This is a genomic window from Streptomyces piniterrae, assembly GCF_005048155.1.
GTDB lineage: Bacteria > Actinomycetota > Actinomycetes > Streptomycetales > Streptomycetaceae > Streptomyces > Streptomyces piniterrae.
On the sequence record NZ_SUMB01000001.1, the window covers coordinates 859072 to 970937 of the forward strand.

The following is a 111866-nucleotide window of genomic DNA, read 5'->3' on the forward strand; positions in this document are numbered from 1 at the left end:
GCGGCTGGATCACACTGCCGGTGAACAGGAACAGCAGCAGGAAGGTGCTGACGGCGATCATCGCGATCACGAGCGGCAGCCGTTGCCGGATCGCCTGCTTGGTGTCCACCGCCTGAGCCGCCGCCCCGCCCACGAGAGCGGTGCTGTGACCGGGAGCTTCCACCGCACGGATCCGGCCCACCAACCGTTGCGCCGCCGCGGAGGCGGAGCTGTGACCGGTGCGTACGGTGAGGCGCCGCAGGTCGCCGGCCGGCTTCCGGGTGGTGGGGGAGGCCGCCGGCGAACCGGCCCTGGAGGGCGCGGTGCCCGGGTCGACGGAGGTCACGCCGGGCAGCTTCGAAAGCGTCCTGGCGTATCCGGCGACGCTCCTCGGGGAAGCCGACCCGGTCAGCACGATGTCGAGGGTGCCCGCACCGCTGAAGTGGGGGAAGTCCTTGTGCAGCGCGGTGGCCGCCGCTCTGCTGGGCGACGTCGTGGGCAGGACGCGTTCGTCGGGCAACCCGAACCGGGCGTCGAGCAGCGGCGCGGCGGCGAGCGCCAGCAGCACCGCGGCCGGCACGGCGGACAGGAAGGGGCGCCGGAAGACCGTCCGGGCGATCGTGTGCCAGGCACCGCCGGTGGCCGAGTGCCTCCCCGCGACCCGCGCGCCGCGCCGTCCCCGGGCCTTCGCCGACGCCACGCGGTGTCCGCACACGGTCAGCAGCGCGGGCGTGACGAAGAGGGCCGCCAGGGCTGCCGTCGCCACTACGCCGAGACCCGCGTAGGCGAAGGACCGGAGGAAGTAGAGCGGGAAGAGCAGCAGGGTGCTCAGCGCGGCGATGACCGTCGCGGCGGAGAACAGGATCGTCCGGCCGGCGGTGGCCACCGTATGGGCGACGGCCTCCGCGATGTCCTGGGTGGTGGCCATCCGTTCACGGAAGCGGCTGATCATCAGCAGCCCGTAGTCGATCGCGAGGCCGAGTCCCAGCGCCGTGGTGAGGTTGAGGGCGAAGACCGAGACGTCGGTGACGGCGGCGAGGACGCGCAGTTCGGCGAAGGTGCCGAGGATCGCCGCCCCGCCTATCGCCAGCGGGATCAGGGCGGGGACGAGCCCGCGGAACACGACGATGAGCAGGACCAGAGTGATCGGGACGGCGATGCCCTCGGCCAGCCCCAGGTCCTTGGCCACCTGCGTGGTGACGTCATGGTCGATGCCACGAGGGCCTCCGGCGAGCACCTTGACTTCCGGGCCGGCCGCCTTGCCCGCGACGTCCTCGGAGAGCAGCTCGGCGGCGCGCCGGGCGGCCTGCTCCTGGTCTTCGGCGAACCGGACGAGGACGAGCGCGCTCCGGCCGTCATGCGCCTTGAGCCGGTCGTCCGGTGTCCGCCAGTAGGAGACGACGTCCTCGACGCCCGGGTGGTGGGTGATCCGGTCGGTGAGGTTGCGGCCCGCGGCCCGCGCCGCCGGTGAGTCGACGCCGCCGTGCCGCGGGTGCACGAGGAACACGAGGCCGGTGGTGCCGCCGAACTCCGTGTCGAGGAGCTTGGCCGCCTTGCTCGACGGCGCGGCGGGGTCCTGGAACCCCCCGGCCTTGAGGTGGCCGAAGACGCTTGCGCCGACGCCCCCGGCCACGAGTGTGATCAGGCCGGCCACCACCAGAACGGTGCGCGCGCGGCGTGCGATGAGGGTTCCCAGTCGTCGTAGCATCCGGTGTCTCCAGGGTTCGGGGCGCGCCGGGCAGGTGGGCGACGGCGCTGTGGTGTTCTCGTCGGTGGTGGCACGCGGTGGCGCGTGGTGCCCGTGGTCAGGTCCGGCGGGCGGGACGTCGCGGACGTCGTCCGGCGGGTGTGGGGGCGTACGGGCGGTCGTCGACGCGCAGCGTGGCCCACATGACATGTGCGCCCGCGATGCGCGTGGAGCCCCAGGTGGTGGCCAGCGCGTCGACGATCGTCAGGCCGCGGCCCGATACGCCCAGCGAAGTACCCGAGCGTTCGCGGAAGCGTGGCGGGAGGCATGCCCCGCCCGTGCCGTGGTCGCCGACGAAGAGCTGGACGGCCTCGCTGCCGTCGTCGTGGACGACATGACGGAGGGTCAGCCGGACAGGTCCCGCGCCGTGCCGCACCGCGTTGGCGACCAGCTCGGAAGTGATGAGCGCGCAGTCCTCCGCCAGCGCGTCGCACCGTCGTTCCCGCACGAAGGACCTCACATGGCGGCGCGCCACGCCGGCGGAGATGTCGTTCGCGGTCAGATGCCAGGTGGTCGTGGAGTCGACCGTGCCGAGGTGACGGGGTCGCTCGGAGCAGTACATGGCTGCCTCCTCCATGGATCGACGGGCTGTTGGGCGTGGTTCAGCGGCAGCTGGAGGCTGGTCAGGGGCTTGTGGTGCACGGACAGCCGCGAGGACGTCCGGCGGCGCGGTGTCTTGGGCGTCTGGCGTGGCGCCCGCGGCGGGGGGATGTCGCCTGCCGGCCGTCTCCGGCGGACAGCTTTCGGCTGAGCAGGCAGCACAGCAGGAGGACGCCGATGGGCAGCAGCAGGGTGGTGCGCCAGGCGTCCACGAAGGCGTGCCGGAAGACCGTGTCGGCGAGGGCGTGGAAGCGGTCGGCCTGTGCGGGGTCCAGGCCGGTGGGCGCCGGTGGCCGGGCGATGCCGTCACCGGAGGCGTGCGCGAAGGCGTCGGTGAACACGGGGCGCAGCGGTGCGGGCAGTTCGGGTGCGGCGGCGCCGGCATGGGTGGGCAGTTCCGTGGCGAGCCGTGCGCGCAGCAGGGCGCCGACCGCCGCGCTGCCGAGCACGCCGCCGACCTGCCGGGCGGTGTTGAGCACCCCGGAAGCGCTGGCGGTGATGGCGGGGGCCAGGCCGCCCAGCGCGATCTTCGCCGCGGGGGCGAGGGTGCAGCCGATGCCGGCGTCGGCGACGAGCATGGCCGGAAGCAGCTGCCATGCGTTCATCCCGGGGCGTGCGCAGGCCGCGGTCAGCGCCAGCCCGGCGGCGTAGAGGAGCAGCCCGGTGACGAGCAGCGGCTTGGCACGGGGCCCGTTGCTCAACCGGCCCACGACCACGGCGACCAGGCCGACGGTGAACGCGGACGGCGCGGTGACCTGTGCGGCCGCCAGCGGGGTGTTCCCCAGGACGTTCTGGAGGTAGAGCAGGAGCGGCAGCGCGGTGCCGGTCACGGCGAAGTACACACCGGCGCCGACGGCCGTCGCCCGCACGAAGTCGCCTCGCCCGTACAGGGCGTGCGGCACCAGGGGTTCGTCGTGGTCGGTCCGCTGTTGGACGACGAAGGCGAGCAGCAGGGCCGCTCCGATGCCGAGCGGGAGCAGGGCGGTGGCGGACCCCGTGAGCTCCCCGGTCGCCGGTTGCCGGAACTCCAGCAGGCCGTAGCAGAGCGCCGCCAGGCCGCAGGTCGCCAGGAGGGTGCCCGTGACGTCCCAGCGGTGCCGGACGCGGGGGCGGTGATCGGGCACCACCACGGCCGCGAGGACCAGCGCTACCAGCCCCACCGGCACATTCACCAGGAAGATCCACTCCCAGCCCGCCACGGCGACCAGGGCACCGCCGGCAAGCGGGCCCGCCACCGCGGACAGCCCGATCACCCCGCTCCAGACGCCGAACGCGGTGCCCCGCCGCTCCGGGGGGAACAGCACCGCGATGAAGGCGCTGGTCTGCGGCGTCAGCAGAGCGGCCCCCAGCCCCTGTACCGCGCGCAGCGCCGTCAACTGGCCGGCGGTGTCACACACTCCGCACAGCCCGGAGGCCACGGTGAAGATCAGCAGACCGGTCAGATACATCCGCTTGGGGCCGAAGCGGTCGCCGAGACGGCCGGCGGTGATCAGGAAGACGGCACAGGCCAGGACGTAGGAGTTCACCACCCACAGCGCTTCGCCGAGACCGGCGTCGAGATCGCCGAGCATGGCCGGGATGGCCGCGTTGACCATCGTGGTGTCCATGATGATCAGGAAGAATCCGCTGCACAGCACGGCCAGGACGCACCACGGCCGGTCGGAGCCGCGAAGTGTGCGGGACATCGGGATCACCTCCTCTCCTGTGGCGTCGCCGGCGCCGGTGCTGTCGGGCGGTTCGGGCTATCGGGCGGTGTAGCCGCCGTCGACGACGAGTTCGGCGCCGGTGATGTAGGAGGCGGCCCGGGACGCCAGGAAGTCCACCGCGGCGGCCACCTCTTCGGGCCGGGCGCTGCGGCCCATCGGGGTCGCGTCGATGACGCGGTCGATGAACGGCCCCGGTGCCCGCGCGGTCATCGGTGTGTCGACCATGCCGGGGTAGACCGCGTTCACCCGGATACCGCTCGGGGCCAGTTCGATGGCCGCGGCGGTGGTCATGGCGCGCACCGCGCCCTTGGCGGCGTGGTAGGCGAAGGACGCACCCGAGCCGACGAGTCCGTAGATGGAGGCGACGTTGACGATGGCGCCGCCGCCCGCCGCGCGCATGCACGGCGCGGCCGCCTTCATACCGAGGAACGTGCCGCTCTGACAGACCGTCACCACCCGTGCCCACTCCTGCGGCCCGACGGTCTCCAGCGGGCTGTAGCCCAGCACCCCGGCGCAGTTGACCAGTACGGTCAGCCGACCGAAGCGGCGGCGGGCCAACCGGGTCACGGCCTCCCACGACCCCGGATCGGTGACGTCCAGTGCGCATCCCACCGCACGGCCGGCCTTCCCGCTGTTGTTGAGCTCGCGGGCGGCCCGTTGGCAGGCCGCGCCGTCGAGGTCGGTCAGCACCACCCCCATGCCCCGTTCCATGAGGTGCTCGGTGATCGCGCGGCCGATGCCGCCGAGCGCCCCCGTGACGACGGCCACCTGGCCTCCGGTGTCCGTCATGTCTCGGCGCTCCGGGTGGGGAACCAGGCGAGCGCCGCGGCGTAGCCCCTGGCATGGGTCAGCGAAATCCCGGGACGGGGACGGCGCAGGCTCCGCAGGTGCCGTTCCGGGGCGCCCTGGAGCGCCATCGTGGGTGCGGCGCCCGGCGTACGGCGTACTTCCATCGCCTGCCACATATGGCGGTCCACCGGGCATCCCAGCAGCCGCGCCACCGCCTCCTTCGCGGCCTTCCGCGCGGCGAGATGTTCCTGGCCGCGCCGGAAGCCACGGCTGAAGGCCAGCTCCGCGGGGGTGAGCCAGTCGCTCCACAGCGGGTCGTGCGGCTCCGGCGCCTGTGTCGGAACGACCAGTGCCAGCGCCCAGGACGGCGTGTCCATCAGCTGTCCTCCGGTGTGCGGGGCGGGCACGGTGCGGGCCGGAACGGCGCCAGGACGACGGCGACGATTTCGCCGACGGTGGGCCACTCGGTCCACAGCCGGGCGGCGGCGAACTCCGTTGCCGGGGCTGCGGTCACCGGGACCGCGGCGGCGGCCCCGGTGACCGGGGGCGGAATATCCATCACGCCACCTCCCCCGTCGTCTCCGCCGCCGGCTGGTCGCCGTCGTACGGCGCGAGGACCAAGGAGGCATAGGTTCCGCCCCAGTTGGCCGCCGTGATCAGACACGGCCCGCCGGTCTCGGGCACCGGCCGCAGGTAGTCGGCGACCGTCCCTTGCGGATCGTCGGGCGCGGGGGTGTCGGGGCTCCACCCGGTGCGCACGGTTTCGGTGGCGCAGACCACCGACATCAGCGAGGTGGTGCTGTGCACGTGCCCGACGTAGGGGCTGAGGTTGCTGAGCCGGACGCGTCCCGGCTCCCAGACCCTGGCGACCGCCCGGACCTCGGCGAGGTCGATGGCGGAGGTGCCGCGTGCGTCACCGTAGACGGTGCCGATGTCGTCCGCCGTCATGCCGGCGTCGTCGAGGGCGCGGTGGAAGCTCTCAGCCCAGGCCCGCCCGGAGGTGTCGTTGCCGGCGACACGGTACGCGTCCGAGGTGAGCGCATGCCCCTTGATCTCGGCGAGGATCGTGGCACCCCGGGCGAGCGCATGATCGAGCGACTCCACGACCAGGGCCGTGCTGCCCGCGCCCAGGACGGTGCCGCTGGAAGCCCTGTCGTAGGGGCGGATGGTGTCGTCGGAGAGCAGCCCCATGCGGTCGAAGCCGCAGTGCAGCAGGGGGGTGAGCTCATCGGCGCTGACCGCGAGCATGGCATCGGCCTCCCCGCGGCGCACCAGGTCGGCGGCGTACGCCAGGCCGCTGAGCCCGGAGGCACAGCCGGTGGCCAGGGTGGAGAGCGGGCCGCGGATCTGCAGCGCGAGACAGGCGTGGCCGGCTGCCGCGTTCATCACCGAGTTGGGGAACAGCCGCGGGTTGACCCGGTGGGGGCCCTGGGTTCCGATGGTCTCGCTGAGCTGGGCGACGGTCTGCACCGGACCGCTGAAGGTGCCGAAGATCATGCCCACCCGTTCCGAGTTGGCCTTGGTGATGCGCAGTCCGGCGTCGCGCAGCGCCAGACGGCTGGCCGCGAGGGTGAGCAGTCCGATCTGGTCGAGGCGGCGTGCGTACGCCGGGTCGACCTGGCGGCGGCATTCGGAGCTGTCGATCTCGGCCACCTGCCGGGTCCGGGAGAGGGCGAGGTCGGTCAGCCGGGCCGGGCCGACCGCGCTGGTGCCCGCTCTGAGCGCGTCCACCAGCGCCTGCCGCCCGCTGCCCAGCGCGGTGACCGGTCCGGCTCCGGTGATCACCACACGGTGGTCCGGAACGGCCGCCGGCGGAACCGGGTTGCGGCCCAGCACCAAGGAGCAGTTGTTCCCGCCGAAGGCGAAGGAGTTGGAGACGATCACGTCCAGCGCCTGCGCCCGTGCCTGGTTGGCCACGATGTCCCACGGCGCGTCGGCCCGCTCGTCGACGTTGATGGTCGGCGGGATGATCCCGTCGCGCAGCGCCAGGACACAGGTCGCCGCCTCCATGGCGCCGGCCGCCCCCAGCATGTGTCCGACCTGGGACTTGGTGCTGCTCATCGGCGTCGACGGGGAGTCCGCGAAGAGGTCGGCCACCGCCTTGGTCTCGGCCTTGTCGTTGGTCGGGGTGCCGGTCCCGTGGCCGTTGACGTAGTCGACCCGGTCCGGTGTGAGCGAGGCCTGCGCGAGCCCGCGGCGGATCGCCCTGGAGGCGCCGCTGCCCGCCGGGTCGGGGGCGGTGGCATGGTAGGCGTCGCTGGTCAGTGCGTACCCGAGGACATAGCTGAGGATGGGTGCCCGACGGCTACGGGCGACGGACTCCGCCTCCAGCACCAGAAATGCCGCTCCCTCGCCGAGATTCAGGCCGGTGCTGCGGGAGTAGGGCGCGCAGGGCTCGGAGTCGAGGGCGTTGAGGCTGTCGAATCCGGCGAGGGAGAGGATGTCCAGCACATCGACCCCGCCGGCGACCATGACGTCGGCCCGTCCCTCACGGATGGCGTCCACCGCGTATCCGATGGAATTGGCCCCGGCGGCACAGGCGTTGGAGATCACCACCTTGGGGCCCTGAAGCTGGAAGGCCACACTGATCGCGTCCGCCGAGGTGTAGAGCGGATAGCTCGTCAGGAGCCCGCGCCGGCCGGCCGTCGGGCCCCCTTCGAGGAGGTCCCAGTGGAAGCGCTCCCCCTGGTCCAGGCCGCCGACGGAGGTGCCGACGGCCACGCCCACCCGGTACGGGTCGAAGTCGGCCGGGACCAGCCGGGCGCTGCCGATGGCCTCCTCCGCGGCGGCCAGGGCGAGACGGGTCGCACGGTCCGGGCGGCTCCCGGTCCGGCGGGTGGGGGCGGGGTCGGACTCCAGCTCGCCGGAGTACTGGCAGCTGAGCGTCGAGACATCGAGCCGCCTGGTCTTGCCGATTCCGCTCGCGCCGTCGCACACCGCCCGCCATACCTGCGGTACGCCGTTGCCGAGGGCGCAGCTGATGCCGATTCCGGTGACGGCGACGCTGTCGTTCCGCCGCTTGTTGGGACGCATGGTGATCTCCTGTTCGCTGCCTGGCGGCCGTGGAGGGTGGGGGGAGGGACGGGTGGGGCGTGACTCAGCCGAGAGGCAGCCCGAGGCTGGTCGCCGTCAGGAAGGGGGCGGAGATGGTGCGCACCGCGGTGCCGCCGCCGGCGAGCCGGAAGTCCTGGCCGGAGGCCGCCACGCCGCCGTCGACGACGGCCGTGCCGATGAAGCGGTCCAGCGTGGGCGACCACACGCAGTGCGTCACGACTCCCACCTCGGCGTCGCCGGCCTCGATGGCGGTTCCCTGCGGCGGTGCGGTCTCCAGGGCGGCGTCCGCCACCCAGCACACCGGGGACCGGCGCGGCTGCCTGCGGGATTCCTCCAGTGCGTCCAGGCCGGCGAAGTCCTGGCCGGCGTCGAGCATCCACTGCAGACCCACGTCGAAGGGGGTGACCGGTCCGCCGGTGTGCTCGCGTTCGAGGTTGGCGAAGCGGACCTCCATCCGGCAGATGTCCAGCGCGTCCTTGCCGCACTCGACGGCCCCCAGCTCCAGGAGTTCGGCGCGCAGCCGGGACGCGTCGCCCGACGGGACGATGAACTTGTAGCCGTACTCGCCGGTGATGCCGGTGCGCGAAAGGGTCACCGTGCCGCCGCCCCACTCGACGGCGGCACAGCTGCGGTAGGCCAGGGACGCGATGGGGAAGTCGAGGTACTTCTGCGCGATCTGGAAGGAGGAAGGGCCTTCCACGGCGAGTACCGCGTACTGCGCGCCGGCGTCCTCGACGGTGACCTCCGCGAACGCGGTCGCGGCCGCGAGCAGATGAGCGACGGCCTCGGCGGCCTGGGCCGGCCAGATCTCCACGAGGTAGTCGGTGCCGCGGCAGTGGACGATCGCCTCGGCGATGATGGTGCCGTCCTCGCGCAGCAGCAGGGACGAGGTGCTCTGGCCTTCGAGGAGGAAGTCCACGCTGCGCGTCCCGACCCGGCCGAGATAGGCGGTGGCCTGGGGGCCGGACACGGTGACCAGGCCCGCGCCGTCATAGCCGATCAGGCCGACGTGGTGACGCAGGGCCGAGTATTCCTCGTCGGTGGTGGTGTAGCTGGTCTTCATCGTTCCTCCGTGGGTGGTGCAGCGGGTGCTGCGGTGTGGATGTGTGCGTAGGTCGGGGCCGGGGCCTGGCCGATGGGTCAGGGTCGGAAAGGCCCTACGGCTGGTCGAGTTCGGTGACGGCGAGGCGGGCGGTCATGACCAGTTCCCGGCCGACCGATGCCTGGCCGTTGACCGAGATCAGCCCGCCCAGTCGCGGGCCGCTCTGGGCCCGGAAGACGACCTGGTCCCCGGGGAAGACGGGTTTCATGAACTTGGCCTGGCGGATCTCGGCGAGATAGCCGACCCGGTCGGCGACGTCCGCCACCAGGTCACCGGTGGACGACTGCGCGGCGGCGCTGCCGTAGATGACCGCGGCGAGCTGTGCGACGCATTCGACGAGCAGGACGCCGGGGTACAGCATGCGGCCGGGGAAGTGGCCGGCCAGCACGCCGTCGGAGGCCGTGACGTTCTTGAGGGCCTCGGCACTCGCGCCGGGTTCCAGCGCGGTGATGCGGTCCAGGAGGAAGAACGGATGACGGTGCGGCAGCAGCCGGGCGATCTCGTCGGCGGTCAGGACCGCGCGCGCAGGTGCGGAGAGCGGCTGGCCGGTCATGCGCGGGCACCTTCGATGTGGTCGACCAGCCGGTTCAGCGACAGCAGGCTCTGGGTGTCGTCGTCGGTGACGGTGACACCGAAGGTGTCCTCGACCGCCATCGCCAGTTCCAGCGTGTCGATGGAGTCCAGCTCCAGACCGCGGCCGAACAACGGCTGGTCGTCCCCGATGGCCTGCGGGTCGACGTCCAACGAGAGTCGGTCGACGAGCAGTTGCTTGACCTGCGAGCAGAGATCCTGCCGTGCCGTCGCCCGGCGGGTCGCCTCGTCGAGTGTCATCACCATGGTGTGTCTCCTTGTTCGTGAGTGGGGGAGTGGTCGGGGGCCGTGGCGGACGCCACGGGCCGGGGGTCAGCTGATGAGGCCGCCGTCGACGACGACCGAGGTGCCGGTGACGTAGGCCGCCGCGTCGCTGAGCAGGAACCGCACGACAGAGGCGACCTCCTCGGGCTGTCCGATACGGCCGAGCGGCACATGCCGCAGGTTCTCCGTCAGGCGGTCGGACGGCATCTGACGGGTCATCGAGGTGTCGATGAACCCGGGGACCACGCAGTTCACACGGACCCCGTAGGTACCCAGTTCCTTCGCGAGCACCTTCGTCAGCGCGACACCACCCGCCTTGGCGGCCGCGTAGTTGGCCTGGCCCGCCGGCGGGTTCAGCGCACTCGTCGAGCTGACGGTGACGATGGCGCCCGCGCGCCGCCGGGCCATCAGCCGGGCCGCGGCCCGCATGCACAGGAAGGCGCCGGTGAGATTGGTGTCGATGACCTTGCGCCACTTGGCCTCGCCCATCATCAGCGCATAGCCGTCGTCGGTGATGCCGGCGTTGTTGACGAACGCGTCGAGCTGCCCGTGATCGTCCCGGATCTGCCGGAACATGCGCTCCACGTCGGCCGGGTCGGCGACATCGGCCCGGAGCAGCTGGGCGTCGGCCCGTATCTCCCGCACCTGTTCCAGGGCCTCGCGGGCCTGTTCCGGCTTGCCGCGGTGGTTCATCAGCACGGTCGCGCCGCAGCGGGCAAGCTCCGCGGCCACCGCCAGTCCGATGCCCTTGGTGGCACCGGTGACCAGCGCGGTACGCCCTTGAAGATCGCTCACGTCGTAGTCCTTTGTTCGAGGTCGGTCACGACCGGACGAACCCCGCCGTCCGGGCCCGGGAGGGCGTCCGCGGGGGCCGCCCGGCGCAGCGCCTCCCAGGTGGTCAGATGCCGGGCGCCGCGGGCCATCTCCCGGCCGAGGCCGCCCAGCACCCGGCCGGGACCCGCCTCGACGTAGGTGTCGGCGCCCAGTTCGCCGAGGCTCCGCATGGCATCGCTCCACCGCACCGGCGAGATCACCTGCGCCAGCAGGTCACCGCGGTACGCGTCGATGTCCGTGACCTGCCGGCCGGTGGCGCTGGAGACGAACGGGATGCGCGGGGCGTCGAGCGGGACGCCGGCCAGCCGGTCCCCGAGGCGTTCGTGGGCGGCGTTCATCAGCGGCGAGTGGTAGGCGCCACCGACGGGCAGCCGGCGGGCGCGCAGCGCCCCGGCGCCGGTCGCCGCGTCGACGACCCGCTCGATCGCGGGCACGGTGCCGGCCACCACCAGCTGGCGGGGCGAGTTCCAGTTGGCGACGACCGCGACGTCCGTCCCGGCGGTGGCCTGCCGGCACAGTGCCCGCACAGCCTGCGCCGAGAGTCCGACGATGGCCGCCATGCCGCCCGGCCGGCCGCGGGCCGCGGCCGCCATCGCCCTGCCGCGGCAGGCGACGAGCGACAGCGCGGTGTCCTGGTCGAGGCTGCCGCAGGCCACCAGCGCGGTGTACTCGCCCAGGCTGTGCCCGGCGACCGCGGACGGCCGCCAGCCCGCCTCCCGGAGCCGCTCCAGCGCGGCCAGTGACCAGACCAGGACGAGTACTTGGGCGATCTCGGGATCGGCGAGGGTTTCCGCGTCGGCGCAGGTCATCAGCTCGGCCACGGGCACTTTGGTGATGTCCTCGGCCCGGAGGGCGAGAGCGCGGGCCCGCGGACCCAGCCGGGCCAGCTCATGGCCCATCCCGGGAAACTGGCTGCCCTGCCCGGGGAAGACGAATGCGGTCGCCGCGGTCATGACGCCGCGTCCGAGGTGCGGACCGCCGCCCAGGCGAGGGCCATACGGTCCACGAGCGGGACGCAGTCGCCGATGACTTCCATCCGCTCGGCCTCGAACCGGTGGGCCAAGGGACCGTCGAGACGCACCGTCCAGGGGCCCCGGCCCCAGCCGTCGTCCGGGATTCCGACGCTGATGTCCGCCAGCCGCGCGCCGGGCGGCAGCCCGCCGGCCATCTTGACGACGCTCTCCTTCACACCGAAGAGGTGGCCGAGGACGTCGGCGGCGGACCGGTCGTCCGTGGCCCACTCCCGTGCGGTCCGGCGTTCCTCCGCCGTGAAATACCGCTGCGCCAGGGAATCCCCGCAGCGTTCCACGGCGCGTTCCCAGCGGCACAGGTCCACCAGGTCCACACCGGCCGAATGAAGGTGTTCCGGAATTCTCCGGGCTGCGTTGGGAATCTGCATGGCTTGATCTCCGCCACTTCACCGAGAAGGTGAGGAAAAGAGGATGAAGGGCCGGCCGAAGCCGGACCCGGAAGGCGCATCACATTTCGCGGAGTCCTTCGGGTGAGAAGAACGTAAAAGTGCATCCGTCATCGCGTCAACAGGAGAGAAAGATAGTGGTCAGGCGCCCGCGGAGCGGCGGAAAGACATCGAGGCGGGAGAGCAAGTTTTGAAAGAAACCGGCAACATTCGGCTCCCTTGATTGACTCGTTTCAAGCCGCATTCCTAGGGTTTCGCACATCCAGGCGGCCCTTGTGGGACCCCTGAGGGCACCGGAGTTCCTGCCGGTAGCGCCCGCCTGCCATCGCGAGAGGATCGACGAACAATGCCACGTCTCGTGCAGTCCGCGACGAACATCGTGCGCGACGTCAGCGTAGAGGCCACGACCCGTGTCCGCTGGGGGGAATGCGATCTGCAGGGGCACGCCTACTACGGAAGTTACATTCCCTGGTTTGACCTCGGCCGGGAGAAGTACGCGCTCGACATAGGGGCCGACTACCGGAAGTACCAGATCGCGACCACCGACCTTCAGGTCCGCTACCACGGCGCGGCCAAGTACCTCGACGACCTCGTCATCAAGACCTGGGCGGCCACTCCCAGAACACTCACCTACTACTACGAGATCTACCGGAAGAACGGTGGCCAGCTCATTGCGGAGGCCCGGACCGTCCATGCGTTCGTGGACGCCGAGACCGGCACGCTGACCAAAATTCCGGAAGAGATGCACCAGGCGTTTGTCGAATTTCTGGAGAGTCGCCGGAAAGAAAAGGGAAAGCCCGCCGGAAATTCGTCCGGGGCGGGCCCTGCCGCTTCCGGAACCTGACACTTCCGCTCGTCCGACACTTCCGTTCGTCCGACCTGAAGACCTGGAGAGATTTCATGAAGGCTGATGCGCTCGACCGCCTCCGCGGGACGCTGCTCGGCGAGGTGCTGGGACCGCGGGACGCCGGCTACGACACCGCGCGCCGCGTCTACAACGCCATGATCGACAAGCGGCCCGCGGTCGTCGCCAAGTGCCTGGGAACCGCGGACGTCGTCCACGCGGTCCGCTTCGCCCGCGAGGAGGGGCTGCCGATCGCCGTGCGCGGCGGCGGACACAGCGTCGCGGGCCACGGCACCTGCGATGACGGCATCGTGATCGACCTCTCCCTCATGCGGGGCGTCCATGTCGACCCGGTGCGCCGCACCGTCCGGGTGCAGGGCGGGGCGCTGCTGGGTGACGTGGACCGGGAAACCCAGCTGCACGGCCTCGCGATTCCCACGGGCCAGATGTCGGAGACCGGAATAGCCGGGCTCACCCTGAACGGCGGCGTCGGCATGATGCTCCACAAACACGGCTTGACCTGTGACAATCTGCTGTCGGCCGACATGGTCACGGTCGACGGGGAGCTGGTGACGGCGAGCGCCGACAGCCGTCCGGAACTGTTCTGGGCGCTGCGCGGAGGCGGCGGCAACTTCGGTGTGGTCACCTCCTTCGAATTCCGCGCACACCCGGTCGGACCGATGATGCTGGCCGGATTCCTGGCGCACCCGGTCGAACGTGCCGAGGAAGTCCTGGAATTCCTGCGGGACTTCAACGCCACCAGCCCGGCGCATCTGAGCGCGGACGCCGTATTCACCCATGCCCCGGAAGCGGATTTCGTCCCCGCCGAGTTCCAGGGAATGCCCCTGGTCAATCTGCTCGTGCGGTATTTCGGGCCGATGGAGGAGGCTTGGGAGGCCGTGCGGCCGCTGCGGGAGTTCGGCCCCCCGCTCTACGACAGCATGGGCCCCATGCCGCTGGTGGCCGTGCAGTCGATGCTCGACCCGTTCACCCCCGCCGGCAATCTGCACTATTGGACCAGTGAGTTCGTGCCGTGCCTGGGAGTCGAACAGATCGACGCCCTCGCCGCCCTCGGCAGAGACCTCCCTTCGTCACTCACCAGCATCAATGTCCACCCCTTCGACACGGCCGCCACCGAAGTCCCGCCGGACGCCACCGCGTTCGCGCATCGTCAGGACAGCTGGCTGATCCATGTGATCTGCCAGTGGCTGGACGAGGCCGATTCCGAACGGTGCCGCGCCTGGGTGAAAGAGGCGGGTGCGCTCCTCAAGACATTCGGCCTCGGAAACACGTACCTGAACACCACGTCCGAGGACGAGGAGACGGACCGGGTACGCGCCTTCTGGGACGAGCGACGCCTGGCCCGACTGGCAAAGGTCAAGGCGGAATACGACCCGGACAACGTGCTGCGGTTCAATCACAACATTCCTCCCGCCACGGGCGAGTCCGCTGTGGGAGAGCGCGCTACCGAAGAGCCCGCGTCATGAACCGGCCGGCCTTCGCCCGGCGATCCCGGCACGCCCCCCATGTGGTGATCATCGGAGCCGGCGTGAGCGGGCTGGGACTGGCCATCGCCCTCAAGCGGGCCGGCCACCACCACATCACCATCGTCGAAAAGGGCGACGACATCGGCGGCGTCTGGCGGGACAACACCTATCCCGGCGCGGCCTGCGACATCCCCGCCCACCTGTACTCGTACTCGTTCGAGCCGCACGACTGGTCGCAGCGCTACGCCGGACAGCGGGAGATCCTGGATTATCTGCGCGGCTGCGCGGACAAGCACCACCTGGACGGGCACCTGCGGCTGGGTACCGAGATCAGCTCCGCACACTTCGACGAGAGCGCGGGACGCTGGCGACTGCACACGCAGACCGGTGAAACCCTCGAAGCCGACGTCCTGGTCCCGGCCTGCGGCCAGCTGAACCGTCCGTCCTACCCCCGAATACCGGGCACCGACCGCTTCTCCGGGCACGCCTTCCACTCGTCCCGCTGGGATCACACCCACGACCTCACCGGCCGCAGCGTCGCGGTGATCGGAACCGGCGCCAGCGCCATCCAGATCGTGCCCCAAGTCGCCAAGCAGGCCGCCCATTTGACGGTATTTCAGCGATCGGCGACGTACGTCGTGCCCCGCTGGGACCGCAGCTATCCCCGGCGCGAAGGCGGTCTCGCCCGGCTCGCCCGCAAGGCGGCCCGACTCGGCTGGTGGTCGTTCAACGAGCTGGCCGTGCCCGGTCTGACCCGCCGCTGGCCGATCAGCCGCCTGACCTCCTACGGCTGCGCCGTCCAACTGGACAAACAGGTCCACGACCCCGCCACCCGTGCCCAACTCACACCACGGGACGAGGTCGGGTGCAAGCGGATCGGGGTCTCCAGCGAGTACTACCCCGCCTTCAACGCGCCCCACGTCGAGCTGGTCACCGACCCCATCGCGGAGATCACCGAACGCGGCGTCCGCACCGAGGCCGGGGCGGAACACCGGGTCGACACCCTCATCTACGCCACCGGCTTCACCGCCACCGACTTCCTGTCGTCCCTGCGCATCACCGGCAGCGAAGGCCGCGACCTGGCCGACGTCTGGGAGGACGGCGCACGGGCCTACCTCGGGATGACCGTCCCCGGCTTCCCCAACATGTTCCTGCTCTACGGCCCGCACACCAACGTCGGCGCCGGCTCGGTCGTCTACATGGTCGAAAGCCAGATCCGCTACGTCCTCGACGCGCTGCGCATCCTCTCCCGCGGAAAGCGACGACGACTCGACGTCCGGCCGCGGGCCGAGGAGACGTTCACCGCGGAGATGCGCGGGCGCCTGCCGCGCACCGTGTGGTCGACGTGCCGCAACTGGTACCGCGGCGCGGGCCGGTACGTCACCACCAACTGGCCGGGCCAGACCACGGAGTACCGCCGTCGCACCCGGCGGGTGAACCTCGCGCACTACCAGCCCGATCCTCCCGCCGCCCCGGGCCCCGCACAGCCGTGACACCGGCCACCGCACCGGAGCCGGCCCCTTCTCGAAGACCCTCACACCCCGCAGGAGTTGCCGTGTCGTTGCACCCGGAAGCCGCCGCCTTCCTCGACCGCCTGGCAGAGCAGCGGATGCCGCCCTTCGAGCAGGTGGACGTACCCACCGTCCGCGAGCTGATGAGCGGCCTGCGGCAGGCCCAGGGACCGGCCGAACCGGTGGAGTCGATCACCGAGACCCACGTTCCAGGGCCGGCCGGACCGCTGCCCGTCCGTGTGTACCGGCCTTCCAGGCGCCCCGGGCCGTGCCCGCTGCTGGTGTTCTTCCACGGCGGCGGCTGGGTCGCCGGGGACCTGGAACTGGTCGACAAGCCGCTGCGGAGCCTGGCCAACACCAGTGGCGCCGTGGTGGCCAGCGTCGAATACCGGCGGGCACCGGAGACCCGGTTCCCGGGACCCGCCGACGACGCGTACGCGGCCATCGGCGCCCTGGCGGCGCGGGCCGAGGAGTTCGGGGCGGACGCCGGGCGGCTGGTGGTCGCGGGGGAGAGCGCGGGAGGAAATCTGGCCGCGGCGGCCGGCCTGATGGCCAGGGACCGCGGCGGCCCGGCCATCGACCTGCTCATCCTGATCTGCCCCAGCCTGGCACCCGCGGACGGCTCCCCGTTCGCCTCCTACGACCAGTACGCCGAGGGCTTCCTCAACACCCGCGCCGCGATGGCCCACTTCTGGGACCTCTACCTCCCCACACCGGAGGCGGCGACCGACCCCTACGCCGCCCCGCTGCTCGCCGACGACCTCGGCGGCCTCCCGCCCACGGTGATCCTCACCGCCGAATGCGATCCGCTGCGCGACGAAGCCGAGGAGTACGGCCGGCGGCTACGGGGCGCCGGCGTACCCGCCGTGACCCGGCGTTACGACGGCGCGCTGCACGTCTTCTTCCTGCTCCCCGGATTCACCGCCGCACGGCAAGCGAGGGACGACATCACCCGCGCACTGCGCACCCATTTCCGCGACTAGCGACTAGCGACTAGCGACCACCGGCCAGCGAGACACCGCGCACGCCAAGGAGCTCAACGTGCCTGCCTACGACCGTATTTACCGCAACGGCGCCTGGACGCCGTCCCACAGCGAGCGGACCCTCACCGTCGTCGACCCGACGACGGAGCAGCCGCTTGCCTTCGTGCCGGACGGCACCGCGCAGGACGTCGATGCCGCGGTCGACGCGGCGCGGGCCGCCGCCGGCCCCTGGTCCCGCACACGCGTGGCCGAGCGCGCCGGCCGGCTGCGCGCCATCGCGGCGGAGCTTGGCCGGCGCGCCGGACCGCTGGCCCAGCTGATCAGCCGCGACGTCGGCAGCCCGCTGTCCTTCGCCCGCGCCGTCCAGGTCACCCTGCCGGTGAACAGCTTCGCGCAGGCCGCGCAGACGGCCCTGGCGTACCCCTTCGAGCAGCAAGAGGGCCCCTCGCTGATCGTGCGGGAGCCATACGGCGTGGTCGCGGCCATCACCCCGTGGAACTACCCGGTCCACCAGGTCGCCGCGAAGGTCGCCTACGCGCTGGCCGCCGGCAACACCGTCGTCCTGAAGCCCAGCGAACTCGCGCCGCTCGGCGTCTGGGAACTGGCCGACATCATCGACGCCGTGGGACTGCCGCCGGGGGTGTTCAACCTCGTCAGCGGCACCGGGCCCGGCATCGGTGAGGCACTGGCCGGCCACCCCGGCGTCGACGTGGTCTCCTTCACCGGCTCCACCCGTGCCGGCCGCAGGGTCGCCTCCCTGGCCGCCCGGACCATCAAGAAGGTCACCCTGGAACTCGGCGGCAAGAGCCCCGCGGTGATGCTCCCGGACGCCGACCCGGCGCGGGTCGTCCCCGCGGTCCTGGCCGCCGCCTTCCTCAACAACGGGCAGACCTGCTCCGCCCTCACCCGCCTGATCGTGCCGCGCTCCGCGCTCGCCGCAACCGAGGAACTGGCCCGCGAGGCCGCGTCGGACTGGGTGCCCGCCGACCCCACCCGCGAGGACACCCGGCTGGGCCCGCTGGTGTCCGCAGCGCAGCGCGACCGGGTGCGCCACCACATCGGCAGCGCCCTGGCGGACGGCGCGAAGCTCGTCACCGGAGGGGCGGAACCACCGCCGGAGCCGGGCCGGGGCTTCTTCGTCCGCCCCACCGTGCTGTCCGAGGTGACCGCCGACATGGCGGTGCACCACGACGAGGTGTTCGGCCCCGTACTGGCCATCGAGCCCTACGACACCGAGGACGAGGCCGTCCGCATCGCCAACGACACCGTCTACGGCCTGGCCGCCGCGGTGTGGTCGGCGGACCGGGACCGGGCCCGCACCCTCGCCCGGCAACTGCACGCCGGACAGGTGCAGATCAACGGGGCCGCCTTCGACCCCAACGCGCCGTTCGGCGGCTACAAGCAGTCGGGCAACGGCCGTGAAGGCGGCCGGGCCGGTCTGGAGGAGTTCCTGGAGACCAAGGCGATACAGCTCTGACCCACCGGCCGCGCGCCGCACGGCCGCCGGCCGCACACCCCAACCCCTCACCCACCCAAGCCCCACCCACATCGTGAGAAAGGCAGTTCCATGTACTACCGCACCATGTTCAAGTCCAAGGTCCACCGCGCCACCGTCACCCAGGCCGACCTGCACTACGTCGGATCGCTGACCCTGGACGCCGACCTGATGGAAGCCGCCGACCTGCTGCCCGGGGAGAAGGTCGACGTCGTCGACATCAACAACGGCAACCGGCTGTCCACCTACATCATCGAAGGCCCGCGAGGCTCCCGCGTCGTCGGCATCAACGGGGCCGCGGCCCGGCTGATCAGCCCCGGCGACCTGGTCATCATCATCTCCTTCGCCACCATCCGCGACTCGGAGGCGGCCCAACTCGTGCCCAAGGTCGTCCACGTGGACGGTGACAACAAGATCGTCTCCCTGGGAGCCGACCCCGCCGAGCCCACCCCCGACGGCACCACCACACGCGGCGACCACATCTTCGTCGACTGACCCCCCGACGGCGTTCCCAGGTGGACCGGGTGGGTCCGGTCACCACGGTGACCCGGCCCACCCGGTCCCCGACGCAAGGAGAAACACATGTGTGGCATCACCGGCTGGATCGCGTTCGACCATGACCTCACACACCATCAGGCGACCGTCGACGCCATGACCAGGTCCCTGGCGGCGCGGGGACCCGACGCCTCCGGCGTGTGGGTCACCCGGCACGCGGCCCTCGGGCACCGGCGCCTGGCCATCATCGACCTCGACGGCGGCGCCCAGCCGATGACCGCGGACACCCCGCACGGCCCCGTCGCCCTGACCTACAGCGGAGAGGTCTACAACTTCGTCGCCCTGCGCCGGCAGCTGCGCGACCGCGGCCACCGCTTCCGCACGGAGAGCGACACCGAGGTGGTCCTCCGCGCCTACCTCGAATGGGGCGAACGGCTGGTGGACCACCTCGTCGGCATGTACGCCTTCGCGATCTGGGACGGCCGCCTCGACCGGCTGCTGATGGTCCGCGACCGGCTCGGCGTCAAACCGCTCTACTACCACCCCACCGCGGACGGCGTCCTGTTCGCCTCCGAGCCCAAAGGCATCCTCGCCCACCCCTCCGTCGAAGCCGGCGTCGACCACGACGGCCTGCGGGAGATCATGCTGGGAGTCAAGACACCCGGCGCGGCGATATGGCGCGGCATGCGGGAACTGCACCCCGGATCCCTGGTCATCGCCGACCGCGGGGGAGTACGCGAAACCACCTACTGGCGGCTGACGGCCCGACAGCACACCGACGACCTGGCCACCACCCACACCCGCACCCGTGAACTCCTCAGCGGCTCGGTACGCGAACAGCTCGTCGCGGACGTCCCCCGCTGCGTGCTGCTGTCCGGCGGACTCGACTCCAGCACCATCGCAGGTTTCGCCGCGCACGAACTCGGCGCCCACGAGCAGCGTGTGCGCACGTTCTCGGTGGATTTCCCCGGGCACGCCGACCACTTCACCCGCGACGCGCACAACGTCAGCCCCGACGCGCCCTATGTGCGGATCGTCGCGGAACACCTCGACGCCGACCACACCGACCTGCTGCTGGACGCCGCCAGCCTCTCCGAACCCGGCGTACGCAGCGCCGCCGTCCAGGCCCGTGACCTGCCGATCGGGCGCGGCGACATGGACCACTCCCTGATCCAGCTGTTCGGCGCGGTACGCGACCACTCCACGGTCGCCCTGTCGGGAGAGGGCGCCGACGAGATGTTCGGCGGCTACTGGTGGTTCCACGACCCCGCACTCCGCCAGAGCGCCGGCTTCCCGTGGCTCACCGCTGCCCTCGGTCAGACCCGCCAGGAACGCACATTCCTGCCCCCGGATCTGTCGACCGCCCTCGACCTGCCCGGATACGCCACCGAGCGCTACCGTCAGGCAGTCGCCGAAACCCCCTCGCTCGACGGCGAGAGCGGCACCCAGCGCCGGTCACGCGAACTCCTCTACCTTCACCTCACGCGCAGTCTGGGCGGCATGCTGGAACGCAAGGATCGGCTCAGCATGGCCGTGGGGCTGGAAGTGCGAGTGCCGTTCTGCGACCACCGCATCGCCGAGTACGCCTTCAACATCCCCTGGTCGTTCCACGTCACCGACAACCGGGAAAAGAGCGTCCTACGGGCCGCCGGCCGCCCCGTCGTTCCCGACGCGGTCCTCCGACGCCTCAAGAGCCCGTACCCCATGACGCGGGACCAGCGCTATGTCTCCGCCCTGCAGGAGCAGGTGCGCCAGGCCCTGACCCAACCCGGCCACGACGTGTTCGCACTGTTCGACAGGGCCGCGGCCACCAAGGCGGCGTCAGCGGATCACGCACACCACCCGAACCCCCACGGGCACCGGGCGGTACTGGAGAAGTTCCTCGACCTGCGGACCTGGCTCGATCTGTACCGCCCACGACTGATGCTGTGACCGCGGGAAGACAGCGGGGAGAAAGCGGGAAGACAGCGGGAAAAGGCCGTCGACGGAATCCGGAAACGGAGGCCGTCGACGGCTTTTTCGTACGCTTCTCAGCGCCTTGCCCCGGCACGAAATGCTGTGCCGGGGCAAGGCGCTGAGAAGCGGAGATCCACCCCCACCGGGGTGGGACTTCACCTACCAGGTGGCGATGACCTTCGCGGAATAGACCCCGCCGTTCACCCACGCCGTGACGTCGGCCGAGGCACCCTCGTACAAGGGGCTGATCCAGTAGGCCCCGTTGGTGATCTCGACCCGGATGACAGTGCCTCCCGTTGCGATATCGACATACCCGTCGCCGACGGCCTGGATCTTGCCCTGGAAATGCACGGTCTTGGCGGCGGAGACGGCCTTGGCGGGCTGACCGGATTCGGCCGCCTGGGCCGGCGCGGCTGCGGCGAACCCGATAATTCCCACGAGCCCGGCGGCTATGATCGCGGGCTTGATGACGGTGTTGAGCTTCGACATGTCTGTCCTCACTTTCGTGCAGCAATCAGTGCCGGCTGTGTTGCTCGGAAAAGAAACTCCCGAGCCAGCCGCACGAAAACGATAGAAGCGAACCCGACCCGCCATCCCCTTTGTTTCCTCTTTCTTGCCGGGTTTCGTGGATTCCTTCGGGCGCGGCAGGAGCCACCGTCGACACTCGGCGAAAATCTCTGCAAGAGGCGAGAAATATTGCCGCACGGCCGGAGTGCGCGCTGTTAGCTTTTGCTCAGCCGGGTCAGACGTTCTGAAGTTCCGACTGGTCCGGCGAAAGGCGAAATTCCACCCCACCCCTCAATCCCGGGAGAGCCACATGAACACGGGAACTAGAATGATCAAGCGTGCGGTTGTCACTCTCGGGCTGGTAGGGGCCCTGGGGTGCGCGATGTCCGCTCCCGCGCAGGCGGCTGCGAGCCAGGCGACAAAGGCCACTGCCGCCACCGCGCAGGCGCAGGAAGCCGGCCAGGTCTGGCAATTCCAGGGGACGATCACCAACTTCAAGGACGACTACCTCGTCCTGGCAACGGCCGACGGCGAGGTGAGGTTCAACCTCACGCGCGGTGCGGACTATTGCGGAAAGATGATGATGGGCGTTGGCGCGGTCGTGGACGCCTACGTGGAAAATGGCGAGTGGGTCGCACAAAAGATAGTCACGACGTAGCTCTCCAAAGACACAGTGCCACTACTCCCGCGGGGCAAATCCCTACGGGAGTAGCGGCATTTCGCCTGTTCCGGCGAACCCGACAACCAAGGCTGGTGGCCGGACGCCGGGCGGCGCCCTCAGCCCTCGCCGCCTTCTCCTTCTCCCTGCCCGTCCTCATACGTGCGCGCCGACGCGTCGGCATGCGCCAGCCGCCGCATCGCCATGAGGACGGTGTCCCCCAGCACGGTCCCCACCACGACGGTCTCCACCATGCTGTCGACCTCCGCGTTGCGGCCCACCCACGCGAGATCGGCGCCGGCCACCCGTTCACAGGCGTCGGCGTAGTCGTCCATGATCTCCTCGAACTCGCCGCGGCCGATGCCGCGGAACGTGGCGAGCGCGACGGCCAGCGCCTCGACGGCCGGATTCTCCATCTCGACCCGCCAGCCGCGCTGTCGGATCAGCTCCGCGACCTTGCTCCGCGCCGCCTCCATGCCGTCCGGAGTGACGGCCGGCGGCGGGGTGATCGCCAACTGGGCCGCTCCGAGCACCTTGTGCACCGACTCGTCCGGTGTGTCGACGGCGGCGAGCACCTCGCGGACGGCCGAGACCGAGAGCCCGCCGACGTCCATCAGCCCGCGGATCAGCCGCAGCCTGCGGACGTGACTGTCGTCGTAGCTGGCCTGGTTGGGGCTGGTCAGCCGGCCGGCGGGGAGCAGCCCCTCGCGGACGTAGTACTTGATCGTCGGGATCGCGACGCCGGTCGCGCGACTCAACTCCCCGATGCGCATCTGCCGCTCTCCCCTACGCCGGGCCGCCGCCCGACGCTTCTCTTGCTTCGCGGGCGCTCCGCCCCTGCCCGGCCTCGCCGATCAGACGTCATTATAGATAGTCCAGCTCACGGAAAGTGATAAGCGCTGCTATCGGGACGCCGTCCGGCCGACGGCAGACCGAGGCCCGTGCGGGATCAGGTGCCGACAGGCGTTAGCGTGGTGGGTGCTGATGGCGAGCCCAGGCCGGCTCGTGCTGGTTCCACAAGTGCAGTAGGGGGAAGCGTGCAGGTCGGAGCGGTTTCGTGAGACTTCTGCACACCTCCGACTGGCATCTTGGGCGGTCCTTCCACCGAGTGGGCCTGCTCGGCGCCCAGCGCGCGTTCCTCGATCATCTCGTGGAGACGGTCCGCACCCGGGAGATCGACGCGGTGCTCGTCGCCGGCGACATCTACGACCGCGCCGTACCGCCGCTCGCCGCCGTGGAACTCTTCGACGACGCCCTGCACCGCCTGGCCAACCTCGGTGTCCCCACCGTCATGATCTCCGGCAACCACGACTCCGCCCGCAGGCTGGGCGTCGGCTCCGGACTGATGCGGCACGCCGGCATCCATCTGCGCACCGACCCGGCGGCCTGCGGCACCCCGGTGCTGCTCGCCGACGAACACGGCCCGGTGGCGCTCTACGGGCTGCCCTATCTGGAACCGGCCATGGTGCGCGACACACTCGGCGCCCGGCGGGCCGACCACGCCGAGGTGCTGGGCGCGGCCATGGACCGGGTGCGCGCCGACCTGGCCGAACGGCCCCAGGGAACGCGGTCCGTGGTGCTCGCGCACGCCTTCGTCACCGGTGGCGCCGCCAGCGACAGCGAACGCGACATCACCGTCGGCGGGGTCGCCTCCGTCCCCGCGGCCGTGTTCGACGGCGTCGACTACGCCGCCCTCGGCCATCTGCACGGCTGCCAGACCCTCACCGAACGCGTCCGCTACTCCGGATCGCCGCTCGCCTACTCCTTCTCCGAGGCCGATCACCGCAAATCGACCTGGATCATCGAACTCGACGCGGCGGGCGCGGTACGGGCGGAACGGGTGGACTGCCCGGTCCCACGGCCGCTGGCCCGTATCCGCGGACCACTGGAGCGGCTGCTCGACGACCCGGAGCTGACCCGGCACGAAGCCGCCTGGGTCGAGGCGACGCTCACCGACACCGCCCGCCCGCACGAACCCATGGCCCGGCTCGCCAAGCGCTTCCCCCATGTCGTCAGCCTCGTCTTCGACCCCGACGAGGCGCCCGCCCGCTCGCTGGCCTCGTACGCACAACGGCTGCGCGGACGCAGCGACCAGGAGATCGCCGAGGACTTCGTGGCACACGTACGGGCCGGCCGCGCGGCCGATGACGACGAGCGGGCCGAGCTGCGGTCGGCGATCGACGAGGTACGCCTCGACGACACGGTGCACGAGGTGGCGCGATGAGGCTGCACCGGCTGTCGGTCACCGCCTTCGGCCCGTTCGGCGGCACCCAGACCATCGACTTCGACCGGCTGTCGCGGGACGGGCTCTTCCTGTTGCACGGGCCGACGGGCGCCGGCAAGACCTCCATCCTGGACGCGGTCTGCTTCGCGCTCTACGGGTCGGTGCCCGGCGCACGGCAGAGCGGCCAGGCGCTGCGGAGCGACCTCGCCGACCCGTCGACCCTCACCGAGGTCGTCCTCGAACTGACCGTGGGCGAACGGCGGTTGGAGATCACCCGGCTGCCCGAGCAGACCCGCCCCAAGAAGCGCGGCAGCGGTACGACGAAGGAGAAGGCACAGAGCCGGCTGCGGGAGTTCGAGTCGACGGGATCCCACGACGGGACCGACGGGACCGGCGGGCACTGGAAGGCGCTGAGCCGCTCCCACCAGGAGATCGGCGAGGAGATCGGCCAGCTGCTCGGCATGAGCAAGGAACAGTTCTGCCAGGTGGTGCTGCTGCCGCAGGGCGACTTCGCGCGTTTTCTGCGCGCCGACGCCGAGGCCAGGGCCCGGCTGCTCGGGCGGCTCTTCGACACCCGCAGGTTCGCCGCCCTCGAAGAGCAGCTGAACGCGCGCCGCAAGACGGCGGCGGACCGGGTGGCGGCCGGCGACGAACGGCTGCTGGCGCTGGCCCACCGGATGGCGCAGGCGGCCGGGGAGAGCGCCGATCTCGCCGACCCGTCGGTGCCGGCGCCGGGGCGCCCCGGGCAGTCGGGGCAGACCGCGCCGGCACGGGCGCGTGGCCGGGCGTCGGCGACCGTTCCCGGGCAGGCCGAGTCCGCCGAGAACACCCGGCGGACCGACCACGGGCCCGGCCCCGGAGAGCCGGGATTCGGCGAGGCCGTGCTGGTCAGGGCCGCCGTGGCCCGGGTCGGCGCACGCGAGCGGCTGGAGATCACGCGGGCCGCGGTGCGGTCAGCCGAGACGGCGGAACGGGCGGCGGCCCGGCGGCTGGACGAGGCCCGCGAACAGGACCGGCTCCAGCAGCGGCACGCCGATGCCCGCCGGCGGGCCGCCCGGCTCGACGCCCACGCCGACGAGCGGGACCGTACCCGGAACAGGCTGGAGCGGGCCCGCGCCGCCGCCGACGTCGCCCCCGCCCTCGCGCTGCGGGACGCCGCCTGGCACGAGCTGGACGCCGCACAGCGCGCCGAGCGGCAGCGCCGCACCGCGCTGCCGCCCGACCTCGCCGACGCCGAAGGCGACCAACTCGCCGCACTTGAACGGCAGTTGAGAGAAGAGCTGGGCTCGCTCGCGGCCGCCGGACGGGCCGAACGCCGGGCCGCGGACATCGCCAGGGAACGCGCCGGACTCGACCGCGAGGCGCGTGCCGACGAGCAGACGCTGCTGGACGCCGCGGAGTGGCTCGCCGCATGGGAATCCGCCCGCCAGGACCACCAGCGGCGCATCGAGGCGGCCCAGGAGGCCGCGACCCGCGCGGAACAGCTCGGCGCCCTGATCGAGCCGGCCGCCGAGCGGCTGGAAGCGGCCCGCCGCCGCGACCGGCTGACCGCCGAACTGCGGTCGGCCGAGGAGGAGTCGCTCGCCGCCAGGGAACGGTCGGCGGCGGCCCATGAACACTGGCTCGACCTCAAGGACCGGCGGCTGCGCGGAATCGCCGCCGAACTCGCGGACGGCCTGCGGGACGGCGAGGCGTGTGCCGTATGCGGCGCGACCGAGCACCCCGAACCGGCCCGCGCGGGCGCCGGACATGTCGACCGGGCCACCGAGGAATCGGCACTCGCCGCCTACCATCGGGCCGAGGACGACCGCCAGGAGGCGGAGACCCACCGCCAGACGGTCAAGGAAGCGCTGGCCGGCGCGGCGGCCACGGCGGGCGACACGCCGACCGCCGAACTCGCCACCCACGTCGAGGCGCTGCGGGCCGACTTCGCAGGCGACCACGCGGCCGGCGCGGAACTGCACGCCGCACGCGAGGCGCTGGGACGCGCCGAGCGCGAGTACGAACGACGCCGCACCGAGCAGCAGAGCGCCGAGCGCAGGGCCGCGGCCCGTACGTCGCACCGCGAGGCACTGGACCGCGAACGGGACGCGCTGGAACGGGAGTTGGGCGAGGCGCGCGGTGACTGCGCGAGCGTCGCCGACCGGGCGGGCCGGCTGGAGCGCCAGGTCGCCCTGCTCGCCGCCGCCGCGGACACGTCCCGTACCGCGCACTCCTGCGCGGAGCGCCTCAAGGAAGCCGACGCCGGACTCTCGGACGGCGCCTACCGCGCCGGATTCGACACCCCGCAGGCCGCCGCCGAGGCGCAGCTGCGCGACGGCGAATGGCGTGCCCTGCAGCAGCGGCTCGACGCATGGCAGGCCGAATCCGCCGCCGTGGCAGCGGAGTTGGCCGACCCCGACGCCATCGCCGCGGCGGCTCTGCCGCCCGCGGACCCGGATGCCGCGCGCCGCGCGCTGGACGCCGCCGGGCACCGGCTGCGTACCGCCGCCGGCCGGCACACCACGGCCCGCGAACGCTGCGCCGAACTCAACCGGCTCTCCGCACAGGCCGAGTCAGACGCCCGCGAACTGGCCCCGCTGCGCGCCGCCTACGACCGCATCGCCCGCCTCGCCTCGCTCGCCTCCGGCACCTCCACCGAGAACGAACGCCGGATGCGCCTGGAGTCGTACGTCCTCGCCGCGCGGCTCGAACAGGTCGCGGCGGCCGCCAGCGCACGGCTGCACCGGATGTCCTCGGGCCGCTACACCCTCGTGCACTCCGACGAGCGGGCCGGCAGCGCCCGGCGCTCCGGCCTCGGCCTGCATGTCATCGACGCCTGGACCGGCCATGAGCGGGACACCTCCAGCCTCTCCGGCGGCGAGACCTTCTTCGCCTCCCTCGCGCTGGCGCTCGGCCTCGCCGATGTCGTCACGGACGAGGCGGGCGGCACCCGGCTGGACACCCTCTTCATCGACGAGGGCTTCGGCAGCCTCGACGAACAGACGCTGGACGAGGTCCTGGACGTCCTCGACGCCCTCCGCGAACGCGACCGCAGCGTCGGCATCGTCAGCCATGTCGCGGATCTCAGGACGCGCATCCCGGCTCAGCTGGAGGTCGTCAAGGACCGGTCGGGCTCCACGGTGCGGCATCGGGTGCCCGGCTGATCCCGCGGGGATCCCCGGCCGATGCCCGGCCGATCCCGCGTATGGCGCGGCCGGTCCGGTCAGTGGCTCACCGGGCGGCGGGGCAGCGGCGACGAGTACACGACGCTGGTCGTCACCGCACCGAGGGCGCCGATCCGGCCCGACAACTCTTCCAGGTGCCGCATCGAACGGGCGGCGACCTTGATGACGAAGCAGTCGTCGCCGGTGACGTGATGCGCCTCCAGGATCTCCGGCGTGCTCTCCAGCAGATCGTGGAACGGCTTGTAGTTGCCGTTCGGGTAGCGCAGCCGCACAAAGGCCAGCACCGGCAGGCCGATCCGCTCCGGGTCGACCACCGCCGCGTAGCCCGAGATCACCCCGGCCTCCTCCAGGCGCCGTACGCGTTCGGTGACCGCGCTCGCGGACATGTTGACGGCGCGCGCCAGCTCGGCGTAGCCCGCACGGCCGTTGCGCTGCAGGACGTCGAGGATGCGCCAGTCGGTGGCGTCGGGGGAATAGCCGGTCATGCCCGCTGTTTAGCAGTGGAATCACCGGCAGATCAAGGGATTTGCCGGTGATCATCACTTCAGGTCCGGTGTGGCAAACCGTAAATTACCGGCCATGATCACCGAAACCCGGCACCCCACCGCCACCGCCGACTCTGCCGGCCTTGCCACCCCCACCAGCCCCGTCCTCGCCGTCCCGCCGGCCGATCCCGCCGACGCCGCCGCGTACTTCGCCGCGCGCCTCGCCTTCCACACCGACCCCACCGACGTCCACGGCGCGCTCGCGGCCGGGGCCACCGACTTCGTGGTGGTCGACTCCCGCAGCACCGAGGCATGGGACCAGGGCCATGTCCCCGAGGCCGTCCACCTGCCCACCGCCCGCATCCCCCAGGACGCGGCACAACTGCTGGACCCGGCCGTCCCGGTCGTCGTGTACTGCTGGGGCCCCGGCTGCGACGGCGCCACCCGCGCCGCCCTCGCACTGTCCCGGCTCGGCTACCGCGTCAAGGAGATGCTCGGCGGCATCGAGTACTGGATCCGCGAGGGCTACGAGGTCACGACCTGGGAGGGCACCGAACGCCGCCCGGTGGACCCGCTGACGGCGCCGGTGGGAGGCGGGGACTGCGGGTGCTGAGCCTTCCAGCCCGCCGGCGGGGGCCGCCGGGAAACCCGGATGACGCGGCGGGCGACCGCGCACCAGGGTGTGTGCCATGACCCACCACGACACCCATGGGACGACCCGTGACGGCCATGACCGGCCGCCGCCCGCCCCCCACCGCGAGCCCCGGCCGCTCCTCGGCCGTACCGCCCTGGTCACCGGCGCGAGCCGACGCGGCGGCATCGGCTACGCCGTCGCCCGCCGGCTGGCCGCGTACGGCGCCGGCGTCTACCTCCACCACCATGTGCCGCATGACGCCCGGCAGCCCTGGGGCGCGGACCCGGGCGGGCCGGACGCGGTTGCCGACGGCGTACGCCAACTCGCCGCCCCGGGCGCGGTGGTGGCACACGGGCCGGCCGACCTGACCGCGCCGGACGCGCCCGCCCGCCTCGTCGACACGGCCGCCGAAGCACTGGGCGGGCGCCTGGACATCCTCGTCGCCAACCACGCGCTCAGCGGCAGCGACGGCCCCCTCGACGCCGTCGACGCGGCGATGCTCGACGCCCACTGGGCGGTCGACACCCGCTCGGTGATCCTCCTCGTCCAGGCGTATGCGCGCCGCCGCGCCGAGGGACTGCCCGGAGGCCGGATCGTGATGCTGACGTCAGGGCAGGACCGGGGCGGCGGCATGCCGGACGAGATCGCCTACGGCCTCGCCAAGGGCGCGCTGGCCTCGGCGACGCGTTCCCTCGCCACCACCCTCGCCGGACTCGGGGTGACCGTGAACACCGTCAACCCCGGCCCCGTGGACACCGGTTACGCGGTCGGCGAGCTCCGCCGACGCGTCGCCCGGAGCTTCCCCGGTGGCCGGTGGGGCGAGCCGGACGACCCGGCCCGTCTGATCGCCTGGCTCGCGACCGACGAGGCCGGGTGGATCACCGGCGAGGTCATCAACTCCGAGGGCGGATTCAGGCGTTGAGGCGGGCACCGGCACCGGCAGCGCCATCGACCTCGTACGCGCGCAGCCCGTCGCGCTGCCCCGTGAAGCGGAAGCCGGCCCGTTCGAGGACCCGCTGGGAGGGGACGTTCTCCGGCTCGGTCAGTGCGCACACCGTCCGCACCTCGGGGCGCGCCGCGGCCCAGCCCGCCAGCAGCCGGGCCGCGTCGGTCGCCCAGCCGGCGCCGCGTGCGGACGGGGACAGGTCGTAGCCGATCTCCACCCAGCCCGTGTCGTCCGGCGGACCGTGGAAGCCGATGCTGCCGAGGGCCGTGCCGGTCCTGGCGTCGGTGAGGGCGAAGACGCCCCAGCCGGGGTGGTAGCGGCCGGCCACGGCCGCGCGTACGGCGATGCCTGCGCCGTCGGACGTGGACTCCGACGGTCCGCCGTCGATCCAGTCGAACCCGGCGGGCTCGCCGTCCGCGATCCGCGCCGCCACGGTCGGCAGCAGGGCACGCAGGGCCACCCGCCCCGCCGTGAGCGTCAGGGGGAAGCCGGCGCCCACCGTGACCAGCGCCTCGAACAGCGGCCCGCGGTCGGCCCCTTCGGGCAGGCCGCTGACCTGACCGTCGCCGACCTCCACCACCCGCCAGACACCGTCCGCACGCCGGGCCAGATCCGTGGTGACGAAGGGCAGGCCCAACTCCCTTACGGCGGGCGCGACGTGAGCGAGGTCCGGCACCGGGAGCAGGCCCGGCGTGTCGGGATGCGCGCCGATCAGTACCGGCTCGCCGGCCACCCACCACACCCGCGCCTCGCCCGCCGCCTCGAACGACTCGAAGGCGCGCAGCACCACACCACCGGTCAGAAACTCGTCCTGGAGGGCGACGAAGCGACGCACCACGGACGTCAGTCGCGCCGTGTCGGCCGCGTCCGGGACATACGCGGCCTCCTCCCACTCGTGCTTGCGGGACTTCACCCAGTCCTTGACGACGAGGGGGCGGTCGCCGAACGGCTCGGCCAGCCGGGCGAGGACGGCGGCCTCCGGAGCCCGGCCGGGCGCACACGGCAGCCAGGCGCTCTTCGGCGTGAGCGCGCCGAACGTGTCGTACCAGCCGGGGAGTTCATGCGCGGCCCGGTAGGCGGCGGGCGAGGTCAGCAGTCGGCAGCCGCGGGCCGCGAGCGCGGCTGCCAGCTCGGCGTAGCGGTCGGCGGGCAGCATCCAGCCCCGGTACCAGACCGGCCCGGAGTCGCGCGGCACCCGGGCCACCGCCCGTTCCGCTTCCCCGGCGAGCAGCGCCTCGTGGTCGAGGACCGCGGTCGCCGCGCCGGCCGCCCGCGCCGCCGCGGCCTCCGCCGCGAAGTGCGGGTCCGTACGGCGGGGGCGGAGCGGGTCGCCGGAGAGCAGGAACAGCGGCCGGTCGGCCTGGGGGAGAGGTGCCTGGGGGAGATCCACAGTCATGTCAGCGGACCTTACGGAGGGCGGTGGCCGGCCACAACACGATTCGTGGCCGGCCACCGTGCGTCAGAGCGCCGAGATCTCGCTCAGCAGGTCGTCCAGGCCCAGCGAGCCCTGCGAGAGCGCTGCCATGTGCCAGGACTTGAGGTCGAAGTCCGCGCCGTGCCGGGCGCGGGCCGCCTCCCGGCCGCGGAGCCAGACCCGCTCGCCGAGCTTGTAGCCGATGGCCTGGCCCGCCATGCCCTGGTAGCGGATGACCTCGCTCTCGACGTAGTCGGCCGGGCGGCTGCTGTGGCCGGCCAGGAACTCCTGCGCCAGCGCGGGCGTCCAGCGCTCGCCCGGGTGGAACGGCGAGTCGGCCGGGATCTCCAGCTCCAGATGCATCCCGATGTCGATGATGACCCGGATGGCGCGCAGCATCTGCGCGTCCAGATAGCCCAGCCGCCGCTCCGCGTTGGTGAGGAAGCCCAGCTCGTCCATGAGGCGCTCGGCGTACAGCGCCCAGCCCTCCGCGTTGGCGCTGACGCCGCCCACCGTCGTCTGGTACCGCGAGAGGCTGTCGGCGACATGCGCCCACTGCGCCAGCTGGAGGTGATGGCCGGGCACGCCCTCGTGGTACCAGGTGGAGACCAGGTCGTACGCCGGGAAGCGGGTCTCGCCCATCGTCGGCAGCCAGGTACGGCCGGGCCGGGAGAAGTCCAGCGAGGGCTCGGTGTAGTACGGGGCGGCGGCGGTGCCCGGCGGGGCGATCCGGGACTCCACCCGGCGCACCCGCTCGGCCAGCTCGAAGTGGGTGCCGTCCAGCGCGTCGATGGCCTCGTCCATCAGCGACTGGAGCCACTGCCGGGTCTCCTCGACACCCTCGATGGCCTCGCCGTGCTCATCGAGCCAGGCCAGTGCCTCCCACGGGCTCTTCGCCTCCGGCAGGATCTTGCCGGCCTCCGCCCGCATCTCGGCCAGCAGCCGGTGGAACTCGGACCAGCCGTACGCGTACGCCTCGTCCAGGTCGAGGTCGGCGCCGTTGTAGTAACGCGCCAGGCGGCCGTAGCGTTCCCGGCCGACGACGTCCGGGGCGCCCTCGACGGCCGGGGCGTAGGTGTCACGGAACCAGTCGCGCAGTTCCACCAGGGCGCCGGTGGCCACCGCGGCGGCCTCGGTCAGCTCGTCGCGCAGCAGCTTCGGGCCGGGGTCGGTGAACTCCGCGAACCAGCTGCGGTCGGTGCCGATCCATTCGTCCAACTGGCCGATGACGGTGGCGACCTGGCGCGGACCTGCGGGCAGCTCCTGCTTGAGGCCGGAGTCCAGCGAGGCCCGGTAGCCCTCCAGTGCGTCCGGTACGGCCCGCAGCCGCCGGGCGATCGCCGCCCAGTCCTCGTCGGTGTCGGTGGGGGTGACCGTGAAGACATCGCGGACGTGGTGCAGCGGCGAGCTGAGGTTGCTGACCGCACGGAGCCCCTCGCCCGCCTCGTGCACCGCGAGTTCGGAGGTCAGCCGCTCGCGCAGCAGCCGGGCGCAGCGCCGCTCGGCCGGACTGTCGCCGCCCTCCCTGGCCTCTGCCTCGGTGAGTTTCTCCAGGGTCCTGCGGGCGAGCTGGGCCACCGCTTCCTGGCCCGTCGGCGAGAAGTCGGGGAGCCTGCCGGAGCTCTCGGCGACACCGAGGAAGGTGCCGGTGATCGGGTCCAGCTCGACGAGGGCGTCGACGTAGGCGTCGGCGACCTGGCGGGGCAGCTGACCGCCCCCGGAAGAAGTGGTGTTGGACATGCGGGCCATCCTCGTATGGATACACCCGCCGCGTCACCATCATTACGCGGGACGTTCCTGTCGCTTTACGGGTTCCTTGCCTTCGAACCTGATGGGTCCTCGGACGCAGGGGTGCGCCACCTCCGCCGGGGCGGAGGTGGCGCGCGAACGGCTCAGCGACGGCCGGAGACGTCCCGGGTGACGACGGGCTCCAGGGCCTCCTGCCGGGCCGGTACGCCGGTGGGCCGTGCGGTGATCACCAAGGTGCCCTCCTCGATCTGGTAGTCGAGGGGCAGGCCCAGGCCGCGCATCGCCGCCACCATCCCGGTGTTGGACGCCTGGGTGATGGCGTACACGCTCTCGCAGCCCGCCTCGGCCGCCATTGCCACCAGCCGGCGCAGCAGCTCCGCGCCGATCCCGCGCTGCTGCCAGGCGTCCTCGACCAGCAGCGCGACCTCGGTCTCGTCGCCGTCCCACAGCAGATGCCCCAGCGCCACCAGCCGGCCGGAGGCGGTCTCCACCGCCAGGGTGCGGCCGAACCGCGGGCTGAGCAGATGCGCCAGATAGCGCTCCGCGTCACCGACCGGGCCGTGGTAACGCAGCCCGAGGGTCTGCTGGGAGCAGCGGTCGTGCATCTCGCGGGCCGCGGCCAGGTCGGAGGGGTGGGCACGGCGGACGGTGATCTCGTTGCCCTCGGGCAGCGTCAGCACATCGCGCCGTCTGGGCACCCGCTCGCCGAGTCTGGCGTCGAGCGCGACCAGTGCGCGCACCCGGGCGAACTCGGTGGGTGTGAACGGCAACTGCGGCCTTTCGATGGTGAGCGAGCCCCCGGTGGGGTCGCGGAACTTCATGGTGTGTTCCTCCAGTACGCCCTCGGCCGGCACCTGCTCGGCGAGCGGCTGGCCGGTCAGCGAGCGCGCGGGCACCGAGTGGATGGTGCAGCGGCCCAGCAACTGCCTTAGCGCGAGGGGGAGTTCGGCGGAATCCAGTGCCGTACGCGTCGCCAGTCCCAGCATCCGGGTCGGCGCGTCGACGAGGTCGTGGGCGTCGGCCCGCTCCAGCCAGCTGTGCGTGCCGCCGGCCCTGGCCACCGTACGGGTCAGCTCGGCGGGCGCCAGCGCGGCCGGCGCGCGCAGCAGGAACTCGTCGACCGTGCCGTCGGACAACGGGTGGGTCTGCAGGCTCAGTATGTCCACCCGCCGCGCGGCCAGCGCCGTGCACAGGGTGGCCAGGCTGCCCGGCTCGTCCCGGACCGTGGTACGCATCCGCCACAGCACCGTCTCCTGCCGGCCGGCCGCCGGGGCCGGGCCGGGGGACGCCGCGGTGGCGCCGGTATCGGTGGGCGGTGGCGCGTGGTCGTGGCGGCGTGACCACCACACGTGGAAGACCACGGTGGAGAGCAGGGCCACGGCCCCGACGCACAGCAGCACCGGGCCCGACGGGCCGTGCGCGACCGTGTTGGCGACGACGTCCGCCACCGCCACGGCGGTGAACAGGGCGGCCAGCTCGACGAGCTCCCGGCGCCAGTGGTGGCGCCGGGTGGAACGGGCAGAGGTTGCTTCAGTCATGCAGACAGCTTCGCGGACCGGTGTTGCCTGATCACCAACACATTGTGTCCGACGAGTAAAAGATAGAATCGGCAGAATCGTTGCATTAGCCAGCTACTGTCCGACTCGCCCCGGTTGGAGCACCTTGCTGAACAAGATCTCACCACCCTCCTGACGCAGCCGCACCGTCAGCTCCCCGCTTCCCCCGTCGATGTCGATCTCGCCGAAGTACTGCGGGCTCTCCGCCGGGGAGGTGTTCGCACGGTCCGGTGCTTTGATGAACGACTGGGCGGGCCCGAACGTTCCATCGAGCTTCAACGCCTGGAATCCGCCCGCGTTCAGCGGCCCGGACACGAACTCCCAGAACGGCTCGAAGTCCTTGAACGCCGCCCGCTCGGGCGCGTAATGCTGCGCCGAGGTGTAGTGCACATCCGTCGTCACCCAGACGGTGCCGGTCACCTTCTGGTGCTTGATGTGCCGCAGCAGCTCCGCCAGCTGCAGCTCGCGGCCCAGCGGAGCACCCGGATCACCCTGCGACACCGCCTCGAAATTCGTCTTGCCGTCCGGGACGACCAGACCCAGCGGCATGTCGGAGGCGATCACCTTCCACACCGCACGGGAACGCGACAGCTCACGCTTGAGCCAGCGCAACTGCTCGGCGCCCAGAATGCCCTGCGCGTCCTCGGTCTGCCGGCCCGGCGAATTCGCGTTGCGGTAGCTGCGCATGTCCAGCACGAACACATCCAGCAGCGGACCGTGCCGCACCACCCGATAGACCCGGCCCCGCCCGTCCGGCCGCAGCGTACGGACCGGGAAGTACTCGGCGAACGCGCGCAGCGACCGCGCCGACAGGACGTCCGCGTCCTTCACCGTGTACCGGTCGTCGTCCAGCAACTGCCCCGGATACCAGTTGTTGTGCACCTCGTGGTCGTCCCACTGGGTGACCGTGGGCACCTGGGCGTTGAACCGGCGCAGATTCTCGTCCAGCAGGTTGTAGCGGAACGCGCCCCGGAACTCCGCGAGCGTCTCGGCGACCTTCGCCTTCTCCTCGGTCGTCACATTCCGCCAGACCCGGCCGTCCGGCAGCGTCACCTTCTCGGTGATCGGGTTGTCCGCGTAGATGTTGTCGCCGCTGCACAGGAAGAAATCCGGGTTCCGCCGCCGCATGTCCTCGTAGATGCGGTAGCCGCCGCGGTCCGGATTGATGCCCCAGCCCTGCCCCGCCAGGTCACCCGACCAGTGGAACCTGACGTTCTCGCGGCGCTTCTCGGGCGCCGTACGGAATGTGCCGGTGACCGGCTCGCCGGTGCGTCCCGGGTCGTCCGGATCGGAGAGCAGCACCCGGTAGTGGATCTGCTCACCCGCCGGCAGACCGTGCAGCGAGGTGACCCCGGTGAAGTCCGTACCGGCCCCCAGGACCGGACCGCGCCAGCTCCTGGCATCGCGGAACGACTCGGTCGCCGCGGTCTGCACCACCATCCGGGCCGGCCGGTCGGACCGCACCCACACCAGCCCCGAGGACGTCGTCACATCCCCGACCTGCACACCCCAGTCGGCGCTCGGCCGCCCGCCGCGGGCCTGCGCGGGCGCGGCACAGGAGAGCGCCGGCACCGCCAGCACGGCGGAACCGCCCGCCGCGCTCTGCAGCAGCGACCGCCGCCCGAAGCCTCTGACGGATCCCTGCGCCATCTCAAACCTCCGTAGTCCGACCGCATTCGGTGACATCCACCCGGTGATGTCCCGTTCGTACCGGTGCCCGATGCCCGGCAGCCGAACGCACGGTGAACACCACCCGCCCCGTACGGCCCGCGGGCCGCGCTCATGGTCGCAAGAGCGCCGACCGATCGCCAGAACAGCCGCTCGATGATTACGGAGCTGCTACACGGCGAGGTGAGCGGGAGCCCGCGTCGGCCTCACGGCAACAACAGCCGCACACCGCGCACGATGTCCGACGGCGGCAGATGCGCATACCCCATGACGAGGCGCACCCGGCCGTCGCGCCCGGCCGTCCCGGCCCCGCCGCTCCCGTAGTCGGACAGCGGCCGCAGCCCCACACCCGCGCCCCGGGCCCGTGCCAGGAAGCGGTCCTCGGGGCCGTACCGGGCGGGCAGCGTGACGATGACATGGAGGCCGGCGGCGATCCCGGTCACCACAGCGCCGGGGCACCGCTCGACCAACGCCGCCGTCAGCGCGTCCCGCCGCTCCCGATAGGCGCGTTGGCATCGCCGCAGCTGCCGGTCGTAGTCACCGCGCGCGAGGAAGTCGGCCAGCGCCGCCTGTTCCACCACCGGATTGCCCAGATCCATCGTCCGCTTACGGGCCACCACCTCATCGACCAGCCACTCCGGCACCACCAGCCACCCCAGCCGCAGCCCCGGCGCCAGTGACTTGCTCACCGACCCCGTGTACGCCACCCGGTCGGGGTCCAGGCCCTGCAACGCACCGACCGGCGCCCGGTCGTAGCGGAAATCACCGTCGTAGTCGTCCTCGATCAGCAGCCCACCGGCCGTCCGCGCCCACTCCAGCAGCCACCCCCGGCGCGCCGCCGACACGGCGATTCCGGACGGGAACTGATGCGACGGGGTCAGCACCACGGCCCGCGCCCCGGACGCCGCCAGCGCGACGGCATCGGGCCCCTCGTCATCCAACGGCACCGGTACGGTCGCCAACTCCGCGGCCGCGAACAGCCGCACGTGCTCAGGACTCCCCGGATCCTCCAACGCCACCGACCGATGCCCGGCCGCCCGCAGCGCGAGCCCCAGCAGCGTCATCGCCTGCGCCACTCCCGAACACACCACCAGCCGCCGCGAATCGGCCACCACACCACGCCTACGGGCGAGCAACCGGGCCAGTTCCCCCCGGAGTTCAGGCAGCCCCCGCGGGTCCGGATAACCCAGCGCACGATGCGGCAGCCGCGTCAGAGCCCTGCGCTGCGCCGCCGACCAGGCGGCCCGAGGGAAGAGCGAGAGATCGGGCGTACCGGGGGAGAAGTCGACCTCCGGGACCCCGCCCACCGGCGCCTCGGCCGCCTCCGGCGCCACGGCGGCCCGTACGGCCCCGCCCACCCACGTCCCCGAACCGCGCCGGCTGCGCAGATAGCCCTCCGCCGTCAACTGCTCGTACGCCTCGGTCACCAGACCCCGCGACACCCCCAGGTCCGCGGCGAGCTCCCGACCCGCCGGCAGCCGCGTCCCGGCGGCCAGACGCCCCGAGCGCACCGCATCGCGCAACGCCTCCTGAAGCACCCGGCCGCGCTGCCGCGGCGGCGCGGACGCGGTCGGCAGCAAGAGCTCCCAGGCCGCCGTCCAGGACCTGCCGCCGGCGGTATCGCCGCCCTCCTGTCCCGGATCCCCCGCCGCACCGCCGCCCGTCACCACCAGCGTGTCCCCTCCCGCCCCGCCACGATTGGCCCTCCACAGCGCCACAGAAGTGGACCTTAAGACGTACCGCCCGCCTGCCTAGCGTCCGTCTCATGAACCGGACCCACCTGCACGGCGTGCTGCTCGCCGCCCTCGCCTGCTTCCTCGTCGGCGGCTCCTTCACCGCCAACAGCCTGCTCGGCGACTACCCGTACGCGGGCGGCCAGGCACTGCGCTACGGCCTCGCCTGCCTGCTCCTGCTGCCCCTCCTCGGCCGCCGCGGCACCGCGCCGCTGCGCGCCCTCACCGCCCCCCAGTGGGCCCGCCTCGCCCTGCTCGCCGCCGTCGGCATGCTCGGCTTCAACCTCGCGATCCTGGCGGCCGAGCGCACCGCGGAACCGGCTGTACCCGGTGTGTTCGTCGGCTGCGCCCCGGTCGTGGTGGCCGTCATCGTGCCCGCACTGGGCGGCCGCCGGCCCCGCCCGGTGGTGGTGTACGGCGCGCTGCTCGTCGCCGCCGGCGCGTTGGCCGTCCAGGGCTGGGGCCGTACGGACGGCATGGGCATCGCCTGGTCCGTGGCGGCGCTGTGCGGCGAAGTCGGCTTCGCCGTCCTGGCCGTCCCGGTCCTGGCGCCGCTCGGCCCCACCCTCCTCTCGGCGGCCGTCTGCGGCATCGCCGCCCTCGAAGGCGCCGCACTCGGGCTGCTGACCGACCGCGCCGGCTGGCTGCGGATACCGGACGCGGTGGAGGCGGCGGCGCTCGGCTGGCAGGCCGCCGTCGTCACCGTCGTCGGATTCGTCTGCTGGTACGCGGGCATCCAGCGGATCGGCGCCGAACGCGCCACCCTCTTCTCCGGCCTGATCCCGGTCTTCGCCGCCGTCACCGCCCCGCTCGCCGGCACCGGCGGCTACGGCTTCGCGCAACTGGGCGGCAGCCTGCTGGTCGGCGCGGGCGTCGCGCTCGGCTCGGGAATGCTGCGGGGGAGCGGGCGACCGGCCGACACGCTGACCCGGGTGCCGGAGCGTACGAACAGCCGGCCCAGGGCGACCCGTTGAGGCTCGACGGCCCAGGCCGGGCCGGATGCGCCGAGGCCGACACGCCCTCAGCCGTCGCCCCCCCGTCACCCCACCGTGTCCAGGATCACCCGCGCCACCAGCGCCGGATCATCGTTCATCGGCACATGCCCGCACCCCGGCAGCCGCACCAGCCGGGCGCCCGGGATCGTGTGCTTGGCGCGCACCCCCTGCCGGCGCAGCAGCAGACGGTCCCGGCTGCCCCAGCCGATCGTCACCGGGATGTCCGGCACATCGTCGGTGAACCGCACGCCCCGGCCCGCCGCCAGAGTCTGCGCGAACCCGGGGGCCTCGCGCAGCGCCCGGGTCTCCGCCGCGACCGCCTCGGCCGAACGGCGGCCGGGGTGGGCGTAGATGGTGCCGGTCAGTGAGGCCCGGCCGATGGCCGACCGCGCCAGCGTCTCCACCACCGGCTGCGGCAGTGCCTGCGCACCGGCGTACATGCCACGCAACACCCCGAACGCATAACGCCGTTCGCCCTGCGTCCAGAAGCCGGCGGGCGAGAGCGCGGTGACCGACCGCACGGCCCGCTCGCGGCCCAGCTCCAGCGCCAGCAGCCCGCCCAGCGAGTTCCCCACGACATGCGGGCGCTCCACACCCAGCTCCGCGAAGGCCGCGGCCAGCAACGGCACCACCGTCGGCAGGTCGTACGAGGAGCCGTCGGGCAGCGCGGGCGAGGCACCGAACCCGGGCAGATCGATGGCGATGACCTCGTGGGAGGCGGCGAGGATGTCGCAGACCGGCCGCCACGCCTGGAGATGGTGACCGATGCCGTGCAGCAGCACGATGGGTTCGCCCGAGCCCTTGCGCTCGTACGCGACCGTGAACGGCGGCCGGTCCGCGGGGCGGACGCGGGCGAAGGAGACCGGGGCGGCCATGGGGACTCCTCAAAGGGGTTGCAGTGTGTGCGGTTTCGCGGTTCCGCAGTGTCGCGGAGACATGCGGGCGGGTTCGCCGGGTCGGGCGTGCGCACCCACGATGCCAGCAAACGCTACCGAGCGGTAAGGGCCGGGCGGCAAGGGCCGGTCGGCAAATTCTCCGCCACCGCTCCAGACCCTGCCCCGTGCCCTGCCACCCTCCCCGCCCCGCACTGTGCCGAACACCACGCCCACACCGCCTCACACACCCCCGTTTGCGCTGGACAACGCGACGACACCCGGATGGGATGGAGGCGTGCCGACCGATTCCACGCCCCGAGCCTCCGACGATCCCGAGCCCCTGGCCGCCGATGCCGCCATCGCCACCGACGCCGGCGATATCGCCGAAGCCACGTCGGTCTTCGAAGAGCACCGCCCCGTCCTCCACGGAGTGGCCTACCGCATGCTCGGCCGGGTGGCCGACGCCGAGGACGTGGTCCAGGACGCCTGGCTGCGCTGGTCGGCCGCCGACCGTACCGAGGTCCGCGAACCACCCGCCTACCTGGTGCGCGTCACCACCCGGTTGGCCATCGACCGCCTCCGTCAGGTCCAGTCGCGCCGCGAGTCCTACGTGGGCCCCTGGCTGCCGGAGCCGCTTGCCACGGACATCGGCAGCACCGTCCCGGACGCCGCGGAACGGGCGGTGTTCACCGAATCCGTCACCCTCGCCGTGCTCGTCGTCATGGAGTCGCTCTCCCCGCTGGAACGCGCGGTGTTCGTGCTGCGCGAGGCGTTCGGCTATCCGTACGCGGAGATCGCCACCGTCCTCGAACGGAGCGAGGCCGCGGTACGCCAACTGGCCGGCCGGGCCCGCCGGCACGTGGAAGAGGGCAAGCCGCGCTTCGACGTCGACCACGACCAGCAGCGCGATCTCACCGAACGGTTCCTGGCCGCGGCGGCCGGCGACGACCTGGACGGGCTGCTGAGCCTGCTGGCCGCCGACGCGCGGCTCGTCGGGGACAGCGGCGGGAAGGCCAAGGCCCCGCTGCGGATCATCGAGTCCGCTGACAAGGTCGCCCGGTTCCTCGCCGGCGTCGCCAAGTCCGTGCCGGCCGGCATGGAGTTCACCCTGCTCGAACTCAACGGCGGGATCGCGCTGTTGGCGCACTCCGGCGGCAAGCCGGACTCCGTCACCCAGTTCGACATCGAGGACGGCCGGATCCGGACGGTCTACATCGTCCGCAACCCGGACAAGCTCGTCTCCCTCGCGACGAGCTGAGCGGCGGCCCGCAGACCGAGACGCGGGCTCGACAGCACCGGCACGCCGACGCCCCCGGGGCCGGCCGTGATCCGGGGGGCCGCCGGTGTCATCGACGCCTGCGCGAGAACGATGGCATCGGCGTCCCGCACCTCCCGGCCGGCTGCGGCGATCGCCGCCACAGACCCCTCCGTATCGCCGGACTCGAAGCGCTCCCAGGCTTCCGCCACGAGCACCGTCCGCACGCCCACCTCGCGGCCGGCCCGGCCGGCCTCGTCCGCGATCAGGTCCACGGTGGGGCCGAGCGTGCTCTCCAGCGTGGCCAGCACGACGATCCGCGTCCCGGCGGCGACGGCGGCAGCGGCCATCGGCCGGTCGACCCGTACCACGGGAAGCCCGAGCCCGGCACCGGCCGCCTCGGCGACCGAACCGATCGTCGAACAGGTGCAGAGCGCCGCCGACGCCCCTTCGCGCACCGCGTCGGCGAGCGCGCCGGCGACCTCGTCCGCCACCGCGTCAGGTCCCAACTCCTTTGCGTCGGAGAGGAGTTCGGGGCGTACGAGATGACGGAGCGGCAGCCCGGGGGCCTCCTCGTCGCGCAGTGCGTCGAAGGTCGGGATGTGGACTGGCGAGGTGTGCAGGAGGGCGAGCATGGCCGTGAGGATAGCGGCCGGCGGGCTGTCGCGCGTGTGCCGTCCATACGGCCGGGGCCTGCGCGGAGACGCCGCAAACGGTTCCCGGATTGGTCTTGACCAAGGGTGGGGGCGGCCATATCGTCGGGATACTGCAACAACCTTTAATAAAGAAGCGCTCATATTCGCGGGCCCGTGTCCCCTGGGGGCGCAGCCTTTGGGGGCGCAGCCTTGCGGGGCAACGGCCAATGCGGAGGACAGGGTGGGGACCACGCAGCTCGAAACGGTGCCGGAGCCGAAGTACTGGCACCTCAAGACGGTGCTCAGCGACGCGCTGGACTCGGAGTTCGCGGTCGGTGAGATTCTTCCCAACGAGCGTGAGCTGGCGGCCCGGTTCGGCGTCGCACGGGCCACGCTCCGGCAGGCGCTGGAGCAGCTGGAGCTGGAAGGCAGGTTGCAGCGCCGACGCGGTGTGGGCACGACCGTCGCGCCGCCGCGGGTCGGCGTCCCCGTCGACCCCGCCCGCCATACCTGGCCCGGTGCCCCCGGCGACGACTGGCAGCCGGTCGACGCCGTCGAGACCGACACGGTGCCCGCCGCGGTGACCCGCCTCCTGGAGACGGCCCCCGGCGACCGGGTGCACATCGTGCGCCGCAGCCGGGTCACCAACGGCCAGCCGGTCGCCGCCGAGCTGCTCTACGTGCCGACGGCCGCGGTCCCCGGCTGCGTGGAGCCGGCCTCGGCCGGCGCCCAGACCCGCGCCCGCGCCGTCCTCCAGGAGCTGCACAAGCTGGCGCTGGACGGCCAGGACCGCACCGTCGAACTCGGCTCGGCCCGTGCCGAGGACGCCAAGCAGCTGGACCGGCTGCCCGGCGCGCCCGTATTGGTCGTCACCACCCGCTATGTGTCCGCGGGCCGCACCACCGCCGTCGCGGTCTCCACCTACCGCGCCGACACCTGCCGCCTCACCTTCGGCGAGAGCGACGCGGTCGCGGTGCTGGCGGGCTGACCGGCCTCCGGGGAGGCCGGTCAGCCCGTGCGGGCCCGATAGTTGTGCGGGCCCGAATTCCCGAGCGGGTCGTAATTCCCGTGTGAGCCCGATTCCCGTATGGGTCCGATGCCGCACGGGTCCGATTCCGCGTGGGCCCGCCCGAAGGTGACCTCAACCGCCTTACAGACGCCGCCCCCCGCCGGCGCCTCTCACCGGCGCCCCGTCACCGTGCCCTCCACCGCGAAGAGTTCGCCCTCGACGTGGTCGAGGGCGAGTCGCAGTGCCCCGGTGGCCACCGCCGCCTCGCCCAGTACCGAGAGGGCGACCTGCGGCGGGCGCAGGCAGTAGCGCGCCAACTCCCCCCGCAGCGGCTCCAGTACACCGGCCAGTCCGGCCGCCCAGCCGCCGATCACCACGAGCTCCGGGTCCAGCGCCAGCACCAGCGCGGCGACATCGTGCACCAGCCGCTGGATGAAACGGTCCACCGCCGCACGCGCCCGTACGTCGCCGTCCCGTGCCAACGCGAACACGGCCGCGACCTGCGCCTCGTCCAACGGGTTCAGCGGCTCCCCGGTCGTCGAGAGCAGTGTCTCCGGCGTCGCCTCGCGCCCCAGCAGATGCAGCGCGCCGATCTCCCCGGCCGCCCCGCCGAACCCCCGGTGCAGCCGCCCGCCGATCAGCGAACCCGCCCCGGGGCTCAGCCCCGCCAGCACGAACACCACGTCGTCGGACTCGACCGCCGCGCCCTTCCAGTGCTCGGCCACCGCAGCGGCGTTCGCGTCGTTCTCCACCAGCACCGGGCAGCGGAAGGACCGCCGCAGCCGTTCGCCCAACGGCAGGCCGGTCCAGCCGGGCAGCGCCGTGCCCAGCCGTACGGTGCCGTCCGCCTCGACGATGCCGGGGCTGCCCACGCCCACCGCCCGCAGCGAACTCCGCGCCACCCCCGCACGGCGCAGCAGCTCGGCCACCACGCCACGAACCCGCTCCAGCCGCTCATCGGCCGGCGCGGCCTCGTCCACCGGGCGTTGCGCGGAGTCCAGCAGCCGCCCGCCGAGGTCCGACAGCAGCGCCGAGATACGGTGCGGCCCGATCTCGATGCCCAGCAGATGCCCGGCCTCGGCACGGAAGCGGAACCGGCGGGCCGGCCGCCCTTGGCGCCGTGTCTCGCCTTCCTCGGCGGCCGCCTCGACCACCAGCCCGCTCTCGATGAGCCCCTCGACCACACCCTCGACCGTCGGCCGGGACAGGCCCGTCATCTGGACGAGATCGGTGAGCGTGGGCGAAGTCGCGGCGCGCAGCGCATGCAGCACCACCGCGGAGTTGATCCGTCGCAGCAGAGAGGGGTCCCCGCCGGTGAGCCGCCCCAACGTCCGTCTCCCTCATCTCGCGTGTCTGGCGGATCGTAGCCGGTCAGAGGGTGTGCGGCGAGCCCCGGGCCTAGCCGGGCGAGACGAAGCCCGACTCGTACGCGGCGATCACGGCTTGGGTGCGGTCCCTCGCGCCCAGCTTCCCCAGCACCGAGCTGACATGCGTCTTCACCGTCTCGGCCCCCAGGAACAGCTCCGCCGCGATCTCGGCGTTCGACAGGCCACGTGCCATCAGCCGCAGCACCTGCCGCTCCCGCTCCGTGAGCGCGGCCCGTTCGAAGTCCACGCGGGCCCGCTCGTTGCGGTGCCCTGCGGCCATGGTGCGGAGCATCGTCGGGAAGAGCAGCGAGCCGCCCTCCACCACGAGGCGCACCGCGTGCACGATCTCGGTCGGCCGGGAACGTTTCAGCAGAAAGCCGTCCGCGCCCGCCCGCAGCGCCTCGTAGACATACTCGTCGTCCTCGAATGTCGTGACGACGAGGATTTTCGGCGGCTCGGGCACCGTGCGCAGCACCGCGCGCGTCGCCTCGATGCCGTCCATGAGCGGCATCCGCACGTCCATGGCGATCACGTCGGGCCGCAGTTGCCGGACCAGGGGGATGACGGCGGCCCCGTCGGCCGCCTCGCCCGCCACCGTGATGTCGGGCTGGGCTTCGAGGATGGCGCGCAGCCCGGTGCGTACCAGGGGCTCGTCGTCGACCAGGAGTACGGATATCGGCACGGGATCAGCCTAGAGGGCGTCCCAGCCGGTCCAGCGGGAGCCGGGCGCGCACCAGCCATTCCCCGTCCCCCGGACCGGTCTCCGCCGTGCCGCCGAGCAGCGCGGCCCGCTCGCGGATGCCGCGCAGACCGCGGCCGGTGCGGACCGCACCGGTCGCACCTGGGGCGCCCGGCGGCGAGGTGCGCAGCGGGTTGCGGACCTCCAGTTCCAGCGCGTCCGCGTCGGCGGCGATCCGCACCGACACCGGTACCGGGCCCGCGTGCCGCAGCACATTCGTCAGCGCCTCCTGAAGCATCCGGTACGCCTCCCGCGACACCGGCCCCGGCAACGCCTCCAACGGGCCGGTCAGTTCGGCTCGTACCGTCGAACCGGCCGCCCGCGCCGACTCCATCAGGCGCTCGGCTTCGGTGAGCGCGGGCCGGTCGGAGGGTCTGGGAGCGTCCTCCCGCAGCAGCCGCAGCGCCCGCTCCAGGTCGGTCAGCGCCTGCCGCCCGGTGTCCTCGATGGCGGCCAGCGCGCGGTCGGTGAACTCGGGCGACCCGGCGGCGCGGGCCGCGCCCGCCTGGACCACGGCGACGGTCAGCGCATGCCCGATCGAGTCGTGCAACTCCTGGGCCAGCCGGTTGTGTTCGAGCAGGCGCTCCGTACGGGCCTCCAGCCCGGCCAGCCGCTCGGCGGCCGAGGGGCCGAGCAGCAATCGCGCGGCGGCGGCCATCAGCGAGCCCGTACCGATGGCGACGGCGAGGAGCAGCGCGAGCGGCAGCGGCGCGAGCAGCGCGTACCACCAGTGGGGTGCCTCGATCGCCGGCAGGCCCATGAAGTGGGTGGGGCGGCCGCCGGCCGCCAGAATGAACGCGGTGGCCAGAAAGGACAGATGGACGGTCAGGGCCGTCACGGCCACACCGGCTTCGAGGCGCAGCAGCAACCACACGGCCGTACGGCCACGGTCCCGCCAGGTCGCCGAGGGTGTCGTACCGATCCCGGAAGCGGCTTGCCCGCCGGGGCGCTGCGGGCCGGGAAACAGCAGCAGTTGGGCCTGGGAGCCCTCGATCCGTCGGACCGCCGGAATCAGTGCGGCCAGGAGGAGGAACGGCACGGGCAAGATCGCGAAACACACCCACGGGCGGCCCCCGCCAGGGTGGAACGTTCCGCCGCGCAGAAAGCCGGTGAGGACCCCGGCCACCGAGCCGGTCAGCAGATGGAGCCAGCGGCTGTAGGTCACGGCCTTCGAGAGGGGCGCGGGCACGGCCCTCAACAGCGGGCCGTGCGCGACTGCGGGCTTCAGGTGCACCCCGCCATCGTGCCAGCGGGCCGCGCACCGGACCTCCCCCGGGCGGGGGAGCCGCTCCCCGCCGTCGGGGGAGGCCGCGGCCCGGTCCGGACGCCAGCCTGGAGCCATGACCAGCATCGACATCCAAGGACTGACCAAGGTCTACGGAACCGCGCGGGCCGTCGACGACCTCACCTTCCGCGTGGAACCGGGCCGGGTAACCGGGTTCCTCGGCCCCAACGGCGCCGGCAAATCCACCACCATGCGGGTGGTTCTCGGCCTGGACCGGCCCACCTCCGGGACCGCGACCGTCGGCGGCCGGCACTTCCGCGAACTGGCCGACCCCCTGCGGCACGTGGGCGCGCTCCTCGACGCCGGCGCCGCCCACAAGGCCCGCCGGGCCCGTGACCACCTCCTCGCCCTCGCTCACAGCAACCGCATCCCGGCGCGGCGGGTCGACGAGGTGCTGGCGGAGACCGGGCTGGCACCGGTCGCACGCAAGCGGGTACGGACCTTCTCGCTCGGCATGCGCCAGCGGCTGGGGATCGCCGCCGCCCTGCTCGGCGACCCCGCCGTGCTGATGCTCGACGAACCTGCCAACGGCCTGGACCCCGAGGGCATCATCTGGATCCGCACCCTCCTCAAGCGGCTCGCCGCCGACGGCCGCACCGTCCTGATCTCCAGCCATCTGATGACCGAAACCGCCCTCACCGCCGACCACTTGATCGTCCTGGGGCGCGGCAGGCTGCTGGCCGACACCGCGATGGGCACCTTCATCCGGCACAACACCCACCGCAGGGTGCGGGTGCGGACGACCGAGGGGAAACGACTGCACGCCGAACTCGCCCGCGTCGGATTCGAGGCGGTGCCGGACGGAGCCGGGCGCTGGCTGGTCGAGGGCGTGGAACCCGCCGACGTCGGCGCGCTGGCCGCCCGGCACGGCATCCCGGTCCTCGAACTCGCCGACGAAGCACCCTCCCTGGAGGACGCCTATCTGCGACTGACCGCGGACGCCGCGGAGTTCGTCACCGCCGCCCCCACGACCCAGGAGGCCTGACACCGTGACGCTCACCGCCGTACTCCGCTCCGAGTGGACCAAGATCCGCTCCTTGCGCTCGCTCCACCTCTCCCTCGCCGCCATCCTGGTGGCGACCGCCGGGATCGGCTGCCTGGTCTGCGGCAGCACCGACTACACCCACGAGGGCCCGGACTTCGACCCGGTCTTCACCGCCTTCTTCGGCCTCAACTTCGGCCAGTTCGCCGCCGTCGCCTTCGGCGTCCTGACGGTCGCGGGGGAGTGGTCCGGCGGCTCCATCCGCGTCTCACTCGCCGCCGTACCGCGCCGTGGTCTGCTGTACGCGGGCAAGCTGGGCTGCGTCGGGGTGCTCGGCCTGGTCGTGGGACTGGTCACCGGCTTCGCCGCGCTGCTCGGCGGCCAGGCGTTCCTCGGCGACATGGGCGTGGGTCCCGGTGCCCCGGGCGCGGTCCGGGCCGCCGTCGGCTGCGGCCTCTACCTCGCCCTGCTCGCCGTGCTGTCCGCCGGCTTCGCCGCGGTGGTGCGCAGCCCCGTCGGCGCGCTGAGCCTGCTCGTCCCGCTCTTCCTCTCGCTGTTCCCCATGCTCGGATCGCTGGACGCGACCAGGAAAGCGGGCCAGTTCCTGCCGGACCGGGCCGGCCAGCAGATCCTGCACAGCACGCCCGACGGGGTCCTGGGGGCGTGGTCCGGCATGGCGGTGATGGCCTGCTGGGTGGCGCTTGCGGCGGGCGCGGGCTGGTGGTCCCTTTCGCGCCGTGACGTCTGACCGCGCCGTGTGCCGGCCACCTTCCGGACTGACGGAAGGCCAATTGTCAGACCCGGGCGGTTTACTGACGGCATGACCATCGACGAGTATCTGACCGCCATCGACCGGTTGCGCCTGCGGGATTTCCCGGCTCAGCCGGGCTGTGCCGCCATGGTCGAGAGCGGGCCGGGCTTCCACATAGCCGACCTGCGGGTCAGCGGGGATTTCTGGGACGCGGATCTCACCGAGGTGGCGGCGGCCCTGGACGAATTCGAGGCCGAGCTGACGGCGCTGGTGCAAGCGCTGTCCTTACGCTGGGGCCCGCCCGGCATACTCGACCTCGGAGCTCATCTGGAGCGGTCGGCCATGGGCATACCGGTCCGGCCGCCGCTGGACTCGCTGTGCGGGTATGTCCCGCAGATGTACGGCTGGCGGGTGGCCGGCCGCTGGGTCGGCGTGGGCGTGGGCCAGGGAGACCGCGAACTGCCCTTCCAGCTGCTGGTGGCGGTGGGGGAGGAGGACGTGGGGGACCCGCTGTGGTGAGGCGGGGGCGCCTCTCCCAGTTCGTCGGACGCCGCCGTGCACAGTGCCGGGGACGCCGGGCAGGCTTCGTCGGACGCCGCCGCTGTACTTGCGACCGGGGATGCCCCTCAGTCCTCGGCGAACGCAGCCGTCCGCAGCCTTCCGTACTCCTCCGCCATGGTCGCCAGCGTCCAATGGGCGTTCAGCCCGCTGGGGTTGGGCAGCGCCCAGATGCGGGTCCCGCCGAGGGTGCGCTGCTGCGGGCCGATCGCGGCGTGCTTGTCGCCGAAGGCGACCCGGTAGGCCGTGACGCCCGCGACGGCGAGCCAGCGCGGCCGCAGCCGGTCCACCTTCTCGGCCAGCAGCCGGCCGCCCTCGCGGTACTCCTCCGCCGACAGCTCGTCGGCCTTGGCGGTCGCCCGCGCCACGACATTGGTGATGCCCAGGCCGTGCGCCAGCAGCTCCTCCTGCTCGGCCGGCGCGAAGAGCCGGGGCGTGAAGCCGGAGGCGTGCAGGACCGGCCAGAAGCGGTTGCCGGGCCGCGCGAAGTGGTGGCCGGTGGCCGCCGTCATCAGCCCCGGATTGATACCGCAGAAAAGGACCCGCAGGCCGCTCGCCGCCACGTCAGGGACGAGGCGATCGCGAGCGGCCCGCAGTTCCTCGGGTGTGAAACCCACGTCGGCGACCGTCAGAGAATCGCGCCCGGCGTGTACGCCGCGGCCTCGGGGTGCTGCTTGGCGATCTCCTCGATCCGGTCGACGACGGACGCCACCTGGTCGGCCGCCGCGCCCGTGAACGACAGCTTGTCCGCCATCAGGGCGTCCAACTGCGCCTTGTCCAGCGGGATCCGCGGGTCCGCCGCCAGCTTGTCCAGCAGCTCATTGCGCTCCGCGCCCTGCTCGCGCATGGCCAGCGCCGACGCCACCGCGTTCTCCTTGATCGCCTCGTGCGCCTCCTCGCGGCCCACCCCGGCGCGCACGGAACCCATCAGCACCTTCGTGGTGGCGAGGAAGGGCAGGTAACGGTCCAGCTCGCGGGCGACGACGGCCGGGAAGGCACCGAACTCGTCCAGCACCGTCAGGAAGGTCTCCAGCAGGCCGTCCAGGGCGAAGAAGGAGTCCGGCAGGGCGACCCGGCGGACCACGGAGCAGGAGACGTCGCCCTCGTTCCACTGGTCGCCGGAGAGCTCACCGGCCATCGAGGCGTAGCCGCGCAGGATCACCATCAGGCCGTTGACGCGCTCGCAGGAGCGGGTGTTCATCTTGTGCGGCATCGCGGAGGAGCCGACCTGGCCGGGCTTGAAGCCCTCGGTGACCAGCTCGTGCCCGGCCATCAGCCGGATCGTCTTGGCGATCGACGAGGGGGCGGCGGCGAGCTGCACCAGCGCGGTGACCACGTCGTAGTCCAGGGAGCGCGGGTAGACCTGGCCGACCGAGGTGAAGTTCTGCCCGAAGCCGAGGTGAGCGGCGATCCGCTGCTCCAGCTCGGCGAGCTTCGTGGCGTCACCGCCCAGCAGGTCCAGCATGTCCTGCGCGGTGCCGACCGGGCCCTTGATGCCGCGCAGCGGGTAGCGCGCGAGCAGGTCCGCCAGCCGCCCGTACGCCACCAGCAGTTCGTCCGCGGCGGTCGCGAAGCGCTTGCCCAGCGTCGTGGCCTGCGCGGCGACGTTGTGCGAGCGGCCCGCCATGACCAGCTCGGCGTTCTGGGCGGCCAGCGACCCGAGCCGCGCCAGCACCGCGACGGTACGGTCCCGCATCAGCTCCAGCGACAGCCGCACCTGCAGCTGCTCGACGTTCTCCGTCAGGTCGCGGGAGGTCATGCCCTTGTGGACCTGCTCGTGCCCGGCGAGGGCGTTGAACTCCTCGATCCGGGCCTTGACGTCATGCCGGGTGACCTTCTCGCGCTCGGCGATCGAGGCCAGGTCGACGGTCTCCAGGACCCGCTCGTAGTCGGCCAGCGCCTGCTCGGGAACCTCCACCCCCAGGTCCTTCTGCGCACGCAGCACGGCAAGCCACAGCTTCCGCTCCAGCTTGACCTTGTACTCGGGGGACCACAGCACGGCAAGCTCCGCGGAGGCGTAGCGGCCGGCCAGGACATTGGGGATGCGAGGCTTCGCAGACACAGCAGTCACGTGGGCAGAGTCTACTGGCGATTTACGCAGGCCAGCGCCCCGGTCCCGGCTGTGGTTTCCTCCAAGGGGCGAGCCCCGGAGCGGACGTGGCGACCGGCGGTGGCGTCAGCCCTCGTAGGGCAGCAGTTCGGGACGCTTGGCGGGGCGGCCGTCGCCCGACGACCGCCCGGTGAGCCGGCGCCCTATCCACGGCACCAGATGTTCGCGCGCGAACCGCACATCCGCGGCCCGCCGCGCGCCCCAGCCCGGCGGAGCGGCGGCCGGCAGCGGCGCGTCCCAGTCCGACTCGGCGTCCAGGCCCAGCGCCTGCCAGACGGCCTCCGCGACCCGGCGGTGCCCCTCGGCGTTCAGATGGAGCCGGTCGTCCGCCCACAGCCGCGGGTCGGCCAGCGCCCGCGATGCGTACAGGTCGACGACCACCGCTCCGTGCTGTGCGGCCAGCTCGTCGATCCGCGCGAACAGCTGCTCCATACGCGGCCGGAAGCGCTCCAGCACCGGACCCCGCCGGCCGGGGCTGCGCATCAGCACCAGCTGTCCGCCGCCCTTCGCCAGCAGCCCGGCCGCGTCCGCCAGCCGGGTGCACACCTGCTCGACGTCGCACTGCGGCCGCAGCACGTCGTTGAGCCCGCCGACCAGCGTCACCAGGTCGGCGCCCATCGAGGCCGCCGGACCGCACTGCTCGTCGGCGATCTGCCCGATGAGCTTGCCGCGCACCGCGAGATTGGCGTACCGGAAGCCGGGGGTGCGCGCCGCCAGCCGGGCCGCGAGCAGATCGGCCCAGCCGCGGTACGAGCCGTCCGGCAGGCCGTCCGACATTCCCTCGGTGAAGCTGTCGCCGACCGCGACGAAACTGGTGTAGCGAGCATTCATCTCCATGAAGCGGAGATCCTACCGCCTGACATACCGACCGGTCGGACCCTCACCCGCTTTCCCGCACCCAACGGGCGGGGCCCGGCCGCAGGGCGGCCTAGCTCAGCCCGAGCGCAGCGCAGCGCGCTAGCCCGGCGGCCGCTGCAGCACCAGTTCCCGCAGCACGTCCTCCATCGTGACCAGCCCGGCCAGCGTCCCGTCGTCCGCGATCACCGCCGCCAGATGCGTACTGGAGCCGCGCATCGCCGTCAGGACGTCGTCCAGCAGCGTCGCCGCCCTGACCCGGGCGATCGGGCGCAGCGCGGAGACCGGGAACGGCACATCCCGCGGCATGGCGTCCAGCGCGTCCTTGACGTGCAGATAGCCCAGGATGCGTCGGTTGTCGTCGAGGACCGGGAAGCGGGAGAAGCCGGACTCGGCGGCGAGCTGCTCCAGGCCCTCGGGGGTGATGCCCATCCGGGCGGACACCACCTTCTCGACGGGCAGGACGACATCCCTGACGGGGCGCCGCCCCAGTTCCAGGGCGTCCCGCAGCCGCCGCTTGGCCCGTTCGTCGAGCAGACCGGCGTCCCCAGAGTCCTCGACCATCTTGGCGAGCTGGTCGTCCGAGAACGTCGCGGCCACCTCGCCCCTGACCTGGACCCGCAGCAGCTTCAGCAGCCCGTTGGCCAGCGCGTTGATCGCGAAGATCACCGGGCGCAGCGCCCGGGTCAGCGCGACCAGCGGCGGGCCCAGCACCAGCGCACTGCGTACCGGCTCGGCCAGCGCGACGTTCTTCGGCACCATCTCGCCGAAGAGCATGTGCAGATACGTCGCCAGGGAGAGGGCGATCACGAACGAGATGGGGTGGATGAGCGTGTGCGAGATGCCGACCGCATGGAACACCGGCTCCAGGAGGTGCGCGATGGCCGGCTCGGCGACCGCGCCCAGCACCAGCGTGCACAGCGTGATGCCCAGCTGAGCGGCGGCCAGCAGCGCGGAGACATGCTCCAGCCCCCACAGCACGCTGTGCGCCCGGCGGTCGCCGTGCTCGGCGTACGGCTCGATCTGGCTGCGGCGCACCGAGATCAGCGCGAACTCGGCGCCCACGAAGAAGGCGTTGACGACCAGCGTCAGCAGGCCCACGAACAGCTGGAGCGCGGTCATCGGCCGGCCTCGCCGTCGTCGGCCCGGCCGTCGGTGCTGCCGGGCAGCGGGGCGTGCAGCAGTACGCGCGCCGCGCGATGGCCGGTGGCGTCGAGGACGTCCATCGTCCAGCCGGCGACCTCGACGGTGTCGCCGCCCACGGGGATCCGGCCCAGATCGGTGGCGATCAGGCCGGCCAGGGTCTCGTACGGGCCGTCCGGCAGCCGGAGCCCGATCCGCCGCAGCTGGTCGGTGCGGGCGGCGCCGTCGGCCTGGTAGACGCTGCGGCCGTGCGCGTCGGTGCCGGCCGGCGCGAGATCGGGCGTCTCCAGCGGGTCGTGCTCGTCGCGGACCTCGCCGACGACCTCCTCGACGATGTCCTCCAGTGTCGCCACGCCGGCCGTGCCGCCGTACTCGTCGATGACCACGGCCATCGTGCGCTTGCCGGACAGCCGGTCCAGCAGCCGGTCCACGGTCAGCGTCTCCGGCACCAGCAGCGGCTCGCGCAGCAGCTCGGAGACGGGGTGGCGGGGGCGGCGGTCGGCCGGGATGGTCAGTACGTCCTTGATGTGCGCGACGCCGACGACGCTGTCCAGGCTGCCGCGGTAGACGGGGAAGCGGGACAGCCCGGTCGCCCGGGTCGCGTTGGCCACATCCTCGGCGGTGGACTGCACGTCCAGGGCCATCACCTGCACCCGCGGCGTCATCACGTTCTCCGCGGTCAGCTCGGGCAGATTGAGGGTACGGACGAACAGCTCGGCGGTGTCCGGCTCCAGCGCACCCTCCTTGGCGGAGTGCCGCGCCAGCGCCACCAGCTCCTGCGGGCCGCGGGCGGAGGCCAGCTCCTCGGCGGGCTCCAGGCCCATCCGGCGGACCGTACGGTTCGCGGTGTTGTTCAGATGGCGGATGAACGGCCGGAACGCGGCGCTGAAACCGCGCTGCGCGGTGGCGACCCGCTTGGCGATGGCCAGCGGGCTGGAGATCGCCCAGTTCTTCGGGACCAGCTCGCCGACGACCATCAGGACGACCGTGGAGATCACCGTACCGAGCACCAGGGCCACCGAATCCGCGACGGACCGCGGCAGACCCAGCGCGTCGAGCGGGCCGGCCAGCAACGTGGCGATGGCCGGCTTGGACAGCATGCCGATGACCAGCCCGGTCACCGTGATGCCGAGCTGCGCTCCCGAGAGCTGGAAGGTCAGGCCACGGACGGCCCTCATGGCACTGTCCGCGCCGCGCTCGCCGCGCTCGACGGCGCGCTCCAGATCACTGCGCTCGACGGTCGTCAGGGAGAACTCGGCCGCGACGAAGACGCCGCAGGCGAGGGTCAGGAGGAGCGCCACGGCCAGAAGGAGCAGCTCGGTCATCGGGTCACCTCCGTCCCATGTTCGAACAGGAACGGGAGGTGCGCGCTATGTCGTAGCGCGCCGTGCCGGGAGGGTGCTCGGCAACTGGGAGGCTCGCCCATGGCTGGACGCTCACACACCTTTCACTGGGGGAGGGAACCACCATGGTAAAGGATCAGCAAAGTCGACGGCGAGTGCTGGCCCGCCCGCAGGCCGGGGCGGGCCCCAGAGGCTGCGCTCAGCCGTCGAGATGCTTGACCCAGCGGCTCCACTGCGGCTCGGGCGCGTAACCCGCGGCCCGCCACGCGCGATGCGCCGTCTCATTGCGGTCCAGCACCATGGCATCACCGCGGCGCCCGCCGAGCGCCCGGAACCGCTCCTCGGCGGCCGCCAGCAGCCCGCCGCCTATGCCCTGCCGGCGGCGATCGGGATGCACCGCCAGCCGGTAGAGATGGCAACGCCAGCCGTCGAAGCCCGCGATCACCGTGCCCACCAGCTCGCCCCCGTCCTCCGCGAGCAGCAGCGACTCGGGGTCACGGGCCACCAGCCGCGCCACGCCCTCGGTGTCATCGCTGATGCTGGTGCCCTCGGCGGCGGTCTTCCAGAAGGCCAGTACGGCATCGAGATCGGCCGGCGTCGCGGCCCGGATGTGAAGATCACTCATGGTCTCGATCCCAGCACCGGGCGGGGCGCGGTGTCGACGGATTTCCGCGATGCGGACGGCGGAGGGCGCCCCGTCGCCTCGGCCATCGGCGCGGGCCGGGCACCCCGATCAGTCGCCGCGGCCCTGCCCCCGGGCGTGCAGGTGCTGGATCAGATACCCGGCGGTCCCGACGGCCAGCAGCACCAGGACCGTCCCGAGTGTGAACACCTCGAACGACATCCGGGAGACGCCCCACGTCTTCCGGAAGTCGTAGCCGATACCGACGAGCGGCTCCAGCGTGCCGGGGAACAGCGCCACCCAGGAGCCGAGCAGGATCCAGGCGTAGACCAGCGCGGTCGCGACCGCGAACCCCCGTGTCCCGAAAGGGACTTGATACGGACGGTGCACCTCCGGCAGCCGCACCCGCAGGACCAGCAGCGCCGGGACGATGGTGAGATAGGACAGCAGCAGCGTGGTGATCGCCACGCTGAGCACGACCTCGAAGGTGTCCGACGCGCCGCCGCTCGCCAGATGCATCGCGGCGACCATGAACACGGTGGCGGTGAGGCCCGAGAGCACATTCATCCGGACCGGCGTGCCCAGCCGCGCATGGAAGACGCCGAGCCGGCCGCTGAAGAACCCGCCGTCGGAGGCCGCCATCGCCTGCATCCGGTCGACGACGATCATCCAGGCGCTGCCCTGGGTCAGCAGCGCGACCACGAACAGCACACCGGTGCAGGTCAGCAGCGGCTCCCGCCACTCCCCGTACACATCGAAGACCAGCCCCGCGGCGTCCAGGAAGCCGCCGATGCCGGTGATCCTCCCGGCCGGGGCGGCGGAGAGGATGGCCAGGACCGGCAGCAGATAGCAGCTGGTCGCGATCAGACCGGACACCCCGATCGCGACGGGGACATCGCGCTGCGGATCGAACATCTCGTCCCCCGCCGCGTTGGGTGCCTCGAACCCGACGAAGGCGAAGAGCAGCACCGGAACGAGCGCCAGGAACCCCGCGCCGCTCGGGAGGAAGGCGGCCTGCCGGAGGCCCTCGAAGCCATGCTGGACGCCGTACGCCACAGCGGTCCCCGTGAAGAAGGCCAGCGCCAGGACCTTGGCCGCCGCACCGGACGTGGTGATCCATTTGCCCCGGCGCAGCGAGATGACCGCGGTGAGGATGGCCGCCCAGATGAAGACCAGCTTGAAGATGTAGTCGGCGGCGGTACCGGAACCGAGCGGAAAGACGAAGCCGTCCCAGCCGTCGGCGGCGATGAAGACCAGCGAACCGCCCAGCCACACCGGATTGGTGACCCAATAGAACATGCTGGTCAGTGAGGCCGCCAGCCGGCCGAAAGCGAGTTCCACCCAGACGTAGGGGCCGCCTTCCTGCGGGAACGCGGCACCGGTCTCCGCGAAGACCAGGGCGTACGGCACCAGGAACGCCACCGCGATGACGGAGATCCAGGTGACGGCCTGGCCACCGCCGCTGGCGATCTGCCCGATCACATCGAAGGAGATCACCGCGGCGACACTCATCGCCATGATGTCGAAACGGCGCAGACTGCGCTTCAGGTGAGGTACCGGGGCCGGGAGGGACACGGATCACATCGTGCGGCATCCCCTCCGGCGGCAGGGGGAACGGCACGCCCCCGGCGCCCCAGGTCGCTCGCCGGCCTCCACAGCCGGCGGTGTGACGCCCGCTCAGTCCGGCGGCCGCAGCGCCGTCCCCAGCACCGCCGGCGACGACGGCAGCGTCGGACGGCGCTCCGGCACCCTCAGCCGCCGGACCCGCACCACCTCGAACCCCGCCGCCCGGATCTCCCCCAACGGATCCCGCCAGGTGTGACAGCCACCCATCAGCAGCGGCCACAGCGTCCGGTCCAGCGACCACTGCACCGCCGCCAACCCCCGCCCCGCCGCCCGCCCGTGCTCGAAGAACCGCAGCTCACCGCCGGGCCGCAGCACCCGCCGCAACTCCGCCAGCGCCCGCCGAACATCCCGTACGGAACACAGCACCAGCGACGCCACCGCCGTGTCGAACGCCTCGCTCTTCACCGGCAGCGCCTCCGCCACCCCCGGCACCACGTCCACCGGCACCGTGGCCCGCGCCGCCGCCGTCCGTGCCGCCTCCCGCAGCGTGGACTCCGGCTCGATCGCCACCACCTCCGACACGGCCCCCGGATAGTGCGGGAAGTTCAGCCCGCTGCCCGCGCCCACCTCGATGGCCCGGCCCGTCACGCCCGCCAGCAACTCGTCCCGCAGCGCCGCCACGCCCGCCCGCCGGTCCAGGCCCGGGCCGTAGCAATGCGCGTAACAGCGGGCGAAGACCGGGTGGTGCACGGTCCCTCTCGGATGCCTCCTGAGCTGCGGCATGACGGCCCCTTTCCGCGGTGGTGGGTGCTCCTGCCCCCAGTCTCCCCGCTGAACGGGTGCCGAGTCCCCGGCGACGCACGGCCGTGACTGGCGGATGGCCTACTGGCGGATGGCCTGGAGCCACAACAGACGACGCATCCGGTGACGGCAGCGCTGGTGGCGGGAGCGGGAGCTGCCCTTGTCTCCTGACGCCTCCTGACGCCTCCTCATGTTCCGGCAACGATTACGGAGAGTAATTCGTTCCCGGTTTTGCGTACGTCGAGGTCAGCGCGTCGTGGCCCGTAGGGCAGCGTTTTCGGGTGCCGTGCCGGTGGACGTGCCGGTGCTGTGCCCTCGCCAGCCGCCGGCCGGGGGAGGCAATACCGCCCCCGCCGGAGACGGTCCGTCGCTACCCGGGGAAGGAACGGGAGAAGGATGAGGGCGAAGTGCGGAAGTCGCCCGTGCCGCCGAGTTCCGGCGCCAGCCAGTCGGGGGCCGCAGCGCGGAAGTCGCTCGGCGGCAGCGCGCCGGATCCCTCCGGGACCAGACCGAGGAGCGGGGCGCCGGCCGCGTCCGGGAGGTCGGCGAGATTGCAGCGGGCCGCGAGATCGGGGGCGGCGGGCCAGCTTCCGATGACGACGCCGGGGCAGTGGAGGCCGTACGAGCGCAGGGCCAGTGCGGTCAGGGCCGTCGCGTTGAGCGTGCCGAGGCCGGCCTGGACGACGACCAGGACGGGTGCGCCCGCCAGCCGCGCGGCGTCGGCGAGGGTGTTGCCGTCCGCGTCGAAGCGTACGAGCAGTCCGCCCGCGCCCTCGACCAGGACCAGGTCGTGCGAGGCGGCCAGCTTGGCGGCCGATTCGGCGATCTCCTCGGGGCCGACCGGCGGCAGCCCGGCCCGCTGCGCCGCCGTCGCGGGCGCCAACGGGTCCGGGTAGCGGGCCAGTTCGGCCGTGGTGACCGGTCCGGCCAGCCGTTCCACCTCCGCCGCGTCGCCCGTCTCGTGCGCGCCGACGCCGGTCTGTGCCGGTTTGAGCACCGCCACCGACCGGCCGCCGGCGAGCGCCGCCGCGGCTATCGCGGCGGTGGTCACGGTCTTGCCGATCTCGGTTCCCGTGCCCGTGACGAACAGCACCGACATGTCCTTCATGTTCCTTTCAGCCCTCGCGTGCCGCGGCGCACACGGCGGCGCAGATGCGTGCCAGGTCGTCGTCACCCGTGATGTACGGCGGCATCGTGTAGATCAGATCCCGGAACGGGCGCAGCCACACGCCCTCCCGTACCGCCGCCCGGGTCGCGGCCGCCATGTCCACCGCGTGGTCGAGCTGGATGACGCCGATCGCGCCGAGTACGCGTACCTCCCGCACCCCGGGGATGCTCGCGGCCGGCGCCATCCCCTCCCGCAGCCCTGCCTCGATGCGCTTGACCTCCTGCACCCAGTCCTGCGACAGCAGCAGATCGATCGAGGCGTCCGCGACGGCGGCGGCGAGCGGGTTGCCCATGAAAGTGGGGCCGTGCGCCAGGACGGGGAGTTCGCCGCGGGAGATGCCGTCCGCGATGGCCGTGGTGCAGAGCGTCGCCCCGAGGGTCAGATAGCCGCCGGTCAGGGCCTTGCCGACGCACATCACGTCCGGTGCGACGGCCGCGTGTTCGGCCGCGAAGAGGGCGCCCGTGCGGCCGAAGCCGGTGGCGATCTCGTCGAAGATGAGCAGGACGTCGTGCGCGTCGCAGGCTTCCCGGAGGACGCGCAGGTAGGCGGGGGAGTGGAAGGACATTCCGCCCGCGCCCTGGACGACGGGCTCGACGATCACCGCCGCCAGCTCGTCGGCGTGCCGGGCGATCAGCTCCCGCAGATGCGCCGCGTAGGCCGCGTCGGGTGCCGCGTCGAAGCCGGCCGGCGGCGCGTCCGCGAAGATCTGCCGCGGCAGCACCCCTTGCCACAGCTCGTGCATTCCGCCGTCGGGGTCGCAGACGGACATCGGCTGCCAGGTGTCGCCGTGGTAGCCGCCCCGCCATGTCAGCAGCCGCTGTTTGCGCGGCTGCCCGACCGAGCGCCAGTACTGGAGGCACATCTTGACGGCGACCTCGACCGACACCGAGCCGGAGTCGGCGAGGAAGACATGCTGGAGCGGCTCCGGGGTGATGTCGACGAGACGTTTCGCCAGGCGTACGGCGGGCTCGTGGGTGAGCCCGCCGAACATCACATGGCTCATCCGTTCCAGCTGTCCGCGCGCGGCGTCGTTGAGCACCGGGTGGTTGTAGCCGTGCACCGCCGACCACCACGACGACATGCCGTCCACCAACTCGGCCTGTTCCTCGACCGGTTGGGCCAGTCGGAGCCGTACTCCGGACGCCGACTCGACCAGCAGCGGTGCGGTCTTGCCGGGCATCGGCCCGTACGGATGCCACACATGCTGCCGGTCGAGTGCGAGCAGGTCCTGCGGAGTGAGCGGCTCAGGCATTGGGCGGAAGGTCGGTGCCGGCGCCGCGGCGGCGCACCGAGACCAGGTCCCGGCGGGTCTCCTCGGCGGGGGCGGGAACGACGTCGGACACGTCGTCGGAGGCGGCGGCGGTGGTCTCCGCGGGTGCCTCGCCGCAAGCTCCGTGCGCCTCTCCGCAACCCCCGTGTGCCTCGCCGCAGCCCTGCCTGCGGTGCTCGGGCAGCGTCGTGGTGTCCGTGCCCTCCACCTCGAAGCCGGCGTCCGCGATCATCGCGAGGTCGTCCTTGCCCGCCTGGCCCTCACTGGTCAGGTAGTCGCCGAGGAAGATGGAGTTGACGAGGTGCAGGGCGAGCGGCTGCATGCTCCGCAGATGCACCTCGCGGCCGCCGGCCAGCCGTACCTCGATGTCCGGGCAGACGAATCGCACCATCGCCAAAATGCGCAGCGCGCGTTGCGGGGTCAGGTTCCACTCCTTGGCGAGGGGGGTGCCCTCGAACGGGATGAGGAAGTTGACCGGGACCGAGTCGGGGTCCAGCTCGCGCAGCGCGAAGACCACGTCCACGAGGTCCGCGTCGCTCTCGCCCATACCGGCGATCAGACCGGAGCAGGCGGACATTCCGGCCGCCTGGGCCTGCTGGACGGTGGACACCCGGTCCGAGAAGTCGTGCGTGGTGCAGATGTCGCCGTATGTGGCTTCTGACGTGTTGAGGTTGTGGTTGTACGCGTCGGCGCCCGCCTCGCGCAGCCGGCCGGCCTGGCCGTCGGAGAGCAGCCCCAGGCAGGCGCACACCTCGACGCCCTCGTTCTGCTCCTTGATGGCGGCGATGGTCTCCGAGACGCGGTCCACGTCCTTGTCCGTGGGGCCTCGGCCACTGGCCACCAGGCACACCCGCTTGGCGCCGCCGGCCACCCCGGCGGCCGCCGCCTTCGAGGCGTCATCGGGCTTCAGCCAGGTGTACTTGAGGATCTCGGCCTTGGACCCCAGACGCTGGGAACAGTACGAGCAGTCCTCCGGGCACAGGCCCGACTTGAGGTTGACGAGATAGTTGAGCTTGACCCGCCGCCCGAACCACTGGCGGCGCACCTTTCCGGCCGCGGCCACGACATCGAGCAGTTCGTCATCGGAGGTCGCCAGTACGGCGAGCGCCTCTTCACGGGTCGGCAACTCGCGCCGCAGTCCCTTGTCCACCAGTGTGTTCAGCAGGTCCATGGCGTTGATCCTGACGTACGCCACCGCCCCCGGCCAAGGAGGATTCCCACAACACGCAAGGATCGGGGTGTGTGTATCGCCACACCGTGTGGCTGGGAAACGACCGCTAACGTCTATCGACAGCCCACAATCGAGGCCGAATACGGCCCGTCATCTCACCCGGCCCCTCATCGAGGCCGAAAGACGAAGGACGCCGATGCCGCAGGACTCCGCCCCGTCGCTGCTCCACGACTCCCTGCCCGTGACGCCCGACGAGTCGTCCGTCGTGCCGCCGTCGGGCGAGTCGCGCACCGCCGCCCCGCGGCAGGGCTTCGGCGCGGCCTTCGACTGGGTCGACGCGGCGCGCGACGAACGCCGGCGCGCCGGGCTCGTCCGCACCCTGCGCCCCCGCCCCGCCGACTCCCCGCTGCTGGACCTGGCGAGCAACGACTACCTCGGGCTGGCCCGGCACCCGGAGGTCACCCACGGCGCGGCCGAGGCGGCGCACCGCTGGGGCGCCGGCGCCACCGGATCCCGCCTGGTCACCGGGAGTACGGAACTGCACGCCCGGCTGGAGGAGGAACTCGCCGCGTTCTGCGGCTTCGAGGCGGCCCTGGTGCTCTCCTCCGGCTACGCCGCCAACCTCGCGGCCGTCACCGCGCTCACCGACCGCGCCACCCTCATCGTCTCCGACTCGGGCAACCACGCTTCCCTGATTGACGGCTGCCGCCTCTCCCGGGCGCGTACGGCCGTCGTCCCGCACGCCGATCCGGAGGCCGTACGCACCGCCCTGACCGGCCATGACGGCAGGGCGCTGGCCGTCACCGACTCGGTGTTCTCGGTCGACGGAGACGCTGCGCCGCTGCCGGCCCTCGCCGAGGTCTGCCGGGCGCGGGGCGCCGCCCTCCTCGTCGACGACGCGCACGGCCTGGGCGTCCTGGGCGACGGAGGACGCGGCGCGCCGGCCGCCGCCGGACTCGCCGGTGACGGCGATGTGGTGGCCACCGTGACCCTCTCCAAATCGCTCGGCTCCCAGGGTGGTGCGGTGCTGGGCCCGGCCCGCGTCATCGAGCACCTCGTCAACACCGCCCGGTCGTTCATCTTCGACACCGGCCTGGCACCGGCGGCTGCGGGCGGCGCCCTCGCGGCGCTGCGCCTGCTGCGCGGCGAGCCGCAGCGCGCCGCCCGGGTCGGGCAGGTCGCCGGGGAGCTGCACGACAGGCTCACCGCGGCCGGTCTGGCGGCGGTACGGCCGGACGCCGCGGTGGTCTCCGTACGGGCCCCGTCACCGGAACAGGCGGTCCGCTGGGCGTCCGACTGCCGGGAGGCCGGCCTCGTCGTCGGCTGCTTCCGGCCCCCGTCCGTACCCGACGGCATCTCCAGGCTGCGGCTCACCGCCCGTGCGGATCTGACGGATGAGCAGATCGATATGGCGGTCGGGACGGTGGTGCGGACGGCGCCGGGGTTCTGACGGAGGGTGAGGCGCGGCGGCCCCTGACCGGGTGGCGGCCCCTGACGGTCTGTCCGCGTGGTGCGGCCCGGCGTCGGCTACGGCCTTGGCCGCCTCATTTCTGAACGCCGCGGTCGGGTACGCCTACGCCACGACCCTCCCTGATGCCGTCGGAAAACGGTCCCGCGTCGCAGAGTTCACCGCATTGGGCGACAGATCTATATAGATCTTGGTGGATTGCCCCACCCCCGGCCGCCCGGATGGCAGGCTGGCGCAGAGAAGCAGTCCGAGGCCGCATCGGTGTCCCGAGCGGCGTCTCGGCTCTCCGGGCGGTGTGCCCGAGCCGAGCCTCGGTGGGACAAGGGACGGCGTCGCGATGGCAGACCACCAGGAATCCTCGTTCACCCTGCCGACCGAACCGGCCTCGGTCTCCATCGCCCGCAGGTATGTGCTGGACGTGCTCGCCGAATGGGGTCTGCCGGCCGACACCGGGACCGCCGACTCCCTCCGCCTGATCGTCTCCGAGCTCGCCACCAACGCCGTCCAGCACACCTTCGGGCAGTCACCGACCTTCACCGTCGAGCTGCGGCTGGACCGCGACGAGCAGCTGCGTGTGGGTGTCACCGACAGCCATCCGCGCTGGCCGCAACGGCTGCCCGCCGCGGTGCAGCAGGACAACGGCCGGGGCATGGTGATCATCCGCTCCCTCGCGGCGGAAGCCGGCGGCCGTCTCAAGGTCACGCCCACGGAGTCGGGCGGCAAGACGGTGTGGATCGGGATCCCGTGGCCGGTGGGCGTGGCCTGAGGCGTCGTTGCCCAGAGTCGTCGTACGGCGCCGGTTCACGGCGGCGCGGCGTTACGGGTGAAGGCGCCGCGCAGCAGGGCGCGGAGGGTGTCCGCGGCAGGGGGGCCGCCGCCGGACCGGTGGGCCACCGAGATCGTGCGGTGCAGCTCGGGCGGTTCCAGCCGGCGGATCCCCAGCGGAGTCACCGAGCCGGCCGCCATCATCTCCGGCACCACCGCCACTCCGAGCCCGGCGCTCACCAACGCGCACACCACGGCATAGCTCGGCGACTCGCAGCGCACCGCGACACTCGCTCCGGCCGCCGCCAGCGCCGCCTCCACCCCGCGCCGGTTGGGGTTCGCCGGTGCCATGCTGACCAGCGGCTGACCGGACAGTTCGGCGAGCGGCAGCCGTCCCGTGCCCGCCGACAGCGCGTGGCCCGGTGCCGTGACGAGCACCAGTTCCTCGGTCAGCAGCGGCTCCAGCCGCACCCCGTCGGGGGCCGGCATCGGCTCGCCCGGCACATACTCATGCGTCAGCGCCAGATCGACCTCGCCGAGCGCCACCGCCGCCGTGCCCTGCGGTGGTACGTACTCCGTGACGCTCAGCTCCACATCGGGGTGCGCGCGCCGGAACGCGCTGAGCGCGGGCGGCAGCAGATGCGTACCGGCGGTCATGAAGGTGCCGACGCGCAGCCGCCCGCCGGACAGTCCCGCCAGGCGGGACAGCTCGTGCCGCGCCAGGTCCAGCTCGTCGAGCACCCGCCGGGCCCGTACGAGCAGCAGCTCGCCGGCCGCCGTGAGCCGGGCGCCGCGATGGTGGCGCACCAGCAGCGCCGTCCCCGCCTCCCGCTCCAGCTTGGCGAGCTGCTGGGAGAGCGCGGGCGCGGTGTAGCCGAGCCGGTCCGCGGCGCGGGTGATCGAACCGGCCTCCGCCACCGCCACCAGAGCGGCCAGCCGCGTCGGGTCGTACATCGCAGCTCAGCTCCTTGAGTAATCGGGATCAGCCTTGACAGCCTTAAGCATCGCTTTAGGGAGACCCAGAAGATTCCCAGTACCTATTAAAGGCTGCTTTCGGCGAAGCTGTGCTCATGGACGGACAGCTGATCACCTTCACCGGAGTCGCCGCTGGCATGGTCACCATGCCGGGCGCGGACTTCACGGTCGTGGTGCGCAACGCGCTCGACTCGCGCCGGGCGGGAGTGGCGGCCGCCATCGGAGTCGCGGGCGGACTGCTGGTGCACACCGCGCTGGCGGTGGCCGGGCTCGCGGCGGTACTCGTCGCCGTGCCCGCGCTCTTCGGTGCCGTCCAACTCCTCGGCGGCGCCTATCTGTTGTACCTCGGTATCCGCGCACTGGCGGCCGTCCGCCGGCCGCTCGCCCCGGACCCGTCAACCGCCCCATCCACCCCCACGGGCGCGACCGCACACCCCGACGACGCCGCCCACCACGGCGCGGCCCGCTCCGGCATCGCGCAGAGCCTGCGCCAGGGCTTTCTGACCAACGCGCTCAATCCCAAGGCCCCCGTTCTCTTCCTCAGTCTGCTCCCGCAGTTCGTGCCCGCGGGCCAGCCCGCGCTGCCCCGCACCCTGCTGCTCGCGACCATGGTCGTCGCGATGGCGCTGGTGTGGTTCCCCGCCGTCGCACTGCTCGTCGACCGGCTCGGCGGCTGGCTGCGCCGCCCGCGGGTCGCCCGCGCGCTGGAGGCGGCGACCGGGGCCCTGCTGACCGCCCTGGGCGGCATCCTGCTCGTGGAGCTGGCGCTCGCCTGACGCGGCCGTGCGATCGGCGCGCGGTCGGCGGACACCCGGCCCGCCCCCGCCCCTCATTCCGTTCCGTGGTCACATGGGCAAGTTATCGGCGCCCACTGACAATTGACCGTGCGCACCGCATCGCCGCAGGTCATCGCACCCGCCCGTAGGAGATGGCGCGGCTCCAGATCCGTTCCAGGCGGACCGCGCTGCCGGCCTTCGGCGCATGCCAGATGCGGCCTCTGCCGGCGTAGATGCCGACGTGGTAAACGCCCCTGCCCGAATGGAAGAAGACCAGGTCGCCGGTCTTCCGGGCAGCGGCGGAGATATGCCTGCTGTGGCGGTACTGCGCGAGGGCGGTGCGTGGCAGGGCCCGCCCCGCGCGCTTGAACGAATACCGCGTCAGCCCCGAACAGTCGAAGCGATGTGGTCCCTGGGCGCCGTATTGGTAGGGCGAGCCCTTCTTGGAGGCGGCGACCCGTAACGCCATGGCGGGTACGGACGAGGCTTCGGCGTCCGTGGCCGCTCCGGGGGCCAGTGTCGTGCCGGCGATGGTGACCAGTGCGAGGGCGGTGAGGGTGCCCATGCGCGCCAACAGCGGCGCACCCGGCACATGCGTGCGCATGGTCATGCGCAACCCTTCGTCAGCCGCGTGCGGAGAAGGCCCTGTCGGGGCCCGTGGTGCTCGGGTCCTCCGCTCCCGCCGGCTCAGCCGCGTCGACCGGACATCCGGACGGCGGCGGGATGAGGCGCCCGTCCGGACCGCCCCGTCGCTGTGGCGGGGTCTTGTCGTCGAAGGGATCGTCACGCACCGGCCGCCCGGATGCCCAGGCGAAACCGCAGGGTGTGGCATGGGTCACATTTGCGCTGAATGGTGGGTTATGGGCGGTACGGGGGTGTCGGCGGGGTGACCGACGGGCCCGGCACCAGGGGTGAAACGGCAAGTGCCGTACGAGGCGTGCGAATGCCGCGCAATTCGCCGTCTCCCCGTGGCGGGCGCGAGCGCTACGCCGTACGGGAGGCCGCCCCGGCGTGTCGTGTCAGACCTCTTCGGGCGACGGCACCGTGACGAGCCGCGACCGGCGTTCGCCGTCCAGGACCCGCAGGGCCCGGGTCAGTGTCTCGGTGTGCAGCTCGCTCTCGCCCCGGTTGTGCATCAGCGTCAGCGCGTCCCGCAGCTCGGCGGCCTTGGCGGCGAGCGCCTGGGCGGCACGCAGGCTGCGGTACGTGGAGCCGCTGCGGGTCGGATTGATCCGGCCCAGCAGGTCCAGGACCTCCAGGTAGCGGTCGATCAGCTCACCCTCGGCCCGCGTCAGCGCGGGCAGCGGTGGCAGTTCCGGCGGCAGCACCCGCGCTCACCCCGCCGGGGACGAGACGGCCGGCTGCTTGCGGCTGCGGGTGAGTCCGTCGATCAGGCCGTACTCCTGGGCGGCAATGGCGTCGAAGATCTTGTCGCGCTCGATGTCCGCGGCGATCCGCACCCGGGGCTGCCCGGTGTGCAGCGTCAGCATCTCCTCCAGTTTGTCGCGGGTGCGCAGCAGTTCCTCCGCCTGGATCTGCAGGTCGGTGGCCTGTCCCTGCACAGGCTCGCTCAGGGACGGCTGATGGATCAGGATCCGGGCGCCCGGGAGCGCCAGCCGCTTTCCGGGGGTGCCGGCGGCCAGCAGGACGGCGGCGGCGGATGCGGCCTGGCCCAGGCAGACCGTCGAGACGTCGCAGGAGATGAATCGCATCGTGTCGTAGATGGCGGTCATCGAGGTGAAGGAGCCGCCGGGGGAGTTGATGTAGAGCGCGATGTCCTGTTCGGGGGCGGCGTGTTCGAGGTGGATCAACTGCGCCATGACGTCATTGGCGGAGGCGTCGTCGATGGGGGTTCCCAGGAACACGATCCGCTCGCTGAGCAGCTTGGAGTACGGGTCGAGGGTGCGGATCCCGTCGGAGGTGCGCTCGGTGAACTCCGGCAGGACATAGCGGGCCGTCGGTCGCAGCATGTCTGCTCCCCTTTCCTCTGTAAAAAATGTACAGGATGTACATCCCGTTAGAATGGGAGCATGGCCTACGAAATTCCGGTGACGCAAGCCCGCGCGGAACTCGCGGATCTGATCAACCGCGTCGTCTACGGCGGTGAGCGGGTGGTCGTCACACGCCACGGAAAGCCCCTGGTGGCGCTGGTATCAGCCGCTGACCTGCAACTACTCGAAGAGCTCGGACGGCGGGACAGTGAGCCGGAGGAGGAGCAGGTGATCAGCACGGTCTCGACCGTGCGGCATCTGCCGTCCGCTCCGGGCGAACGGCGGCGCTTCGGCATCGCGGCGGAACACCGCGACCCGGCCGCCGGGGATCGGCGACCGGGTCGGGAGAGGTGACCTCAGGGAGGTGTCCTGAGGGAGGTTGACCTCAGGGTCGTGCGCTGGTGGCCGTGACGGCCGTGTGGTGCGGGACGGGCGTCAGGAGCTGAGCTCCCACAGGGCGTGGGCGATGGCGTCGCTGTTGTTGTCCAGCGCCTTGTCGTCGATGTTCTTCGACGTGTCGCAGGACTGGTGGTAGCAGGCGTCGAACGCCTTGCCCGCCTCGCCGCCCCAGTTCTTCGCCTGCTCCTCGGTCTTGATGTAGTCGGCGCCCGAGAACAGCCCGCCGACCGGGATGCCGACGTCCTTGAAGGACGCGTGGTCGGAGCGGCCGTCGCCCTCCGTCTCGATCTCGGTGGCGATGTCCTTGGACTTGAAGAAGTCCTTGAAGACCTTCTCCAGGCGGGTGTCGTCGTCGTAGACGAAGTAGCCGGGGTTGGGCGAGCCGATCATGTCGAAGTTCAGATACGAGTCGATCTTCGACTTGTCGGCGCCGAGCTTGTCGACGTAGGCCTGCGAGCCGATCATGCCGTCCTCTTCGTCGCCGAACCAGGCGAACCGGAGGTGCTTGGCGGGCTTGAGCTCCGACTTGGCGACCGCCAGCGCGACCTCAAGGATGCCGGCCGAACCGGAGCCGTTGTCGTTGATGCCCGGTCCCGCGTCGACCGAGTCCACGTGGGCGCCGGCCATCACGGTCTTGCCCTCGTCGCCGCCCGGCCAGTCGGCGACGAGGTTGTAGCCCGTGGCGCCGTTGTTGTCGAACTCCTGGACCTGGGTGGTGAATCCGGCCTTGTCCAGCTTTTCCTTGATGAAGTCGATGGACGCCTTGTGGCCCGGCTGTCCGTGGGCGCGGTTGCCGCCGTTGGCGTCGGCGATCTTCTGGAGCTGGTCCAGATCGGCCTTGACGGCCTTGACGTCGATGTCCGGGGCGGCCGCGGGTGCGGTGCCGGCGTGGGCGCCGGCTGTGATGAAGAGGGTGGTGGCCAGGGCCGTGGCGGCGCCGGTGGCGATGGCGGCCCGGCGTATTCGTGCAGAACGGGACACGATGTGGCTCCGATACATGTGTGGGGGGTGTTGGAGCTGATTTGACGCGCACATGAGGATTGCGACCGCTCCGCACCAAGTCAAGAGCGCATATCGGACAGGGGTGTTCGCTTGGTGGGTTATGTCCGGAATGCGGGGGACGTCGCGCCGTATCGGGCATAGGTGAACGCCGTGTTACGTCAAGCGCAAGAAGGGCTCTTTGGGAGGCCTTTGATGTAACGCCACCGAAATCCGGCCGAACTAGCCTCCGATGGTGGGACTGTTGATGGCCAGCCGCTGAATTTCGGTTTGCTCCCCCTTTAATCGCTGTGTGGTACATCTACCGATGCGGGTGTGTTAACGCCTGTGACCTGGATAAATGCATCCAGGCGGGAAGACTGTGAGGTGGAACGTATGCAACTGACCCCGCATGAACAGGAACGGCTGATGATTCATGTGGCGGCAGACGTGGCTGAAAAGCGACGGTCCCGGGGGTTGAAACTGAACCACCCGGAATCCCTCGCGCTGCTCACCGCCCACATCCTCGAAGGCGCCAGGGACGGCCGTACCGTCGCCGAGCTGATGTCCTCGGGGCGCAAGGTGCTCAGCCGCGACGACGTCATGGAAGGCGTCCCCGAGATGATCCACGACGTCCAGGTCGAGGCCACCTTCCCGGACGGCACCAAACTCGTCACCGTCCACGAACCCATCGACTGACCAGGGGAGAGCCGAAGATGATCCCGGGTCAGATCCAGCACGCCGACGAGCCGGTGCGCCTCAACGAGGGCCTCCCCGTCACGCGTATGACCGTTCTCAACGCCGCCGACCGCCCTGTCCAGGTCGGCTCCCACTACCACTTCGCGGAGGCCAACCCCGGTCTCGACTTCGACCGCGCGGCCGCGCATGGCAAGCGGCTGAACGTCGCGGCCGGTTCCGCCGTGCGCTTCGAGCCCGGCATCCCCACCGAGATCGAACTCGTCCCCATAGGGGGCAAGCGGATCGTGGTGGGCCTGCGCGGCGAGACCGGAGGCACTCTCGATGGCTGAGCTGACCCGCCAGGCGTACGCCGACCTCTTCGGCCCCACCACCGGCGACCGCATCCGGCTCGCCGACACCGACCTCGTCATCGAGATCACCGAGGACCGCTCCGGCGGTCCCGGCCGGGCCGGCGACGAAGCCGTCTTCGGCGGCGGCAAGGTGATCCGCGAATCGATGGGCCAGTCCCGCGCCACCCGCGCCGAGGGCACCCCCGACACCGTGATCACCGGCGTGGTCGTGCTGGACCACTGGGGCATCGTCAAGGCCGATGTCGGCATCCGCGACGGCCGGATCACCGCGCTCGGCAAGGCCGGTAACCCCGACACGATGGACGGCGTCCACCCCGACCTCGTCATCGGCCCCGAGACCGAGATCATCGCCGGCAACGGCAAGATCCTCACCGCCGGCGCCATCGACACCCACGTCCACTTCATCTGTCCTCAGCAGGCGGACGAGGCGCTGGCCTCCGGCGTCACCACCATGATCGGCGGCGGCACCGGCCCCGCCGAGGGCAGCAAGGCCACCACCATCACCCCCGGCGCCTGGCACATCGCCCGGATGCTGGAGTCGATGGACTCCCTCCCGGTCAACGTCGGACTGCTCGGCAAGGGCAACACCACCTCCCTCACGTCCATGCGCGACCAGCTGCGGGCCGGCATCCTGGGCTTCAAGATCCACGAGGACTGGGGCGCGACCCCGGCCGTCATCGACGCCTGCCTGACGGTCTGTGAGGAGAGCGGCGCCCAGCTCGCGATCCACACCGACACGTTGAACGAGGCCGGCTTCCTCGGCGACACCCTCGCCGCCATCGCCGGCCGCTCCATCCACGCCTTCCACGTCGAGGGCGCGGGCGGCGGCCACGCCCCCGACATGATCGCGATGGTCTCCGAGCCGAACGTGCTGCCCGCGTCCACCAACCCCACGCGGCCGCACACCGTCAACACCGTCGAGGAACATCTCGACATGCTGATGGTCTGCCACCACCTCAACCCCGCCGTCCCCGAGGACCTCGCCTTCGCCGAGTCCCGGATCCGGCCCTCCACCATCGCCGCCGAGGACATCCTGCACGACCTCGGCGCCATCTCGATCATGTCCTCCGACGCCCAGGCCATGGGCCGGATCGGCGAGGTCGTCCTGCGTACATGGCAGACCGCGCACGTCATGAAGCGGTGCCGCGGCACCCTCGCCGGCGACGGCGGAGCGGACAACAACCGGGCCCGCAGGTACGTCGCGAAATACACCATCAACGCGGCCGTCGCCCAGGGCATCGACCACCTCGTGGGCTCCGTCGAGAACGGCAAGCTCGCCGACCTCGTCCTGTGGGACCCGGCGTTCTTCGGCGTCAAACCGCAGCTCGTCATCAAGGGCGGCCAGATCGCCTATGCGCAGATGGGGGACGCCAACGCGTCCATCCCCACCCCGCAGCCGGTGCTGCCCCGCCCGATGTTCGGCGCCACCGGCAAGGCCCCCGGCAGCAACTCCGTCAACTTCGTCTCCCGGCAGGCCCTTGAGGACGGCCTCCCCGAGCGGCTCCCGCTGGCCAAGCCCTTCGAGGCCATCCGCAGCACCCGCGGCCTCACCAAGGCCGATATGCGCAACAACGACGCCCTGCCGCGCGTCCAGGTCGACCCCGACACCTTCACGGTGACCATCGACGGCGAGACGGTCGAACCCGCCCCCGCCGCCGAACTCCCCATGGCCCAGCGGTACTTCCTCTTCTGAGCGGCGCCGATGCACGAACTGGAGCACCACCCATGAGCCGCGCAGCGCTGCTCGTCCTCGCCGACGGCCGGTTCCCCGCCGGCGGGCACGCCCACTCGGGCGGCGCCGAACCGGCCGTCACCGCGGGACGCATCAAGGACGCCGCCACCCTGGAACGCTTCTGCCGGGGCCGGCTGCACACGGCGGGCCTGGTCGCGGCCGCGCTCGCCGCCGCGGCCGCCGCCGGCTGTGATCCGCTGCTCCTGGACGACGCCGCCGACGCCCGTACCCCTGTGCCGGCGCTGCGGACCACCGCCCGCAAGCTGGGACGGCAGATGATGCGGGCCGCCCGCGCGACCTGGCCGTCGGCCGAACTGGACGAGCTGGCCGCGGCCCGGCCACGCGGCGCCCACCAGCCCGTCGTCCTCGGCCTCGCCGCCCGGTCGGCGGGCCTCGAACCGCTGGACGCCGCACACGCCGTGGCCTACGAGACGATCAGCGGCCCGGCCACGGCAGCGGTCCGGCTGCTGAGCCTGGACCCGTTCGACGCCACCGCCGTACTCGCCCGCCTCGCCCCCGAACTCGAACAGGTCGCGGAACAGGGCGCCGAGGCCGCGCACCGCGTCGCCACCGAAGGGACCGACGCGCTGCCCGCCGCCTCCGCGCCGCTGCTGGACATCACCGCGCAGCAGCACGTCGGCTGGCCGGTGCGCCTCTTCGCGTCCTGACGCCGCGCCCGCGCCGCATCCCACCGCCGTACGAACCACCGGAGTGACCATGCACCTCGACCACAAGGACACCTTCCCCGAGCGCCACACCTACAGCGCTGCCGACCCCGTACGCCCGGACGGCCGCCGCCGGGCCCTGCGCATCGGTCTGGGAGGGCCGGTCGGCACCGGCAAGACCGCGACCGTCGCCGCGCTGTGTCGTGCGCTGCGCGACGAGTTGTCCATCGCCGTCGTCACCAATGACATCTACACCCGTGAGGACGCCGAGTTCCTGCTTCGTGAGGCGGTGCTGCCCGCCGAGCGGATCAGCGCCGTCGAGACCGGGGCCTGTCCGCACACCGCGATCCGCGACGACATCTCCGCCAACCTGGAGGCGGTGGAGGACCTGGAGGAGGCGGTCGGCCCCCTGGATCTGGTCCTCGTGGAGTCCGGCGGCGACAACCTCACCGCGACCTTCTCCAAGGGGCTGGTGGACGGCCAGATCTTCGTCATCGACGTGGCGGGCGGCGACGACATCCCGCGGAAGGGCGGCCCCGGCGTCACCAGCTCCGACCTCCTCGTCATCAACAAGACCGACCTGGCGCCGTACGTCGGCGTCGACCTGGCGGGCATGGCGCGCGACGCCAAGGCGCAGCGCGGCGAACTGCCCGTCGCCTTCACCGCCCTGAAGTCGGAGAACGGCGTCGGGCCCGTGGCGGAGTGGGTCCGCGCGCGGCTGGCGGACTGGACCGCGGGCCCGGCATGACACCCAGCCCACCCAGGCCGGTCACCGGCCTGCGAGCCACCGCGCGGATCACGGCGCGGGCCGACGCGCGGGGCAGCACCCGGCTGCCCGTCCTCGACGGCGACGGACCGCTCGCGCTGCGCCGCCTCCGGGCGCACGGCAACCAGGCCCGGGTGTGCGTCGTCGGCGCCATGAGCGCCCCCCTGGGCGGGGACCGGCTGGCCATCGAGGTCACCGCCGAGGCCGGGACGGCGGTGCGGATCACGTCCGCCGCGGCGACCGTCGCGCTGCCCGGCCGTACCGGCGAACCCGCCACCTACGACGTACGGTTGACGGTGGCCGACGGCGCACGCCTGGACTGGCTCCCCGAACCGCTGATCTCCGCCGCGGGCAGCGATCTGCGGATGACCACGACCGTCGACCTGGCCCCCACCGCACGCCTCGTACTCCGTGAGGAGCAGGTGCTGGGCCGCAGCGGCGAGCGGCCGGGGACCCTGCGCAGCCGGCTGACGGTGCGCCGGGCCGGCCGCACCCTGCTGGACCAGGAGACGGCCTACGGTCCCGGTGTCCCCGGCTGGGACACCTCGGCCGTTCTGGACGGCCATCGCGCGGTCGGCCAACTCCTCGTCGCCGACCCCGAGTGGGAGGCCGAACCGCCCGACGTACGGCTGCTGGGGGACGCGGCGGCCGAGCGGCCCGGGGCCGGAGACGGCGACGGCGCGGGGCAGGGCGTGCTGGCACCGCTCGCCGGTCCCGCGGCCCTGGCCACCGTCGTCGCCCCCGACGCGCTGAAGCTGCGACGCCTCCTGGACGAGGCGGCCGAGGCGGTGGAGGCCGCCCGGAGCGCCGCGGCCGGCTGAGGGCGCCCGGACCGGCGGCCCGGTGTGCGGTGGGGCGCCCTCCCGTGCGTCACACCTCCAGTTCGGCTTCGAGCCGGGAGAGGCGGTGGCGCGCCAGTGCGAGATTGGCGCGCTTGCGGTCCAGCACCAGGTAGAGGAAGAGACCGTTGTTGCCCTTGCCGGTCACCGGCCGGATGATGTGGTACTGCGCGGTGAGCGTGATGAGCATGTCCTCAATGGCGCCCTGGAGTTCCAGCATTTCCATGGTGCGCAGCTTGGCGCGTACCACATCGGTGTTTCCGGCCGCGGCGATATTGAGGTCAAGGGCGTTGTTGTCGCCGAGCGTGGCGAGCGCCATTCCGCTGGTGTAGTCGACGAGGGCGACGCCTATGGCGCCCTCGATCGTCGACATCGCTTCGGCGAGAGCGTTTTCCATCTGAGCCATGATGGGTTATGCCTTTCGATTCTGGAAAAATATGAATGTGGAAAATGCGAATGTTTTGCTGTGAAGGGGTGGCCGGTTACCGGCGTGGTGCGGCGTCGACGATCGCGCCGATGCGTTCCGCGGCCCGCCTGGCCTGGAGATGCAGTCGACCCACGTTGGTGTCGGTGCTGGCCACGGCCGTGAGGACGGCGCGGCGGCCGGCCGTGTAGGCGGCTATGTAGCCGTCCGTGCCGCGAGTCAGGGATTCCTCGAAACCGCCCTGTCCGGTCGCCTCGGTGAGGCGTTTGGCGACGCCGATGGCCGCGGCGGTGAGCGCGGCCAGGCCGTCCGGTTCGATGTCCCGGAGATCGTGTGCGATGACCATTCCGTCCGCGCTGGCGACCATTCCGCCCTGCAGATGGCGTACTTGATCCCGCAGCATCAGCAGTTCTTCCTGCAAGAGGGGCTCGATCGTCATCGGTCTCCTTTTTCTGGCGAGCTTTCTGAGCAATGTCTTCATGGCCGGGGTTCGCAGGGTCGCGGAAATGCGCAGGCCTTCACGGGTTTGCGTCTCACAGGTTTTCCTCCAGTGCCGTACGCAGTCGGATCAGGAGGGCGATGTCCGGGTCGGCGGTACTGAGGATGTCCGGGACCGGGAGTTGCCAGGTCGGGGTGGGGCGGCTGCCGGGCGCGGGACGCCCGTCCAGGCAGGCCCCGGGCCGCCGCCGGGGCAGCGCTGTCGCCGGGGGCATCCGGATGAGACCGGCCGCGGCGAGGCGACGGATGTCGAGCAGTGTCACGAATGCGGACTGGCCCAGGGCGCGGGCGAGTTCGGTCGGGGTGTGCCGGCCGTCGGCGCGGGCGAGCAGCCGCCGCTGCCGGCCGGTGGTGGGGGAGGGGCCGGAGCGGCCCGGCGGGACGGGGACGACGGGCGAGGTGTCGGCCGCCTCCCAGGGGCGCAGCCGGTCGAGCAGCGCCCGGCGGCGGGCCGTCGCGCGCTGGAGGGCGGCGGCGCTGATCCGCCGTACGACGCCCAGCCAGTGGGCGGTGCCGGGGGTGAAGGAGGTGGTCTCGGGCCGCAGCGGCAGCGCGAAGAAGGCGGCGTCGAGGAGGGCGCCGAGGTGACAGATCTCCAGCTCGCCCTGGGTCAGCCAGCCTTCCCGTACCAGGAACTGGCCGCCGCGGTGGTCGGGGCCGGCGGTTTCGACGGCGTTCTGCCAGCGGTGCGACGGCACCTTGCCGGCGGCGGCGAGCCGTACGTCGAGCCCCGGTGCGGTGGCGGCTTCGGCGCAGTAGACCGCGCCGTCGAGGAGATAGAAGGAACCGTGCGGGCCGCGGAGAACGCCGGTGACGCCTTCGGCGGCGAACCGCTCGAGCAATCCGGCGGAAGCGGGCGGTGTGCGGGGAGGGAGGGGCAGGGCCATCTCTCAGGCCGCGACCAGCTCCGCCGCCAGATCGCGTAACCGTAGCCGGGCGACGGCGAGGTTGGCCTGCCCGCGGTCCAGCCAGAGGTAGAGATACGTCTGGCTGTCGAAGGCCGTGTGCACGAAGCGTATGAGGTGGTAGCTGCCGGCGGCCGTGATGATGAGGTCCTCCAGATCCGGAGCGGACCCGCCCGCGGTGTCGAACGTGGCGTTGCGGGCCACGGCTTGGACGACCTCTGCGGTGTCCGCGGCGGCCGCTTCGTGATCGCCGTGCGGCGCCCGCCCGGCCGTACCGAGCGTCAGTCCGCTGGTCCAGTCGATCAGCCCGGCGCCCAGGACGCCGGGAATCCCCATCGCTCGGGACAACACCTGATCGATACCCGGCACTTCGGCTCCTTCTGGACTGCTCGTACGGGACTGCTCGCGGCGTTCGGTGCGCACCGTGACGAAAACGCCGAAGCCCTCCCTCGTGGCAGCGTGTGGGAGAGCCTGCACGGAAGGTTACCTACTCATTGCTTCTGGCACATGCCCTACCGGTGGGTCCCCGGCAATTGACGTGTTATCGCCCCTCCGCGGCCCGTTGTCGTCCGATGCCGCGTGTTCGCCCGCGGGGGGCACCACCCTGGCCCGCCATAAGCGGAAGAATTCCTACGGGTTGGTAAAGAATCGCCGATTCGCGGTGGTCAAACCTATTCAGGAAGGGATGCGAGAGGAAAGGATCCCCCCTGTAGCTCTGTGATCATCGCCGCCACAAGCGGCGCACCTAGCAGGGGGATCGACCAAGTGAGACGAACAGCAGCGCTCGGCGCCGCCGGCACCCTGGTGACCGGCACGCTCCTCGCGGGAGCGATAGCCGCCACGCCCGCCAGCGCGGGCGAACACCACAAGGGCGCATCGAAGGAAGCGCGTGGCGTACAGACCGCCGCCGCGCGCGCAGCCAAGAAAGGCATCGACTGGAAGGACTGCCCCGCCGACTGGGGTCTGAAGACCCCCATCCAGTGCGGCTATGTCACCGTTCCGGTCGACTACGCCAAGCCCAACGGACGCACCATCAAGATCGCCGTCGACCGGGCCCGCAGCACCGGCGACACGAAGGAGCGCCAGGGCTCCCTCGTCTACAACCCCGGTGGCCCCGGCGGTTCGGGCATGCGGTTCCCGAGCCGCGTCACCACCAAGAACCCGCTGTGGACCAAGATCGCGAAGGCGTACGACTTCGTGGGCTTCGACCCGCGCGGCGTCGGCCACTCCGCGCCGATCTCCTGCGTGGACCCGCAGGAGTTCGTCAAGGCGCCCAAGGCCGACCCGGTGCCGGACAGCGAGGCGGACAAGCTCGCCCAGCGCAAGCTCGCCAAGGAGTACGCCGACGGCTGCGCCGAGCGCAGCGGCGACCTCCTGCCGTACATGACGACCGCGAACACCGTCCGTGACCTGGACGTGGTCCGCGCCGCGCTGGGGGAGAAGAAGCTCAACTTCCTCGGCGTGTCCTACGGCACCTACATGGGTGCCGTCTACGCGACGCTCTTCCCGGACCATGTCCGCCGGATGCTCGTCGACAGCGTCGTCAACCCCTCCCGCAAGAAGGTTTGGTACCAGGCCAACCTCGACCAGGACATCGCCTTCGAGACCCGTTGGGGTGACTGGAAGAAGTGGGTGGCCAAGAACGACGCGGCCTACCACATCGGTGACACGCCGGAAAAGGTCCAGGCGGCCTGGGAGAAGCTCCGCGCGACCGCGAAGGCGAACCCGATCGGCGGCGTCGTCGGACCGGCCGAGCTGACCGGATTCTTCCAGAACGCTCCGTACTACGACTCGTCGTGGGCCTCCACCGCCGAGGTGTGGAGCAAGTACCTCGCCGGCGACGAGAAGCCGCTGATCGAGAACGCCGGCCCGAACCTGGACGACAAGGCCGGCAACATCGCGTCCGAGAACGGCAACGCGGTCTACACGGCCGTCGAGTGCACCGACACCAAGTGGCCCACCGACTGGCAGACGTGGGACCGGGACAACACCCGGATCCACCAGCAGGCGCCGTTCATGACCTGGTCGAACGCCTGGATGAACCTGCCTTGCGCCACCTGGTCGGCCAAGCAGCAGCGACCGGTCGACGTCAAGACCGGCAAGGGTCTGCCGAACGTGCTGATCGTGCAGAGCACCCGTGACGCGGCGACCCCGTACGAGGGCGCCGTCGAGCTGCACAAGCGGCTCAAGGGCTCCCGTCTGATCACGGAGAAGGACGCCGGTTCGCACGGCGTCACCGGCCTGGTCAACCCGTGCATCAACGAGCGGGTCGACAGCTACTTCCTCACCGGGAAGACGGACGCCGAGGACGTGACGTGCGCTCCGCACGCCACGCCCGAGCCGGCCAAGGCCAAGTAGTCCCGGAGTCGTTGGAACGGGACAGGGGGCGGCCGGGGACTTTCCCCGGCCGCCCCCGCATGTGTACGGTCGGGTGTCCGGGGCTATCGGCCCTGACACCCGGCCATGTGCCGTGTCACGCCGCGAAGGCGTCGGTGAAGGCGGCCCTGGTCGGAGAGTCCGCCCGGCGGTCCAGCACGGCGAAGACCACCCGGTCGAACCAGCCGTCGAAGCGGCCGCCCGCCAGCAGCTGGGTCGCGAACGCCCCCGCCACATCGGCCGGATCGTTGCGGAACACCCCGCACCCCCACGCGCCGAGCACCAGCTGCCGGTGCCCGCCGGCCGCCGCGACCTCCAGAACGCGTTCCGCGCGGGCCACCAGCGCCGCCGCCACCCGCCCCGCCTCGGCCGGCCGCTGCCGCGCGATGACCCCGGCATTCGGCGCCGCCGCCGTCAGGAAGCCCGCCTCGTACGGCACTTCGAGCAGCGCGCCCCGGTCGTCACGGAACACCGGCACACCGGGGGAGAAGATCACCCGGTCGCTGTAGAACGGGCTCGGCTCGGCCCGGTGCGCGGCATAGAACTCCGGCGCCTCGCGCACACAGGTGTAGAGCGCCGACCCACGGCACAGCGCCTCCTCCTGGGCCTGGGCGCCGTTGAGATAGCCGCCTCCGGGATTGCGCGCCGAGGCGAAGTTCAGTACGGCCACCCGGCCGGGCTGCCCGTCGCTCTCGGCCGCCAGCCGGCGCCCGGCGGTGAGGCTGCCTTCCCCCGTCACCTCGAACACCGTCCGCGCGCCCGGGGATTCGCCCGGTACGGCGACCGGCTCCGGGCCGTACAACCGGGTCCCCGCCCGCGCCTTCCCGACCGCCGCCGCGATCTCCACCAGCCGTCCGCTCGGCGCGCGGTACCGGCCCGCCGCGACAATCCGTTCCGTCTCCTGCGCCATGCCGCGCAACCGGGCGCTCATCGCCGGCACCCCCGTATCCGGTCAGTCATGGTGATCAAGCTACGGGGTGGCGGCCCGCACCGCGACGGGTTTTGCCCGCCCCGCCGCCCCTGTTCAGCCGCCGTGCCAGGGCCTTTCCGGCCCCGACCCATCGGACAGCCCTAGGACAGCCCTAGGACAGGCCCTTGCGCCGGCCCTCGGTCCGGGCTCGCGCCTGCGCCTCCGCCTTGGCCTCGCCCGCGTAGGTGTCGACGTACTCCTGCCCGGACAGGGTGAGGATCGCGTACATGATCTCGTCGGTGACGGCGCGCAGCGCGATGTGCTCGTCGGCCATCCCGGCGTACCGCGAGAAATCCAGCGGCGCGCCGAAGCGGATGTCGATCCGCATGATGCGCGGCAGCCGACGCCCCGTCGGCTGCGCCTCGAACGTGCCGATCATCGCGCACGGCACCACCGGCACCCCCGCCTCGATCGCCATCGCGGCGACCCCGGTCCGGCCCTTGTAGAGCCGGCCGTCGTGCGAGCGGGTGCCCTCCGGATAGATTCCCAGCAGCCGGCCCTTGCGGAGCACGGAGAGACCCGAGTCGATCGCCGCCCGCGAGGCGCGGCCGCCGGACCGGTCCACCGGGATCTGCCCGATGCCACGGAAGAACGCGGCGGTCAGCCGCCCCTTGAGACCGGGGCCTGTGAAGTACTCGGCCTTGGCCAGGAACGTCACCCGGCGCGGCACGATCGCGGGCATCACGAAGTGATCGGCGAACGACAGATGATTACCCGCGATGATCGCCGCGCCCTCTTCCGGCACATGCCCAAGGCCCTCGACCCGGGGCCGGAACAGCAGCCGCAGCAACGGCCCGAGAAGGACGTACTTGAGTACCTGGTAGAACACGGCTCAGCTCCCCCACTCCGCCAAATCGCCTGGGCAGCAGCGTTGTTCCAGGTCACGCGGCATCCCGGGCGTGGTCAGTGTAGGGGCATGCGCCGTTGTGCGTAACTACGAGAGTGCGCGGACCCGTCAGGCGCGTCAGCCGGCCGGTGAGTTCCGAATCGCGTTCACGAGCCCGGCGACGAGGTTCGCCCGCTCGGCCATGGCATCGACGACCAAGTACTCGTGGTCGGCGTGCGCACCGCCGCCCACCGCTCCGAGGCCATCGAGCGTCGGCACCCCCAGCGCGGCCGTGAAGTTGCCGTCGCTGCCGCCGCCGACCGCCTTTCCCTCGATGCCGGGCAGCAGCCGCTGCGCCACCGCGAAGAGTTCGGCCGACGCCGACTCGGGCATCGGCGGCCGGCCGACGGCTCCCTGCACCGCGACCTCCGCCTCGTCGAGGTGCGGCGCCAGCGCCGCGAACGCGGACTCGATGCGTTCCTGCTCGCCGGCCGACTCGACCCGGACGTCCACGATGACGGTCGCCTCCGCGGGGACGACGTTGTCCAGCGTCCCCGCTGACGCGACGGTCGGTGTGACGGTCGTGCCGATGTCGGGCCGGTCGAGCGCTGCGATATCCAGTACCTGGTGCGACGCTTCGACCAGGGCGTTGACCCCGGCCGCCGGCTCGAGGCCGGCGTGTGAGGCCCGGCCCGCGATGGAGACCCGGAACGTGCCGCAGCCCTTGCGGCCGGTCTTCAGGGCTCCGCCGTCGGCGGCGCCCTCCAGCACGAGTACGGCGCCGCAGGCGAGGGCCCGTTCCTCGAGGAGAGCCCGGGAGGAGCGGGAGCCTACCTCTTCGTCGGCGGTCACCAGGATCTCGACGCCGGACCGGTCGTCGAGCGTCGCCACACCATGAACGGCCTGCACCAGACCGCCCAGCATGTCGAAGACCCCGGGACCGGTCGCATGCCCGTCCTCGACCCTGAACGGGCGGCGTTCGAGGGTGCCGAGCGGAAACACCGTGTCATGGTGACCGAGGATCAGTACCTGGGGATCGCCTCCGGCCGACCAGTGGACATGCGGCCCGGCTTCGCTCTCCACGAGGACGGCCCGCCCGCCGAGGCGGCTCTCGATCACAGCGGCGACGGCTTTGGCCGATGCCGTGAGGGCGTCGAGATCGCGCGAGGGAGACTCGACTTCGACGAGTGTCCTGAGGTCCTCGATCATCGCGTCGACACTGACCTCGACGCTCTTGTTCATGGTCACGCCGTCAGGCTACTCGGTAGGCGTGATCATCGTCCTCCGACTACAGGTCCTCACTCGTCCTCACCGGTGCCCTCCGCGGCCCCGGCGACCCGCTCGCGCAGATTCCTGAACTGGTGGTTCTGCATGAAGAAGTGGACGGGCTCGCCGATCAACCGGTCGACGGCCCACATGAGCGGCCGCGGCCGGCCACGGCCCCGCGTGCGCACGATGAGGCGGGTCTTGCCGCCCGGGGCCGGCTCCAGGTGGAATCCCCAGATCCCGCCGCTGTAGGCCGGCGGCAGCGGCCAGTGCTGCGGATCGAACGACTCGCACGAAGGCAGCCTCAGATCGGCGCGCAGCACCAGTGACCGGGGCGGATCCACGAGCGCCGCGGTGAACCACGCCCTGCCGTTCGGCAGCGAGTCGAGGTGCTGGCCCTCCTTGACATCCTGCCACTCCGGCACGATGTTCCAGGCGCTCGGCCGCCCTCCGTTGTCGAGCCGGTCCCAGCTGTACCAGCCGCCCCGGTCGCAGCCCATCTGCTGCAGCCAGGCCCAGACCTCCTCGGGCGGCGCGGGCAGGGTCGTGGCCATCGTGGTCTGGCCGTCGGGATACGGCACCAGCTCGTCCCCCGGGAAGGTGCGGGACGCCTCCTCTCCCGTCGCGCCCCAGCGCAGTACCCGAGGCCGGACGGCCTTGCCGTAACCGCCGAGCGCGCCCGCGGCCAGGAGCGCCGTGAGCCGCTTGCCGAGCGGTTCGTTCCCCTTCATGCGCCGGCTCGCTTCATACGCTCACTTCTCGTTCCTACGCTCGCTCATGCGCGGATCCCCGCACCTGCTCGATGAGCCGCCCCCGCACCTGGCTGACCAGGGTGCTCAGCCGCTGGGACGGTACGGCCCGGGGGGCGATCGGGGCCCGCACCCGCAGGGCGGCGTGCGGCAACTCCTCCAGATCGGCGGTGAACCGGGCCTGCTCCTCCTCGAGTGTCGGGCGCTCCCCAGTGCGCCGGCCGTCCCGCATCACCGTCTCCAGCAGCCGGTGGCCGCGTCCGGGAGCCCCCTCGCCCCGGAGGCCGATCACATCCGCGTACCCGGGGCAGCGGAACACCTGCTTCGCTCCCGGTGCCGTCACCTTCGCCGAGGACAGCTTCATCACCGGGTTTCCGTCGTACTCGACCATTTTGTACGCGGAGTCCAGATACGGCGCGTCGGCCGCGACACCGACCCGGGTGCCCACGGCATAGGTGTCCACCGGCGCCCCGGACTGCACCAGCTCGTCCACGGAGTACTCGTCGAGGCCGCCGCTGGCGACGATGCGTACGTCCGGCAGCCCGGCGGCGTTGAGGATGCCGCGCGCCCGCACCGCCAGCGAGCCGAGGTCGCCGCTGTCGAGCCGGACCGCCGAGCCGGTGGTGCGGCCGAGGTCCCGCAGCACGCGCGCCGCCGTACGCACGCCCTCCTCCGTGTCGTAGGTGTCCACCAGGAGCGTCACAGGTCCCGGGTGGGCCCGTGCGAAGGCGCGGAACGCCTCCTCCTCGGAGGCGAACGCCTCCACGTACGAGTGGGCCATCGTGCCCACCGCGGGCACCCCGACGGCGGTCGCCGCCGCCACATTGCTGGTTCCGGCGAATCCCACCAGGGCACCCAGCCGGGCGGCCTGGAAACCGGCCTCGATGCCGTGCGTGCGCCGCAGTGAGAAGTCCACGACCGGGTGCCCCGCCGCGGCCAGCACACACCGGGCGGCCTTCGAAGCGATGGCGGTCTGGTGGCTGACCTGATTGAGCAGATACGTCTCCACCAGCTGCGCCTGCGGGAGCGGCGCGGTGACCTCCAGCAGCGGCTCACCGGCGAGCACGATGCGGCCCTCCGGCACCGCCCGCACCTCGCCGGTGAACCGCAGCCCGCGCAGCGCCGACAGGTCGCGGACGGGCCGGCCGAGTGCCGTGGCGAACGCCTCCACATCGGCGGGCCTGATGCGGAGCTCCGCCAGGAAGTCCAGCGCGGACTCCAGACCCGCGGCGACGAGAAACCCACGGCCGGGCGGCAGGTCGCGGACGAAGAGACTGAACGTCGCCGGGCGGGTCATCCCCTCCCGCAGGTACGACATCGCCATCGTCACTTCGTACAGATCGGTGGTGGTTGCCTGCGACATGGACGCACCTCCGCACCTCCTCGCCCCAGAGACGGCCCCCGCGCGCGTCTGGGTCTGCCCTCACCACGGTCGGACATCCGGGGAGCGCAGTCACGGGGCCAAAGGTCCCGGGTAGGGCCCGCACGGCCACCGGCAGGGACCAATGGCCCCTGTCGCCGATCCCGGGCGCACGGGCCACGCTGGAAGGCGGACCGTGATCCGGTATCGGACGAGACGGAGGCAGTCGCCATGGAACCCGCCGCCACGGAACCAGTCGCCGCGGAGCCGAACACCGCTGAGCCGATCGCCACGGAATCGGTCGTCACTGTCGGCCTCGACGGCTCACCCGAGAGCCTGGCCGCCGCCCGCTGGGCCGCCCGCGAAGCCGAGCGCCGGCAGCTCACCGTGCGTCTGCTGCACGCCTGGATCCTGCTGTCCCCCGAGCCGACGGACGTCCCCGCCGAGATGGACCAGAACTACTGGGCGCGGCGGATCGTCGGCGACGCGCAGGCGGAGCTCCAGGGGCGCCATCCAGGGCTGTCGGTCACGGTGGACCTGGTCGCCGAGGAGCCCGCCACCGCGCTGTTGCGCGCGGCTGTGGAATCACAGCTGCTCGTCCTCGGCTCGCGAGGCCTGGAGAGCGTCGAAAGCTACTTCCTCGGCGATGTCAGCATGCATGTCGTGGCGCGTGCCGAGCGTCCGGTGGTGCTGGTCCGCGTGGGAATGCACGAAGCGGAGCCGTCGCCCGTCCATACCGGTGGAGTGGTCGTCGGGCTCGGTCTGCGCGGCCCCTGCGACACGGTGCTCGACTTCGCCTTCGCCGCCGCCGTGCAACGAGGTGTGCCCCTCAAGGCCGTCCATGGACGCAGCCTGCCGGTCCAGGCGTTCGTGCCCTGGGGTGTCGACCCCGACGTCTCGAAGGAGATCAGGGAGGAGGCCCTCGGCGAGCTCGGGCAGGCGCTCCGCCCGTGGCGGGACCGGTTCCCGGATGTGGCGGTGACCGAGGACGTCCGGCTGGAAAGCGCGGCCAGGGCCATCGTCGGGGCGGCGGAAGGCGCCGATCTGCTGGTGATCGGCCGGCGCAGGCACCGGGCCGGCCTGACACCGCGGATCGGACCCGCCGCGCATGCGGCCGTGCATCATGCGCCGTGCCCGGTGGCCGTCGTCCCGCATGACTGAGCGCGGTGGCCGTCGTCCCGCATGACTGAGCGCAATCGACCGCAAGCGCAACCGACCGACTGGGACCGAGCGGACAACTGACCCTGGGACTGAGCGCGCAACTGACCGACGTGTGTGCTCAGTGGCTGATTCCCAGGCCCGGCAGCATCAGCAGCCCCCGGTCCGCGCAGCTGATGTCGGCCGCGCCGAGGTCCCGCGGTGTGAGAGCCCCTCGCGAGCGCACCTCCGCGACGGCCATCCGGGCCGCCGCAGCGGCGCTCTCCCAGCCCGGCTCCGGGAAGGTGGCCTCCCACCAGCCGTGAACGGCGACCTGCCAGCCCCGGCGCTCCATCATGGCCCGGTGGTCCTCGCCCTCCGGTGCGTCCCGGTCGTCGACCACCAGGAACACGCCCTCCGGGCTGTATCCGACCGAGAGGGGCCGGTCACCGTCCTTGTGGTTGACGATGTTGAACGCCGCCGACTCCTCGTCCCCGACCTGCGCCGGCAACTGCTCCGACCACGCCCACAGGATGCTCTCCACGGACTCCTCCAGCCGATGCCAGTCCGGAGCCGCCGACGTCGCAGGAAAGTCCCTCGGGAGGGTGCCCGGACCGTCGCGATACAGCTGCCACAAGTACGGCAGGCTGCTGAAGAACGACACCTGGTCCTCGGCGTCGCCCACCCCGCGTCCGAAGCGGACGGACTCGGTCCGCTCCAGCTCCGCGGTGTGCCGTACCGAAACCTGCAGGCAGGCGATGCCGTGGTCGAGCAGCAGGATCTGCTCGTCGGTCCGCCAGCGGATGGTCGGGCCGTAGGCGCTCCCGCCGTACAGGGTGGGCGGACCGATGCGGTCCACGAGGGCGTGCAGCACCTCGCGGATGGCATGGGTGCGTTGAGCGGGCGTCATCGACGCCTTGTAGTCGCGCACCGGGTCGGGTGCGCGGTCGAAGTCCCGGGGTTGCGGTTCGCGGCGCAGTCGTTCGGCGACGTCCGCGATGTCGCCCCCGTCGGTGACCCCTCGCCTCCGCGTATCCATATATCCACTTTGCCTGAAATGCCACCTTTGGCAATGTCGGGCGGGTGAGCTGTGCGGTTGCGGGCGGGCGGGCCGCGGGGTTGTGGGCGGACGGGCCTGGGATTTGTGGGCGGCGGGTGGCCTCCGCGGTCCGGTCCCGGGCCTGTGGCGAAGCCCGTGCGGGCCGGTCGGTCGCGCCCGGACCGGCCTGCCCGGTGAAGGCGATCTGGTCGGCGGCGCACCAGGGGCCGTTCGGCCCTGCCGCCGTGCGCGCGGACTGTGTTGACTGATCTTCCGGGTCCGCCGGCGGACGATGCCGGTGGGTCCGTCCGGCATGAGGGCGAGCGGGAGGAACCGCAATGCATGACGACTGCGAGCATGACGACTGCGAGGCCTACGACGAGTACCACGCACTGCTCGCGCGGCGCGACGCGATGCGGCTGCGTCGGCGGCTGTTGGCACCGCGGCGTCAGCGTCCGTCGGCACCGCGGCCGGGGGCCTGCGACGCAACCGCGAGTCCCTACGACGGAGCCGCCGACCAGCAGGTGATCACCCGGCACCTGCCGCTGGTGTCCCCCCTCCGTGCGCTCATAGACCACCTCTACGCGGCCATGTTCGAGCAACATCCTTACCTGCGCGGTTTGTTCCCCGCGTCGATGGAATTCCAGCGGGCCCACCTGGAACGCGCCTTCCGGTACCTGATCGAGAATCTGCACCGCCCCGACGAGGTGGCTGCCTTCTGCGCCCGACTGGGCCGCGACCACCGCAAGTTGGGCGTGCTGCCGGTGCACTACGAGGTGTTCGAGGCGGCCCTCGCCGAGGGGCTGCGCCGCCGCGCAGGGGAGCGGTGGACCGAGGAACTGGAACAGGCGTGGTTACGGATGCTGCGGTTCGCCGTCGCGGCGATGGTGGCCGGCGCCGACCGCGCCATGGCCGAACCTCCTTACTGGAATGCCGAAGTGACGGAGCATCACTTACGTCGGCCCGACCTGGCCGTGCTCCGTGTCCGCACCGCCGAGCCCTACCCCTACCGGGCCGGACAGTACGCCCGCCTGCAGTCGCCGCTGCTGCCGCACGCCTGGCGGCCGTACACCGTCGCCTGCGCTCCCCGCCCGGGCGGGGAGCTGGAGTTCCACATCCGCCGGACCGGTCCCGGCGGGCTGAGCCAGGCCCTGGTGGCACACACGCACCCCGGCGACGCGCTGCGCCTCGGGCCGCCGCAGGGCACCATGACGCTGGACGACAACGTGACGCGGGACGTGCTGATCGTGGCCGCCGGAACCGGCTGGGCCACCGCCAAGGCCCTGCTGGAGGAGCTGGCGGCCCGGCGTACGCGCGGCCGCACCGCCCGGCTGTTCCTCGGCGCCCGCAGTCGTGAGGACCTGTACGACGGGCCGGAACTGGCCAGGCTGACGAACCGCTGCCCGTGGCTACGGGTGACCCCGGTGATCGGCGGGAGCGCCGTGGACCCCGCCGCCCCGGCGGCCGCCGTGTACGACCCGCTGGCAGAAGCGGTGGCCCGGCACGGCGACTGGTCCGGCCACCTCGCCTACGTCAGCGGCCCGCCCGCCATGGTCACCGCCGTGCTACGCCGGCTGGCCGCCCGGAACCTGCCCGCCGACCGGATCCGCCACAGCCCCGCCCTCCGCCCGCAGCCCGCCCGCTGACCGCCGCCCCCTCCGACACGCGACAAGCGAACGTGACAAGCGATACGTGACAAGTCATACGTGACAAGTGATACGCGACAAGACCTCCGACGGAGCGACACATCCATGCACACAGACGCCGCCCAGCCAGCCCCCGCCGCCCCGCTGCGGGTCTTCATCCTCGACGACCACGAGGTGGTGCGCCGGGGCGTACGTGATCTGCTCGAAGCCGAGCCGGACATCACCGTCGCCGGCGAGGCGTCGAACGCCCGCGAGGCGCTGGCCCGCGTGCCCGCGACGCGCCCGCACGTGGCCGTGCTGGACGTACGGCTCGGCGACGGCGCGAGCGGCGGGAGCGACCACGAGGGGGTCGAGGTCTGCCGTGAACTACGGGCCCGCACACCGGAGTTGGCCTGTCTGATGCTGACGTCCTTCGATGACGACGAGGCGTTGTTCGACGCCATCATGGCGGGCGCCGCGGGATATGTGCTCAAGCAGATCGGCGGTTCCGACCTGGTGACCGCGGTACGTACGGTCGCCACCGGCAGGTCGATGCTGGACCCCCGGACGGCCTCGCGGGTGATGGCCCGGCTGCGCCGACCCCAGCCGGGCCAACATCCCTCCACCGCACCGGAGTTGGATCGGCTCTCCGCGCGGGAGCTGGAGATCCTGGAGCTGATCGGGGAGGGGTTGACGAACCGGCAGATCGCCGAGCGGGTGTACCTGGCGGAGAAGACGGTCAAGAACCGGGTCTCGTCCATCCTCGCCAAGCTGGGAGTGGGCCGCCGCGTCCAGGCGGCGATCCTCGCCGAGCGCCTACGGGAGCGGGGAGAACTCCCGTAGGGCCTGGGCCTGCCCGGTGGGCGGCGGGCCGGCCCGCCTCACCCCGCCGGCAGTGGTACGCGCCAGACGATCCGGGTGCCGCCGTCCGACGGGCACCGCACGGTCAGGGTGCCGCCGTACTCCTCGGCCCGGGAGCGCATGTTGGCCAGCCCGCCGGTGTGCTCAGCGGAGTCGCCGGAGCGGACGGTGTCGATGCCCACGCCGTCGTCCACCACGGTGAGCGTGAGGACGTCCGCGGTTCCGGGCACGGCGAGGACCACATCCGCCCGGTGCGCCTGCGAGTGCCGGGCGATATTGCTCAGTGACTCGGCGGTCACCGCCAGCACCTGCTCGGCCAGCTCGTCCGGCACGCTGGAGTCCACCGGCCCCTCGATGCGCAGGGACGGGGCGAACCCCAGCGACTGGCCCGCCAGGTGGGCGGCCTCGGCCATACGGCGGCGCAGGCGCGGACCGCCGCGGCCGTCCCCGGTGGCGTCGGTGCGCAGCTCGAAGATCGTCGAACGGATGATCTTGATGGTGGTGTCCAGGTCGTCCACCGCGCGCGAGACCCGCTCGGCCGCATCGGGGCGCTCGATCATGCGGGCGGCGCTCTGCAGCGTCATACCGGTGGCGAACAGCCGCTGGATCGCCAGATCGTGCAGGTCGCGGGCGATCCGGTCGCGGTCGTGCAGTACGGCCAGCTCCTCGGACTCGGCGCGGCGCCGGGCGAGTTCCAGGGCGATCGCGGCCTGATCGGCGAAGCCGGAGATCAGCGTCACCTCGGAGTCGTCGAAGGCCGGACGGCCGGCCCGTCGGCTCAGCCGCAGCGCGCCGCAGGCGGCGGCATCGAGCGGCAGCGGCACCGCCACCGTGGGACCGTCGGCCTGCCCGCCGCCGGCATCGCCGCCGTGCCCGCCGTCACCGCCGCCTTCGGGCGCGTACGCACGGGAATCGACGCCGAGCTCCGCGCTGACCACGGGTGCTTTGGTACGGGTGGCCAGCCCGGCCAGCGACCCCAGCGCGGGAACCGTCGTCCCCTGGAGCAGCTCGGCGCCACGGCCGAGCGCCACCCGTACGGCGAGCCGGCCTTCGTCGCTGTCCGGCAGCAGCACGGCGGCCAGGTCCGCGTCGGCGACCTCCATCGCCCGCCGGGCGATCAACCGGAGCACCCGGCTCACCTCGCTCCCGGCGAGCAGACTGCTGGTGATCTCACCGAGCGCCTCGCGCCAGCGCTCCCGGCGGCGGCTGTCGTGGTACATCCGCGCGTTGTCGATCGCGACCCCGGCCGCGATGGCGAGGGTGGTGAGGACCTTCTCGTCGTCGGCGTCGAACCCTCCGCCACCGCGCTTCTCGGTGAGGTAGAGATTGCCGAAGACCTCGTCCCGTACGCGGACGGGCACGCCCAGGAAGGTGCGCATCGGAGGGTGGTGCTCGGGGAAGCCGTAACTGCTCGGATGCCGGGTGAGGTCGGTGAGCCGCAGCGGCTCGGGATTGCGGATGAGCTCGCCGAGGATGCCGCGCCCGCAGGGCGTCCGGCCGATCCGGGCCACGAGGTCGTCGGCCATGCCCACCGGCAGGAACTCGGACAGCCGCTGGCCGTCGCCGACCACGCCCAGCGCGCCGTACTCGGCGTCGGCGAGGGTGACCGCCGCTTCGACGATGCCCCGCAGCACCTGGGGGAGTTCAAGGCCGCGTCCCAAGTCCATGACGGCGGCGAGAAGGCTGTGGATCCGGTCCGGTACGTCGAGCCGCGGCCACGGCGAGGGCGGCGGGGAGGGGGGTGGCGAGGCCGGCGGCGATGTGGATGCGGATGGCGGTGGGGCTGCCGATGTCGGTACGGGGTGGGGTAACGCTTCGGACATGCCTGCCTGCACACCTGCCTTCGTCTCTTCTTCCGACTCCATCCGAGCCTCTGACTGCATCCGAGCTTCTGACTTCGTCCGGGAAACGCCTTCTCACCGGACCGGTCCTCGGCAGCAGCAGCGTATGGCACAGGCTGCGTGGCCCGGCGATTACGTGCAGGTCAGGCGAGGTATCCAGCCATCGGGTCCGGTCGCTGCGGGGGAGGGCCGCTCGGCCCATGCGCCCGGTCACCCCGTCCGTGATGCTGGAGGCGGGGAGGCCGTCCTCTCGTGGGCCGGCCGTCCTCTCGCGGGCTGGAGGTGGGTCATGGCAGCGCCCGTCGTCGTAGGGCTCGACGGTTCCGAGGCAAGTCTGACCGCGGTGCGCTGGGCCGCCCATGAAGCCTCGGCACGCGGCCTCGTGCTGCACCTGCTGCACTCCTGGGGCCCTCAGCCACCGGACACCCCCCACACCCACGAGGGCACCGAAAGGCAGCACTACCGGGACCGGATCATCGACGAGGCCGACGAAATCGCGCACAAGCTGTACCCGGAACTCGCCATCACGACGGAGCAGGTCACCGAGCCCGCCGTACAGGCGTTGGTGGACCACTGCGGGCAGGCGACCTTGATGGTGCTCGGCTCACGCGGCCGCGGCGCGCTCGCGGGCTTTCTGCTCGGCTCGGTCAGCCTGCACGTGCTCGGCCGGGCGGAGTGCCCGGTGGTGACGGTGCGGGTGAAGGAGAGTTGTACGCCCGAGGACGCGCAGGCGGGGGACGCGGAGGCGGAGATCGTGGTCGGGGTGCAGGATGTGCCCCCGGTCGGCGAGGCCGTACTCGAATTCGCCTTCACCGCCGCCGATACGCATCACAGAACGCTGCGCGCCGTACGCGCGTGGGGGCCGCCCACGATCGTCAGTCCCGTCCCGACCGCTCCTCCCACGCTGCCCGACGAGGTCACGCTGTTCACGTCGGGTGAGGAACGGGCACTCGCCGAAACGCTGGCGCCCTGGCAGCGGAAGTTCCCCGGTGTCGAAGTGATCCAGCACGTCGAAAGCGGTTCGGCCGCACCGGTGTTGCTGGGCGCGGCCGGCTGCGCCGGGCTGCTCGTCGTCGGGCGGCGCACACATCGATCTCCGATGAGACTCGGCCCCGTCGCACATGCGGCACTGCACCATGCGTGCTGCCCGGTGGCGGTCGTCCCGCACGACTGAGCCGGACATGCGCGGCTGACCCGGTGTATGTGACAAGCCTGCCGACTACCAACCCGGCGGGCGCGGCACCGTGACGACCGGGCACTGCGCGTGATGCAGTGCCCCCTGACTCACCGAGCCCAGCAGCATGCCGGCGAAACCGCCGCGGCCCCTGGTCCCCGTCACCAGGGCGAGCGCGTGCCGCGACTCCCTGACCAGCACTTCCACCGGATGGCCGGGCATCACCTCATGGTGCAGCTCGACATCGGGATAGCTCTCCGTCCGCCCGGAGACCGCCTCGTAGAGCACCGCACGGCACTCCCGCCAGGCGGCGTCCTCGTCGAGATTGCCGAGCAGCGGCGGATGCCACACGTAGATGGCGCGCACCATCGCACCCCGCAGTGCCGCCTCCTCGAATGCGAAGTCGATGGCGGCCTGCGCGGTCGGGCTGCCGTCGACGCCGACCACCAGGTACGGCCGTTCCTGGACGGTGTGTTCCCATTCCCGCACCACCACTACGGGACACCGCGCATGGGCCATGACGGGCAGTGCCACGGCGGCGGAGGTGAAGAGTTCCTGCCGCGCGGAGAGGAACGAGGAACCGAGCACGATCATCTCGGCCCCGGGCCCCTGTTCACGCAGCACCCACGACGGTTCGCCCTCGGAGAGCAGTCCCATCACGGTCAGTTCCGGATGGCGTTTCTCGGCGAAGGTGACCGCCTCGCTGAGGGTGTGCTCGCCCGAGCGGTGCAAGGCGTGCTGCCACTCCTGCCAGGACGGCAACGGCTGTGCCTCGGTGACCGCCACGGTGGGCCGTCCCTGCGCGTGCACCACGGTCAGCGGCACCCCGCGCCGCCGCGCCTCGTCCGCGGCCCACGCCAGGGGCACCCGATGCCGGGTGCCGGCCTCGACGCCGACGACGATCGGCCGGTGTCCTGCGGAAGGTGTCGAAGGTGTCGTCATATCCACCGCGGCCCTCGCAAATAGCTCGCCGGTGACTGCCTGCCAGCCTATTTCAAGCCGTGTGCCTCAGCCTCTCGGCGTGAGCCTCCCGGCCCGAGCGTCCCAGACCACCACGGTCGTACGCCGCCGTCACCCGGGGCAGGGGCCGAAGGTCCCGGACGGGACCGGTCGGCCCATGCGGCCGGTGATCTGCGCCGCGAAGCTGGAGGCAGGAAGCGTCCGGCAGCGCCCGTACGACCACCCCCGGAAGGACGGCGGAGGGCACATGACCAGCCACGATGCACGCAAACCGGTGGTAGTCGGGGTCGCCCGCTCGGTGGCCGCGGGCAGAGCGCTGGACTGGGCCGCGGACGCCGCGGCCAGCCGGCGGCTGCCGCTCCGCCTGGTCCACGCCCAGGAGTGGCCCATGGGAGCCGCACCGAAGGACCGGCACGACTCACGCGAGCATCTGTGGGCGACGCACTTCCGCGCGTCCGGGCAGACGCTTCTGGACAGCCAGAGGGAGCGGGCGGAGGAGCGCCATGCCGGGCTGGAGATCGCCGTGGAGCTGACCGACGGCAGACCGTCGCATGTGCTGCGGGAGGCAGCCGAGCACGCTTCGCTGCTGGTCATCGGCGCGCACCGGGCGTCGGGGCCGGGCGAGGCGTTCACCTTCGCCAGCATCGGCCAGACGCTCGTCGGGCATCCGCCATGTCCGGTGGTGCTGGCCTTCGGGTCGGCGGCGGCCGAGGAGGCGCCCGGCCCCGTGGTGGTGGGGGCGGACGGTTCGGCCGCGTCCGCGCCCGCGGTGGCCTTCGCGTTCGAGGAGGCGGCGTTGTGGGGTGTGCCGCTGCGGGCCGTCCAGGTGCGCCGCCCGAGTCACGGCGAGTGGCCCGAGGACGTGGGGGAGTCGCTCGCCGACACGTCCGAGGGGCTCTTCGGCTGGCGGGAGAAATACCCGGAGGTGCCGGTACAGCGGGACGTGCTGCTGGGACACCCGGCGGCGAAGCTGGCCGGCGCCGCGACCGGAGCGCGCTGCCTGGTCGTCGGGTCGCGTGGCCACGGCGGGTTCCGCGGCATGATCCTCGGCTCCGTCAGCCGCACCCTGGTACATCTGGCTCCGTGCCCGCTGGTGGTCGTCCCGGGGCAACCGGCGACGCACCTCGGGTGATGACGGCCCCGGGCTTCTCCGTACGCGCCTTCACAGCTCTTCCGGGCGCTGCAGACAGCGGTCGACCGCCTGGAGATAGCGGGCGCCGGTGGCCGCGTCGGTCGCCCGTCGGTCCGCCGACAGGGTGGCCGTGACCACGGGGCGTACGTCGATCACACCGTCCACCGCACACGGCCGTTCGACGACGCGTCCGAAGCCCGCCAGGGCCACCTGCGGCGACCGGACCACGTCGAACACGGACTCCACGCCCAGGTCACCCAGCTCGGTGACGGTGATCGTGGCATCGGACACCTCGGATCCGCGTAGCCCGCCGGTACGGGCACGGGTGACCAGGTCCGTCAAGTCGGCCATCAGGCGCGGGAGTTGGAGGGTGTCGGCGTTGTGCAACGCGGGCGCGACCAGCCCGCCGCCGGGCAGCGGCACGGTCACCCCCAGGTGTACGCCGGTGCCCGCCGTGAACCGGTCGCCGGTCCAGAAGCCGTTGAGCTCCGGGACCTCCCGGGCCGCGAGCGCGGCCGCCTTGAACAGCAGGGCCGAGGGCGGCAGCCGTTCGGCGGCCGGACGGCCCCGGTTGTGTTCGTTGAGCCAGCCGATCGCCGTGGTCATGTCGATGGTCGTGGAGAGGCGGTAGTGCGGAACGTGGGGGATACGGGGGACGCGGGCGCCTTCCCGGTCGGTGCCGGCCGACGGCCCGGCTCTCCGAGCGGCTTCGCGCACCGTGCTCCGGCCGGCTGCCCGCCCGGCCTCCGGCGCGGCTTCCTGCGCGGCTTTCGTCCCGGCCGACCGGCCGGCGGCGGCCCTGCGGACATCCGAAGCCCGGACGGCGCCGTGCGTGCCGGTTCCCCGCACCGCGCCCAGATCGACGGAGAAGACCTCGGCGAGCCGCCGGGCGAGCGGGGTCGCCGGAATCTGCGGCGGCGGCGTGACGGCGTCCACGGCCTGGTCGACGTCGGCCCGGGTGACGCGGCCGCCGCGCCCGGACCCATGGACGGCGTCCAGGTCGACGCCCCGCCGCTCGGCGAGATGCCGGATCAAGGGGCCCACCTCGGTGTGCGCCAACTCCCCGCCGGCCTTCTCCTCCTCGCTCTCCTCCCTCGTCTCCTCCGCCGGGTCGATCCACGCGAGAGGGGTCCCCACCGGCACCGACGCACCCGGCTCGACGAGCACCCGCTCCACCGTCCCGGCGGCGGAGCACCTCACCTCCACGGTGGCGTCCGAGGTTTCGACGACAGCCACCGGGTCGCCGGTACGCACCTCGTCCCCTGGCCCCACCAGCCACTCCCGCAACGTCCCCGCCTCCACTCCGGCGCCGAGGGACGGCATGGTGAACCTGGCATACGGGGAGGTGCTCATGCGGATCCCTCCAGGGTGGACAGATCACCGGAGGGCAGCCCGAGTTCACGGGCGCGCAGCAGCCGCCGCAGGACCGTGCCGCTGTGGGTCCTGGGCAGGTCCCGTTCGAAGGCGATCTCCCTGGGCGCCACGGCAGGACCGAGCCTCCGGCGGACGAAGGCCAGCAGTTCCCGCTCCAGTGCCGGCGTCGGCTGCACACCTGGGCGCACCGACACAAACGCCTTGACGACGCTGCCCGCCGCCGGATCCGGCCGCCCGATCACCCCTGCCTCGGCGACGGACGGGTGCCCCGTCAGCGCGCTCTCGACCTCGAACGGGCCTATCAGACGGCCCGCCGACGTGATGACGTCGTCGGCGCGCCCGACGAACCAGTACCAGCCGTCCTTGTCGCGCCTGACGATGTCACCGGTCAGATACCAGCCGTCGGCGAACGCGGCCGCGTAGCGCGCCGTGTCGTGCAGATAGCCGCGGAACATCGACGGCCAGCCGGGGCGCAGCGCCAACTCGCCCTCGATATCCGGGTTTTCGAGCACCGTCACCCGGCCGTCGGCGAGCCTCGCGCGGCCGTCCTCGCCGAGTTCCAGTACCGCCGCCTCGACACCGGGCAGCGGCCGGCCCATCGAGCCCGGCCGGATCTCGCAGGCCGCCAGGTTGGCGATCATGATGCAACCGGTCTCCGTCTGCGACCAGTTGTCGTGCACGGGCAGCCCCAGGACGTCCCGGCCCCACACCACGGCCTCGGGGGTGAGCGGCTCGCCGGCCGACGCGAGGAAACGCAGCGCCGACAGGTCGTAGGAGTCCGTCCTGGCGCGCTGGCCCCGTCGCCCTGTGGCGCGCATCAGCGTCCGCACGGAGCGGGGATCGGTGTACCAGACACTGACCCGCTGTCCGGCGAGGATCCCGCCGAGGTCGTCTTCGCCGCGGTCGTCTTCGTCGACGACGAGTGTCGCACCGCGGGCGAGCGGCGCGATGACGCCGTAGGACATCCCCGTGACCGAGCCCGCGTCCGCGGTGCACCAATAGACGTCGTCGGGGCGCAGATCGAGGGCGGTGGCGGCGGTGGCGTCATGGGCGATCACCGCTCCGTGGACATGCAGTACGCCCTTGGGCTCGCCGGTGGTTCCGCTGGTGAAGTGCAGCAGCGCGGCGTCTTCGGGAGCGGTCGGCGGGGTGATGAAGCGGTCCGGTGTGTCGGCCATCAGCGCGTCGTAGGAGAGCGAGCCCGGCAGTTCCTCGGCGCCCGGCCCGACGATCAGGACGTGCGCGAGGCCGGGCAGCGCCGCCTGGTGGTCCGCGACCTTGCGCCGGTACAGCGCCCGGCTGGTCACCAGCACCCGCGCATCGCCGAGCCGCAGCCGCTGGACGACCGGGCCGGGGCGCAACGCGGGGCTCAGCGCCGCCAGCACGCTGGTGTTCTTCAATGTGCCCAGTACGGCGGTGAACAGCTCGGGGCGGCGGCCGAGCAGGGTGAACACCCGGTCGCCACGGCCGACTCCGAGCGAGCGCAGCACCTGGGCGAACCGCGCGGTACGGCGCGCCAGCTCGGCGTAGGTGACGGTGGAGACGGAACCGTCCCGCGCGATACAGCGCAACGCCGCCTTCCCGCCCTGGCTCGCGGCCAAGTGCCGGTCGACGGCCTCATAGGCGATGTTCGGACCGCCGCCCCCGGGCAGTCCCGCGAGCGACGCCCTGGCCTGCGCCCAGGTGAAGGCCAGCCGGGCCCGGTCGTAGTCGGCGAGGTTCGGTGCGACGCGCGGCGCGGCGTTCTTGCGGATCGTCTCCCACGTCATGGCGGCTCGCTCCTTCCGCTCCCTGCTTCCACGGTCACGGAACGCCGCACGCCACGCATAGGCCGAAGGGCCCCAGCCCGGGGCTGAGCGGGGGTGGCCCGCTCCTTGGAGCCTGACCCGCCGGACAGGCCTCAGCCCGCCCCGTTCCCCGCAGTCTCCTCGCCGTCACCGCGCAACGGCACCGTGCTGCCCCGTGGGATCAGTCGCGTGGGCAGGACGATGTGCCGCGCCGGGTCGGCGTCCGGCTCGTTGATGAGGGAGCGGGCCAGTTCGCCGGCGGCCCGCCCGATGTCCGAGGGGGACTGGGCGATCGTGGAGAGGTCGGACCACTCCGCGAGCGGGTGGTCGTCGAAGCCGAGGACGGAGATCCGTTCGGGCACGTCGATACGGCCCTTGCGCAGCGTCCAGATCACCGAGGCGGCCAGCTCGTCCTGCTCGGCGAAGATCGCGGTGGGCGGTTCCCGCAGGCTGAGCAGCTCACCGACCGCTTCGGTGATCCGGCGCTTGTCGCTGACGACTGTCGCGACCACCAGCTCGTCGTCCAGGGGGATGCCGGCGCCGGTGAGCGCCTGCTGGTAGCCGATCAGCCGCTCGTTGGAGCTGAAGGAGAATCCGCTGGCGCCGATCGTCTGCACGAACGCGATACGGCGGTGTCCGAGATTGAGCAGATGCTGGGTCCCGCGGCGCGCGCCGGCCACGTCGTCGACGTACACGCTCGGGCAGCCGTCGGAATGCTGGCTGACGTAGATGACCGGCATCTGGAGGTCGTCCAGCCGCGCGGTCTCCTCGTCGGTGAGGTCGAAGGAGAAGACCAGCAGCGCATCGGCGTTCCGGCGGGCCGGCAGCCGCTCGAAAAAGTCGGCCCGCGCGCTCATCTCCGGGGTGAGGTAGACCAGCAGGTCCATGCCCGCCGCGCGGAGTTCGGGGCCGAGGGTGGACAGCGCGGAGCCGATGAACCAGGAGTTGAGCGTCGGCGCGAGCACCGCGACCACCCCGGTCTTGCCGGTGACCAGGCTGGCGGCCTGCCGGGACACCGCGAAGTTCAGCTCGCGGGCGGCCTGCTCGACGCGGCTCCGCACCTCGGGCGAGACCGTGGACAGGCCGCGCAGGGTGCGCGAAACGGTGGAAGCGGAGACCCCGGCCCGCTCGGCGACGTCGGCCATCGTGGGGTGCCGTTGAGCTGGTGGCATGAGCGGACGGTAGCACAGCGGGCACACCCCGATGACGATGAATGACAGCGCTGTCATGCGGTGCGCGACAGGCCGTACGCGCCGCTCTTGCCGCTGCCCGCCCAAGTAAAGGCTGCACAGTGCATCTGGATGGCCGGGGTATTACCGCGACGTAACGCATTGACTTCCCCTGTGTGGACTCCTAGCTTGAAAGCGCTGTCACGGAGTGGTCGAAGCAACTCTGGCGAAGCGAACCTTCGCAGCTTTGACCTGCACTTTCGTCATGAATGAAGGCTCTGGCAGCGCATTCACAGCGTGTTCGCTGTGTTTTCATGGCTCTCTTTTAGCCATCTCGCCCCTCCTGCCCTCCCTGCCCCTCCTGTCTCTCGTGTCCCATTCCTGTCCATGCGATCCGGCGGCCGTCCCCCGCCGGTGAAGGGATGAACCCCCGCATGACTGCAGTACCTCTCAGAAGAGCCACCCGGACCTCGGGCGCGGTGCTCGCCGGCCTCGCGGTCCTCGCCGCCTGCGGTGCGCCCGGCGGCGCCTCCACCGTGCACGCCAAGCCCTCCTTCGAGGGCCGCGGCCCGATCACGTACGTGGCCGGCAAGGACGCCACCGGATCCGTCCAGCTGGTCCTCGACCGCTGGAACAAGCTGCACCCGAAGGAGAAGGTCACCTTCGTCCAGCTGCCCACGGACCCCGACGCCCAGCGCCAGCAGATGATCCAGAACGCGCAGACGAAGTCCGATGCCTACACGGTGCTGTCCCTCGACGTCGTGTGGACCTCGGAGTTCGCCGCGCACCGTTGGGTCGATCCACTGCCGCAGGACCGTTTTCCGCTGCGGAAGATGCTGAAGCCGATCGTGGAGACGGGGAAGTACCGCGGCGGTCTGTACGCCGTCCCGGCCAGTTCGGACGGCGGCATGCTCTACTACCGCACCGATTTGCTGAAGCGGGCCGGGATCAAGCGGCCCCCGGCCACCTGGGCCGAGATGAAGGCGGACTGCGCCAAGGTGCGCAAGCTCCCCGAGGCCAAGGGGATGCACTGCTACGCCGGGCAGTTCCAGAAGTACGAGGGCCTCACGGTCAACTTCGCCGAGGCCGTGAACTCCGCGGGCGGTCTCGTCACCGACCCGGCCGGCGCGCCACGGGTGGACACCCCGCAGGCCAGGCGCGGACTGGACTTCCTGGTCGACTCCTTCAAGGACGGCACGATCCCCAAGGACGCCATCACCTACCAGGAGGAGGACGGCCGCCGGGCCTTCCAGGCCGGGAAGCTGATCTTCGAGCGGCAGTGGCCGTACATGTATCCCCTGGTGGCGAAGGAGGACGGGTCCAGCAAGGTCGCGGGCAGATTCGCCGTGGCGCCGCTGCCGGGGCTGACCGGACCCGGCGCGTCCAGCCTGGGCGGCCACAACGTGGCCCTGTCGGCCTCGGCCGAGAACAAGGCCACCGCACTCGACTTCATGGAGTTCCTCACCAGCGAGAAGCTCCAGCGGTTCACGCTCGCCACCGCGCCGGCCGCGCCGACCTTCGACGAGCTCTACAAGGACCCGAAGCTCGTGAAGAAGTATCCGTACCTCCCCACGCTCAAGCGGTCGATCCTGCACGCCGTACCGCGCCCCCGGGTGTTCCGGTACGGGGACGTCACCGCGGCGATCCAGCGGGAGGCCTATGCCGCCATGACCGGCAGCAAGAACAGCGCACAGGCTCTGAAGGATCTCCAGAAGACCCTTCGGCAACAGCGTGCGGCGCAGTAAAGGAGACCAGTCATGGTGATGACACAGAATTCACCGGCGCGTCCGAGAGCGGCCGCATCCTTCGCGCCTCCCAGGCGCCGACGCCGCCGTGCGACCTCAGGCTCGGCACGGCTCGCGGCCCTGCTGGTGTCCCCGACGCTGCTGGTGCTGACGGTCGTGGTCCTGTACCCGACGATCGTGGCCCTCAAGGATTCGCTGTTCGGCACCCCGGGCCTCGACCCGAAGACGGGATTCGTCCGTGACACCGACCCGTTCGTCGGCGCCGAGAACTACACCGCGATCTTCGGGGACGCGGCCGACCGGTTCTGGAACGCCTTCTGGAACACCACGTTCCTCACCTTCACCACGGTCGCACTGGAAACCGTGATCGGTGTGGCAATGGCGCTGATCATGCACCGTGCGTTCCAGGGCCGGGCCCTGGTCCGGGCGAGCATCCTGGTCCCCTGGGCGATACCCACCGCGGTGTCCGGCCTGCTCTGGCGCTGGATCTTCAACAGCGACGGCATCGCCAACACCCTCACCGGCCAGCATGTGCTGTGGACCACCGAGGGGTTCCACGCCCAGGTCGCCGTCATCATCGCCGACGTCTGGAAGACCGCACCGTTCATCGGGCTGCTGGTGCTGGCCGGCCTCCAAGTGATCAACAAGGAGGTCTACGAAGCGGCCAGGATGGACGGGGCAAGCCCACTGCGGCAGTTCTGGCACATCACCCTGCCCCTGGTGAAGCCCGCACTGATGGTGGCCGTGCTCTTCCGGACCCTCGACGCACTGCGCATGTTCGACCTGCCGTACATCCTCATCGGCGCGCAGAAGACGTCCGTGGAGACGCTGTCGATGCTCGCCCAGGACGAGGCCGCCAATGTGCGGTTCGGACCGGCCGCGGCCTATGCGGTGATCCTTTTCCTCTATGTCTTCCTGATAGCACTGGCCTTCGTCCGGCTGCTCGGCGCCAATGTCGTCGGGGATGACGAGTCGGGCCCCAAGCGCGGCCGGTGGCTGCCGCGCCGTCGCACGGAGGTGGCGGCATGACCCTCTCGCCGAGACTGCGCAAGTGGCTGCTGTACGCGGGAGTCGCCGCGGTCGTCGCCTACTGCCTCGCACCGTTCTACTGGATGCTGGTCTCCAGCCTCCGGCGTACGTCCGACATCTTCGACAACTCGCTGTTCCCCACCCGGATTTCCTTCGAGAACTACCTCGCGGTCCTCGACCCGTCCGCGGCCTTCACCCGGGCGCTGCTCAACAGCGTCGTGGTCGCCGGCATCACCACCCTTCTCGCGCTGATCCTGGCCACCTTCACCGCCTACGCGATGGCGCGGCTGGAATTCCGTCTGAAGCGCCTCGTCCTCACCCTGATCATCGCCACCTCCATGTTCCCGGTGGTCTCGATCATGGTCCCGTTGCTGAAGATGTTCGTCGACATGGGCTGGATCAACACCTACCAGGCGATGATCGTGCCCAGCATGTCCTTCACCCTGCCGCTCGCGGTCTGGAACCTCACCGCCTTCTTCCGGCAGATGCCCCGGGAGCTGGAACACGCCGCCATGGTCGACGGCTGCACCCGCGGCCAGGCCTTCCGCAAGGTCATCATCCCGCTGGCCGCGCCCGGCATCTTCACCACCGCGATCATCACCTTCATCGCGGCCTGGAACGAGTTCCTGATCGCCCTGTCGATGACGAACAAACCGGAGATGCAGACCGCACCCGTGGCGATCTCCAAGTTCTCCGGGGCCACCCAGTTCGAGACGCCCTTCGGCAGCCAGATGGCGGCCGGCGTCCTCGTCACCATCCCCCTCGTGATCATGGTGCTGCTCTTCCAGCGCCGGATCGTCGCCGGCCTCACCGCCGGCGCGGCGAAATAGCCGCCCCGCGCACCGCGCTTCCCTCTCCCGCACACCCTTTTCGCAAGGAGTAGGCACAACCATGCCCAGCACCGCACCCTGGTGGCGCAGCGCCGTCATCTACCAGGTCTACATCCGCAGCTTCGCCGACGGCAACGGCGACGGGGTCGGCGACATCGCCGGCATCCGCTCCCGCCTGCCGTACCTCAAGGCCCTTGGCGTGGACGCGATCTGGATCAACCCCTGGTACAAGTCGCCGATGGCCGACCACGGTTACGACGTGGCGGACTTCCGGGATATCGACCCGCTGTTCGGCAGCGTCGCGGAGGCCGAGGCGCTGATCGACGAGGCGCACCGGCACGGCATCCGCGTCATCCCCGACATCGTCCCCAACCACACCTCCGACCAGCACGTCTGGTTCCAGGCGGCGCTGGCCACCGGGCCCGGCAGCCCGGAGCGGGAGCGCTATGTCTTCCGGGCGGGCCGCGGCCCCGACGGCGCCGAGCCGCCCAACGACTGGCAGTCCTGCTTCGGCGGTCCGGCCTGGACCCGGCTGCCCGACGGGCAGTGGTATCTGCACCTGTTCGCCCCCGAGCAGCCGGACCTCAACTGGGAGCACCCGGACGTGCTCGCGGAGTTCAAGGACATCCTGCGGTTCTGGTTCGGCCGCGGTGTGGACGGATTCCGTATCGACGTGGCGCACGGCCTGGTCAAGCACCCCGAGCTGCCCGACCTGCCGCCCCGCAAGGACCCCTCGGCGCCGCCGCTCGCCGGAAGCATCGACCACCCGCACTGGGACCGTGACGAGGTGCACGAGATCTACCGGGAATGGCGCAAGGTGGCCGACGAGTTCCCCGGCGACCGGTCGTTCGTCGCCGAAGCCTGGGCCGACAGCCCCGAGCGGCTCGCCGCGTACGTACGGCCGGACGGCCTGCACACCGCCTTCAACTTCGAGTTCATGATGACCAGTTGGGACGCACCGGCGCTGCGCGAGACGATCGACGGCTCGCTCGCCAACCTCGGTTCCGTCGGCGCCCCCGCCACCTGGGTGCTCTCCAACCACGACGTGGTACGCCACCCCAGCCGCTTCGGCCGCGAGCCGGTGCGCAAGTGGCTGCCCAACGAGCCCTACCGGCCCGAGGGCCCGCTCGACCTCGAACTCGGCACCCGGCGCGCCCGCGCCGCGGCCCTGCTGATGCTCGCCCTGCCCGGTGGCGCCTACGTCTACCAGGGCGAGGAACTCGGCCTCCCGGAGGTCGAGGACCTGCCCGAAGAGGCGCTCCAGGACCCCATCTGGGAGCGCTCCGGGCACACCGACCCAGGCCGCGACGGCTGCCGCGTCCCGATCCCGTGGTCCGGGCAGCGGGCCCCGTACGGCTTCAGCCCGGACGACGCCACCGGCGCGCCCTGGCTGCCCCAACCCGCGGGCTGGCACGCGCTCAGCGTCGAGGCCCAGACCGGTGACGAGAACTCCATGCTGGAGCTCTACCGCCGTGCCCTGCATCTGCGCCGCGACCACCCGGCGCTCGGCGACGGCAGCCTCACCTGGCTCGATGCCCCCGCCGGAGTGCTCGCCTTCCGCCGCGAGCCGGGCCTCGCCTGCGTCGTCAACCTCTCGGCGGAGCCGTACCGGCTGCCGGAGCACACCGCGGTGCTGCTGGCGAGCGGGCCCGTCGAGGACGGCCGGCTGGCACCGGACACCGCGGTCTGGCTGGAGCTGTAGCGCCGCAGGCACGCCTGACGGAGCGTCAGCGCTGCACGTAGGAAAGGAGTTCGCGGGCGGCCGGTCCCGGCCGGTCGCCCGCGGGGAGCGCGATCGACACCTCCCACATCCGGTCCTCCGCGCCGGTCAGCGGCAGCGCGCACAGCGCTGCCGCCTCCGGTTTGCCGGCGATGGGCCGCGGGACCACGGCGACGCCCAGGTCGTGCCGGACCAGCTCGATCAGTGTGTGCACGTCGTAGACCTCCAGGGCGACCCGGCGTCGCGTACCGCCGGCGGCGAAGGCGAGGTCGGTGAGCCGGCGGGCGCCCCAGTCGGGGTGGAAGTCGACGAACGTCTCGTGCGGCAGCTCGTCCCACCCCACCGTCCTCGCCCCCGCGAGACGGTGGCCGGGGTGGCAGAGCAGCACCATCGGTTCCTGGTGGAAGGGCAGCAGCTGTACGCCCTCCGGCGGCGGACCGGGCAGCGTCACAAACGCCAGGTCCAGCCGCCCGCCCGCGATGTCGTCCACCAGGACCGCGGACCCCGCCTGCCGGAGCCGCACCTCGACGTCCGGATGCCGCTCGCGGAAGCGCGCCAGCAGCGCCCCGACATCGACGGTCACACACTGCTCGACGCCGACCGAAAGGCTGCCCCGCAGCAGCCCCTGGACCGCCGCGACGGCCTCCTTGGCGGCGCGCGCACCGGCCAGCGTGCGGGTCGCCTCCACCAGCAACGCCCGCCCGGCACCGGTGAGTTCGACGCTGCGCGTGGTACGGACGAAGAGCGGCGCCGCCAACTCCCGCTCCAAAGCACGCACCGACGCCGAAAGCCCCGACTGGGAGACCATCATCCGCTGCGCGGCCCTGGTGAAATGGCGCTCCTCCGCGACCGCGACGAAGTACTCCAGCTGCCGAAGTTCCATGAGGCGGCACTCTACCCCCATTGAGAAGTTCGGCTGCTGAATCCATCCACTTTCTTCCATTGGACGGATGGCCGCCGCGCGGGCCAGGCTGGAGACGCCCCGCGGGCAGCCCCCGCCAGGACACCTCCCACACCACCCCTCTCCCACGTCACCAAGGAGCACCGACCGTGGAGTACCGCACCCTGGGCAGCAGCGGATGCAGCGTCTCGACGCTCGCCCTCGGCACCATGACCTTCGGCGCCGAGTCCGACGAGGCCACCGCGCACGCCCAACTCGACCGGTTCACCGAAGCCGGCGGCACCCTCGTCGACACCGCCGACGTCTACACCGCGGGCGCCTCCGAGGAGATCGTCGGAAGATGGCTCGCGAGCCGCCCGGCGGACATCCGCGACCGGGTCGTCCTCGCCACCAAGGGCCGCTTCCCCATGGGGGACGGCCCGAACGACGTCGGCCTCTCGCGCCGCCGCCTCGCCCGCGCCCTCGACGCCTCCCTCCGCCGGCTCCGCGTCGAGACGGTCGACCTGTACCAGGTCCACGCCTGGGACCCGCTGACGCCGGTCGAGGAGACCCTGCGCTTCCTCGACGACGCGGTCCGCCAGGGCAAGATCCACTACATCGGGCTGTCCAACTTCACCGGCTGGCAGATCCAGAAGACCGTCGACACCGCCGACTTCCGGGGCCTCGCCCGGCCGGTCACCCTCCAGCCGCAGTACAGCCTGCTCTCCCGCGAGATCGAATGGGAGATCGTCCCGGCCTGCGCGTCGGAGGGCCTCGGTCTGCTGCCGTGGAGCCCGCTCGGCGGCGGCTGGCTGACCGGCAAATACCGCCGCGACGAGCGGCCCGCCGGGGCGACCCGGCTCGGCGAGGACCCCGGGCGCGGCGTCGAGGCGTACGACCGGCGGGCCGGCATCGAGCGCACCTGGGCCATCGTCGACGAGGTGCGCGCGGTGGCCGACGAGCGCGGCATCTCGATGGCACAGGTCGCCCTGGCCTGGCTGGCCGACCGTCCTGCCGTGACCTCGGTGATCCTCGGCGCGCGCACCGTCGAGCAGCTCGACGACAATCTCGCCGCCGCCGGGCTCCGCCTGTCCGAGGCGGAGCTGACGCGGCTGGACAAGGTGAGCGACCCGGGCGCGCCGGACTATCCGTACGGCGGTCCGGGCCGCGAGCAGCGCAGCCGGAAGGTGGCGGGCGGCCGCTGACGGACCACGGCGGGGGCTCCGTACGGGCGACCTCACGGCGTGGCCGCTTGTCCGCCGTCGCCCGGCGGGGTGCCCTGGGTCGGTCCCGGTCAGCCACCCGCACTCGATCGCACCGAGGTTTCCAGGAGACACCGATGTCCGTGAGCCGTCGCCGCCGATTCGCCCGCGCCACCGCGACCGCCGCCGCGGCCGTGCTCACCACGCTCGCCGCCGCCCCGGCCGACGCCGGCGAGCCGGCCGGCGACCGGGGGCTGTTTCTCACCGTGTCCGGTTACGGAGACACCTGGATCCGCGGCGTACAGCTCAACTGCCCGGACACCCGCGCCAGTCATCCGCATGGAGCCGCCGCCTGCGAGGCGCTGACCAGGGCGGGCGGCGATCTGGACCGGCTGCCCGAGGAGCCGCGGCCGTGCACCAAGGAGTACGACCCGGTCAGCGTCTCGGCGATCGGCACCTGGAACGGCAAACCGGTGGACTGGCGCAAGAGCTTCCCCAGCCCCTGCACCCTGGACGCCGGGACCGGGCCGGTCTTCCGGTTCTGAGACCGCCGAGGTCGGTGGGCCCCCAGGGCCCGTCCGGCGGGTCAGGGTCGGAACGGTCCTAGACCTGCCGCGCCGCCACCACTCCCACCGTCACCAGTGCCAGCACCACCCACGCGAACCAGAGCCACCCATTGCCGCCCAGCGCCACGGTGTAGGCGGTCGCGACGACCAGCCCGCCCACCGTGCACACGGCCATCGTCTTAGCAGATCCGGGCATACCCGCAACCTCCTCAAGGCCGCCCGGGGTACGAAACGCCACGGGCCGCGACCATGGGAACATCGTCCCTGGTCGCGGCCCGTACCGCCAGATGGGCGCCCTCCCGTCGCCCGACCTCCACCCCCAGAAGACGGCGCTGCGCGCCGACTGCCCTTAGCGCCCCCGCGCGTTCAGCGACGCGAGGTAGGCGTTGTACTCCGCCAGATCCTTGTCACCGTCGCGGTCGGCTGCCCGGTCCGCGCGCTTCGACTGACGGTCCTCGGACTTGTACCACTGGTAGACCAGCGCGATCAGCACCACCACCGACGGGATCTCGCTGAACGCCCAGGCGATGCCGCCCGCGGCGGTCTGGTCCGACAGCGCCTCGATACCCAGCGAGGCCGGCGGGTGCAGGAAGGTGCCGACCATCGGCTCCGAGGCCATCATCAGCGCGATGCCGAAGAACGCGTGGAACGGCATGCCGGCGAACAGCTCCAGGATCCGCATCACATGGCCGGGACGGTGCGGGCCGGGGTCGACACCCATGATCGGCCAGAAGAAGACCAGGCCGACCGCGAGGAAGTGCACCATCATCCCGATGTGCCCGGCCCTGGACCCCATCAGGAAGTCGAAGAGCGGCGAGAAGTAGAGCGCGTAGAGGCTCGCGATGAAGAGGGGGATGGTGAACGCGGGGTGCGAGACGATCCGCAGGTAGCGGCTGTGCAGCAGCGCCACCAGAAGCTCACGCGGTCCCCTGCGGCCCCGTCCGGCGGCCGGCAGCGCGCGCAGCGCCAGCGTCACCGGCGCCCCGAGCAGCAGCAGGATCGGTGACAGCATGCTGATCACCATGTGCTGCACCATGTGCACGCTGAACATCGCCATGCCGTAGTCGTTCAGCTTGGTGCACATCACCAGAGCCACCGTCAGAACGCCCAGGACCCAGGCGACCACCCGGCCCACCGGCCAGGCGTCACCCCGGCGCCGCAGCCGCAGCACGGCCCAGCCGTACAGCGCCAGCCCCAGCAGACAGCCGACGACGAAGAACGGATCACCGCCGAACTCCAGGCCCCGCGCCGGCGTGAACGGCGGCAGATCCATGTTCATGCCGTCCATGCCGTGCCCGCCGTGATCCATCCGCTCGCTCCTGATTCGTACCGATAGTCCGGCGACAAGACTAGAACCGCCCCCGGCCGATCCGACGGCCGGGGGCGGATCATCAGGACGGCGACGTCACAGCACGCACTCGGCCTCGGCGTAGCGCTCCGCGGGCACCGTCTTCAGCGACTCGACCGCCTCGGCCAGCGGCACCAGCGTGATGTCCGTACCGCGCAGCGCCGTCATCATGCCGAAGTCACCGCGGTGCGCGGCCTCCACGGCGTGCCAGCCGAAGCGGGTGGCGAGCACCCGGTCGTACGCGGTCGGCGTCCCGCCGCGCTGCACATGGCCGAGGATGACCGGACGGGCCTCCTTGCCGAGGCGGTCCTCCAGCTCCACGGAGAGCTGCCGGGCGACCCCGGCGAACCGCTCGTGACCGTAGATGTCCTTGCCGCCGATGTCGAAGGACATGGTGCCCTCGCGCGGCTTGGCGCCCTCGGCGACCACCACGATCGCGAACTTCTTGCCGGCCTCGAACCGGGCGGCGACCCGCGCCGTCAGCTCCTCGATGTCGAAGGGCCGCTCCGGCACCACGATCGCGTGCGCACCGGCCGCCATCCCCGAGTGCAGCGCGATCCAGCCGGTGTGCCGCCCCATCACCTCGACGATCATCACCCGCTGGTGCGACTCGGCGGTCGTCTTGAGCCGGTCCAGCGCCTCGGTCGCCACCCCCACCGCGGTGTCGAAGCCGAAGGTCACGTCCGTGACGGCGATGTCGTTGTCGATCGTCTTCGGTACGCCGACGATCGGCAGCCCGGCGTCCGACAGCAGTCGCGCCGCCTTGAGCGTGCCCTCGCCGCCGATCGGGATGATCGCGTCCAGACCCAGCTCGGCGACATGGCCGCGCGCCCGCTCCACGCCGTCCCGCAGATGCGCGGGCTGCACCCGCGACGACCCGAGGATGGTGCCGCCGCGCGCCAGTATGCCGCCGACGGCGTCCAGGTCGAGCTTGCGGTAATCGCACTCCAGGAGGCCCTTCCAGCCATCGCGGAAGCCGATCACCTCGTCGCCGTGATCGGCGGTGGCTCGGTGGACGACGGACCGGATGACGGCGTTCAGACCGGGGCAGTCGCCGCCGGAGGTGAGTACACCAATACGCATTGCTCGTGAACCTTCTGCAACTCAACCGGAGGCCCGGACCCCGTCGTCCGGTTGGATTCCGCACACCCTACAAGCGCGGAGCCGCCGGACACACGTACGCCCGCAGTGCGGACTGCGGGCGTACGGAAACAGCCGAGATGGACCCAATGGCCGAATCGGGGTCAGGCGGGCTGCGAGGCCGCGGCGATCCGCTCCTGCCGCAGCGCCTCGTACCACCGGTCGTCGGCCGGCGGCAGCGCGTTCACATCCAGCGCCAGCTTGATCAGCAGGTCGGCGATATGCGGATTGCGCGCCATCACCGGACCGTGCATGTACGTACCGAAAACGGTGTCGTTGTACGCGCCCTCGTAGCCGTCGCCGACGCCGTTGCCCTTGCCGAACCGCACCTTGGCGAACGGCCGGGCGGTCGGACCCAGGTGGGTGACACCCTGGTGGTTCTCGAAACCGGTCAGCGGCGGCAGCCCCAACTGCGGGTCGATATCGGCGAGTACGTCACCGACGCACCGCTCGCCCTCGCCGCGGGTGCTCACCACGTCCAGCAGCCCCAGACCCTGCTGCTGCTCGCCGAGGTCGTTGATGAACTCATGGCCCAGGATCTGGTACCCGGCGCACACCGAGAACACGATCGCGCCGTTGGAGACCGCACGGTCCAGGCCGCCGTCACGGATCAGCCGCTCGGCCGCCAGCCGCTGCGGACGGTCCTCACCGCCGCCGATCAGATAGATGTCACCGGAGGTCGGAATCTGCTGGTCGGACCGGACGTCCAGGCGCTGTACGTCCAGACCGCGCTGGCGCGCCCGCCGCTCCACGACCAGCGCGTTGCCCTGGTCGCCGTAGGTGCTCAGCAGGTCCGGGTAGATCCACACCAGGCGCAGGCTGTTGTCACTCATGCTCGCTCGTCTCTTTCCTGAAGGCCTGAACGTCGGCGGTCCGCACTCAGTTGCCCACGCGCCGGCGCAGGTCCTGGAAGGCCGTGTAGTTGGCGATGACCTCGATCCGGCCGGGTGGCGCCATCTTCACCGCCTCGTCGAGGCTTTCGCACACCTCGAACTGCAGGCCCGCGACCTCCAGTCGCACCGCCAGGTCCAGCTTGCGGTCCCCGAGCACGAAGATCGGGTGCCCGGCCAGCCGGGTGTAGTCGACGTCCCACAGCCAGGAGGTGTCCGTACCGTCCGCGCCGCGCGCGTTCACCGAGAGGATCACCGGCGTCGGCGGCGGGTCGATCAGCGAGAAGGTCTCCAGCCAGCCGGCCGGGTTCTTCGCCAGCAGCAGTCGCAGTTCGCGGTTGAGGAACGAGACCACGTCGTAGCGGCCGGCCACCGCCTGCACCGAGTACATCCGCTCCAGCGCGACCTGCGGCGGCACCCCGAACGCGGCCGCGACCGCGGCGGACGTCGTGGCGTTCGCCTTGTTGGCGCGTCCGGGCAGCTGAAGCTTGATCGGCCAGGCGCTGCCGTGCGGGTCCAGCACATGGTCGCCGGAGAGCGCCCAGCTGGGCGTCGGACGGCGGAAGCCGCACTCGGCGCAGAACCAGTCGTCGCCTGGCCGCTGCATCACACCGCCGCACGAGGGGCAGGACCAGGCGTCGTCCTTCCACTCCTGCCCGGCCGCGACCCACACCACGTTCGCGGACGACGAGGCCGCCCACACGATCAGCGGGTCGTCGGCATTGGCGACGATCAGCGCCTTCGAGCCGGCCAGGCCCTCCCGCCAGTGCTCGGCCAGCATGCGGGTCTCCGCGGCGCGGTCGAGCTGGTCGCGCGAGAGGTTCAGCAGCGCTATGGCCTTCGGCGTCACATCCCGTGCCACACCGGAGAGGTACTTCTCGTCCACCTCGATGACGCCGTACTTGGCGTCCGAACCACCGGCCAGCGCGGACGTGATGCCCGCGGGCATGTTCGCGCCGAGCGCGTTGGAGACCACCGGCCCGCTGGCCCGCAGCGCCTCCGCGATCAGTCGCGTGGTGGTCGTCTTGCCGTTGGTCGCCGACACCAGGATGACGTCCAGGTGCCGGGCCAGCCGGGCCAGCAGGTCGGGGTCGAGCTTGAGCGCCACCCGGCCACCGATCACCGATCCGCTGCCGCGGCCCGCCGCGCGCGACACCGCCGCCGCGGCCTTGCCCGCCGTCACGGCCAGCTTGGCCCGTGGCGACAGCGGCTCCGTGTTGCCTGCCATCGTCTTCGATCCTCCTTGCATCCGGCGCCCTCCTGCCCTGTGGGCTGCCGGTGGAACGCCTCCTCCGCAGCCGACGACCGGCCGGAGGCTTCGGTCGGGGATCAGCCTATCGAGATCCGGCCGTGGGCCCGAACCCCACCACCCGTGCCGCGACATTCGGGCAGCGTCATCCGGTGTGGCCGGGACCGTACGCTTGACCCCATGCGCCCCCGCACCATCCCCGGCAGCACCGGCCGCCCCCGCCCCCTGCGCCTCCTCGGCGATCCGGCCCTGACAGAGCCCTGCCAGGACGTCGCCGCCTTCGACGACGAGCTCGCCCGGCTCATCGAGGACATGTACGCGACGATGTACGCGGCCCGCGGCGTGGGTCTCGCCGCCAACCAAATCGGCGTCCCCCTGCGGGTGTTCGTCTACGACTGCCCCGACGACGAGGACCGCCGCCACCTCGGGCACCTCGTCAACCCGCGGCTCGTCGAGACCGACGGCCCGGTCGTGCGCGGGCCGGAGGGCTGCCTCTCGCTCCCCGGCATCGAGGCCGGCACCCCGCGCCACGACCACGCCGTCGTGGAGGGCGTCAGCGCCACCGGCGAGCCGCGGACGGTGACCGGAACCGGCTTCTTCGCCCGCTGCCTCCAGCACGAGTGCGACCATCTCGCGGGCGGTCTCTATGTCGACCGCCTCACCGGGCTGCGGCGCCGCCGGGCGCTGCGCGCCGCGGCCAGGGCTCCGTGGGCCGCGGGGGAGTCCGGCCGCTGAGCGGCCGACACCCCGCGACACCCCGGCCTCGTCCCGGCCGTCCGGCTCAGAAGCCGGGACCGTTCACCAGGTCCTTCGCGGTGGCCAGCTGGCCCCACAGCAGATCGGTCAGATGCTGCACCAACTGCTCGCGTGAGCAGGGACGTTCACGCATCCACCAGTCGCCGGCCGCGTGCATCATGCCGACTATCCCGTGTCCCCATACGCGCGCCCGCTCCTCGCCGTCCGGGCCCAGGTCGAGCCGGTCGGCGATCACCTTGGCGAGTTCCTCGCCGAGGCGGCGCAGCAGCGGGGCGGAGTGCCGCCCGACGTCGAAACCGGACTCCGAGCCGTTCTCATGGTCGGCCGGATGCATCAGGAAGCGGTACACCTGCGGCTGGGACTCGATCGCGATGAGATAGGCGTCCAGGGTGGCCTCGACGCGGTCGCGGCGCAGCACGGGGCCGTCCAGCGCGGTCCGCAGATTGTCCAGCAGGGCGTCGGTGTGCCGGATGGCCAGGGCGCGGTACAGCCCGCCCTTGTCGCCGAAGTGCCGGTACAGGATCGGCTTGGTGATGCCGGCCTCGGCGGCGATGGCGTTCATCGAGGCTTCCGGGCCGTCGCGCAGCACAATCCGTTCCGCGGCTTCCAGCAGCTCCCGCCGGCGGCGTTCGGTCGCCGTCTGCTGGCGGCGGCTGTGCTCAGTGTTGTCGTTGTCCATGGTCGTGCTCCCCACCCTTGTGTCCGTGGCGCTCGCGCAACGTAACACCCGTGCTCCGTCATGAAATCGAAGCCCTGGGGAGTTGACATTCCTTACTGGCGAGTAACAGACTCGGGTTACCGCAAGTAACACTGTAATGGAATGCAGCGCTGGAGGGGACATGGCCGAGTTCACCATGGAGCTCAATGACGAGCAGAAGGAAGTCCGTGACTGGATTCACGGCTTTGCCGCGGACGTCATACGCCCCGTCGCCGCCGAGTGGGACGAGCGTGAGGAGACGCCCTGGCCCGTCATCCAGGAAGCCGCCAAAATCGGCCTGTATTCCCTCGACTTCTACGCCCAGCAGTTCTTCGACCCCACCGGCCTCGGCATCCCCATGACCATGGAGGAACTGTTCTGGGGCGACGCCGGCATCGCCCTGTCGATCGTGGGGACCGGCCTGGCCGCCGTCGGTGTGCTGGCCAACGGCACCGAGGAGCAGATAGGCACCTGGGTGCCGCAAATGTACGGCGACGTCGATGACGTCAAGGTCGCCGCCTTCTGTTCCTCGGAACCGGATGCCGGCTCGGATGTCTCGGCGATGCGCACCCATGCGGTGTATGACGAGGCCAAGGACGAATGGGTGCTGAACGGCACCAAGACCTGGGCGACAAATGGCGGTATCGCCAATGTCCATGTCGTGGTCGCGGTCGTTGATCCCGAAGCCGGATCCAAGGGGCACGCCTCCTTCATCATTCCCCCGAACACCCCCGGCCTTTCCCAGGGCCAGAAGTTCAAGAAGCACGGCATCCGTGCCTCGCACACCGCCGAGGTCGTCCTCGAAAACGTCCGCGTACCCGGCCACTGCCTTCTCGGCGGCAAGGACAAGCTGGACGAGCGCCTGGCCCGCGCCAGGGAGCGCGCCAAGAGCGGTGAGCGGGTGAAGAACGCCGCGATGGCCACCTTCGAGGCGTCCCGCCCGGCCGTCGGTGCGATGGCGGTCGGCACCGCGCGCGCCGCGTACGAGGAGGCGCTGGAGTACGCCAAGACGCGCTCCCAGTTCGGCCGCCCGATCATCGACAACCAGGGTGTCGCCTTCCAGCTCGCCGATATGCGCACCCAGATCGACGCCGCCCGCCTGCTGGTCTGGCGCGCTTCCTGGATGGCGACCGCCGGGAAGAAGTTCGAGAACGCCGAGGGCTCGATGTCCAAGCTGTTCGCCAGCGAGGTCGCCAAGAAGGTCACCGCGCAGGCCGTCCAGATCCTCGGCGGCAACGGCTTCACCCGCGAGTACCCGGTCGAGCGGATGCACCGGGACGCCGCGATCTACACCATCTTCGAGGGCACCAGCGAGATCCAGCGCCTGGTCATCGCCCGCACCCTGTCGGGCATGCCGATCCGGTAGCCGCCCGCCCGCCCGCCCGCACCACCGTCGCCGGTACCCCTCTGGGGGTGCCGGCGACTTCCGTATGCGGACATTCCGGCACCGCGCCTCCGCCATCCCCTTGACGGGCGCATCGACTCGGCTCTACGTTCCTTCCATAAAGCAAAACATTAATTCCATGATGCGGAATTAACCACCTCGCCTCCTCCGGCTTCCTTCGCCGGAGCATGCCCCTGACAGGCCGACGCAGGAGTACCCGATGCCTCGAATGACAGCCGCCGCGGCGGCAGTGGAGATCCTCAAGCGCGAGGGCGTTGAGCAAGCGTTCGGCGTGCCCGGCGCGGCGATCAACCCCTTCTACCGCGAGCTCAAGAACGTCGGTGGCATCAAGCACACGCTGGCCCGCCACGTCGAGGGCGCTTCGCACATGGCCGAGGGCTACACCCGTGCCAAGGCGGGCAACATCGGTGTCTGCATCGGTACCTCCGGCCCCGCCGG

Annotated in this window: 107 protein-coding genes (2 of these 107 only partly in view); 43 read left to right on the plus strand and 64 right to left on the minus strand. The window is 71.8% G+C overall.

The annotated features are described in order from the left end of the window. From FCH28_RS03805 to FCH28_RS03865, 13 genes are all read right to left on the minus strand, one after another. Nucleotides 1-1687: the 5' portion of an MMPL family transporter gene (locus tag FCH28_RS03805; protein ID WP_136738178.1), read on the minus strand. It extends 494 nt beyond the left edge of the window; only the first 1687 of its 2181 coding nucleotides appear in the window; it begins with the start codon at nucleotides 1685-1687; the stop codon falls past the left edge of the window. 97 nt (nucleotides 1688-1784) lie between these two features. Beyond that, a complete protein-coding gene (locus tag FCH28_RS37890; protein WP_169314035.1) occupies nucleotides 1785-2288 on the minus strand; it encodes an ATP-binding protein in 504 nt (167 codons plus the stop codon). A 61-nt stretch (nucleotides 2289-2349) separates the two neighbouring features. Further along, the gene (locus FCH28_RS03815) at nucleotides 2350-4011 is read right to left on the minus strand and encodes a DHA2 family efflux MFS transporter permease subunit (protein WP_136738180.1); all 1662 of its coding nucleotides are present in this window, start codon (nucleotides 4009-4011) and stop codon (nucleotides 2350-2352) included. 57 nt (nucleotides 4012-4068) lie between these two features. Then, nucleotides 4069-4821 carry an SDR family NAD(P)-dependent oxidoreductase gene (locus tag FCH28_RS03820; protein ID WP_136738181.1) on the minus strand — a complete coding sequence of 251 codons (753 nt, stop codon included), beginning with the start codon at nucleotides 4819-4821 and terminating at the stop codon, nucleotides 4069-4071. Continuing rightward, nucleotides 4818-5198, minus strand: a complete 381-nt coding sequence (locus FCH28_RS03825) for a holo-ACP synthase (protein ID WP_136738182.1) — start codon at nucleotides 5196-5198, stop codon at nucleotides 4818-4820. Before FCH28_RS03825 ends, FCH28_RS03820 begins: the two co-directional genes overlap by 4 nt. Continuing rightward, complete coding sequence (locus tag FCH28_RS03830) at nucleotides 5198-5380, minus strand: hypothetical protein (RefSeq protein WP_136738183.1); 183 nt, start codon at nucleotides 5378-5380, stop codon at nucleotides 5198-5200. Before FCH28_RS03830 ends, FCH28_RS03825 begins: the two co-directional genes overlap by 1 nt. Next, nucleotides 5380-7854, minus strand: a complete 2475-nt coding sequence (locus FCH28_RS03835) for a beta-ketoacyl-[acyl-carrier-protein] synthase family protein (protein ID WP_136738184.1) — start codon at nucleotides 7852-7854, stop codon at nucleotides 5380-5382. Before FCH28_RS03835 ends, FCH28_RS03830 begins: the two co-directional genes overlap by 1 nt. Before the next feature lie 64 nt (nucleotides 7855-7918). Then, entirely contained in the window at nucleotides 7919-8938 is a 1020-nt protein-coding gene (locus FCH28_RS03840; protein WP_136738185.1) for a glycine cleavage T C-terminal barrel domain-containing protein, read from the minus strand. Nucleotides 8939-9032: 94 nt separating this feature from the next. After that, the gene (fabZ, locus tag FCH28_RS03845; protein ID WP_136738186.1) at nucleotides 9033-9530 is read right to left on the minus strand and encodes a 3-hydroxyacyl-ACP dehydratase FabZ; all 498 of its coding nucleotides are present in this window, start codon (nucleotides 9528-9530) and stop codon (nucleotides 9033-9035) included. Next, nucleotides 9527-9814, minus strand: a complete 288-nt coding sequence (locus tag FCH28_RS03850; RefSeq protein ID WP_136738187.1) for an acyl carrier protein — start codon at nucleotides 9812-9814, stop codon at nucleotides 9527-9529. The genes fabZ and FCH28_RS03850 overlap by 4 nt, the downstream gene beginning before the upstream one ends. A gap of 66 nt (nucleotides 9815-9880) precedes the next feature. Beyond that, nucleotides 9881-10627, minus strand: a complete 747-nt coding sequence (locus tag FCH28_RS03855; protein ID WP_136738188.1) for an SDR family NAD(P)-dependent oxidoreductase — start codon at nucleotides 10625-10627, stop codon at nucleotides 9881-9883. Then, nucleotides 10624-11619 carry an ACP S-malonyltransferase gene (locus FCH28_RS03860; protein ID WP_136738189.1) on the minus strand — a complete coding sequence of 332 codons (996 nt, stop codon included), beginning with the start codon at nucleotides 11617-11619 and terminating at the stop codon, nucleotides 10624-10626. The genes FCH28_RS03855 and FCH28_RS03860 overlap by 4 nt, the downstream gene beginning before the upstream one ends. After that, nucleotides 11616-12065 carry a 4'-phosphopantetheinyl transferase superfamily protein gene (locus tag FCH28_RS03865; protein WP_136738190.1) on the minus strand — a complete coding sequence of 150 codons (450 nt, stop codon included), beginning with the start codon at nucleotides 12063-12065 and terminating at the stop codon, nucleotides 11616-11618. The genes FCH28_RS03860 and FCH28_RS03865 overlap by 4 nt, the downstream gene beginning before the upstream one ends. Nucleotides 12066-12429: 364 nt before the next feature. Here FCH28_RS03865 and FCH28_RS03870 point away from each other — a divergent pair, with 364 nt between their 5' ends. The 7 genes from FCH28_RS03870 to asnB all read left to right on the plus strand — a co-directional run bounded on the left by FCH28_RS03870 (nucleotide 12430) and on the right by asnB (nucleotide 20830). After that, the gene (locus FCH28_RS03870; RefSeq protein WP_136738191.1) at nucleotides 12430-12927 is read left to right on the plus strand and encodes an acyl-CoA thioesterase; all 498 of its coding nucleotides are present in this window, start codon (nucleotides 12430-12432) and stop codon (nucleotides 12925-12927) included. 56 nt (nucleotides 12928-12983) lie between these two features. Then, nucleotides 12984-14414, plus strand: a complete 1431-nt coding sequence (locus FCH28_RS03875) for an FAD-binding oxidoreductase (RefSeq protein WP_136738192.1) — start codon at nucleotides 12984-12986, stop codon at nucleotides 14412-14414. Beyond that, nucleotides 14411-15907 carry a flavin-containing monooxygenase gene (locus FCH28_RS03880; protein WP_136738193.1) on the plus strand — a complete coding sequence of 499 codons (1497 nt, stop codon included), beginning with the start codon at nucleotides 14411-14413 and terminating at the stop codon, nucleotides 15905-15907. The genes FCH28_RS03875 and FCH28_RS03880 overlap by 4 nt, the downstream gene beginning before the upstream one ends. Nucleotides 15908-15969: 62 nt before the next feature. After that, nucleotides 15970-16908, plus strand: a complete 939-nt coding sequence (locus tag FCH28_RS03885; protein ID WP_136738194.1) for an alpha/beta hydrolase — start codon at nucleotides 15970-15972, stop codon at nucleotides 16906-16908. 58 nt (nucleotides 16909-16966) lie between these two features. Further along, complete coding sequence (locus tag FCH28_RS03890; protein WP_136738195.1) at nucleotides 16967-18385, plus strand: aldehyde dehydrogenase family protein; 1419 nt, start codon at nucleotides 16967-16969, stop codon at nucleotides 18383-18385. A gap of 90 nt (nucleotides 18386-18475) precedes the next feature. After that, nucleotides 18476-18898, plus strand: coding sequence for an aspartate 1-decarboxylase (gene panD, locus FCH28_RS03895; RefSeq protein ID WP_136738196.1), 423 nt, complete (start codon nucleotides 18476-18478; stop codon nucleotides 18896-18898). Between the two features lie 87 nt (nucleotides 18899-18985). Continuing rightward, nucleotides 18986-20830: an asparagine synthase (glutamine-hydrolyzing) gene (asnB, locus tag FCH28_RS03900; protein ID WP_136738197.1), complete on the plus strand. Its 1845-nt coding sequence runs from the start codon at nucleotides 18986-18988 to the stop codon at nucleotides 20828-20830. Between the two features lie 183 nt (nucleotides 20831-21013). On the opposite strand, the gene FCH28_RS03905 is transcribed toward asnB, so the two are convergent. Then, nucleotides 21014-21343 (minus strand): HAD family hydrolase, encoded by a 330-nt coding sequence (locus FCH28_RS03905; protein WP_136738198.1) that lies wholly within the window; start codon nucleotides 21341-21343, stop codon nucleotides 21014-21016. Nucleotides 21344-21689: 346 nt separating this feature from the next. Here FCH28_RS03905 and FCH28_RS03910 point away from each other — a divergent pair, with 346 nt between their 5' ends. After that, a complete protein-coding gene (locus FCH28_RS03910; protein ID WP_136738199.1) occupies nucleotides 21690-22019 on the plus strand; it encodes a hypothetical protein in 330 nt (109 codons plus the stop codon). 119 nt (nucleotides 22020-22138) lie between these two features. Here FCH28_RS03910 and FCH28_RS03915 read toward each other — a convergent pair whose 3' ends face one another. After that, a complete protein-coding gene (locus FCH28_RS03915) occupies nucleotides 22139-22792 on the minus strand; it encodes a MerR family transcriptional regulator (RefSeq protein WP_136738200.1) in 654 nt (217 codons plus the stop codon). Nucleotides 22793-23076: 284 nt separating this feature from the next. Here FCH28_RS03915 and FCH28_RS03920 point away from each other — a divergent pair, with 284 nt between their 5' ends. Both FCH28_RS03920 and FCH28_RS03925 read left to right on the plus strand, forming a co-directional pair. Beyond that, nucleotides 23077-24243 (plus strand): exonuclease SbcCD subunit D, encoded by a 1167-nt coding sequence (locus FCH28_RS03920; protein ID WP_136738201.1) that lies wholly within the window; start codon nucleotides 23077-23079, stop codon nucleotides 24241-24243. Then, entirely contained in the window at nucleotides 24240-27389 is a 3150-nt protein-coding gene (locus FCH28_RS03925) for an AAA family ATPase (RefSeq protein ID WP_136738202.1), read from the plus strand. The genes FCH28_RS03920 and FCH28_RS03925 overlap by 4 nt, the downstream gene beginning before the upstream one ends. A 59-nt stretch (nucleotides 27390-27448) precedes the next feature. Here the strand turns inward: FCH28_RS03925 and FCH28_RS03930 are convergent, their stop codons facing one another. Next, nucleotides 27449-27895 carry an Lrp/AsnC family transcriptional regulator gene (locus FCH28_RS03930; RefSeq protein ID WP_136738203.1) on the minus strand — a complete coding sequence of 149 codons (447 nt, stop codon included), beginning with the start codon at nucleotides 27893-27895 and terminating at the stop codon, nucleotides 27449-27451. A gap of 94 nt (nucleotides 27896-27989) precedes the next feature. On the opposite strand from FCH28_RS03930, the gene FCH28_RS03935 reads away from it, so the two are divergent. After that, complete coding sequence (locus tag FCH28_RS03935; RefSeq protein ID WP_136738204.1) at nucleotides 27990-28508, plus strand: rhodanese-like domain-containing protein; 519 nt, start codon at nucleotides 27990-27992, stop codon at nucleotides 28506-28508. 76 nt (nucleotides 28509-28584) lie between these two features. Continuing rightward, on the plus strand, nucleotides 28585-29451 hold the full coding sequence (locus tag FCH28_RS03940) for an SDR family oxidoreductase (protein ID WP_136738205.1): 867 nt from the start codon (nucleotides 28585-28587) through the stop codon (nucleotides 29449-29451). On the opposite strand, the gene FCH28_RS39840 is transcribed toward FCH28_RS03940, so the two are convergent. The 5 genes from FCH28_RS39840 to pdxR all read right to left on the minus strand — a co-directional run bounded on the left by FCH28_RS39840 (nucleotide 29441) and on the right by pdxR (nucleotide 37529). Then, entirely contained in the window at nucleotides 29441-30871 is a 1431-nt protein-coding gene (locus FCH28_RS39840) for a GNAT family N-acetyltransferase (RefSeq protein ID WP_169314036.1), read from the minus strand. The genes FCH28_RS03940 and FCH28_RS39840 overlap by 11 nt on opposite strands. A gap of 63 nt (nucleotides 30872-30934) precedes the next feature. Continuing rightward, nucleotides 30935-32629, minus strand: coding sequence for a DUF885 domain-containing protein (locus tag FCH28_RS03950; RefSeq protein WP_136738206.1), 1695 nt, complete (start codon nucleotides 32627-32629; stop codon nucleotides 30935-30937). A gap of 152 nt (nucleotides 32630-32781) precedes the next feature. Continuing rightward, nucleotides 32782-34176: a GNAT family N-acetyltransferase gene (locus FCH28_RS03955; RefSeq protein ID WP_136738207.1), complete on the minus strand. Its 1395-nt coding sequence runs from the start codon at nucleotides 34174-34176 to the stop codon at nucleotides 32782-32784. A gap of 93 nt (nucleotides 34177-34269) precedes the next feature. Then, nucleotides 34270-35844, minus strand: coding sequence for an alkaline phosphatase D family protein (locus FCH28_RS03960; RefSeq protein WP_136738208.1), 1575 nt, complete (start codon nucleotides 35842-35844; stop codon nucleotides 34270-34272). 224 nt (nucleotides 35845-36068) lie between these two features. Continuing rightward, on the minus strand, nucleotides 36069-37529 hold the full coding sequence (gene pdxR, locus FCH28_RS03965) for a MocR-like pyridoxine biosynthesis transcription factor PdxR (RefSeq protein ID WP_136738365.1): 1461 nt from the start codon (nucleotides 37527-37529) through the stop codon (nucleotides 36069-36071). A 98-nt stretch (nucleotides 37530-37627) separates the two neighbouring features. On the opposite strand from pdxR, the gene FCH28_RS03970 reads away from it, so the two are divergent. After that, a complete protein-coding gene (locus FCH28_RS03970; RefSeq protein ID WP_136738209.1) occupies nucleotides 37628-38569 on the plus strand; it encodes a DMT family transporter in 942 nt (313 codons plus the stop codon). A 65-nt stretch (nucleotides 38570-38634) separates the two neighbouring features. Here FCH28_RS03970 and FCH28_RS03975 read toward each other — a convergent pair whose 3' ends face one another. Then, nucleotides 38635-39465, minus strand: a complete 831-nt coding sequence (locus FCH28_RS03975) for an alpha/beta fold hydrolase (protein WP_136738210.1) — start codon at nucleotides 39463-39465, stop codon at nucleotides 38635-38637. A 358-nt stretch (nucleotides 39466-39823) separates the two neighbouring features. On the opposite strand from FCH28_RS03975, the gene FCH28_RS03980 reads away from it, so the two are divergent. Then, nucleotides 39824-40723 (plus strand): RNA polymerase sigma-70 factor, encoded by a 900-nt coding sequence (locus FCH28_RS03980; RefSeq protein WP_425471875.1) that lies wholly within the window; start codon nucleotides 39824-39826, stop codon nucleotides 40721-40723. Here the strand turns inward: FCH28_RS03980 and FCH28_RS03985 are convergent. After that, nucleotides 40675-41355, minus strand: coding sequence for an aspartate/glutamate racemase family protein (locus tag FCH28_RS03985; protein WP_136738211.1), 681 nt, complete (start codon nucleotides 41353-41355; stop codon nucleotides 40675-40677). The genes FCH28_RS03980 and FCH28_RS03985 overlap by 49 nt on opposite strands. A gap of 241 nt (nucleotides 41356-41596) precedes the next feature. On the opposite strand from FCH28_RS03985, the gene FCH28_RS03990 reads away from it, so the two are divergent. Then, nucleotides 41597-42343: a GntR family transcriptional regulator gene (locus tag FCH28_RS03990; RefSeq protein ID WP_136738212.1), complete on the plus strand. Its 747-nt coding sequence runs from the start codon at nucleotides 41597-41599 to the stop codon at nucleotides 42341-42343. Between the two features lie 191 nt (nucleotides 42344-42534). Here FCH28_RS03990 and FCH28_RS03995 read toward each other — a convergent pair whose 3' ends face one another. The 3 genes from FCH28_RS03995 to FCH28_RS04005 form a co-directional block, all read right to left on the minus strand. Further along, nucleotides 42535-43692, minus strand: coding sequence for an ROK family transcriptional regulator (locus tag FCH28_RS03995; RefSeq protein WP_136738213.1), 1158 nt, complete (start codon nucleotides 43690-43692; stop codon nucleotides 42535-42537). A 70-nt stretch (nucleotides 43693-43762) separates the two neighbouring features. Next, nucleotides 43763-44413, minus strand: a complete 651-nt coding sequence (locus FCH28_RS04000) for a response regulator (RefSeq protein ID WP_136738214.1) — start codon at nucleotides 44411-44413, stop codon at nucleotides 43763-43765. Nucleotides 44414-44417: 4 nt separating this feature from the next. Then, nucleotides 44418-45812, minus strand: coding sequence for a sensor histidine kinase (locus tag FCH28_RS04005; RefSeq protein ID WP_136738215.1), 1395 nt, complete (start codon nucleotides 45810-45812; stop codon nucleotides 44418-44420). On the opposite strand from FCH28_RS04005, the gene FCH28_RS04010 reads away from it, so the two are divergent. The 3 genes from FCH28_RS04010 (at nucleotide 45811) to FCH28_RS04020 (ending at nucleotide 48007) form a co-directional block, all read left to right on the plus strand. Then, a complete protein-coding gene (locus tag FCH28_RS04010) occupies nucleotides 45811-46740 on the plus strand; it encodes an ATP-binding cassette domain-containing protein (protein WP_136738216.1) in 930 nt (309 codons plus the stop codon). The genes FCH28_RS04005 and FCH28_RS04010 overlap by 2 nt on opposite strands. Nucleotides 46741-46744: 4 nt before the next feature. Then, nucleotides 46745-47485, plus strand: a complete 741-nt coding sequence (locus FCH28_RS04015) for an ABC-2 transporter permease (protein WP_136738217.1) — start codon at nucleotides 46745-46747, stop codon at nucleotides 47483-47485. A gap of 72 nt (nucleotides 47486-47557) precedes the next feature. Further along, nucleotides 47558-48007 carry a hypothetical protein gene (locus FCH28_RS04020; RefSeq protein WP_136738218.1) on the plus strand — a complete coding sequence of 150 codons (450 nt, stop codon included), beginning with the start codon at nucleotides 47558-47560 and terminating at the stop codon, nucleotides 48005-48007. A gap of 107 nt (nucleotides 48008-48114) precedes the next feature. On the opposite strand, the gene mug is transcribed toward FCH28_RS04020, so the two are convergent. The 11 genes from mug to bioB all read right to left on the minus strand — a co-directional run bounded on the left by mug (nucleotide 48115) and on the right by bioB (nucleotide 60095). Continuing rightward, nucleotides 48115-48663: a G/U mismatch-specific DNA glycosylase gene (mug, locus tag FCH28_RS04025; RefSeq protein WP_136738219.1), complete on the minus strand. Its 549-nt coding sequence runs from the start codon at nucleotides 48661-48663 to the stop codon at nucleotides 48115-48117. 11 nt (nucleotides 48664-48674) lie between these two features. Next, a complete protein-coding gene (purB, locus tag FCH28_RS04030) occupies nucleotides 48675-50108 on the minus strand; it encodes an adenylosuccinate lyase (RefSeq protein WP_136738367.1) in 1434 nt (477 codons plus the stop codon). Between the two features lie 114 nt (nucleotides 50109-50222). Then, nucleotides 50223-50993 (minus strand): SGNH/GDSL hydrolase family protein, encoded by a 771-nt coding sequence (locus FCH28_RS04035; protein ID WP_136738220.1) that lies wholly within the window; start codon nucleotides 50991-50993, stop codon nucleotides 50223-50225. A gap of 120 nt (nucleotides 50994-51113) precedes the next feature. Then, a complete protein-coding gene (locus tag FCH28_RS04040; protein ID WP_136738221.1) occupies nucleotides 51114-52133 on the minus strand; it encodes a hemolysin family protein in 1020 nt (339 codons plus the stop codon). Continuing rightward, complete coding sequence (locus tag FCH28_RS04045) at nucleotides 52130-53479, minus strand: hemolysin family protein (RefSeq protein WP_136738222.1); 1350 nt, start codon at nucleotides 53477-53479, stop codon at nucleotides 52130-52132. Before FCH28_RS04045 ends, FCH28_RS04040 begins: the two co-directional genes overlap by 4 nt. A 217-nt stretch (nucleotides 53480-53696) precedes the next feature. After that, complete coding sequence (locus FCH28_RS04050; RefSeq protein WP_187363749.1) at nucleotides 53697-54122, minus strand: GNAT family N-acetyltransferase; 426 nt, start codon at nucleotides 54120-54122, stop codon at nucleotides 53697-53699. 108 nt (nucleotides 54123-54230) lie between these two features. Then, nucleotides 54231-55694, minus strand: a complete 1464-nt coding sequence (locus tag FCH28_RS04055) for an APC family permease (RefSeq protein WP_136738224.1) — start codon at nucleotides 55692-55694, stop codon at nucleotides 54231-54233. A gap of 102 nt (nucleotides 55695-55796) precedes the next feature. Next, complete coding sequence (locus tag FCH28_RS04060; RefSeq protein WP_136738225.1) at nucleotides 55797-56468, minus strand: class I SAM-dependent methyltransferase; 672 nt, start codon at nucleotides 56466-56468, stop codon at nucleotides 55797-55799. 388 nt (nucleotides 56469-56856) lie between these two features. Further along, complete coding sequence (bioD, locus tag FCH28_RS04065) at nucleotides 56857-57585, minus strand: dethiobiotin synthase (RefSeq protein WP_169314047.1); 729 nt, start codon at nucleotides 57583-57585, stop codon at nucleotides 56857-56859. Between the two features lie 16 nt (nucleotides 57586-57601). Further along, nucleotides 57602-58906 (minus strand): adenosylmethionine--8-amino-7-oxononanoate transaminase, encoded by a 1305-nt coding sequence (locus FCH28_RS04070; protein ID WP_136738227.1) that lies wholly within the window; start codon nucleotides 58904-58906, stop codon nucleotides 57602-57604. Then, nucleotides 58899-60095: a biotin synthase BioB gene (gene bioB, locus FCH28_RS04075; protein ID WP_136738228.1), complete on the minus strand. Its 1197-nt coding sequence runs from the start codon at nucleotides 60093-60095 to the stop codon at nucleotides 58899-58901. The genes FCH28_RS04070 and bioB overlap by 8 nt, the downstream gene beginning before the upstream one ends. Before the next feature lie 196 nt (nucleotides 60096-60291). On the opposite strand from bioB, the gene FCH28_RS04080 reads away from it, so the two are divergent. Both FCH28_RS04080 and FCH28_RS04085 read left to right on the plus strand, forming a co-directional pair. Next, nucleotides 60292-61545 carry an 8-amino-7-oxononanoate synthase gene (locus FCH28_RS04080; protein ID WP_136738229.1) on the plus strand — a complete coding sequence of 418 codons (1254 nt, stop codon included), beginning with the start codon at nucleotides 60292-60294 and terminating at the stop codon, nucleotides 61543-61545. A 355-nt stretch (nucleotides 61546-61900) separates the two neighbouring features. Beyond that, on the plus strand, nucleotides 61901-62329 hold the full coding sequence (locus tag FCH28_RS04085) for an ATP-binding protein (RefSeq protein WP_136738230.1): 429 nt from the start codon (nucleotides 61901-61903) through the stop codon (nucleotides 62327-62329). A 35-nt stretch (nucleotides 62330-62364) separates the two neighbouring features. Here the strand turns inward: FCH28_RS04085 and FCH28_RS04090 are convergent, their stop codons facing one another. Next, the gene (locus tag FCH28_RS04090; protein ID WP_136738231.1) at nucleotides 62365-63282 is read right to left on the minus strand and encodes a LysR family transcriptional regulator; all 918 of its coding nucleotides are present in this window, start codon (nucleotides 63280-63282) and stop codon (nucleotides 62365-62367) included. Nucleotides 63283-63398: 116 nt separating this feature from the next. Between FCH28_RS04090 and FCH28_RS04095 the strand changes: the two genes are divergently transcribed. Further along, nucleotides 63399-64079 (plus strand): LysE family translocator, encoded by a 681-nt coding sequence (locus FCH28_RS04095; protein WP_136738232.1) that lies wholly within the window; start codon nucleotides 63399-63401, stop codon nucleotides 64077-64079. 130 nt (nucleotides 64080-64209) lie between these two features. Here FCH28_RS04095 and FCH28_RS04100 read toward each other — a convergent pair whose 3' ends face one another. The 3 genes from FCH28_RS04100 to FCH28_RS04115 form a co-directional block, all read right to left on the minus strand. Then, nucleotides 64210-64689, minus strand: a complete 480-nt coding sequence (locus FCH28_RS04100) for a C40 family peptidase (RefSeq protein WP_136738233.1) — start codon at nucleotides 64687-64689, stop codon at nucleotides 64210-64212. 409 nt (nucleotides 64690-65098) lie between these two features. Beyond that, nucleotides 65099-65407, minus strand: a complete 309-nt coding sequence (locus FCH28_RS04110) for a hypothetical protein (RefSeq protein ID WP_136738234.1) — start codon at nucleotides 65405-65407, stop codon at nucleotides 65099-65101. A gap of 6 nt (nucleotides 65408-65413) precedes the next feature. Next, nucleotides 65414-66049 carry an ATP-dependent Clp protease proteolytic subunit gene (locus tag FCH28_RS04115; RefSeq protein WP_136738235.1) on the minus strand — a complete coding sequence of 212 codons (636 nt, stop codon included), beginning with the start codon at nucleotides 66047-66049 and terminating at the stop codon, nucleotides 65414-65416. Between the two features lie 60 nt (nucleotides 66050-66109). Here FCH28_RS04115 and FCH28_RS04120 point away from each other — a divergent pair, with 60 nt between their 5' ends. Further along, a complete protein-coding gene (locus FCH28_RS04120; protein ID WP_136738236.1) occupies nucleotides 66110-66424 on the plus strand; it encodes a type II toxin-antitoxin system Phd/YefM family antitoxin in 315 nt (104 codons plus the stop codon). Between the two features lie 81 nt (nucleotides 66425-66505). Here FCH28_RS04120 and FCH28_RS04125 read toward each other — a convergent pair whose 3' ends face one another. Further along, nucleotides 66506-67450 (minus strand): M28 family metallopeptidase, encoded by a 945-nt coding sequence (locus tag FCH28_RS04125; RefSeq protein WP_136738237.1) that lies wholly within the window; start codon nucleotides 67448-67450, stop codon nucleotides 66506-66508. A 393-nt stretch (nucleotides 67451-67843) separates the two neighbouring features. Between FCH28_RS04125 and FCH28_RS04130 the strand changes: the two genes are divergently transcribed. From FCH28_RS04130 to FCH28_RS04155, 6 genes are read left to right on the plus strand one after another with little or no spacing between them, the layout of a single operon-like run. Further along, a complete protein-coding gene (locus tag FCH28_RS04130) occupies nucleotides 67844-68146 on the plus strand; it encodes an urease subunit gamma (protein ID WP_136738238.1) in 303 nt (100 codons plus the stop codon). Between the two features lie 17 nt (nucleotides 68147-68163). Further along, a complete protein-coding gene (locus FCH28_RS04135) occupies nucleotides 68164-68475 on the plus strand; it encodes an urease subunit beta (RefSeq protein ID WP_136738239.1) in 312 nt (103 codons plus the stop codon). Beyond that, on the plus strand, nucleotides 68468-70189 hold the full coding sequence (locus tag FCH28_RS04140; RefSeq protein ID WP_136738240.1) for an urease subunit alpha: 1722 nt from the start codon (nucleotides 68468-68470) through the stop codon (nucleotides 70187-70189). The genes FCH28_RS04135 and FCH28_RS04140 overlap by 8 nt, the downstream gene beginning before the upstream one ends. A gap of 32 nt (nucleotides 70190-70221) precedes the next feature. Continuing rightward, nucleotides 70222-70896 (plus strand): urease accessory protein UreF, encoded by a 675-nt coding sequence (locus FCH28_RS04145; protein ID WP_136738241.1) that lies wholly within the window; start codon nucleotides 70222-70224, stop codon nucleotides 70894-70896. A 49-nt stretch (nucleotides 70897-70945) separates the two neighbouring features. Then, nucleotides 70946-71641, plus strand: coding sequence for an urease accessory protein UreG (ureG, locus tag FCH28_RS04150; RefSeq protein WP_136738368.1), 696 nt, complete (start codon nucleotides 70946-70948; stop codon nucleotides 71639-71641). Further along, complete coding sequence (locus FCH28_RS04155) at nucleotides 71638-72480, plus strand: urease accessory protein UreD (protein ID WP_136738242.1); 843 nt, start codon at nucleotides 71638-71640, stop codon at nucleotides 72478-72480. Before ureG ends, FCH28_RS04155 begins: the two co-directional genes overlap by 4 nt. A 49-nt stretch (nucleotides 72481-72529) precedes the next feature. Here FCH28_RS04155 and FCH28_RS04160 read toward each other — a convergent pair whose 3' ends face one another. The 4 genes from FCH28_RS04160 to FCH28_RS04175 form a co-directional block, all read right to left on the minus strand. Beyond that, nucleotides 72530-72904, minus strand: coding sequence for a roadblock/LC7 domain-containing protein (locus tag FCH28_RS04160; protein WP_136738243.1), 375 nt, complete (start codon nucleotides 72902-72904; stop codon nucleotides 72530-72532). Between the two features lie 76 nt (nucleotides 72905-72980). After that, entirely contained in the window at nucleotides 72981-73361 is a 381-nt protein-coding gene (locus tag FCH28_RS04165) for a roadblock/LC7 domain-containing protein (protein ID WP_136738244.1), read from the minus strand. A 94-nt stretch (nucleotides 73362-73455) separates the two neighbouring features. Then, nucleotides 73456-74307 (minus strand): hypothetical protein, encoded by an 852-nt coding sequence (locus tag FCH28_RS04170; RefSeq protein WP_136738245.1) that lies wholly within the window; start codon nucleotides 74305-74307, stop codon nucleotides 73456-73458. A 3-nt stretch (nucleotides 74308-74310) separates the two neighbouring features. Next, on the minus strand, nucleotides 74311-74694 hold the full coding sequence (locus FCH28_RS04175) for a roadblock/LC7 domain-containing protein (RefSeq protein ID WP_136738246.1): 384 nt from the start codon (nucleotides 74692-74694) through the stop codon (nucleotides 74311-74313). A 396-nt stretch (nucleotides 74695-75090) separates the two neighbouring features. Between FCH28_RS04175 and FCH28_RS04180 the strand changes: the two genes are divergently transcribed. After that, nucleotides 75091-76683: an alpha/beta hydrolase gene (locus FCH28_RS04180; protein WP_136738247.1), complete on the plus strand. Its 1593-nt coding sequence runs from the start codon at nucleotides 75091-75093 to the stop codon at nucleotides 76681-76683. A 115-nt stretch (nucleotides 76684-76798) separates the two neighbouring features. Here FCH28_RS04180 and FCH28_RS04185 read toward each other — a convergent pair whose 3' ends face one another. From FCH28_RS04185 to FCH28_RS04205, 5 genes are all read right to left on the minus strand, one after another. Then, nucleotides 76799-77632, minus strand: a complete 834-nt coding sequence (locus tag FCH28_RS04185) for a TIGR02452 family protein (RefSeq protein ID WP_136738248.1) — start codon at nucleotides 77630-77632, stop codon at nucleotides 76799-76801. A 151-nt stretch (nucleotides 77633-77783) separates the two neighbouring features. Further along, nucleotides 77784-78500, minus strand: a complete 717-nt coding sequence (locus FCH28_RS04190) for a lysophospholipid acyltransferase family protein (protein WP_136738249.1) — start codon at nucleotides 78498-78500, stop codon at nucleotides 77784-77786. Between the two features lie 135 nt (nucleotides 78501-78635). Then, nucleotides 78636-79739 (minus strand): M20 family metallopeptidase, encoded by a 1104-nt coding sequence (locus FCH28_RS04195; RefSeq protein ID WP_136738369.1) that lies wholly within the window; start codon nucleotides 79737-79739, stop codon nucleotides 78636-78638. A 56-nt stretch (nucleotides 79740-79795) separates the two neighbouring features. Next, nucleotides 79796-80494, minus strand: coding sequence for a hypothetical protein (locus FCH28_RS04200; protein ID WP_136738250.1), 699 nt, complete (start codon nucleotides 80492-80494; stop codon nucleotides 79796-79798). Nucleotides 80495-80528: 34 nt separating this feature from the next. Further along, on the minus strand, nucleotides 80529-81875 hold the full coding sequence (locus FCH28_RS04205; protein WP_136738251.1) for a nicotinate phosphoribosyltransferase: 1347 nt from the start codon (nucleotides 81873-81875) through the stop codon (nucleotides 80529-80531). A gap of 228 nt (nucleotides 81876-82103) precedes the next feature. Here FCH28_RS04205 and FCH28_RS04210 point away from each other — a divergent pair, with 228 nt between their 5' ends. Further along, nucleotides 82104-83033, plus strand: coding sequence for a universal stress protein (locus tag FCH28_RS04210; RefSeq protein WP_136738252.1), 930 nt, complete (start codon nucleotides 82104-82106; stop codon nucleotides 83031-83033). 118 nt (nucleotides 83034-83151) lie between these two features. On the opposite strand, the gene FCH28_RS04215 is transcribed toward FCH28_RS04210, so the two are convergent. Beyond that, nucleotides 83152-84048, minus strand: coding sequence for a hypothetical protein (locus FCH28_RS04215; RefSeq protein ID WP_136738253.1), 897 nt, complete (start codon nucleotides 84046-84048; stop codon nucleotides 83152-83154). 338 nt (nucleotides 84049-84386) lie between these two features. On the opposite strand from FCH28_RS04215, the gene FCH28_RS04220 reads away from it, so the two are divergent. Further along, a complete protein-coding gene (locus FCH28_RS04220) occupies nucleotides 84387-85694 on the plus strand; it encodes a globin domain-containing protein (protein WP_136738254.1) in 1308 nt (435 codons plus the stop codon). Nucleotides 85695-85799: 105 nt separating this feature from the next. Continuing rightward, on the plus strand, nucleotides 85800-86516 hold the full coding sequence (locus FCH28_RS04225; RefSeq protein WP_136738255.1) for a response regulator: 717 nt from the start codon (nucleotides 85800-85802) through the stop codon (nucleotides 86514-86516). Between the two features lie 38 nt (nucleotides 86517-86554). On the opposite strand, the gene FCH28_RS04230 is transcribed toward FCH28_RS04225, so the two are convergent. Next, entirely contained in the window at nucleotides 86555-88201 is a 1647-nt protein-coding gene (locus FCH28_RS04230; protein WP_187363750.1) for a sensor histidine kinase, read from the minus strand. Nucleotides 88202-88664: 463 nt separating this feature from the next. Between FCH28_RS04230 and FCH28_RS04235 the strand changes: the two genes are divergently transcribed. After that, nucleotides 88665-89549, plus strand: coding sequence for a universal stress protein (locus tag FCH28_RS04235; RefSeq protein WP_136738256.1), 885 nt, complete (start codon nucleotides 88665-88667; stop codon nucleotides 89547-89549). 45 nt (nucleotides 89550-89594) lie between these two features. Here FCH28_RS04235 and FCH28_RS04240 read toward each other — a convergent pair whose 3' ends face one another. Further along, entirely contained in the window at nucleotides 89595-90491 is an 897-nt protein-coding gene (locus FCH28_RS04240) for a universal stress protein (protein ID WP_136738257.1), read from the minus strand. A 79-nt stretch (nucleotides 90492-90570) separates the two neighbouring features. Between FCH28_RS04240 and FCH28_RS04245 the strand changes: the two genes are divergently transcribed. After that, complete coding sequence (locus FCH28_RS04245; RefSeq protein ID WP_246102345.1) at nucleotides 90571-91641, plus strand: universal stress protein; 1071 nt, start codon at nucleotides 90571-90573, stop codon at nucleotides 91639-91641. Between the two features lie 30 nt (nucleotides 91642-91671). Here the strand turns inward: FCH28_RS04245 and FCH28_RS04250 are convergent, their stop codons facing one another. From FCH28_RS04250 to FCH28_RS04260, 3 genes are all read right to left on the minus strand, one after another. Further along, the gene (locus tag FCH28_RS04250; RefSeq protein ID WP_136738258.1) at nucleotides 91672-92994 is read right to left on the minus strand and encodes a dihydrolipoamide acetyltransferase family protein; all 1323 of its coding nucleotides are present in this window, start codon (nucleotides 92992-92994) and stop codon (nucleotides 91672-91674) included. Continuing rightward, entirely contained in the window at nucleotides 92991-94784 is a 1794-nt protein-coding gene (gene acsA / locus FCH28_RS04255) for an acetate--CoA ligase (protein WP_136738259.1), read from the minus strand. The genes FCH28_RS04250 and acsA overlap by 4 nt, the downstream gene beginning before the upstream one ends. Before the next feature lie 131 nt (nucleotides 94785-94915). Beyond that, nucleotides 94916-95974, minus strand: coding sequence for a LacI family DNA-binding transcriptional regulator (locus tag FCH28_RS04260; RefSeq protein WP_342781566.1), 1059 nt, complete (start codon nucleotides 95972-95974; stop codon nucleotides 94916-94918). A 431-nt stretch (nucleotides 95975-96405) separates the two neighbouring features. Here FCH28_RS04260 and FCH28_RS04265 point away from each other — a divergent pair, with 431 nt between their 5' ends. The 4 genes from FCH28_RS04265 (at nucleotide 96406) to FCH28_RS04280 (ending at nucleotide 101277) form a co-directional block, all read left to right on the plus strand. Further along, nucleotides 96406-97716, plus strand: coding sequence for an ABC transporter substrate-binding protein (locus FCH28_RS04265; protein ID WP_136738260.1), 1311 nt, complete (start codon nucleotides 96406-96408; stop codon nucleotides 97714-97716). A 12-nt stretch (nucleotides 97717-97728) separates the two neighbouring features. Beyond that, nucleotides 97729-98745, plus strand: a complete 1017-nt coding sequence (locus FCH28_RS04270) for a carbohydrate ABC transporter permease (RefSeq protein ID WP_246102347.1) — start codon at nucleotides 97729-97731, stop codon at nucleotides 98743-98745. Next, complete coding sequence (locus FCH28_RS04275) at nucleotides 98742-99575, plus strand: carbohydrate ABC transporter permease (RefSeq protein ID WP_136738261.1); 834 nt, start codon at nucleotides 98742-98744, stop codon at nucleotides 99573-99575. Before FCH28_RS04270 ends, FCH28_RS04275 begins: the two co-directional genes overlap by 4 nt. Nucleotides 99576-99636: 61 nt before the next feature. Then, nucleotides 99637-101277: a glycoside hydrolase family 13 protein gene (locus tag FCH28_RS04280; protein ID WP_136738262.1), complete on the plus strand. Its 1641-nt coding sequence runs from the start codon at nucleotides 99637-99639 to the stop codon at nucleotides 101275-101277. Nucleotides 101278-101302: 25 nt separating this feature from the next. Here FCH28_RS04280 and FCH28_RS04285 read toward each other — a convergent pair whose 3' ends face one another. Next, entirely contained in the window at nucleotides 101303-102178 is an 876-nt protein-coding gene (locus tag FCH28_RS04285) for a LysR family transcriptional regulator (protein ID WP_136738263.1), read from the minus strand. Nucleotides 102179-102345: 167 nt separating this feature from the next. Between FCH28_RS04285 and FCH28_RS04290 the strand changes: the two genes are divergently transcribed. Beyond that, nucleotides 102346-103380 (plus strand): aldo/keto reductase, encoded by a 1035-nt coding sequence (locus tag FCH28_RS04290; protein WP_136738264.1) that lies wholly within the window; start codon nucleotides 102346-102348, stop codon nucleotides 103378-103380. A gap of 134 nt (nucleotides 103381-103514) precedes the next feature. Next, complete coding sequence (locus FCH28_RS04295) at nucleotides 103515-103922, plus strand: SSI family serine proteinase inhibitor (protein WP_136738265.1); 408 nt, start codon at nucleotides 103515-103517, stop codon at nucleotides 103920-103922. Between the two features lie 58 nt (nucleotides 103923-103980). On the opposite strand, the gene FCH28_RS37900 is transcribed toward FCH28_RS04295, so the two are convergent. The 5 genes from FCH28_RS37900 to FCH28_RS04315 all read right to left on the minus strand — a co-directional run bounded on the left by FCH28_RS37900 (nucleotide 103981) and on the right by FCH28_RS04315 (nucleotide 108549). Continuing rightward, on the minus strand, nucleotides 103981-104139 hold the full coding sequence (locus FCH28_RS37900) for a hypothetical protein (RefSeq protein WP_169314038.1): 159 nt from the start codon (nucleotides 104137-104139) through the stop codon (nucleotides 103981-103983). Nucleotides 104140-104292: 153 nt separating this feature from the next. Beyond that, nucleotides 104293-105252, minus strand: coding sequence for a cytochrome c oxidase assembly protein (locus FCH28_RS04300; RefSeq protein WP_136738266.1), 960 nt, complete (start codon nucleotides 105250-105252; stop codon nucleotides 104293-104295). A 96-nt stretch (nucleotides 105253-105348) separates the two neighbouring features. Then, nucleotides 105349-106374: a 6-phosphofructokinase gene (locus tag FCH28_RS04305; RefSeq protein ID WP_136738267.1), complete on the minus strand. Its 1026-nt coding sequence runs from the start codon at nucleotides 106372-106374 to the stop codon at nucleotides 105349-105351. A 161-nt stretch (nucleotides 106375-106535) separates the two neighbouring features. Then, on the minus strand, nucleotides 106536-107264 hold the full coding sequence (locus tag FCH28_RS04310) for a type 1 glutamine amidotransferase (protein WP_136738268.1): 729 nt from the start codon (nucleotides 107262-107264) through the stop codon (nucleotides 106536-106538). A gap of 46 nt (nucleotides 107265-107310) precedes the next feature. Further along, a complete protein-coding gene (locus FCH28_RS04315) occupies nucleotides 107311-108549 on the minus strand; it encodes a MurT ligase domain-containing protein (RefSeq protein WP_136738269.1) in 1239 nt (412 codons plus the stop codon). A 201-nt stretch (nucleotides 108550-108750) separates the two neighbouring features. Between FCH28_RS04315 and def the strand changes: the two genes are divergently transcribed. Next, on the plus strand, nucleotides 108751-109305 hold the full coding sequence (gene def, locus FCH28_RS04320; protein WP_136738270.1) for a peptide deformylase: 555 nt from the start codon (nucleotides 108751-108753) through the stop codon (nucleotides 109303-109305). A gap of 46 nt (nucleotides 109306-109351) precedes the next feature. Here def and FCH28_RS04325 read toward each other — a convergent pair whose 3' ends face one another. Continuing rightward, nucleotides 109352-110005 carry a TetR/AcrR family transcriptional regulator gene (locus FCH28_RS04325; RefSeq protein WP_136738271.1) on the minus strand — a complete coding sequence of 218 codons (654 nt, stop codon included), beginning with the start codon at nucleotides 110003-110005 and terminating at the stop codon, nucleotides 109352-109354. A gap of 160 nt (nucleotides 110006-110165) precedes the next feature. Between FCH28_RS04325 and FCH28_RS04330 the strand changes: the two genes are divergently transcribed. Both FCH28_RS04330 and gcl read left to right on the plus strand, forming a co-directional pair. Beyond that, the gene (locus tag FCH28_RS04330) at nucleotides 110166-111389 is read left to right on the plus strand and encodes an acyl-CoA dehydrogenase family protein (protein WP_136738272.1); all 1224 of its coding nucleotides are present in this window, start codon (nucleotides 110166-110168) and stop codon (nucleotides 111387-111389) included. 247 nt (nucleotides 111390-111636) lie between these two features. Further along, nucleotides 111637-111866 carry the start of a glyoxylate carboligase gene (gene gcl, locus FCH28_RS04335; RefSeq protein WP_136738375.1) on the plus strand. The gene runs 1549 nt beyond the window's last position, so only the first 230 of its 1779 coding nucleotides appear in the window; its start codon is at nucleotides 111637-111639; its stop codon lies beyond the right edge, outside the window.

Excerpts from the sequence above, each read along its gene's own strand:
- FCH28_RS37890 (WP_169314035.1), bottom strand. The coding sequence starts at position 2,288 with ATGTACTGCTCCGAGCGACCCCGTCACCTCGGCACGGTCGACTCCACG.
- FCH28_RS03815 (WP_136738180.1), bottom strand. The coding sequence starts at position 4,011 with ATGTCCCGCACACTTCGCGGCTCCGACCGGCCGTGGTGCGTCCTGGCC.
- FCH28_RS03820 (WP_136738181.1), bottom strand. The coding sequence starts at position 4,821 with ATGACGGACACCGGAGGCCAGGTGGCCGTCGTCACGGGGGCGCTCGGC.
- FCH28_RS03825 (WP_136738182.1), bottom strand. The coding sequence starts at position 5,198 with ATGGACACGCCGTCCTGGGCGCTGGCACTGGTCGTTCCGACACAGGCG.
- FCH28_RS03830 (WP_136738183.1), bottom strand. The coding sequence starts at position 5,380 with ATGGATATTCCGCCCCCGGTCACCGGGGCCGCCGCCGCGGTCCCGGTG.
- FCH28_RS03835 (WP_136738184.1), bottom strand. The coding sequence starts at position 7,854 with ATGCGTCCCAACAAGCGGCGGAACGACAGCGTCGCCGTCACCGGAATC.
- FCH28_RS03840 (WP_136738185.1), bottom strand. The coding sequence starts at position 8,938 with ATGAAGACCAGCTACACCACCACCGACGAGGAATACTCGGCCCTGCGT.
- fabZ (WP_136738186.1), bottom strand. The coding sequence starts at position 9,530 with ATGACCGGCCAGCCGCTCTCCGCACCTGCGCGCGCGGTCCTGACCGCC.
- FCH28_RS03850 (WP_136738187.1), bottom strand. The coding sequence starts at position 9,814 with ATGGTGATGACACTCGACGAGGCGACCCGCCGGGCGACGGCACGGCAG.
- FCH28_RS03860 (WP_136738189.1), bottom strand. The coding sequence starts at position 11,619 with ATGACCGCGGCGACCGCATTCGTCTTCCCCGGGCAGGGCAGCCAGTTT.
- FCH28_RS03865 (WP_136738190.1), bottom strand. The coding sequence starts at position 12,065 with ATGCAGATTCCCAACGCAGCCCGGAGAATTCCGGAACACCTTCATTCG.
- FCH28_RS03870 (WP_136738191.1), top strand. The coding sequence starts at position 12,430 with ATGCCACGTCTCGTGCAGTCCGCGACGAACATCGTGCGCGACGTCAGC.
- FCH28_RS03875 (WP_136738192.1), top strand. The coding sequence starts at position 12,984 with ATGAAGGCTGATGCGCTCGACCGCCTCCGCGGGACGCTGCTCGGCGAG.
- FCH28_RS03880 (WP_136738193.1), top strand. The coding sequence starts at position 14,411 with ATGAACCGGCCGGCCTTCGCCCGGCGATCCCGGCACGCCCCCCATGTG.
- panD (WP_136738196.1), top strand. The coding sequence starts at position 18,476 with ATGTACTACCGCACCATGTTCAAGTCCAAGGTCCACCGCGCCACCGTC.
- asnB (WP_136738197.1), top strand. The coding sequence starts at position 18,986 with ATGTGTGGCATCACCGGCTGGATCGCGTTCGACCATGACCTCACACAC.
- FCH28_RS03905 (WP_136738198.1), bottom strand. The coding sequence starts at position 21,343 with ATGTCGAAGCTCAACACCGTCATCAAGCCCGCGATCATAGCCGCCGGG.
- FCH28_RS03910 (WP_136738199.1), top strand. The coding sequence starts at position 21,690 with ATGATCAAGCGTGCGGTTGTCACTCTCGGGCTGGTAGGGGCCCTGGGG.
- FCH28_RS03915 (WP_136738200.1), bottom strand. The coding sequence starts at position 22,792 with ATGCGCATCGGGGAGTTGAGTCGCGCGACCGGCGTCGCGATCCCGACG.
- FCH28_RS03925 (WP_136738202.1), top strand. The coding sequence starts at position 24,240 with ATGAGGCTGCACCGGCTGTCGGTCACCGCCTTCGGCCCGTTCGGCGGC.
- FCH28_RS03930 (WP_136738203.1), bottom strand. The coding sequence starts at position 27,895 with ATGACCGGCTATTCCCCCGACGCCACCGACTGGCGCATCCTCGACGTC.
- FCH28_RS03935 (WP_136738204.1), top strand. The coding sequence starts at position 27,990 with ATGATCACCGAAACCCGGCACCCCACCGCCACCGCCGACTCTGCCGGC.
- FCH28_RS03940 (WP_136738205.1), top strand. The coding sequence starts at position 28,585 with ATGACCCACCACGACACCCATGGGACGACCCGTGACGGCCATGACCGG.
- FCH28_RS39840 (WP_169314036.1), bottom strand. The coding sequence starts at position 30,871 with ATGACTGTGGATCTCCCCCAGGCACCTCTCCCCCAGGCCGACCGGCCG.
- FCH28_RS03950 (WP_136738206.1), bottom strand. The coding sequence starts at position 32,629 with ATGTCCAACACCACTTCTTCCGGGGGCGGTCAGCTGCCCCGCCAGGTC.
- FCH28_RS03955 (WP_136738207.1), bottom strand. The coding sequence starts at position 34,176 with ATGACTGAAGCAACCTCTGCCCGTTCCACCCGGCGCCACCACTGGCGC.
- FCH28_RS03960 (WP_136738208.1), bottom strand. The coding sequence starts at position 35,844 with ATGGCGCAGGGATCCGTCAGAGGCTTCGGGCGGCGGTCGCTGCTGCAG.
- FCH28_RS03970 (WP_136738209.1), top strand. The coding sequence starts at position 37,628 with ATGAACCGGACCCACCTGCACGGCGTGCTGCTCGCCGCCCTCGCCTGC.
- FCH28_RS03975 (WP_136738210.1), bottom strand. The coding sequence starts at position 39,465 with ATGGCCGCCCCGGTCTCCTTCGCCCGCGTCCGCCCCGCGGACCGGCCG.
- FCH28_RS03985 (WP_136738211.1), bottom strand. The coding sequence starts at position 41,355 with ATGCTCGCCCTCCTGCACACCTCGCCAGTCCACATCCCGACCTTCGAC.
- FCH28_RS04010 (WP_136738216.1), top strand. The coding sequence starts at position 45,811 with ATGACCAGCATCGACATCCAAGGACTGACCAAGGTCTACGGAACCGCG.
- FCH28_RS04005 (WP_136738215.1), bottom strand. The coding sequence starts at position 45,812 with ATGGCTCCAGGCTGGCGTCCGGACCGGGCCGCGGCCTCCCCCGACGGC.
- FCH28_RS04020 (WP_136738218.1), top strand. The coding sequence starts at position 47,558 with ATGACCATCGACGAGTATCTGACCGCCATCGACCGGTTGCGCCTGCGG.
- FCH28_RS04035 (WP_136738220.1), bottom strand. The coding sequence starts at position 50,993 with ATGGAGATGAATGCTCGCTACACCAGTTTCGTCGCGGTCGGCGACAGC.
- FCH28_RS04040 (WP_136738221.1), bottom strand. The coding sequence starts at position 52,133 with ATGACCGCGCTCCAGCTGTTCGTGGGCCTGCTGACGCTGGTCGTCAAC.
- FCH28_RS04045 (WP_136738222.1), bottom strand. The coding sequence starts at position 53,479 with ATGACCGAGCTGCTCCTTCTGGCCGTGGCGCTCCTCCTGACCCTCGCC.
- FCH28_RS04050 (WP_187363749.1), bottom strand. The coding sequence starts at position 54,122 with ATGAGTGATCTTCACATCCGGGCCGCGACGCCGGCCGATCTCGATGCC.
- FCH28_RS04060 (WP_136738225.1), bottom strand. The coding sequence starts at position 56,468 with ATGCCGCAGCTCAGGAGGCATCCGAGAGGGACCGTGCACCACCCGGTC.
- bioD (WP_169314047.1), bottom strand. The coding sequence starts at position 57,585 with ATGTCGGTGCTGTTCGTCACGGGCACGGGAACCGAGATCGGCAAGACC.
- FCH28_RS04070 (WP_136738227.1), bottom strand. The coding sequence starts at position 58,906 with ATGCCTGAGCCGCTCACTCCGCAGGACCTGCTCGCACTCGACCGGCAG.
- bioB (WP_136738228.1), bottom strand. The coding sequence starts at position 60,095 with ATGGACCTGCTGAACACACTGGTGGACAAGGGACTGCGGCGCGAGTTG.
- FCH28_RS04080 (WP_136738229.1), top strand. The coding sequence starts at position 60,292 with ATGCCGCAGGACTCCGCCCCGTCGCTGCTCCACGACTCCCTGCCCGTG.
- FCH28_RS04085 (WP_136738230.1), top strand. The coding sequence starts at position 61,901 with ATGGCAGACCACCAGGAATCCTCGTTCACCCTGCCGACCGAACCGGCC.
- FCH28_RS04090 (WP_136738231.1), bottom strand. The coding sequence starts at position 63,282 with ATGTACGACCCGACGCGGCTGGCCGCTCTGGTGGCGGTGGCGGAGGCC.
- FCH28_RS04095 (WP_136738232.1), top strand. The coding sequence starts at position 63,399 with ATGGACGGACAGCTGATCACCTTCACCGGAGTCGCCGCTGGCATGGTC.
- FCH28_RS04100 (WP_136738233.1), bottom strand. The coding sequence starts at position 64,689 with ATGACCATGCGCACGCATGTGCCGGGTGCGCCGCTGTTGGCGCGCATG.
- FCH28_RS04115 (WP_136738235.1), bottom strand. The coding sequence starts at position 66,049 with ATGCTGCGACCGACGGCCCGCTATGTCCTGCCGGAGTTCACCGAGCGC.
- FCH28_RS04120 (WP_136738236.1), top strand. The coding sequence starts at position 66,110 with ATGGCCTACGAAATTCCGGTGACGCAAGCCCGCGCGGAACTCGCGGAT.
- FCH28_RS04130 (WP_136738238.1), top strand. The coding sequence starts at position 67,844 with ATGCAACTGACCCCGCATGAACAGGAACGGCTGATGATTCATGTGGCG.
- FCH28_RS04135 (WP_136738239.1), top strand. The coding sequence starts at position 68,164 with ATGATCCCGGGTCAGATCCAGCACGCCGACGAGCCGGTGCGCCTCAAC.
- FCH28_RS04140 (WP_136738240.1), top strand. The coding sequence starts at position 68,468 with ATGGCTGAGCTGACCCGCCAGGCGTACGCCGACCTCTTCGGCCCCACC.
- FCH28_RS04145 (WP_136738241.1), top strand. The coding sequence starts at position 70,222 with ATGAGCCGCGCAGCGCTGCTCGTCCTCGCCGACGGCCGGTTCCCCGCC.
- ureG (WP_136738368.1), top strand. The coding sequence starts at position 70,946 with ATGCACCTCGACCACAAGGACACCTTCCCCGAGCGCCACACCTACAGC.
- FCH28_RS04155 (WP_136738242.1), top strand. The coding sequence starts at position 71,638 with ATGACACCCAGCCCACCCAGGCCGGTCACCGGCCTGCGAGCCACCGCG.
- FCH28_RS04160 (WP_136738243.1), bottom strand. The coding sequence starts at position 72,904 with ATGGCTCAGATGGAAAACGCTCTCGCCGAAGCGATGTCGACGATCGAG.
- FCH28_RS04165 (WP_136738244.1), bottom strand. The coding sequence starts at position 73,361 with ATGACGATCGAGCCCCTCTTGCAGGAAGAACTGCTGATGCTGCGGGAT.
- FCH28_RS04170 (WP_136738245.1), bottom strand. The coding sequence starts at position 74,307 with ATGGCCCTGCCCCTCCCTCCCCGCACACCGCCCGCTTCCGCCGGATTG.
- FCH28_RS04185 (WP_136738248.1), bottom strand. The coding sequence starts at position 77,632 with ATGAGCGCCCGGTTGCGCGGCATGGCGCAGGAGACGGAACGGATTGTC.
- FCH28_RS04195 (WP_136738369.1), bottom strand. The coding sequence starts at position 79,739 with ATGAACAAGAGCGTCGAGGTCAGTGTCGACGCGATGATCGAGGACCTC.
- FCH28_RS04200 (WP_136738250.1), bottom strand. The coding sequence starts at position 80,494 with ATGAAGGGGAACGAACCGCTCGGCAAGCGGCTCACGGCGCTCCTGGCC.
- FCH28_RS04205 (WP_136738251.1), bottom strand. The coding sequence starts at position 81,875 with ATGTCGCAGGCAACCACCACCGATCTGTACGAAGTGACGATGGCGATG.
- FCH28_RS04210 (WP_136738252.1), top strand. The coding sequence starts at position 82,104 with ATGGAACCCGCCGCCACGGAACCAGTCGCCGCGGAGCCGAACACCGCT.
- FCH28_RS04215 (WP_136738253.1), bottom strand. The coding sequence starts at position 84,048 with ATGGATACGCGGAGGCGAGGGGTCACCGACGGGGGCGACATCGCGGAC.
- FCH28_RS04220 (WP_136738254.1), top strand. The coding sequence starts at position 84,387 with ATGCATGACGACTGCGAGCATGACGACTGCGAGGCCTACGACGAGTAC.
- FCH28_RS04225 (WP_136738255.1), top strand. The coding sequence starts at position 85,800 with ATGCACACAGACGCCGCCCAGCCAGCCCCCGCCGCCCCGCTGCGGGTC.
- FCH28_RS04230 (WP_187363750.1), bottom strand. The coding sequence starts at position 88,201 with ATGGACTTGGGACGCGGCCTTGAACTCCCCCAGGTGCTGCGGGGCATC.
- FCH28_RS04235 (WP_136738256.1), top strand. The coding sequence starts at position 88,665 with ATGGCAGCGCCCGTCGTCGTAGGGCTCGACGGTTCCGAGGCAAGTCTG.
- FCH28_RS04240 (WP_136738257.1), bottom strand. The coding sequence starts at position 90,491 with ATGACGACACCTTCGACACCTTCCGCAGGACACCGGCCGATCGTCGTC.
- FCH28_RS04250 (WP_136738258.1), bottom strand. The coding sequence starts at position 92,994 with ATGAGCACCTCCCCGTATGCCAGGTTCACCATGCCGTCCCTCGGCGCC.
- acsA (WP_136738259.1), bottom strand. The coding sequence starts at position 94,784 with ATGACGTGGGAGACGATCCGCAAGAACGCCGCGCCGCGCGTCGCACCG.
- FCH28_RS04260 (WP_342781566.1), bottom strand. The coding sequence starts at position 95,974 with ATGCCACCAGCTCAACGGCACCCCACGATGGCCGACGTCGCCGAGCGG.
- FCH28_RS04265 (WP_136738260.1), top strand. The coding sequence starts at position 96,406 with ATGACTGCAGTACCTCTCAGAAGAGCCACCCGGACCTCGGGCGCGGTG.
- FCH28_RS04270 (WP_246102347.1), top strand. The coding sequence starts at position 97,729 with ATGGTGATGACACAGAATTCACCGGCGCGTCCGAGAGCGGCCGCATCC.
- FCH28_RS04275 (WP_136738261.1), top strand. The coding sequence starts at position 98,742 with ATGACCCTCTCGCCGAGACTGCGCAAGTGGCTGCTGTACGCGGGAGTC.
- FCH28_RS04280 (WP_136738262.1), top strand. The coding sequence starts at position 99,637 with ATGCCCAGCACCGCACCCTGGTGGCGCAGCGCCGTCATCTACCAGGTC.
- FCH28_RS04285 (WP_136738263.1), bottom strand. The coding sequence starts at position 102,178 with ATGGAACTTCGGCAGCTGGAGTACTTCGTCGCGGTCGCGGAGGAGCGC.
- FCH28_RS04295 (WP_136738265.1), top strand. The coding sequence starts at position 103,515 with ATGTCCGTGAGCCGTCGCCGCCGATTCGCCCGCGCCACCGCGACCGCC.
- FCH28_RS37900 (WP_169314038.1), bottom strand. The coding sequence starts at position 104,139 with ATGCCCGGATCTGCTAAGACGATGGCCGTGTGCACGGTGGGCGGGCTG.
- FCH28_RS04300 (WP_136738266.1), bottom strand. The coding sequence starts at position 105,252 with ATGGATCACGGCGGGCACGGCATGGACGGCATGAACATGGATCTGCCG.
- FCH28_RS04305 (WP_136738267.1), bottom strand. The coding sequence starts at position 106,374 with ATGCGTATTGGTGTACTCACCTCCGGCGGCGACTGCCCCGGTCTGAAC.
- FCH28_RS04310 (WP_136738268.1), bottom strand. The coding sequence starts at position 107,264 with ATGAGTGACAACAGCCTGCGCCTGGTGTGGATCTACCCGGACCTGCTG.
- FCH28_RS04315 (WP_136738269.1), bottom strand. The coding sequence starts at position 108,549 with ATGGCAGGCAACACGGAGCCGCTGTCGCCACGGGCCAAGCTGGCCGTG.
- def (WP_136738270.1), top strand. The coding sequence starts at position 108,751 with ATGCGCCCCCGCACCATCCCCGGCAGCACCGGCCGCCCCCGCCCCCTG.
- FCH28_RS04325 (WP_136738271.1), bottom strand. The coding sequence starts at position 110,005 with ATGGACAACGACAACACTGAGCACAGCCGCCGCCAGCAGACGGCGACC.
- FCH28_RS04330 (WP_136738272.1), top strand. The coding sequence starts at position 110,166 with ATGGCCGAGTTCACCATGGAGCTCAATGACGAGCAGAAGGAAGTCCGT.